Genomic DNA, 115,343 nt, shown 5'->3' with positions numbered 1-115,343 from the left:
GTTCCGTCGGATTGCGCAGCAGACCATCGACGACATCGGCGATACGTTGCGCCGCGAGACCGTCTCCGAACGGATTGACGCCGCTGGACCGTGCCTGGTAGAGCGCCGGATCGGTCAGCAGCGCCTCGGTGCGGGCGAGAATGGTGGCGGTGTCGGTGCCGACCAGTTCACCGAATCCGGCGTGCACCACCTCGGGGCGCTCGGTCGTATCGCGCAGGATGAGAATGGGCTTGCCGAAGGAAGGGACTTCTTCCTGGATGCCACCGGAATCGGAGAGCACGAAGTGCGAGCGGCGAATCAGCTCCAGCAACTCCGGATAGGGGAGCGGGTCGAGCAGATGAATGCGCGGGGTCTTGCCAAGGCGCGCGAAGACCACGTCGCGCACGCGCGGATTGAGGTGGACGGGGAACGCGATCTCCACCTGTTCGTGGCGCTGCACGATGCTCTCCAGCGCATCGCAGATGGCGTCGAGGTGTTCCCCCAGCGATTCGCGGCGATGCACCGTGGTGAGCAGCACACGTCCGTCGCCCCACGGAATGGTGTTCAGCACTTCGGTGTCGAAGCGCTCGCGCGGCGGCACCATGTGAAGTGCGTCGACCACCGTGTTGCCGGTGACGAAGATATCGCTCTCGGGGATGCCTTCGGAGATCAGATTGTTGCGCGCTTCGTTGGTTGGCGCGAAGTGCACATTGGCGGTGCAGGTCGCGATGCGGCGGTTCACTTCCTCGGGGAAGGGGCTCGACAGATCGAAGGAGCGCAGCCCGGCTTCGATGTGTCCGATGGGCACGCCCTGATAGAAACCGGCGAGGCAGGCGGCGGTGACCGTGGAGGTGTCGCCCTGCACGAGGAGGAAATCCGGACGATGCTCGAGGAAACACTCGGTGAGGGCGGCCATCGCACGCGATGTGAACACCCCGAGATTCTGACCGTTCTGCATGAGGCCGAGATCGATGTCGGGGACGATCCCGAACACATCGAGGGCCTGCTTGAGCATTTCGCGGTGCTGTGTCGTCGCCACGACCAGTGGCGTGAGAAACGGGTGTGACTGCATGGCCTTCACGACGGGCGCCATCTTGATGGCTTCCGGTCGTGTGCCGATGACGATGCACACCTTGTGTGGAGCAGAGGCGACGGGCATCAGCAATCAGGAACGTGGTGTGCCCACCAAGGTCACCATCCGGTGACACCTGTGGCTGTGCGAGTGGTGACGACCGGCCGTGGGCCTGGTCACGGTCCCGGTCGTGGTATCACAGCGTGTGAGCATCGTCGGCGTCCGATGCGACGGACGTTTGGGACGACCGTCACAATGCGAGCGTTGTGCAATATGGCACGCCGACGGAGCGGTAGTGAGGGCGAATCCTGACAAACACCACGGCAAACGCAACGCGCCCCCCGTCGGGTGACGGGGGGCGCGTTGCGTTTCTGGAATGCGGGTCGGTCAGACCTGCTTCACGCCTGCTGCTTGCGCCGACGACGCGACACCCAGCCGAGGGCGAGGAGGCCCGTGCCCATGAGCGCGTAGGTGGACGGCTCGGGAACGACGGTGCCGGCGGCGCCGACGGTGAAGCCGTGCCAGTTCTCGTCGGTGTTCACCGTGAAGGCCAGCGAGGTGAAGGTGCCCTTGAACTGGATGACGCCACTGAACTCCTGACCCACCAACTGGGTGTAGGTCTGCGACAGATCGAATGAGGTCACGCTGTTGTTCCAATACGGCGGCGCGCCATTCGGATCGTTGTAGGAGAGGATCGTGAACTCGAGATCGCCGAAATCGTAGATCACCGGGTACTGCCCGTTGCCGACGCTGATGAACGCGATGTACGGATCGATGACGGCCTGACTGAAGGTCAGCGCGCCGGAACGCTGCTGGCGATTCACGACGTTGACGACCTGCACGAACGAGGCGTTGTCGGGCGCCGGATTGTAAACGTTGGCCGGCGCAAAGTAGTTCTGCGCGGGGCCACCGAGTCCCCAGCCGGCATCGGCGGGCTGGCAGGCGTTCAGATCCTTATCGTAGACGGCGTTGTAGGGACCCGTGTAGCTCACGGTCGCCGAGCCGAGTGATCCCGTGGCCGCGCCGCCGCAGTTGGCGGTCCACGACGCCCACACTTGCGCCGACAGGGCGCTGGGGAGGGCGAGGATGGCGGCAGTTGTCGCGAGCGTCAGGAGCTTCTTCATGGTGTGTGGCCTCATAGGCGCAAGATAGCGAAGTGGCGCAACGCACAGAAGCGGTGCCACGACCCCGGTCAGTGCATTCGGCGTACCAGCGCCGATCCCATCCGTGGAACGATGTGGTTTGGCATCACTTCCCCTGGTAGAGTCTGTTATGCCAAAACTCAACTAAACTATTGCCGTTAATGATGATATATGGACGGGCACGCTTGCCTGGCTGTCACAATTTCCGCCATTGGCACCGGAATGTTGCGTATGGTTGAGTGTTGCAACTGCAGCACGGGTGTTACGAACGCCGCAGGAACTGTTGTGTCGGTGCATCAGTTGGTGCGGCAGTCGAGGTGGCGGGCCCGAGCCGCTGGCGGGTGAGGTCGGGCGTGTCGGCGCCCGCGGCCGCCGGTCGCGGGCCTCTCCGGACTGCAGTCGTGAAGATTGGCACCTCTAACTTGAAGACTGCGCGCTGAACATTGCGCCGGACCCCGGGTTGACTTGCTCATCCGGCTCGGTCATCTTAGGTGACTGTCGCAAAACGCCTGGTCTCATCCACCGGGGTTTCGACACCCAGTTGTCTCCCAGTTGTCGTCGGCGATCTGCGGCCGACTCCTATGGGCCACGGCTTCTCCAGCGTGGGGCACCGGACGAATGCCACGGGACCTTCGGTCCCGTCGTCTTCATCCGGAACGCTGTACCGGCGGTGCTTCCGCGATGGACGCGCCGCTCCCGACAAACAACGCAGCCAATTCAACGTCGTGCCTGGAGTCCGCAGTTCTTCGGGTTCGACGCGCCTGGGTCCCCACTCGTGCAGCAGCGGCGAGCGTACCCGGCGACAGCGGATGGATACCACTCCCGCGCTACGGCGGGAGGTTTGGTCCAGCCGTTTTTTTGCTGGTCCACTTCGTTCACTACACCGGCGCCGTTCCGGCGACGCTTTCCGAAGACTATGGCGCGTACGACCCCGCTCGAGCACTACCGCAATATCGGCATCATGGCCCACATCGATGCCGGGAAGACGACCACCACGGAGCGCATCCTCTTCTACACGGGGAAGTCGCACAAGGTGGGTGAAGTCCATGATGGCGCGGCCACCATGGACTGGATGGAGCAGGAGCAGGAGCGTGGCATCACGATCACGTCCGCTGCCACCACCTGCTTCTGGAAGCGTCATGGCCAGAGCGACAAGACGGGCGACGGTCCCGAGTATCGCATCAACATCATCGACACCCCGGGCCACGTCGACTTCACGGTCGAAGTGGAGCGCTCGTTGCGCGTGCTCGACGGTGCGGTGACGCTGCTCGACTCGGTGGCCGGTGTGGAGCCGCAGACGGAAACGGTGTGGCGTCAGGCCGACCGTTATCGTGTGCCGCGCATGGTGTTCGCCAACAAGATGGACCGGGTCGGCGCGAACTTTCAGCGCTGCCTGGACATGATCCGCGACCGCCTGACCAAGCGCGCCTTCGCGCTGGCGCTGCCGGTCGGGTCGGGCGAGACGTTCACGGGACACATCGACGTCATCGAACGCAAACAGTACATCTTCCACGAAGAGACGCTGGGCAAGACGTTCTCGGTGGTGGATGTGCCGGAAGACTTCCGCGATGCCTGTGAACTGGCGCGCCATGAAGCCGTCGAAGCGGCCGTCGAACACGACGAAGTGCTGATGGAGAAGTACCTGGCCGGTGAGGAGCTCAGCGTGGCCGAGATCCGCAGTGCGATCCGCAAGGCGACGCTGGCGATGGAGTTCGTGCCGGTGCTGTGCGGGGCGTCCTTCAAGAACAAGGGCACCCAGGCGCTGCTCGACGCGGTGCTCGACTACCTGCCGTCGCCCATCGACGTGCCGGCCATCGAGGGCCATCTGCCGCACCACGACGAGACGAAGGACACGCGTCTGGTCTCGGACAGCGCGCCGTTCGCGGCGCTGGCGTTCAAGATCGCGACCGATCCGTTCGTCGGAAAGCTGACGTTCTTCCGGGTGTACTCGGGTGTGCTCGCGTCGGGCAGCTACGTCTACAACAGCACGAAGGACAAGCGCGAGCGGGTCGGCCGTCTCCTCCAGATGCACGCCAACAAGCGTGACGAAATCGAGGAAGTGCGCGCCGGCGACATCGCGGCCGCCATCGGGCTCAAGGACACGCGGACGGGCGACACGCTCTGCAGCGAGGACGATCCCATCATCCTCGAGGCGATGAAGTTCCCGAACCCCGTCATCGACGTGGCCATCGAGCCGAAGACGAAGGCGGACCAGGACAAGCTCGCGATCGCCCTCGCCAAGCTGGCCGAGGAAGATCCGACGTTCCGCGTGCGTTCCGACGCCGAGACCAGCCAGACGATCATCGCCGGCATGGGCGAGCTGCATCTCGAGATCATCGTCGATCGCATGATGCGCGAGTTCAAGGTCGACGCGAACGTGGGACGCCCGCAGGTGGCCTACCGCGAAACGATCAAGAAGCGCGTCGAGAAGATCGAGGGCAAGTTCGTCCGGCAGTCGGGCGGCAAGGGTCAGTACGGCCACGTCGTCATCAACATGGAGCCGTCCGAACAGGGCCAGGGCTTCGTGTTCGAGGACAAGATCGTGGGTGGTGTCATTCCGCGTGAGTACATCGGACCGGTGGAGCAGGGCATCAAGGAAGCGCTCGAGACGGGCGTTCTGGCCGGCTACCCGGTGGTCGACGTGAAGGTGCAGCTCACCTTCGGGTCGTACCACGAAGTCGACTCGTCGGAAATGGCGTTCAAGATTGCCGGGTCGATGGCGTTCAAGGAGGCGGCCAAGGCGGCCAGCCCCTGCCTGCTCGAGCCGGTGATGAAGGTCGAGGTCGTGAGCCCCGAAGCGTACATGGGCGACGTCCTCGGCGATCTCTCCTCGCGGCGCGGCAAGATCGGCGGCATGACGCAGCGTGGCGAGGCGCAGGTGATCTCGGCGACCGTGCCGCTTGCCGAGATGTTCGGTTACTCGACCCGTCTGCGCAGCATGTCGCAGGGGCGAGCGGTCTACTCGATGGAGTTCTCGCACTACGAAGAAGTGCCGAAGTCGAAGGCCGAAGAGATCATCAGCAAGGTGAAGGCGTAAGCCTCACCCACTCATTCACTACCCAACACAGATTCCGAACCATGGGCAAGGCAAAGTTCGAGCGGAACAAGCCGCACGTGAACGTGGGAACGATCGGCCACGTCGATCACGGCAAGACCACCACGACGGCCGCTCTCACGAAGATCTCGGCGGACAAGGGCTACGGCACCAAGTACATCGCGTACGATGAAGTCGCCAAGGCCTCCGAGTCGCAGGGTCGCCGCGACAGCACGAAGATCCTGACGATCGCCACGTCGCACGTCGAATACGAGACGGAAAACCGTCACTACGCGCACGTCGATTGCCCGGGCCACGCCGACTACGTGAAGAACATGATCACGGGTGCCGCGCAGATGGACGGCGCGATCCTGGTGGTCTCGGCCGTGGACGGTCCGATGCCGCAGACGCGTGAGCACATCCTCCTGGCTCGCCAGGTGAACGTGCCCTCGGTCGTCGTGTTCCTCAACAAGTGCGACCTCGTCGAAGACGAAGAGCTCCTCGACCTCGTCGAGCTCGAAGTCCGCGAGCTGCTCTCGAAGTACAACTATCCTGGCGACGACGCCCCGGTCATCCGTGGCTCGGCGATCAACGCGATCAACGGCGACCCGAAGTGGGTGGCCGAGTTCATGAAGCTGTACGAAGCGCTCGACACGTACATCCCGGAGCCGGTGCGTGAAGTCGACAAGCCGTTCCTGCTCCCGGTCGAAGACGTGTTCTCGATCACGGGTCGTGGTACGGTGGCGACGGGTCGTATCGAACGCGGCATCGTGAAGGTCGGCGAGGAAGTGCAGCTCGTCGGCTACAACGCCGAGAAGAAGACGATCGTCACGGGCGTCGAGATGTTCCGCAAGCTGCTGGACGAAGGCCAGGCCGGTGACAACGTCGGTCTCCTCCTCCGTGGCGTGGACAAGAAGGAAATCGAACGCGGCATGGTGCTCGCCAAGCCGGGCTCGATCAAGCCGCACACGAAGTTCGCGTCGGAAGTGTACGTCCTCACGAAGGAAGAAGGCGGCCGTCACACGCCGTTCTTCAAGGGCTACCGTCCGCAGTTCTACTTCCGCACGACGGACGTGACGGGCACGATCGAATTGCCGGAAGGCATGGAGATGGTGATGCCGGGCGACAACGTGCAGATGGTGATCGAGCTGATCATCCCGATCGCCATGGAAGAGCAGCTGCGCTTCGCCATCCGCGAGGGCGGCCGCACGGTCGGCGCCGGCGTGGTCACGAAGATCCTCGCCTAATCACGGAACAGGGCGCGCGCGGCGGTCCACGGACTGCCGCGCGCGACCGGTTCACAGACGGAACTCAGATGGCTGGCCGCATTCGCATTCGCCTCAAGGCTTTCGACCACGCCGTGATCGATCAGGCGTCGGCGGACATCGTCCGCACCGCCGAGAAGACCGGCGCGTCGGTCTCGGGGCCGATCCCGCTCCCGACCAAGACGCAGCGTTGGACGGTGCTCCGTTCGCCGCACGTCGACAAGAAGTCGCGTGAGCAGTTCGAACTGAAGACGCACAAGCGCGTGATCGACATTCTCGACTCCCGCGCGGGCACGGTGGACGCGCTCACGAAGCTGGATCTTCCGGCGGGCGTGGACGTCGAGATCAAGGTCGAGTAGTTCGCAGGACGGCAGTACCCCGCAGGTCCGCAGGATCCGCAACAGGCAGGACGACAGTGTTCACGCCGCGCATGGTCTCCCCGGAGATCGCGGCGCGTACCGATGGGGCTGCACAGGGCGGTCCCATCCACAGTCCAACGGTGACGTTCCGACGTCCCGCGACTCGTACGGAGTGAGTCATTTCATGATCGGTATCATCGGCAGGAAGCTGGGGATGACCCAGCTGTTCAACGAGCAGGGGCAGCAGGTGCCCTGCACCGTGGTGGAGGCCACGCCGAACCCCGTCACCAAGGTGACGTCGGCGGCTCAGGCGGGCTTCGTGGCGGTGGAGCTCGGTTTCGGGGCGCAGCGTCTGGCGCGTCCCAACAAGAAAGGTGAGAAGACCCCGAAGGGTCATCGCGCGAGCAAGGCGGAAGTCGGCCACGCGAAGAAGGCGGGACTGGAGGCGCCCCCGGCGGTGCTGAAGAGCTTCCGTCTGGACGACGCCCCGGGGAAGAACCCCGAGATCCCGTCGTACGGCCTCGGGGACACGATCACGGTGGAGATCTTCACGCCGGGTGAACGCGTGAAGGTCACGGGCACGTCGAAGGGTCGTGGCTTCCAGGGTGTGGTGAAGCGTCACGGCTTCGGCGGCGGTCCGAACACGCACGGCAATACGAAGCACCGCAAGCCCGGCTCCATCGGCGCGGGCACGGACCCGTCGCGCGTGATCAAGGGCAAGAAGATGCCCGGTCACTACGGCGCGGCGCAGCATACGGCGCTCAATATCCGCATCGAGAAGGTGGACGCCGAGCGGAACCTCATTTATCTGCGCGGCAGCGTGGCGGGGCCGACGAACGGCATCGTCTTCGTGCGGAAGCAGGGCTGATCATGACGACGGAAACCAAGACCTTCGAGGCGCCGCTGTATTCGGCGCAGGGGAAGCAGGGCGGCACGCGCCAGCTCCCCGAGGGCACGTTCGACGGCATCGTCAACGTGCCGGTCATGCACCAGGCGGTGAAGGCGTTTCTCGCCAACCGTCGTCAGGGCACGGCCAAGACCAAGACGCGCGGGGAAGTGACGGGCGGTAACCAGAAGCCGTGGAAGCAGAAAGGCACCGGTCGCGCCCGTCAGGGCTCGACGCGCGCGCCGAACTGGCCGGGCGGCGGTACGGTGTTCGGCCCGCAGCCGCGCAGTTACACGCAGATCGTGCCGAAGCAGGTGCGCGTGCTGGCGCGCAAGAGCGCGCTGAACGCGCGGGCCCGGGAGAACGCCGTGGTCGTGGTGGAAGCGCTGAACTTCAGCGCCCCCAAGACCCAGGCGATGACGGACCTGCTTACGAAGCTCGGCGTGGCCGGAAAGAAGGTGCTGGTACTGACGGACGGCGTGAAGCCGAACGTGTACCTCAGCGCCCGCAACCTCGGTCAGGCGCACGTGATGCCCTACAGCGACGCGAACACGTATCACATCCTCTGGTCGGATGTGGTGGTGATCGAATCGTCGGCGCTCACCCAGACCCAGGCGGAGGGCTAAGCGATGGCCACCCTGCATCGCACCATCGTGCGCCCGATCATCACGGAGCGCACCTCGGCCGCCTATCAGGATCGCGGCGAGTACACGTTCGAGGTGGCGCCCGACGCCACGAAGCTGAACATCAAGGAGGCCGTCGAGCGCCTCTTCGGTGTGAAGGTCACCGGCGTCTGGACGTCGAATGCGCGCGGCAAGGCGCGGCGCGTCGGGCAGTCCATCGGACGCCGTCCACATACCAAGAAGGCGATCGTGAAGCTGCGTGACGGCGACACCATCGCGATCTTCGAGGGCTGAGTCGCATGGGTATCCGTCAGTTCAAGCCGGTCAGCAAGGCCTCGCGCTTCCGCTCGGTGTCCGATTTTGCCGAGATCACGCGCTCGACGCCCGAGAAGTCGCTCACGGAGTCGCTCAAGAAGTCGGGCGGTCGTGACAATCATGGCCACATCTCGATGCGCCGCATCGGTGGTGGGCACAAGCGCAAGTACCGCATCATCGATTTCAAGCGCGACAAGCACGGCATCGCCGGCACGGTGGCGCACATCGAGTACGATCCGAACCGCTCGGCGCGCATCGCGCTGATCGAGTACGCGGACGGCGAGAAGCGCTACATCCTGCATCCGAAGGGACTCAAGCAGGGTGACACGGTGGTCGCGGGCCCGGGCAGCGATGTGCGCACGGGCAATGCGATGCCGCTCAAGGAAGTGCCGCTCGGCACGTCGGTGCACAACATCGAGCTCAAGATCGGCAAGGGCGGCCAGATGGCCCGCTCGGCCGGCACCTTCGCCCAGGTCGTGGCGAAGGAAGGCGACTACGTGACGCTGCGTCTGGCTTCCACGGAAATGCGCCTCGTGCACGGCAACTGCGTGGCGACGATCGGCGAAGTGGGCAACGCCGAACACGAGCTGCAGTCGCACGGCAAGGCGGGCAAGAGCCGCTGGCTCGGCAAGCGCCCGAAGGTGCGTGGTGAAGTGATGAACCCGGTCGATCACCCGCACGGTGGTCGCACCCGCGGTGGTCGCAACGTGGTGAGCCCGTGGGGCAAGAAGGAAGGCGTCAAGACGCGCAACAAGAAGAAGGCGTCGCAGCGTCTCATCGTGCGCGGCCGCAAGCGCGGCCGGGCGACGCAGTAACCGCCAGGCGAGACGAGAACCGATATGTCGAGAAGCATCAAGAAGGGTCCGTTCGTCGCTGAGCGCCTGGAGGCGAAGGTGGTGGCGATGAACGCCAAGAGCGAGAAGAAGGTCGTGAAGACCTGGTCGCGCGCCAGCACGATTCTCCCCGAGTTCGTGGGCCACACGTTCGCGGTGCACAACGGGAACAAGTTCATCCCGGTGTACGTGACGGAAAACATGGTGGGTCACAAGCTGGGCGAGTTCTCGCCGACGCGTCTGTTCCGCGGCCACGCGGGGCAGAAGGCGGACGCGAAGAAGAAGGGAGGCAAGTAAGCCATGGCCAAGGCCACGAAGACGGGGATCGAGGCGCGCGCGATTCAGCGCACGACGCGGCAGTCCCCCTACAAGATGCGGCTGGTCATCGACCAGATCCGCGGACAGCGCGTCAACGAGGCGCTGGCGCTGTTGAAGTTTTCGAAGAAACACGCGGCGGAGCAGATCGAGAAGACGCTCAACAGCGCCGTCGCGAACGCGGAGCAGGCGGCCCGTGCCGCCAACCTGTCGCTGGATGTCGACACGTTGGTGATCACGAAGGCCATCGTGAACGAGGGGCCGAAGCTCAAGCGCTGGACGCCGGCGGCCATGGGCCGTGCGACGCCGATGCTGAAGCGAACGAGCCACGTGGAGATCGTCGTGACGGAGGCGGTGCGCTAATGGGACAGAAGACGAATCCGATCGGGTTCCGCCTCGGGGTCACGAAGAACTGGCGGTCGACCTGGTACGCGAAGAAGGAGATGCCGGCGCTGCTCAAGGAAGACGCGCTGCTCCGGAAGTACCTCAAGGCCCGTCTCGACAACGCGGCGATCTCGGATGTGACGATCGAACGCAAGCCGGGGAAGGTCGTGGTGACGATCCACACCGGCCGTCCGGGCGTGGTGATCGGCAAGAAGGGCGCCGAGGTGGACAAGCTGCGTGACGAGCTCGCGCAGCTGACGGGGAAGGAAGTCGGCATCAACGTCGAGGAGATCAAGCGTCCGGAAGTCGAGGCGCAGCTCGTCGCCGACAACATCGCCGCGCAGCTCTCGCAGCGTATCTCGTTCCGTCGCGCCATGAAGCGCGCCGTGCAGAGCGCGATGCGGATGGGCGCGCTGGGCATCAAGGTGAAGGCCGGCGGCCGCCTGGGCGGGGCCGAGATCGCGCGCGTGGAAGGGTACATGGAAGGCCGGGTGCCCCTTCATACGCTGCGCGCCGACATCGACTACGCGACGAGCACCGCGAAGACCACCTACGGCACCATCGGTGTGAAGGTGTGGATCTTCAAGGGCGAGATCGTGGAAGATCGTCGCGGCAAGACCTACTCGACCGGCGTCTGAGGAGACTGAACGATGCTGAGTCCGAAGCGGGTCAAGTTCCGCAAGATGTTCAAGGGCCGCACGACCGGCCTGGCGCACCGTGGGTCCGACGTGTCGTTCGGCGCGTACGGCCTGCAGGCGCTCGAGCCGGGCTGGGTGACGAGCCGGCAGATCGAAGCGTGCCGCGTCGCGATGACGCGTCACATCAAGCGTGGCGGCAAGGTGTGGATCCGGATTTTCCCGGACAAGCCGATCACGAAGAAGCCGGCCGAAACCCGCATGGGCAAGGGTAAGGGTTCGCCGGAGTTGTGGGTGGCGGTGGTGAAGCCGGGCCGGGTGATGTTCGAGATCGAAGGCGTGTCGAAGGAACTGGCCGAGACGGCCATGGGCCTGGCCGCCGCGAAGCTCGGCGTGAAGACCAAGTTCGTGGCGCGCGAGGAGGCGGTGACCAATGAAGGCTGAAGAAATCCGCGGACTCGCTGACGACGAACTCGTCACCCGCATCGCGGAACTCGAGGAGGAGCGATTCCGTCTCCGGTTCCGCAGCGGCACCGAAGCGCTGGAAGAGCCGCTGCGGCTGCGCAGCATCCGCAGGGACATCGCGCGCCTGAAGACGGTGCAGCGGGAGCGTCAGCTCCCCGCCCGTGGCCGCTAACCGGAATCCGATCGATGGCTGAACAGAACAACGCGAGCGTCGCGCAGAACGGCGCCTCCGAACGGACGGCGCGCAAGGTGCGCGTGGGTCTCGTCGTGAGCGACAAGATGGACAAGACGGTGGTCGTGAAGATCGACCGCCGCATGCCGCACCCCCAGTACGGCAAGATGGTGACGCGGACCCGCAAGCTGAAAGCGCACGACGAGGAGAACTCGGCGAAGCTCGGCGACACGGTGCGTATCATGGAGACCCGGCCCTTGTCGAAGGACAAGCGGTGGCGCGTGGTCGAGATCGTCGAACGCGCACGCTGAGGTAACGGACCATGATTCAGCAGGAATCCGTGGTGAAGGTCGCGGACAACAGTGGCGCCAAGCGCGCGCTGGTGATCCGGGTGCTGGGCGGCACGCGCCGTCGCTACGCCGGCCTGGGCGACCGGGTCATCGTGGCGGTGAAGGACGCACTGCCGAACGGCACGGTGAAGAAGTCCGACGTGGCCAAGGCCGTGGTGGTGCGCACGGTGAAGGAGACGCGCCGCAAGGATGGCAGCTACATCCGCTTCGATGAAAACGCCGTCGTGATCATCAACGACAACGGCGAACCGAAGGCGACGCGTATCTTCGGCCCCGTGGCGCGCGAGCTCCGCGAGAAGCGCTACATGAAGATCGTCTCGCTGGCACCCGAGGTGCTCTGAGATGCGAAAGAACGTGTACTACAAGACGGATCGCGGCCAGCGCCTCGGCGCGGCTCGCCACGCCCTCAAGGCGTCGCGCGAAGTGATCCACGTGACGAAGGGTGATACCATCCGCGTGATGCGTGGCGACGACAAGGGGAAGGAGGGCAAGGTCCTCCAGGTCTACCCCAAGACGGGCCGCATCAAGGTGGAAGGCATCAACATCGTGAAGAAGCACCGCAAGGCGCGCACGGCGGAGGAGCAGAGCGGCATCATCGAGATGGCCGCACCCTTCCACGCGTCGAACGTGATGCTGCTCGATTCGAAGACCGGCAAGCCGACCCGCACCAAGGTGCGGATCGACAAGGACGGCACGAAGGAGCGCGTCGGCGTGAAGAGCGGTGAAGTCATTCCCCGCGCGCGCTGACCGGAGCAAGAACGATGGCGACCAAGGAAAAGGGCGCCGCCAAGGGCGGCGCGAAGGGTGGAGCAAAGAGCGGCACGAAGGCCGGCGCTGCCAAGGGCGGCGCGGGCCAGAAGGGTGGCGGCAAGGGCGGCAAGCAGGCCGGCCAGCCGCGGCAGGCCGTGGACTTCACGAAGCGGGAACATGCCGGTGCCGGATTGCCGGTGGCGGCCCCGCGTCTGAAGGCCTACTACGAAAACACCGTGCGCGCGTCGCTGGCCAAGCAGTTCGGCTTCGACAACCCGCATCAGATCCCCACGCTCACGAAGATCGTGATCAACTGCGGCGTGGGCGAGGCGGTGAAGCAGCCCAAGCTGCTCGACGTGGTGGTGGAAGAGCTCGCGCTGATCTCCGGCCAGAAGCCGGTGCGCCGCAAGGCGAAGAAGTCGGTCGCGAACTTCGGTCTCCGGGAAGGTCAGGAGATCGGCGCGTCGGTGACGATGCGTGGCGCGAAGATGTGGGAGTTCCTCGATCGCTTCGTGACGGTGGCGTGCCCGCGTATCCGCGATTTCCGCGGACTCGGCACCAAGTCGTTCGACGGTCGTGGCAACTACACGCTCGGCATCAAGGAGCAGATGATCTTCCCCGAGATCAACTACGACATGGTCGAGCAGATCCACGGCATGGACATCACGTTCGTGACGACGGCATCCAAGGATGCGCACGCGTTTGCGCTGCTGCATCAGCTGGGTATGCCGTTCCGTGGCGACGACAAGCCGGTGACGCCCAAGGTGGCGCAGCCGAGCGCGGCCTGACCGGACACCAGGACTCAGAACGATGGCAAAGACGAGCAAGTTGGCCCGGAATGCGCAGCGCGCGGAGCTGGTGCAGCGCTATGCCCAGAAGCGCGCGGCGCTCAAGGCCACGATCAGCAATCCGAAGAGCACGCCGGAAGAAGTGCAGGCCGCGGTGAACGCGCTGCACAAGCTGCCGCGTGATTCGTCGAAGACCCGTGTGCGCAACCGCTGCAACATCAGCGGTCGTCCGCGGGCGTATCTCCGGCACTTCGGCCTGAGCCGCCTCGCGCTGCGCGAGATGGCCCTCAACGGCTTGATTCCGGGCGTCCGGAAGGCGAGCTGGTAACCATTCACTTCCTACAGGTCCGCCTGGCGCGGATACCATAGGAGACTTTCGAGAGCATGAGCCTCAACGACCCCATTGCCGACATGCTGACGCGCCTCCGCAACGCGTGTGCCTCCAAGCACCGCCGCGTCGACATGCCGGTATCGAAGATCAAGATCGAGATCGCGCGCATCCTGAAGGAGAACGCCTTCATCCAGGATTACCGCACGGTCGACCTCGAGGACGGCAAGTCCGTGCTGCGAGTGATTCTGAAGTACGCACACGGCGGCCAGTCGGTGATCCGTGAAGCGCGCCGCATCTCCACGCCCGGCCTGCGCAAGTACGTCGGCGTGACCGAGATCCCGCGGGTGCGCAACGGCCTCGGCATGGCCATCCTCAGCACGTCGAAGGGGATCATGTCGGATCGTGATGCGCGCTCCGCCAACACGGGCGGCGAACTGCTCGCCCTCGTCTGGTAAGGAGACCGCATTCATGTCACGTATCGGTAAGCGCCCGATCCCGGTTCCGGCCGGGGTGACCGTGGCGATCGACGGCAGCGCATTGACGGTGAAGGGGCCGAAGGGAGAACTCTCCCGCGTGCTGCCCGCCGACATGGTGCTGTCGCAGGAAGGGGCGGAGCTCCTGGTGAAGCGCCCGTCGGACGAGGAACGCCACAAGGCGCTCCATGGCCTGACGCGCACGCTCGTGGCCAACATGGTCGAAGGCGTCACCAAGGGCTTCACGCGCACGCTGGAAATCACGGGCGTCGGCTACAAGGCCGAGATCAAGCCCTACGGCGCGCTGCTGTCGCTCGGCTTCTCGCATCAGATCGAGTACAAGGCGCCGGAAGGCGTGAAGATCAGCGCGCCGAATCCCACCACGGTGGTGATCGAAGGCGCGAGCAAGGAACACGTGGGTCAGGTCGCCGCGGAGATTCGCAGTCTGCGCAAGCCCGAGCCGTACAAGGGCAAGGGCGTCAAGTACCAGGGCGAAGTCATCCGGCGCAAGGCCGGCAAGGCGGGAGGCAAGTAATGGCCAAGATCGCGATCCCGCGTACGAACGCGGAACGGCGCAAGCGCCGTCACCTGCGGGTGCGCAAGGCGGTATCGGGGACGGCGGAGCGTCCGCGTCTCGTCGTGTTCCGCTCGCTGAAGCATATCTATGCCCAGGTCGTGGACGACGTCGCGCAGCGCACGCTGCTGACAGTCGGCGACGAGGGGATGAGCGGCACGAAGTCGGAGCGCGCGCTCGCCGTCGGCAAGGCCGCGGCGGAGAAGGCGAAGGCGGCCGGCATCTCGAAGGTGGTCTTCGACCGCGCTGGTTACCAGTACCATGGCCGTGTGAAGGCCGTTGCCGAAGGCGCCCGAGAGGGCGGCCTGGAGTTCTGATCATGGCAGACGCACAGAATCAGGGTGGCGCTCCGGCGCCGCGTGGTGGTGGACGCGGTGGCCCGGGTGGCGGCCGTGGACGTGGTGGCCCGGGCGGCGGCCGTGGCCGTGGCCCCGGCGGACCCGGCGGCGGTCGTGGTCGTGGACCCGGCGGCGAAGGCGGTCAGGGTGGACGTGACGGCCGTGGCCGTGGTCCGGACCGTGGCGCGCAGCAGGAGCGCGAACAGAGCGATCTCGTCGAAAACGTGATCGCGATCAATCGCGTGGCGAAGGTCGTGAAGGGTGGCCGTCGCTTCTCCTTCAACGCGCTCGTGGCCGTCGGCGACGGACAGGGCAAGGTGGGCTTTGCCACCGGCAAGGCGAACGAAGTGTCGGAAGCGGTCCGCAAGGCCGTCGATGCGGCGCGGCGCAGCATGGTGGCGATCCCGCTCACCGGCTCGACGATCCCGCACGAGGTGGTGGGCAAGCATGGCGCCGGCAAGGTGCTCATGAAGCCTGCTGCGCCCGGTGCCGGTGTGATCGCCGGTGGCGCCGTGCGTGCCGTGCTCGAGTGCGCGGGCATCCACGACATTCTCACGAAGTCGCTGGGTTCGACCAATCCGCACAACATGGTTCGTGCGGCGATCGATGGTCTGACGCACCTCATCACCGTCGAACAGGCGGCGAAGGAGCGCGGGCTCGAACCGTCGCAGATCGGGTACAAGTCGCGTGCGAAGGCGCGCACCGAGATCCATGATCCCCGCAAGGCGGCCGTGGTCGGGGCCGCTCCGGCCGCAGCCGCAACGGCTGCAGAGGTGGCATAATGCCGCGGACATTCGTGTGGCATCCGTCCAAGGGCCCGGCCAAGGTGCCGAAGCTCGAGGCGCCCGGGAACGGGAAGCTCAAGATCACGCAGGTGCGCAGTGCCATCGGCCATTCGTGGCGGATGCGCGCGACGCTTGCGGCGCTCGGCCTGCGGCATCACCAGGCCAGCGTCGTGCAGCAGGATTCCGCCTCGCTGCGCGGTCAGCTCAAGAAGGTCCGTCACCTGGTCCAGGTGACGGCCGTGGAGGAGTAAGCACGTGGCGAACAATTCAGGCGCCGAAGGCGTCGAGAAGATCGGCCTGCACAATCTGGCGCCGGCGCCCGGCTCGCATCGCTCGCGTCGTCGTCTCGGTCGTGGTCCGGGTTCCGGCCTCGGCAAGACGTCCGGCAAGGGTCACAAGGGTTCCATGGCCCGCTCGGGTCATGGCGGCCCCGGTGGCGGCAAGCCGCACTTCGAAGGTGGTCAGATGCCGATCACGCGCCGTATCCCGAAGCGAGGGTTCACCAACCCGTTCCGTGAGGAGGCGCAGGTGGTGCGCCTCGACGCGCTGACGCAGGTGTCGGGAGACGAGGTGACGGTGGAGACGCTGGCGGCAGCGGGCCTCATCCGGGCGGGACAGGGCCCGGCGAAGCTGCTGGCGAACGGTGACGTGACGCGCGCGTTCACGGTGCGCGGCGTGAAGGTCAGCGCCGCGGCCAAGGCGAAGATCGAAGCGGCCGGTGGCCGCGTCGACGGCTGACGGAGACCACTCGGCGCATGGCAGAGCAAAACAACGCGGCGGCCCAGGCCGTCGCCAACATTTACCGGACGCCCGAGCTGTGGGCGAAGATCACCTTCACGTTCCTGTGTATGGTGATCTATCGCCTGGGCTCGCACATCACGGCGCCCGGGATCGATGTCCAGGCGCTGACGGACTACTTCACCCGCCAGCAGGGCGGTGGCCTGCTCGGCCTCTACGACATGTTCGTGGGTGGTGGTCTTTCGCGCGCCACGGTGTTTGCGCTCGGCATCATGCCCTACATCTCGGCGAGCATCTTCGTCCAGATCGCCGGCGCGGTGCTGCCGAACGTGGACAAGATGCAGAAGGATGAAGAAGGCCGGAAAAAGCTGACGCAGTACACCCGCTACCTCACGGTGGTGCTGGCGCTGGTGCAGGCTTACGGCTTCGCGCTGTTCACCGCGTCGCTGCCGGCGGCCGTGTCGCGTCCGGGTCCGTGGTTCACCATCCAGATGATGCTCTTCCTCACCACGGGCGCGATCTTCGTCATGTGGCTGGGCGAGCAGATCACGGAGCGGGGACTCGGCAACGGGGCGTCGCTGATCATCTTCTTCTCGATCGTCGAGCGCATGTGGCCGTCGATCATCCAGACGTTCAGCTTCGTGACGACGGGCGTCATCGCGCCGCTGTCGCTGGTGGTGCTGGGTGTGGTGATGGTTGCGGTGGTGGCCGGTACGGTGGCCATCACGGTGGCCGCGCGCCGCATCCTCATCCAGATCCCGCAGCGCACGATGGCCCGTGGCCGTCAGCGTGAAGCCGCGCGCAACTTCATCCCGCTCCGCATCAACACCGCGGGCGTGATGCCGATCATCTTTGCGCAGTCGGTGATCGTGATTCCAGGCGCGCTGGCGCAGTTCAGCGGCAACGCCAAGCTCCAGGAGATCGCGGAGTACTTCAATCCGCAGGGGCCGAATCCGTGGCTGTACTTCGTACTGTCCGCGATCCTCATTCTCCTGTTCACCTACTTCTACACCTCGATCATCTTCAATCCGGTCGATCTGGCCGAGAATCTGAAGAAGCAGGGCGGGTTCGTGCCGGGCATCAAGCCGGGCGCGAAGACGGCGGAATACATTGAGCATGTCGTGGAACGCATCACGCTGCCCGGTGCCATCTTCCTCACCGCCATCGCGCTGTTGCCGATCGTGATCGCCCGTATCGTGAACGTGCCGTTCGCGTTCGGCGGTACCTCGCTGCTGATCGTGGTCGGTGTGGCACTCGATACCATGGCGCAGATGCAGCAGCACCTGCTGCTCCGCAAGTACGACGGCTTCATGAAGAAGGGTCGCGTCCGCTTCCGCGGAAGCCAGGCGACCCAGGGCTTCTGAGGGTTCTGATGTGATCATCGTCCTGCTTGGACCGCCGGGCGCGGGCAAGGGGACGCAAGGCGAGCGGCTTGCCGCTCGCCTTGACGTTCCCAAGATCGCCACCGGCGATGTGCTGCGTGCGGCCGTGAAGGAAGGCACCCCGCTCGGTCTCGAAGCGAAGGCCGCGATGGACCGCGGCGATCTGGTTCCCGATGCCGTGATCATGGGCATCATGAAAGAGGCGCTCGCGGCACCCAGTGCGGCAAAAGGCGCCATCCTCGACGGGGTGGTGCGCACCACGCCGCAGGCCGCCGGACTGAGCGACATGCTCGCCGCGCTCGGCCGTCCGCTCGACGCGGTGCTGTTGTTCGAAGTGGACGAGGACGAACTCGTGCGGCGTCTCAGCGGTCGCACCACGTGCGACGTGTGTCAGCGTCCGTTCTTCGGCCGTCAGCCCGGCGAGAAGTGCGAAGCCGATGGCAAGATGGGCACCCTGGTCCGTCGCAAGGACGACGAGCCGGACGCCATCCGCAAGCGCATGGAAGTGTACCGGGAGCAGACGTCGCCGGTGATCGACTGGTACCGGACGCACGGTGCGAATCTCGTGCAGGTCGACGCGCTGGGCACGCTCGAAGACGTGGAAGCGCGCGTGCACTCGGCGCTCGGGATCGTCTGATGATCGGCAGCTCGGCACCTACCACGTTGCTCAAGTCGGCGCGTGAAATCGAGATCATGGCGCGGGGCGGCGAGATCCTGCACGCGACGCTCATGCATCTCAAGGGACATGTGCGGCCCGGGATCTCCACGGGTGAACTCGATCAGTTATGTGAAGCGTTCATCCGTTCGCACGCGGGCGCCGAACCGGCCTTCAAGGGGCTGTACGGCTTTCCCGGAAGCGCCTGCATCTCGATCAACGAGGAAATCGTGCATGGCATCCCGTCCCGCAAGCGTGTGCTGCGGGACGGCGATATCGTGACGCTCGATGTCGGCGTGAAGCTCGAGGGCATGTACACCGATGCGGCGATCACCGTCCCAGTGGGCGAGATCGACGCGGAGACGCAGCATCTGCTCGACGTCACGCGCCGCTCACTCGACGCCGGTATTGCCGCGGCGGTGGCCGACAATCATGTCGGCGACATCGGCGCGGCCGTGCAGGCCGTGGTCGAGGCTGAGGGCTTTGCGGTGGTTCGTGAACTCGTTGGGCACGGCGTGGGCTTCTCGCCGCACGAGGAGCTGCAGATCCCCAACTACGGCAAGCCGAAGCGCGGCAAGAAACTGAGCGTGGGCCTCACCATCGCCATCGAACCGATGGTGAACGTGGGCACGGCGAAGACCCGCACGCTGAGCGACAAATGGACCGTGGTGACCGCCGACGGCAAACGTTCGGCGCACTTCGAACACACGGTGGCGATCACCGAGAATGGACCGCGGATTCTGACGTAAACATCGTCATCCGATGTCAGGTTGGTCGAGTCGTGCGCGCCGGGGCAGTGAATTGCCCCGGCGTTTTTCCTGTGAGGCGATGAAACGCCTGTACGAATGCACTGGTGCTGGCATAACCGGCCGCGATCCCGGCACGGGTGACGGACTCCCCGTCGGCGAGGTGCGTCATGGCGTGCATGAGTCTCGCCCGCTGACGCCATGCGCCAAAGGGCAGACCGGTCTCCACGCGGAAGAGGCGCTCCAGAGTGCGGCCGCTGGCGCCGGCATATCGGGCGATGGTGTCCAGATCGGGAGGCTCTTCCGTGTGCTCACGAACGAGCGCCGCGGCCCGCAGGGCACGCGGATCGATCGGCATGGGGAGATCCACCGGAGTTCCATCGGCGTCCCGCAATTCGTCCAGCAATACGCCGAGCAGGCGTACGTCCTGCGGATGATCTGAGGCGAGCGTATCCCGCACGAGTACGCGGCGCAGGAGCTCACGCAGCAGTGGCGTCAGCGTGAGCACGCGGGGCGCCGTGCCCATGCCACGGGCGCGCGAACGGGCGATGAACACCAGGCGCAGCACACCGCGACCGGTCATGTGGACGTCGTGCGCCGTGCCCGGCGGGAGCCACAGGGCCCGGCGGGCGGGGACCAGCCAGAGTGCACGATCCACCACGACATCGATGGTGCCGCGGGACGCCCAGAGAAGCTGTCCCCAGTCGGAATGACGTTCCCGCCAGATGTAGTCTCCGTGGAACCCGATGGAGCTCGAGCGCACCATCGTGTCAGGCTGGCGGATTTTCGACATATTATGACAATCTTGCGCAAGCGTGCCATTTCGGAAAGCACTATGATCGGCGAAGGTTCTTTGTGTCCTCTGATCGGAGTCTCCATGGCTGCTGCGTCCAATCCATCATCCGCGCCGTCATCGCCGGTGCGTCACTTCGCCATCAACGCCGACGATCTGGGGCGGGCGAGGCGATTCTATGGGGAAGTGTTCGGCTGGCAATTCCATGCCTGGGGTCCGCCGGGGTTCTACATGATCGAGACGGGCTCGACCGCCGAGACGCCGGCCATCTTCGGTTCACTGCAGGGGCGTCGCACGCTGGTGCCGGGTGAGCGCATGACGGGGTTCGAATGCACGATTGCCGTGGCCGACATTCATGCTGCGCAGCGCGCGATCGAAGCGGCGGGTGGCACGATCCTCATGCCCATCGCGACGATTCCCACGGTGGGCCACCTGCTGTGGTTCCGTGACACGGAGGGCAATGTGGCCGGCGCCATGCAGCCCGATCCGCGGCCACTTCCCGACGATGTGTGAGGAGGCGCCCGCTACTCCAGGGGCATTCTCGCGGTCGACGATCTCCGGCTATCGTCGGACGTACTTCCCGATCCAGAAACGTTCCTGTTTGTCCGATGCGTTCAGCAGGGCCAGCAGCGTGTCTCCCCGGAACGCCACGACGGGGAGTGCCTCCGAGTACCCCTGCCACCGATCGCCTTCCCGCAACATGAAGACCTGTGGGTCGCCGTAGTTCCTCGTGCCGCGGACGAATGTGAATCCCACCTGGCCGCGTTCGCACATGATGCCCTGCACGGCATCGTATTTCTTGATCCAGCCGAAGAGCTTCGCGCGATCGACAGGCGCAGAAGGGTCGGGTAGCACAGGGGCACTGTAGCCGACGTAGGCCGCGGATTGACTCGCGATGGCACCATCGTCGAGTGCGACCCGCCAGACCGAGTCACTGATCGTGGTGGCGACGTACGCGTGTCCATCTCCGCAGGTGGTGGACCAGGCCTGATACACATTGTTCCAGCGTGGATCCAGCGGCTGATCCGGGGCTGGCTTGTTGGCTACCACGGGAATGCTCTTCAGCAGCTTGCCCTGGACATCATACAGGTAGAGTGACGATTTCTCGCCATCGGTCTGGATGGCCACGAGCATACCTCGGCTCGGGTCATGGCTGAAACTGGAGACGAACGTCAGGCCCTCCAGTTGCTGCGTACGGACCAGCGAATCATTGCGGAACACGTGCAACTTCCCCGTCCCCTCGCCGATGGCCAGCTCATTGCCGCTGAGCGCCATGATGAAACGGGGCTCGCGAAACTCTCCCGGTCCGTCACCGGACCGACCAATCAGTTTGAGCAGACGACCGTCGGGCGCGTGAATACGAACGGTGCGCTCCGAAGCATCGGCAAGAACGATCCGGCCTGCGTGATCGATAGCCAGGCCGGAAATCCGCACGATGGGGGACTGGTCTGTCGACTCCAGTTCCAGCGAGTCCGTCAGGAGAAAGGACTCCCGGAAGAGGGCCGGTGCAGTGGGTGCGCCCGGCCGTTTGGACTGTCCGCCGTCAGCTCCTCCGCAAGAGAGGAGCACGCACAACGAACTCACGACACACACAGCGGCATGACGATTCATGAATACTCCTCCCAAGAGCCCCAGGACGATGGATGGGAATGCTCACTTCCGCCTCACTACCCGATCGCCCGCTCCGTCGCCGCTTCCGCGGCCCTGGCGTGCGCACCGGCTTCCTCCACGCAACGCTTCGCCTCGGCCGCGAGTGCGGCGCCGCGCGCCGTGGCCGCCGCATCGCCGTCGTCGAGTGAGGCCACGTTGATGCGCACATTGAACACCGCACCCTTGCACGCGGCTTCCGCCAGCAACGCGCCCACGCAGGCGTCGCTGACCGCATTGCTGTTGCCACGCTCGGCCACCGCTGCACTCAACGCCGCCACCTTCACCGCTGCCCGTGCCGATTCCAACGGGACTTCGGCGGCATACAACAGGGCTTCACGGATCGCGGCCTGACGCGCGGCCAGGGCGGTCTCCGGTTCCTTCGGCATCTGATACGCGGCGCGCACACGTTCGTACGATTCCGCATCACGCACGACGAGCGTGTTGAGTTCACGGCGCAGCGCCGACGCGTCGAGCGCGGCCTGCTTCATCTCCTCTTCGGCCGCGGCGTACTTCTTCTTGCCCACCGTGAGGCCCGACACCATCTGCACCAGCGCCGCACTGAGCGCGCCCGCATGGGCCGCCACGCTGCCGCCACCCGGCGTGGGCTGCGCCGACGCCACGCTCGACATGAAGCCGTCCACCGATTCACCACCCGACACGGCGTCACGCACCTTCGTTTCCAGCAGCATGGACTTGGAGAAGCCCCGCAATTGCACGTGACGGGCGCCGGCTTCGAGCAGCACACGTTCGGGCACGAGTCCGACGATCTCGCTCCAGGTGGGACTCACGCCATGCGCCGCCGCTTCCGATTTCACGATCTCGAACACACGATGCAGCGGCGTCTTCTCGGTGTCCACGAGATTCATCGATACCTGCGCCTGGCCATCGACTTCCATGCCGAGTCCTTTCACGTAGCGCAGGCCGCCCGACGATCCACGAATGGCCTTGGCGACCTCCTTGGCCACGGGCAGGTTCTTCGCGTCGCCGAGGTACACGTTGTAGGCCACAAGGAACGGACGGGCGCCCACCGCCGTGGCGCCGGCCGTGGCGTGCAGTTCGGCCGGTCCGAAGTCGGGACGTCGCGCGGCATTGGTGCGCACCTCGTCACGCAGTCCCTCGAATTCGCCGCGACGCACATCGGCCAGATTTTCGCGGGCCGGCGTGGTGGCCGCGCGTTCGTAGAGATACACCGGGATGCCGAGTTCCTTCGCGGCACGCGCACCGAGTTCACGCGCCAGCGCAACACAGTCCTCCATGGTCGCGCCATCGAGCGGAATGAACGGCACCACATCGGTGGCGCCGATGCGCGGATGCTCTCCCTGATGTTTCGTCAGATCGATGCGATCGCGCGCGACCGTCATGGCGGCCAGCGCCGCCGGCACCGCCGCATCGAGCGACGCGACGAACGTGATGACCGTGCGATGATGCGACGGGTCGCTCGACACATCGAGCACATGCGCACCCGGCGTGGCGGCAATCGCATCACGGATGGCGGCGATGACGGCCGGGTCACGCCCTTCGGAGAAATTCGGAACGCACTCGACGAGAGACACGGGACGATGTCGGAGATGGAGAAAGTTGAGTTATACGCGTAAGCTATCGACGGGGCCTCGGCGCGGCGAGCGGTGCTACGAGGCGCCACCGCGCAGGATGTCGAGGAACCACTCGTGCAGCACGCCGTTGGACGCGACGATGGGACCGCCGATCAGTCGGGCGTCCCGGCCTTCGAGATCGGTCACGCGGCCTCCCGCCTCACGCACCAGCAGCACACCCGCCGCATGATCCCAGGCATTGAGCCAGAGCTCCCAGAAGCCATCGAAGCGGCCATGGGCCACGTCCGACAGATCGAGCGCCGCCGAACCGGCACGACGCAACCCCGACACCAACGGCATGAGACGGCGCATCATCCGCACGTAGTCATCGGCACTGGTGACGTCCTTGAACGGAAACCCCGTGCCGATGAGGGCACGCGATGGATCGGTGATGGTGGACACCCGCATGCGCGCACCATTGGCGAACGCGCCGTCTCCCGCCGTGGCGGTGCACACGGTCTCACGGTGCTCGCCTCCTCCACGCATGATGTCGTGCACCACGCCGGCCTGCGGCACGCCATCCAGCGCCACGCAGATACTCACCGCGTAGTTGGGAAAGCCGTGCAGGAAGTTGGTGGTGCCGTCGAGCGGGTCCACGATGGCGACCAGCCCCGATTCGGGATCGCCGTCGCTGCCCAGTTCTTCACCCACGACGCGGATGCCGGGAATGTGCGCGTGCAGGATCTCGCGGATGCGTTCCTCGGCGCCGATGTCGACATGGCTGACGAAGTCGGTGGGGCTCTTCGACTGCCAGGTGATGGTGTCGCGCGCGCGGGATTCCTGTCTGATGAACTCGGCGGCCACGGCCGCCGCGTGCACGGCGGCGTCACGCCACCGATGGCGATCGGGATGATTCACGGATGGTCCACGATGGTCCACGGATGCTTGGAAGTGGCACGGGTGGTGCGTTGCTGGAGCATGCAGGCGAAACTACGTTTGAAGGATGGCACGCATCTTCAGTGGCATCCAGCCTTCGGGCGAACTGCACATCGGCAATTATCTGGGCGCCGTCAAGAACTGGGTTCGTCTGCAGGACGAGCATCCCGGCGCGATCTACTGCGTGGTGGACTACCACGCCATCACGGGAACCTACGATCCGGCGGCCCTGCGTGCCCGGCGTTGGGGGATGGCGCGGTCCCTGCTGGCCGCGGGGATCGATCCGGCCAAGGCGTCGCTGTTCATGCAGAGCGACGTGCCGGCGCACACCGAGCTGTCGTGGTTGTTCACCACGTTGACGCCACTGGGTGACCTCGAGCGCCAGACGCAGTTCAAGGACAAGTCGTCGAAGATGGAAAGCATTCCCGCGGGCCTGCTCATGTATCCGGTGCTGCAGGCGGCGGACATTCTGCTCTATCGGGCCGACAGCGTTCCGGTGGGCGAGGATCAGGTGCAGCATCTCGAGCTGGCCCGCGACACCGCCCGCAAGTGGAATGCGAAGTTCGGACAGGAGTATTTCCCCGAACCCAAGCCGCTGCTCACGCCCACGCGTCGCATCATGGGGCTCGACGGGCAGGCCAAGATGTCGAAGTCGCTGGGCAACACCATCGCGCTGCACGAAACCGACGAGGAGATCTGGGCGAAGCTGCGTCCCGCCGTCACCGATCCGCAGCGGGTGCGCAAGACCGATCCGGGGCGTCCGGAGGTGTGCAACATCTTCCAGTTGCACAAGGCCTTCTCCGACGAGCCCACGCAGGTACATGTGGCCGAACAGTGCCGCACGGCCGGCTGGGGGTGCATGGACTGCAAGAAGGTGCTGCTCGAAGGCATCGTGCTCGAACTGACGCCCATCCGCCGCCGGTCGGCGGAACTCGATGCGGAACCGCAGAAGGTGCTCGACGCGCTGGCCTCGGGTGCGGCCACGGCATCGGCCATTGCCGCCGAGACCATGCGTGACGTGCGTGGATACATGGGACTCGACGGGCTCACGGGACCGCCGCCGGTGCCGTCGTCCGTGTCCTCGCCGGCCGCGGTCTGACGGGAGCCAACGCGAACATGACGGGAGCTGAGTCGGTGCGTCGATTGGTGGTGGACATGCAGAGCAGTGCCTTGCACATGCGTCTGCCGGAGTGGGCCGCCGAGGAGATCACGGCCCAGGCACCGCCGGGGTGGGAGGTCGTGCACATCGCCTCGATCTCCCGCAGTCTCGGCAACGGCACCAACGAACCCAGCCCCGAGGCGCTCGCGGCGATGCCCACCGCGGAGGCGTACTTCGGGTATGGCCTGACGCCCACGTTGCTGGCCGCGTCGCCACGACTGCGCTGGGCCCACAGTGCGTCGGCTGGCATCGGCGAATCGATCACACCCGAACTCGCGGCCAGCGGTGTGGTGTTCACCAACGGCGCCGGTGTGTACGCGGAGCCCATGGCGGACACGGTGCTGGGCGGCGTGCTGCATTTCGTGCGCGGTCTCGACTACGCGGTGCGGCAGCAGGCCGAGCGGGCCTGGAAGCGGGAACCGTTCGTGGAGAACGATGGTGGCATCCGCGAACTGTCGGAGTACCGTGTGCTGGTGATCGGTGCCGGTGGGATCGGCAGTGCCGTGGCGCAGCGTTTCCAGGCGCTGGGTTGTGAATGCACGGGGGTGCGCCGACGTCCTGAACGTGGGGTGCCCCCGGGATTCCGGCGCGTGGTGGGACCGGACGCGCTCGAAGAGGTGCTGCCGGATGCCGATGTGGTGGTGGTGGCCGCGCCGCTCACGGCGGGCACCCGGACGTTGCTGGACGGTGACCGGCTGGCGTTGCTCCCTGCCGGGGCAATCGTCGTGAACGTAGCGCGTGGACCTCTGGTCGCGGATGCGGCGCTGCTGGAAGGGCTCGACAGTGGACGGGTGCGCGGAGCGGTGCTGGACGTTTTCACCACCGAACCGCTGCCGGCCGACAGCCCCTGGTGGCGCCACCCCCGCGTTCTCGTGACGCCGCATGTCTCCGGGGTTTCTCCCCGGCGCACGTGGCAACGTGGGCTCGCGCTGTTCATGGACAATTGGCGGCGGTGGAGTGCCGGAGAGCCACTCCGCAACGTCGTGGACCTCGACGCCGGATACTGATCGCGGAGCCGACTTCGGCCACGCGGTGAACCGGGCCGGGCGTCCGTCAGCGATTCACCGAGTGCGTTCGCAGGATTCGCCCGTGGCAATTGAACGGATCATCAAAGCAGCAGTCGATCGTGGGGCCTCCGATGTGCACATCAAGGCCGGCGATGTCGTGCGCGCGCGCATCGACGGTCGCCTGGTGGTGCTCACCAAACAGGCCCTCACGGCTGAACAGACGCGGGCGATCGCGCTGCATCTGATGGTGTCCGACGCGGAACGCGCGAACATCGATTCCCTCCGAGACCACGACTGTTCGTGGGCGGCGGTCGGTGTGGGCCGCTTCCGCGTGAACATCATGCGGCAACGCTCGGCGCATTCCATCGTGATGCGCGTGATTCCGGAGCAGGTGCCCACGGTGTCGTCGTTGCGTCTGCCACCCGTGCTCACGCGCATTGCCCACACCGAGCGCGGCATGGTGCTCGTGACCGGCGTGACGGGCTCGGGCAAGTCGAGCACGATGGCGGCGCTCGTGAACGAGATCAACGCCTCGTACGAGAAGCACATCCTCACGCTCGAGAATCCGATCGAGTTCATTCACAACGATCTGCGCAGCTCGGTGACGCAGCGTGAAGTGGGGATCGACACCGATACGTTCCGGATGGGATTGCGCGCGGCCCTGCGCCAGGATCCCGACGTGATTCTGATCGGCGAGATGCGCGATGCGGAGACGATCGACACCGCCATGAAAGCGGCGGAAACGGGCCATCTGCTCATCTCCACGCTGCACACGCCCGATGCGCAGAGCACGATCCTCCGCATCGTGGCGATGTTCCCGCCCGAGGAGCAGCTCGTGGTGCGCACGCGTCTGGCCGAATCGCTGCACGCCGTGGTGTCGCAACGTCTCCTGCCGCGCAAGAACGGGCAGGGCCGCGTGGTGGCCGCGGAGGTGATGATCGTGACGAGCACCATCCGCGATCTGATCGCCGAGGGCAACATCGCCGAGATCCGCGACTACATGGCGGACGGTGCCCAGTACGGCATGCAGACGTTCGACCAGCATCTCGCCGAACTGGTGAACACCGGGGAGATCGACTTCGAAGTGGCGAAGGGTGCGGCGACGAATCCGGCCGATTTCGAACTCGGCTTCCGCATGGGGAAGAACGGCCAGGCGATGTCGGGCGGCGCGCTGCCGAAGACCGGCAATCATGCGGCGGTCATGCCGCCGGGCCATGGTACGATTCCCGGTGGGATGCCGGCGCAGGCTTCGCCCGGCATGGCGGCGCTCGGCGCCAATCCGCTGGGCACGGGAGCCACGCTGCCGCCGCTGGCGACGAGTCCCACCGGTCATGGCGTGGTGTCGAGTCCCAATCCCTTTGCCGGCGATGCGTCGGTGTTCGGGAGCGGGTTCGAGAGTCTGTTCGGGAGCTGAGACGGGGTTTTCGGGTTCAGAGTCTTGAGTTTGGAGGTGAACAGCCGGGTTGTGGGACGCGAGTCACGGGTCGCGGGACCCGTTGCCCGGCGGTTCCACCCCAAACCCACGCCCCCGAAACCCGGAACTAAGTTTCAGCATGCCCTCTTCACTCACCGTCGCCCGGCTGGGCGGTCTCATGGTGCCCGCCGTCTCGACCTTCACCGCGAGCGGCGCGCTCGACGGTGCCGGGTTTCAGCGCAATCTCGATGCCCACCTCGCCTTCGGGATGGATGGCATCCTGGTGGCGGGTTCGAGCGGAGAGTCCGCGCTGCTCGACGACGATGACCGTCGTCAGTTGCTGGCGCTGGCCCGGGAGCGCATACCCTCGGACCGATGGCTGCTGGCCGGCGTCGGCAGTGAGAGCACGCGACAGACCATTGCACGCGCGCACGATGCCCAACGGGCTGGTGCCGACGCGGTGCTGGTCATCTCGCCGCACTACTTCCTCAAGCGCATGACCGACGCCGCGCTGCTCGCGCATTTTCAGGCGGTGGCCGATGCGAGTCCGTTGCCGGTGATGTTGTACAACATGCCGGCGTATGCCCACCTGGTGCTCAGTCCCGCGCTCGTGCACGAGATGGCCCGGCATCCCAATGTCATCGGCATGAAAGACAGTGCCGGCAATCTGTCCGTGCTCGCGCAATACCTCGAAGCGCAGAGCGACACATTCCGGGTGTTGACCGGCAGCGGGAGCACGGTGGTGCCTGCGCTCGCGGCCGGTGCAGCGGGCGCGATTCTCGCCATCGGATTGTTTGCCGGTCCGACCGTGCGTCGCATGGTCGATCTCTTCCGCGCCGGCGATACCCAGGCGGCCGGCGAGTTGCAGGCGCGGCTGATGCCTCTCGCCACCGATATCGGCGGAGCGTTCGGCCCCGCCGGCATCAAGGCCGCCATGACACTGGTTGGACTCGACGGCGGACCGCCGCGCAGTCCGCTGCTCCCCGTGAATGGCGACGAACTGGCCATCGTCAGAGCCAGACTGGAGACGGCGGGATTGATCTGAGCGGGGGGCGTTTGGAGTTCTGGGTTTGGGGTTTGGAGGTGAACGACCGGGTAACGGGTCCCGGGACTCGTGTCCCGAAACCCGGCTGGTCCTCCCCAAACTCCAAACCCACCGCTCGCAACCGTGGGCCTATATGACGCGGGTGCCCCTCAATACACAAAAGGCACCGAAAAACCGTGCAGCACCGGCACGAGACGCGCAAAGTCCACGGTGATGTGCGCATCGAACCACACCCGCTGCAGATCGAGCGGAATGCCGCGGCGCGCGGCGTGGTCGCTCAACTCGGCCACGAACACCACTTCGGCAAGCGGGTTGGGTGCGCCGTCGTTCGTGCGACGATGATGGGCACCGATGGCGCGCGCCGAACGTTCGCCCATGCCCCAGGCCTCCAGCGCACTGGCACCCAACGGCTCGTGCAGAATGTCGAGCAGATCGTGCACACAACCCGCGGTGAGCTGCACATCGCGTCGTTTGCTGGCGCGCAGTACCGAGATACGGTCGAAGATCACGAGCTTGCCTACATCGTGCAGCAGCGCGATGGAGAAGGCTTCGTCGGGGTCGACACCGAAGAGCGGTGCCAGCGCGCGCGCGATGGGCGCCGTGCGCACCATGTGATTCCAGACGTCCGCCGCCATCTCGTTGAATTCACCGCCGGGGCGGCTGAGCGTTCCGTCGACCGCATTGGCGAAGATGAGGGCGCGCGCACCGCCGATGCCGATGCGATCCAGTGCGGGCTCGATGCTGATCACCGGTTCCTTGCCGGCGCCGAAAGCCGCGCTGTTGGCCGTACGAAGCACGCCCTGCACCAAGGCCGGATCCGATGCGAGCTTCTCGGCGAACTGACGTCGGGTGATGGACGGGTCGTCGCAGAGCGCGAGACTGGCCCGCGCCGCCGCGGGCAACTGGCGGATGATGGTATCCGAGCTGCCCGAGAGGAGATCGAGTACCGCCGCCGCATCCGGGGATCCGCACGCGTCCTGATGCGCGGCGTGACGTGCCGCGAGTTCCGCGATGAGCTGATCGACCGGCGTCGGGGGCGGCGCATCGGGCGCCACCGCCGGTGATGCGAGGTCGGCGGCATCGATGAACGGAATCGATGCGATGCCATCGGCATGGGCCGCGGATTCAGCGGTCCCGGACGCAGGCTGCGCCACATCTGCCATCGCAACGTCAACGGTGACACGCGCATGGGAATCAGCCGACGGGGCGTGTTCCTGCTTGACGAGACGACTCAACCAACCGAATGCCATCGCGATCCTCATCGATCGTGGAAGTGATGAAACCTGCAATCGCATGGCAGACGCGAGGACCTCGGCTTCCGTCACGTTTGTGTTCGTGAGCCGTACGAATGAATATCCCATGCGGTTATGGGGATTGGGGTCGTGAGTTTGGGGAGGACCAGCCGGGCTTCAGGACACGAGTCCCGTGTCGCGGGACGCAGTACCCGGCTGTTCCACCCCGAACCCCAAACCCACCACTCAAAACGCCACCCAAACACCCTCCAAACACCCCCGGTAAAACCCCCATGCCCCCTGCCGCGTAGTTTCTCTCATGCCCGCTCTGATCCTGCTGTTTCTGGCGCTCCTGCTGGGGCTGCTGCTCGTGCCGCTTGGGCTTCCCGGTCTGTGGCTGATGCTGGGGGCCGTGCTCGTCTACTGGGTGGCAGTCCCTGCCGGCAGCATCGGGTTGTTCACGTTTGCCGTCCTGGCGGCGATGGTGGTGGCGGCCGAGGTCCTCGAGTTCACCATATCCGGCCGGTATGCGCGGAAATACGGCGGATCGCGCCGCGCCGGCTGGGGCGCGATCCTCGGCGGTATCGTGGGGGCGGTGATCGGTGTGCCGCTGCCCGTCATCGGTTCGATGCTGGGAGCGTTTGCCGGCGCCTTTGCGGGGGCGTTCGTGGCGGAGCTCACGGTGGCGCGTGACGAGCGCGGCGCGCCCGTGCGGGTGGCCACGGGGGCCCTGATCGGGCGCGTGGTGGCCGCCGCCACCAAAGTGGCCTTCGGCGTGGCGATGATCGTCTGGGTGCTCGGGGCGGCGCTGGTGGGGCGTCTCTCGGGCACTGGCTGAGCGCCCGACGGGGCGTTTTTCCATCGCGCGCCGATTGCTTCGGCGCTCTCCCGGGCTAGATTTCATCAACGCCTCGCGGGCTGTCCGCGGGGCGTTTTTTTGTGTGCGGCTGCCAGGCCGCCGGAGACCGCTCGCATGTTCGATTCGACGACCCGCACCGTCGTGGTGGTGGGAGCCCAGTGGGGTGATGAGGGGAAGGGGAAGCTGGTGGACGTGCTGGCCGAGCGCGCGGATTGGGTGGTGCGCTACCAGGGCGGCGCCAATGCCGGCCATACGGTCCATATCGGGGACAAGTCCTTCGTTCTCCACCAGATCCCGAGTGGCATCCTGCACCCGGGCGTACGCTGCGCGATCGGCAATGGCGTGGTGATGGACCCTGAAACGCTGTTCACGGAAGTCGACGAGCTGGTCGCCGATGGCGTGGATGTGGAAGGCCGTCTGTACGTGAGCGAGCGTGCCCATCTGGTCATGCCGTACCACAAGCTCGTGGACAAGGCGAGCGCGGCGAGCAAGGCCATCGGCACGACCGGTCGTGGCATTGGCCCCGCGTACGAAGACAAGGTGGCGCGCCGTGGTGTGCGCGTACTCGATCTCCGCAACGGTGAACGTCTGCGCGAGCTGGTGACGGCCGGTGTGGAACGCGCCAATGCGCAGCTCGAGCGTTCGGGGTCCGAGGTGCGGGCGTCGGTGGACGATACCATGGCCACGCTCGAAGCTCTCGCGCCCCGCCTCCTGGGACTCGCAGAGGACGTGGGACTCTGCGTGCATCGCGCCATCCGCAACGGCGCGGCGATCCTGCTGGAAGGCGCGCAGGGTTCGTTGCTGGACGTGGATCACGGCACGTATCCCTTCGTGACGTCCAGCAATACCACGGTCGGTGGCGCGGCTACCGGGGTGGGCATTTCTCCCATGGCGCTCCAGTCGGCGCTCGGCGTGGTGAAGGCGTACACGACGCGTGTGGGCAACGGCCCACTTCCCACGGAACTCGAAGAACCGCTGCAGAGTCATGTCCGTCAGCTCGGTCATGAATTCGGCGCCACGACAGGACGTCCACGGCGCTGCGGCTGGTTCGATGGTGTCGTCGTGCGCTACGCCGCGCGGGTGAATGGCCTGACCGGTCTGGCGATCACCAAGCTCGATGTGCTGGATACGCTCGACCAGCTGGCGGTCTGCACGGGTTACAAGGTGGGAGACGACATCTACACCGAGTTCCCGGCGGATCTCTCGCTGCTCGAGAAGGCCGAGCCGGTGTACGAGTGGTTCCCGGGGTGGAAGCAGTCCACGCAGGACGCCCGCTCGCTGGCCGATCTGCCGTCCGAGGCGCGCGTGTATCTCGACCGGCTCGAGTCGTTGTGCGAGACGCCCATTGCGTTTGTGAGCGTGGGCACGCGTCGCGATCAGATCATCGGCGTGCACGCGGCGGTGGCCTGAGTTGGAGGCCGCCCCGGAGGTCGTCGATCTGGCCATCGTCGGGGCCGGCCCCTGCGGGCTGGCGGTGGCCATCGCGGCCCGGCGTGCGGGGCTGCGCGCGGTGGTCTTCGACCGCGGCTGCATCGTCAACGGGTTGTCGAGTTACCCCACGTACATGACGTTCTTCTCCACCGCCGAACGGCTGTCCATCGGCGGGGTGCCGTTCATCGTGGCCACGGAGAAGCCCACGCGCCGGGATGCGTTGGCGTACTACCGCGGGGTGGCCGACGTGTACGACCTGGACGTATGGCAGTTCGAAACCGTGGAGTCACTCCGTCCGGTGCGGGTCGATCCGCGGCCAGGTACCCCTTCGACGCAGGCGGAGCCCGAGCGGCCCGCCCGCTGGCTGGTCCGGTCGGTCACCCGCGTCGGAGCCGTGCACGAGACGGCCGCGCATGCCGTGGCGATCGCCACCGGTTACTTCGGGCGTCCCAATCGTCTGGGAGTGCCCGGCGAGTCGCTGCCGCATGTGCGTCATGGATACGTGGAAGGCCATGCGGCGTGGCGTGAGCCCGTGGTGGTGGTCGGCGGCGCCAATTCGGCGGTGGACGCCGCGCTCGACATGTACCGGGCGGGGGCCCATGTCACGCTGGTGCACACGGGGGAGGCGCTGGGCAGCAACGTGAAGCCCTGGGTGCGTCCCGACATCGAGGCCCGCATTCGCGAGGGGGCCATCGCGGCGCGGTTCTCCTCGCGGGTCGTGGCCATCGAGCCCGACGCGGTCGTGGTGGAGAGCCCCGAAGGCACGGCCCGGATCCCGGCCACGCAGGTGTACACCATGACCGGCTTCCTGCCCGAGACCGGCCTGCTGGAACAGACCGGTGTGCCGATCGATCCCGCGACGGGGATCCCGGCGCACGATCCACTGACGATGGCGACGCCCCTTGCGGGTGTCTACCTTGCGGGAGTGATCGCCTCGGGCAACGAAGCGAACCGCATTTTCATCGAGAACGGGCGCGATCACGGCGACGCGATCGTGGCCCACCTGCTGCGCTGATCGTTGTTGCGCCGACCGCTCACGTACCTCCACCCCAGACCGTTTCGCCAATGTCCGGCTACCCCGATGTGATGGACAAGCTCGTGTCGCTCTCCAAACGACGTGGCTTCATCTTCCAGTCGTCCGAGATCTACGGCGGGACGGGGTCGGTGTGGGATTACGGTCCATTGGGCGTGGAGCTCAAGAAGAACATCAAGGATCGCTGGTGGAATGCGATGGTGCGCGCGCGCGACGACATCGAGGGACTCGATGCCGCGATCCTCATGCATCCGCGCACCTGGGAAGCGTCGGGACACGTGGCCGGATTCACCGATCCGCTGGTGGACTGCAAGCAGTGCAAGGCCCGCTTCCGCGCCGACAAGATGGACCCGAAGAAACTCGAGGCGAACGTGTGCCCCAATTGCGGCAGCAAGGGCACGCTCACCGAGCCGCGGCAGTTCAATCTGATGTTCAAGACGTTCATGGGCGCGATGGAGGACACGGCGAGTGTCGTGTATCTGCGTCCGGAAACGGCGCAGGGCATCTTCGTGAACTTCCTCAACGTGCAGCAGAGCGCCCGGCAGAAGATCCCGTTCGGCATCGCGCAGATCGGCAAGGCGTTCCGCAACGAGATCACGCCGGGCAACTTCATCTTCCGCACGCGTGAGTTCGAGCAGATGGAGATGCAGTTCTTCGTCGAGCCGGGCACGGACATGGAGTGGTTCGAGACGTGGAAGGCGCTGCGCATGCAGTGGCACTTCGATCTCGGCCTGTCGCCGGACCGCCTGGCGTTCCATCAGCACGACGCGACCGAACTGGCGCACTATGCGCGCGCGGCATTCGACGTGACGTTCGATTTTGGCGGCACGCTCGGACATCAGGAAATCGAAGGCATCCACAACCGCTCCGATTTCGATCTCACGCAGCACCAGCAGTACTCGGGGAAGAAGCTCGAGTACTTCGATCAGCCCAACAACCGCCGGTACGTGCCGTACGTGATCGAGACGTCGGTGGGCGCCGATCGGGTGACGCTGGCGGCGATGGTGAACGCGTATCGCGAAGAGCAGGTGGAAGGCGAGGAGGAAGGCCGCGTGGTGATGGGCTTCAAGCCGTCCATTGCCCCCATCAAGGCCGCCGTGTTCCCGCTCACCAAAAAGGACGGGCAGCCCGACATGGCGCATCGCATTCTCGACGATCTGCGCAACGCCTTCACCGTGGACTACGACGAAACGGGATCCATCGGCAAGCGCTATCGCCGTCAGGACGAAGTGGGCACGCCGTTCTGCATCACCGTGGACGGTCAGAGCACGGCCGATCAGACCGTGACGGTGCGCGATCGTGATTCGCTGGCGCAGGACCGTGTCGACGTCTCGCAGCTCAAGGGATATCTGGCCGCGAAGCTGGTGGGCTGAGCGCACGCTCCGCTTTCCCCTGTCATTTCGCCGTCATTCCGTGGCATGACCGACGGACGCGAACTGCTGGCCGTGCGCGAGATCGCGCACGCCTTTCTGGTGGCTGATCATCCGAGTGACGTGCAGCAGTTTGCCCTGTCGCGCGTCACCCCGTTGCTGGGGGCTTCGTTCTCGATGGTCATGCAGCTCGGCGCCGATGGCGAACTGCTGCGGCCCGTGGCGCAGCACGAATGGCCCGCGGCGCACCGGGCCTGGATCGGGGCATTGCGAGTGCGCGTGGGGGATGGTCCGTCGGGGCTGGCGGTGGCCGAGCGTCGGCTGGTGGAGGTGGAAGACCTCTTCGCCGATGCGGCGCTGGGTGGCTGGCACGAGGTGGCGCACGAACTCGGATTCCGCTCCATCATCGCCGCACCGTTGGAGACACCGGACGGCCCCATCGGAGCGGTGGCGTTCTACTTTGCCGATGCCACGAGCATCAGCGATGAACAACGGGCGCTCGTGCGGCTCGTGGCCGATCAGCTCGCGGCGGCGACCGACAAGGCACGGCGCGTGGATGCATTCCGGCGCGCCAACGCGGCGCTGGCCGAGGCCAACGCGGAACTCGAAGCCCAGGCGGTGGCCTGGAGCGCGGCGGATTTTCAGCGTCGCCAGATCGAACGCATCGTCGTGGATGCCTTGCTGAATCTCACGGTCTCCACCGAGGAGCCCGTGGAGGCACATGCCACACAGCGTCTGGCATCGGTGCGATCGCTGGCGCTCGTGGCACGGGAGTTCACGGCCGTGACCGATCCGGCGATGGTCGCGGGCGCGTCCGATCTGCAGGACGTCGATCTCCGTGAGGCCATGCAGATGGCGGTCGCGCACTGGCGGCGTATCACGCCGCTCATTGCCGTACGCGTGACCGAACCCACGGTGCTGTTGCCCACGCTGCGCACGCGGACCGGAGCGGTCCAGCGTGTGCTGGAGCTGGTGCTGGGCATCGGCCTGCTCGGCGCCGCGGTCGAGCAGGGCGAGGTACGGGTGGCGATCGGATCGGGACCGGGCACACTGTCCCTCGTGGTGGAGTGGGACGGACGTCGGATCCTGCCCGGACAGGACCAACCTCCGCAGGGCCCTTCGCGTATACTTCAATTGTGTGGTGAGGCGTTCTCCTGGGAGACGCACGATCCGTACTCTGCCGTGCGCCAGTCGGTCACCGCCGCCGACCTCCCGTTGGTGCAGGCATTGGTGTCGCAGCTTGGCGGTGATCTCCGTCTCGATGATGGGCGCGACGCTCCCGCCGGCGCGCAGTCGATCACGGTGGTGTTCCCGGTGCTCTCCGATCCGTCCTGACGATCGCGGGACCCACGCATTTCAGTCCTTGGCATTCGTGGACGCAGCACGTCATGTCTCAGTCGCCCCCCATGCATCAGCAATCATCGCGTCAGTTGCAGGAGCAACTGACCTCTCTCGATATCGCGGACGTGCTCGCGTCGGCGGCGCGTTTCTTCCAGCAACAGGGCGGTATCTACACGGCCTTCGTGGAGAAGCAGGGCCCTTCGTACCTCGTGTTGCGTGGACAGGGCGGTGAAGAGATCGCTCTCGGCGCGCGGATCACCGAGGCCGGAACGCTGGTGAGCGGTTCGACCTATCTCTTCGACCAGCAGCTCGCGCGTTTCCTGTCGTCGCTGCCGCCGGCCGCGCCCGTGGCGCCGGCAGCCACTCCGGACGCTTCCGATGTGCCGGACGCCGGAACGCCGGCCGCGGGGAGTGCCGCATGAGCGAACTGGCGGTGAGCGCGGCGAAGACAGGCTTTCCCAATACGCTGCGGGTGCGCCCGGAAATCGTGACGCTGGCACCCGGCGGAGCCGGTGTCACGTGGATGGTGCGCGTGCAGGCGGCGGAAGCCTGGGATGCGGTGCGTGTGGAGTGCACGCCAGATACGTCGGTGCGGGCAGTGAAGCAGGCCGCGATGGCGCTGCTGCTGCCCGATGTCGCGCATCACGAGCAATACCTGGTGAAGTTGCGCGGCGCCGAAATCGTGAATGAAGGCATCACCGTGCAACAGGCCGGTGTGCTGCCCGCGTCCACCCTGCTCGTCACGTCGCGTCGTCGGCGTCCGCTGCGATGAGTACGGCTACCGTGACTACGCCGGCCGCCGACGTCGGAGCGCTCGTGGCATCGGTGCAGCGTTTGCGCGCCGAGATCGGCAAGCGGGTGGTGGGGCAGGATACGGTGGTGGATGAGATCCTCATGGCGCTCGTGGCCGGTGGACATGCGCTGCTGGTGGGCGTGCCCGGTCTCGCGAAGACGCTCATGATCCGTTCGCTCGCCGATGCGATGGCGCTGGATTTCCGTCGCATTCAGTTCACACCCGATCTCGTGCCCAGCGACATCACCGGTACGGAGATTCTCGAAGAAAGTGGTGGCGGCAGTCGCGCGTTCCGTTTCGTGCGCGGACCGGTGTTCGCGAACATCGTGCTGGCCGACGAGATCAACCGTGCGCCGCCACGCACGCAGGCGGCGCTGCTCGAAGCCATGCAGGAGCACAGCGTGACGGCGGCAGGCCAGACCATGCGCCTGCCGGAGCCGTTCTTCGTGCTCGCCACGCAGAACCCCATCGAGCAGGAAGGCACGTATCCACTGCCGGAAGCGCAGCTCGATCGGTTCCTCTTCGATATTCGCGTGGGATATCCCACGGAGGCCGACGAAGTGGGCATTCTGCGGGCCACCACGGGTGCGCGCGGCGCGGCCATCACGCCGGTGTTCACCGCCGACGACGCCTTGGCGCTGCAGCGCGCGGTGCGGGCGCTGCCGTGCAGCGATCTGCTGCTGCAATACGCCACGCGTCTGGTGCGGGCCACGCGTCCGCAGGAAGCGAATATTCCGGCCATCGTGTCGCGGTATGTGCGCTGGGGAGCAGGCCCCCGGGCCGGACAGGCGCTCATCCTGGGTGCGAAGGCCTCGGCGTTGCTGGCGGGGCGTCCGGCCGTTTCGCCGGCCGATATCCGGCGCGTGGCCATGCCGGTGTTGCGTCATCGGATCCTGCCCAACTTCGCCGCTGAAGCTGACGGCATTTCGGCGGAACCGATCATCGAAGCCCTGCTCGCGCACGTGCCCGCACCCACGAGTGCCACCGCACTCTGAGTCGGCCGCACGGATCGCGACGATGGCAGCGAAGGACGCTTCGGACGAAGGCACGCCAGTGCAGGGTATGCCCATGCAGGGCATGACAGGGGGATCGCACGGATACGGTGTGTTGCTTGATGCCGTGCGCGGTCTCCGCTGGCCCGCCCGGCGTGCCGTGGGTGCCGCACCGCCCGGCACGCATCGTTCGTCGCAACGCGGCACCGCGGGCGAGTTCACGGAGTATCGCCTTTATCGACAGGGTGACGATCCTCGTGCGCTCGACTGGAAGCTGCTCGGTCGCAGTGATCGGGCGTTCATCAAACTCAGTGACGACCGGGCGCTGCTGACCACCTGGATCGTGGTGGATGCCAGTGCGAGCATGGCGTTTCCCGCTGAAGGGTCGGCGGGGCAGTCGGGTCCACGCAGCAAATGGCAGATGGTCCGTGCGGTGGCGACGGGGCTGGCGGCCGTCGTGCATGCGTCGAGCGATCCCGTGGGGTTGCTGGCCACCGGCGCGTCCGGCGTCTCACGTTTGCCGCCCCGCACGCGTCGCGGCACGGTCCAGGAAATCGCCCGCATGCTCGATGGAGTGACCTGCGGTGGTGTGGACGAACTCACGCCGTACATTGCCGCGCTGTCTCCGAATTCGCGCATCGTGTGTCTCACCGATTGTCTGGGTGATCGCGAGGCTCTGATGCGCACGGCGTCGGCGCTCGCGGCGGCCGGTGCCCAGTTCGAGTGTGTGCACATCGTGGCCGCCGAGGAACTGGATCTGCCGGCCGGCGCCCACCTCGTGCGAGATCCGGAGACGGGAGCGCAAACCCGTGGAGAGTCGGCAACACCGGGCGTCGTGCTGGCGGCGCGGGCACGCGACGACTATGTGCGGGCCTTCACGGCGTTCCGCGAGCAGGTGCGTCAGGAATGGCGGGCCATCGGGGCGGGGTACACGCAGATTGTCACCACCGACGATCCCGCGCGTGCGGTGCGCGCGGTGGTGGTGGGAACGGGATCGTGCTGAGTTTTGCCTTGCCCTGGGTGATGGGCGCGGCGGTGGCCGCGGCGATCGGGATTGGTCTGCTGCATCTCCTGTCGGTGCGACAGCCGCCGGTGTTGTGGTTGCCCACCGCGCGATTCGTGACGGCGGGTGATGCCCGGGCCGTGGCCAGACGACCACGGCCGAACGATCTGTGGTTGCTGGTGTTGCGGGTGGCCGCGCTGTTGCTGGCCGGTGCCGCGCTCGCGGGCGCGCGGTGTCATGCCCTCGGTCCACGCACCGTGCAGCTCATCGTGGCCGATGCCACCATGCGCGCCGATTCCGCTGGGTGGTGGACACGGGCGGCGTATGCCGACGATCGTGCCGATGATGGCGAAGGCCGCCCCGCACGCGCGGCGGAGACGTCCCGCGCGATGCCCAGGCTACAGGCGGTGTGGGTCGATGGGCTCACCACCGATCCGGGCGTCGCACTGGTGGCCGCACAACGCGAAGCGGCACGCCTGGTGCGGAACGATCCGGCACTCGAACAAATCGGACTCACGGTGGTGGTGCCTCCCACTGTGCAGTCCCTGCGTGGATGGGAGGCGTGGCGGGCGGAATGGCCCGGGCACGTCCGAGTCGTTCAGGCCACGGAGCGTGATACGCCACGTGAAGCCGAAAGCCCTCTCGACAGTGTGTCACGGCGTGCGTCGCCTTCACGCGTGATGGTGTCCGTGCAGTCTTCGCACGGAGATGACCCGGTGACCGCGGCGTTTGGATTCGGTGCCGCGCAGCCGGTGATCATTCTGCGCGACTCGGGACGGGTGTCGTTGCCGGAACCATCGCGTGGAGCGTTGCCGGCCGATACGCTCGCGAATGTTTCCACCGTCACGGTACACTGGCCCAGAGACGGTGCGCCGTCAGGGTGGCAGCGGCTGTCGCAGCCCGACAGCGTCGGTGCCGTGGTCGCGCAGGAGATTGCGTTGGTGGCGCCATTCGTGCGTGCCTATCGATGGATCGGTGATTCCTCAGGAACGACCGACTCCACGGCGCGGGCGATACTCTGGTGGGCCGATGGTGGAGTTGCCGCCGTGGAGCGTTCCGGCGCACACGGATGCGAACGCGATGTGTATCTGCCGGTCGCCGATGGCAGTGATCTCTTGCTGGGCGCCGCCGCTGCGAGCGTGCGGAATGCCCTCACGGCACCCTGCGGATCGGCAATGCTGTCCACGCATGCCCTGAAAGACAGCATCGGCGATCTCGTCGATGCCCGTCCGTTTCGTGTCGGTCAGGCAACGTCCCTGCAGAGCGATCCCTGGTGGCTGACACCCGTGCTGCTGCTGGCGGCCGTGGGCCTGTTGCTGGGAGAGCAGTATCTGCGACGTGGTGAGGGCTCGGCGTGATGCGTGAGCTTCTCGCAAGTGTCGAGCAGGTGCGCCGGAGTCTCGTGTGGATGGCGCAGGGACGGGCGATGCTGCTGGCCCTGGGCGCGGGACTCAGCGGGGCGATCGTCACGCGCCTGGTGGCGGCAACGGGCTCTCCATTCGCGGCGATCGTCGTGGGTGTGCTGCTTGGCGGTCTGACATGGATGCTCATGCGTCCGCGTCGCACACCATCGGGACCCACGGCCGCGTTGTGGATCGAAGAACGGCAGCCCACCGCCCCCACATTCGCCCTGGTGACGCTGGTGGAGCAGGCCGAACAGGCGGGCGGCATCGACCTCGAAGGCACCGCACTCCATCGTGCGTCCGAGCAGATCGTGCAGCGTGTGTCGATCGGTGAAGCGCTGCAGCGGATGCGATGGCAGCAATGGCGTGGGCCGGTGGGGTTCGTCGGGGCCAGTATGTTGTTGCTGCTCATGTCGGTGTGGCTGCCACGCGGTGAAGGCCGCAGCGATCGTGCTGGCCGGGGTGGGCTGTTTGGTGGGACATCGCCCGACAGTGGAACCACGGCTCCTCTTGGCGCATGGACGGTGCAGGTGACACCACCCGCCTACGCCGGCGGTGGTACGCGGACGTTCGGCGATGTGGCCTCGGTGTCGGCGCTGACCGGCAGCGTGGTGGAACTGCGTGGCGATGGTCCGGTTCCCGAAGCGCTGAGTGCGCGTGTGGATTCGCTCACGGGCCAGTCTCTGCCCGCTCGTGCGGCAGACGGAGGGTGGAGTGTGCGCGCCAACGCCGAGAGTGCGCCCACCACCGTGCGTCTCACGCGCGGTGGACGCACCCGGTTGCTCGTGATCGAAGGGCATGCCGACACCATTCCCTCGGTGATGTTGCAGGCGCCGGCCCGTGACAGTGTCTTCCGCGAAGCGCGGGGTGTGCTGCCGCTGACCGCGGCCGCACGCGACGACATCGGACTCGCACGCGCCTGGTTCGAACTCATCGTCAGTTCGGGAGAAGGCGAGCGGTTCACCGTGCGTACGCTGACCGTGGGCGAGCGAACCTGGCCCCAGGGCGCGCATCAGCGTCAGGCGTCCTTCACCGCCACGCTCGATATCGGTGCGCTGAAGCTGGTGCCGGGTGATGTCGTGCATCTGCGTGCGGTGGCCCGCGATGGGCATCCGTCTCCGTCGCGCGATCTGGGCAGCAGTGAAACCCGCAGCTTCCGCATCGCCCGACCCGCCGAATACGACTCGGTGGCAGTGGAACCCGCCCCGCCGCCCGATGTCGACAAATCACTGCTGTCCCAGCGCATGTTGCTTCTGCTGACCGAGAAACTCGATCGGCAGCAGCGCGGGATGGCGCGTGCCGATGTCGTTCGTGAATCGCAGCGATTGGCGCGCGACCAGTCGCGCCTGCGGCAGGCTGTCGGAGACGTGATCTTTCAACGCCTGTCCGGTGAATCGAGTGGCGAACATGCGCACTCACCTGGTGACGGGCACGATCATGGGGTGGACCTGCAGGACGGCAAACTCGCATTGAACAACTCCAGCACGAGCGGCATGCTGGAAGAAGGCAACGATTCACCGATCGTCGCGATCAATCAGCCGTTGCTCGAAGCGTACAACGCGATGTGGGATGCTGGACGGGCCCTGGAGCAGGGCGACCCGCACGGGGCCATTCCTCCCATGCGGCTGGCGCTCGAAGCCATCGAACGATCGCGTGCGGCGTCGCGGATATATCTGCGCGGCCGTCCGCCCCAGGTGATCCTCGATATCGACAAGATCCGTCTCGTGGGGAAAGACACGGGCCTGGTGGCCAACCGTTCCTCACGCGACGCCCTGCCGCGTCGCGGGATGGAGCGTGATGCCCGCCTCGTGCGCATCGCGCAACTGCTGGCGCAATACGGAGCCGCACCCGAACAGCGCACGGCTGCCCGCGATTCCGTGGCGCTGCTGCGTGCGGAAGCCCTGAGCGATGCGCCGGTATTCGCGACCGCGCTGGGACGCGTGCTGGATGGACTGGAGAAGGGTGGTGATGTCACGCCGCTGCTGGTGGATGCCCGGCGGGCCCTGGGCAACGTCGAGCGGGCACCAGTGGGCCGCTGGTCGAGGACGTTGCCACCGTGACGGACCGGTCGAACATCATCGAGCCGTTCGTCTTCGCCACCGCGCAATACGACAGTGGTGACTGGGACTCGGCCCCGCTCGTACCGGCCAATGTCATCGACTCGGTGGCCCGCTACACCTCGCTGCCGGTGAGGCCGCAGGGGGTGATCGTGCCGCTCGCTTCGGAAGCCACGTTCCAGTACCCGCTGCTCTATCTGACCGGGCATCTGCCGGTGCGCTTCACCACACGCGAGGCGAACGTCCTCGAGCGTTACCTGGCGCGTGGTGGTCTGCTGTTCGTGGACGATCACAACCACGATGTCGACGGCGCCTTTCACAAGACCGTGCGCGAGGAGATCCGTCGTGTGGCCGGCCCGCTGGCGCCGCTGCCCAATACGCACGAACTGTATCGCTGCTTCTTCGTGTTCGACAACGGACCGCCGACCACCTCGCACGAGATGAACGGGTGGGGCGACAACCTCGTCCACGAACATCTCGACGCCGTGCTGCGTGATGGACGGATCAGTGTGCTGTACTCCAACAAGGACTACAGTTCGGAGTGGAGCTTCCACCCCGACAACAAGCGTTTTCTGTCCATCGACAATACGAAATTCGCGGTGAATCTGGTGGTGTATGCCCTCACGCGCTGACCATCGCGAGACGCCGGCCCCCGCGGCCACGCATCGGTCGATGCTCGAAGCCGTGTGCCGTGTGGGCGCACTCGTGGCACTCATCGCGGGCGCGTGGCTGTCGTGGACGGCGCATCGGGACACCCCACGCACGGCCGGATCACGGGTGATGCGACTGGCCGATTCTTCGCTGGCGCCCGTCGTCCGTGAAGTGCGCCGGGCGGCATCGTCGCCGGATACGCTCGTGATGCCACTGACCACAGTGCCCCGGGCCGCGACACGCGCGGCGCTCGGTGTCATGGCGCACGCGGGAATACCGGTGCGATGGGTGGACAGCACGGGCGCCGCCGGTCTCGCGCTGTCGATCACCCATGACGCCGCGCCGGGGGCGGGATTCGATATCCGGGTGAGTGTGCCCGTGCCGTCGCCTGGGGCGTCATCGACATTGAGTCTACGTGATGCCGGTGGACTGCTCGATTCGCTTTCCACCGATGCCCGTGCGTCCGCCCATTCGCCGCGGCTGCAGGCGTGGCGCGTGGCGGCACTGACGGCACCGGTGCGTGCGTCGAGTGGCAATGCCGAGGCCCTGGACACGGTGGCCGCCGCGGCGCCGCCCAAGCGTCTGCTGGTCGTGGCGCTGCCGGGCTGGGAGAGCAAGTTCACCATTGCGGCGCTGGAAGAACTGGGATGGCCGGTGGACGGCACACTGCGCACCTCGCCCACGGGCGCCGTCACGGTGGGAACTCCGCAACGGCTCGATACGGCACGGTATGCGGCGGTGGTGATCCTCGACAGCATGACCGTCGATGCGCCCGCTCTGCTCCGCTTCGTGAGGCAGGGGGGCGGCCTCGTGCTTTCGGGAGATGCCCTGCGCATTCCCGAGCTCGCGGCACATGGTCCGGCGCGCGCCTTCATGGTGCGGAATGCCACGGCCGGTGCGTTGCTCACACCGACACCGCGCCGGGGCCTCGAAGCGTGGGAACTGGGTGTGCCGCTCGACGCCGAAGTGTTGCTGCGCGACGCCGGGTCCCATGGTCACGATGAAGTGATCGTGGCCGGTCGCCGCATTGGTGCCGGCCGGGTGGTGGCGTCGGGCTATCGCCAGCTCTGGCGCTGGCGCATGGAGGGGACCGACGATGGCATCGATGAACATCGTCGGTGGTGGAGCGGATTGATCGCTCTCGTATTGCCGGATGGGCCATCGGTCCGGACGCCACGTGCGGTCTGGCCCGGCGATGTCGCGCCCTATGCCGATCTGGTGGCCATGGCCGGCCAGCCGTTGACCGCATTGCCGGCGCGCGTCTCGACGTCCGACACATCCCGAGGTTTCCGACTGCCGGTGCCGGCGGTACTGTTTGGATTGGCGGCGTTGTGTCTGCTGGGGGAATGGGCATCACGGCGTCTTCGCGGGCTGCGATGATATCGCGGTTCCTCCGCGACCCGTCTCACCCGGTCGCCGGACATCGATGACGGATCACCAGGACATGCCGAGGGATATGGCGAAGGACATGGCGACCGTTGCACTGATCTCGCATTCCGATTGTGGACGGCACGACACCGGGTGGGAGCATCCGGAGCACGTCGGACGTCTGCGCGCCATTCCGCGCGCGTTGCGCGAACGTCAGGCACTCTTCGAGCGGCTGCTGCACGTCGAAGGACGACATGCCACGGCCGAAGAGCTGGCGCTCGCCCATGATGCCGCCTACATCGAGCGGGTGCGCGTGATTGCGGAGTCCGGTGGCGGGCGGCTCGATCCCGATACCGTGGTCAGCGAGGGATCATGGGATGCCGCCACGGCCGGCGCGGGGTGTGTGCTGGATGGCGTGGACATGGCGTTCGACGGGCGCGCGGTGCGCAGTTTCTCCGCGGTACGACCGCCGGGGCATCATGCGCTGCGGGACCGGGCCATGGGATTCTGTCTCTTCGGCAATGTGGCGATCGCCGCGCACTATGCTCTCGCGCGGCATGCCTGCGAGCGGGTGCTGATCGTGGATTGGGATGTGCACCATGGCAACGGCACGCAGGCGCTGGTGGAACACGAATCGCGCATCCACTTCGTGTCGATGCATCAGTGGCCGTGGTATCCCGGTACCGGCGCCGCCGATGATCGCGGCCCGCTGGGAACGGTGTGGAACGTCCCCATGCCGCCTTCGCTGCCCGCGGCGCGTTACGCCGAGGCGCTGCTGCAGGCCGTCGATCAGGCCACGGAAGATTTCACACCCGATCTGGTGCTGATCAGCGCCGGCTTCGATTGCCTCGAAGGGGATCCACTGGGCGCGTTCACCCTCACCCTCGACGATGTGCAGGCACTCACGCGGGAGATGGTGCACCGGGCGCAGTCCTGGTGTGGCGGACGCCTGGTCAGTGCGCTGGAGGGAGGATACGCGCCGGACGCGGTGGCGCAGGCCGTGATGGTGCATGTGGAGGCGCTGCTGTGACACGTATCGTTCCGACGTCCGACCCTCACCGGCCCGATCCGCAGCCGCGTATCGTCTATCGGTCACGCACGGGCGACGATGTGGTGGATTGCCATCCGCGTGAAGTCTCGCAGTTGCTGGCCGCCGGCGGGGCGCTCTGGGTGGACATCGACTCCACCGTGCGTTCCCAGCACGCCCTGCTGGAGAAGGTGTTCCACTTCCACCCGCTCGCCGTCGAGGACACGCTCAATCCCAACTCGCGTGTCAAGCTGGAGGAGTACGAAGGGTTCCTGTTCATCATCATCCGGGGGGTGTCGCTCGCGCATGGCACGGACGACCCCTACGATCTCGAGACGAAGGATCTCTACTGTTTTCTGGGATCCACTTATCTCGTGACCGTGCACGCCGGGCCGATGGATTCGATCGACCGCATCTCCGATGTGGTAAGGCGCACGCCGGATCTGCTGTCGCGTGGGGTGGAGCGTGTGTTGCATTCCGTGCTGGATGACACCATCGACGCCTACTTCCCCATTCTGGAGTCGGTGGACGCGTTCATCGACGGCCTCGAAGAACGGGTCTTCGTCGATTTCGACGAAACGGCGTTACGCGATCTCTTCCAGGTGAAACGACTGGTGCTGTCACTGCGGCGCTATCTGCAGCCGTCGCGCGAAGTCATGAACGTGCTCACCAATCGGCCAAGCACGCTGCTGACACCGGAAGTGCAGATCTATTTCCGGGACATCTACGATCACGTGCTGCGCATCAACGATGCGCTCGACACCTATCGGGAATTGTTGAGCAGTACGATGGATTCGTATCTCACGCAGGTGTCCAATCGCCTGGGCACCACCACCAAGGCGCTGTCGGTGGTGGCCACGATGTCGTTGCCGTTCGTGGTCGTGAGCGGCATGTGGGGGATGAATTTCTCCCAGATTCCGATGTCCGCGTGGCCTCACGGCTTCTGGGTGCTGCTCGTGGTCCAGTTGGGGCTCGGGCTGCTGCTGCTGTATTATCTCCGGCGGCGGCGTTGGCTGTGAGCCTCATGTCCCTGCGTCCGAGCCTTCTCTCCTTTCCGTTGCACGATGTTCTGTCCTGACTGCGGGACCTGGAATCGGGCGGTTGCCGCCCGGTGCACGCGCTGTGGGGCGCCGCTCCCCGAGGTGTCGGCCCCACCCATCGACATCCCCGACGAGGAACTGCGCGAGCTGCGCCACGCCACCGGCAATCGCTACACGGTGGTGAAGCGGCTGGGCAGTGGTGGCATGGCGCATGTCTATCTCGCGCGCCACACCGTGCTGGGGCGGCCATTGGTGATCAAGGTGCTGCATCGCACGCTGGCCCAGGAGCCGGAGATGCGCGAGCGGTTCCGGCGCGAAGCCGAAGCGGCCGCGCGACTCGTGCACCCGTACATCTGTGCCATCGCCGACATGGGCACGTCGGGGGATATCGAGTATCTGGCCATGCCGTACTACGCCGGCGGCTCGCTGGCCGATCTGCTGTCCCGACGCAAGACGGTGAGCGCCACCACTGCGGCCTCGGTGGCCACGCAGGTGGCCTGTGCGCTCGACTACGCTCATCGCCACGGCGTGGTGCATCGCGACATCAAGCCCGACAACATCCTGTTCGACGAAGACGGCAATGTCGCGCTCACCGATTTTGGCATCGCCACGGCGCGGTTCCATGGACGGCTGACGGCCAGTGGGCGGGCCATGGGCACGCCGCACTACATGTCGCCGGAACAGGCGATGGGGCGGCTGGTGGACGGACGCAGCGATCTGTATGCCGTGGGCCTGCTGTTGTACGAGATGCTCCTGGGACATCCGCCGTTCGATGGCGAGGATTCTTACGCCGTGGGGTACAAACACGTGCACGAGGCGCCGGTGGCTCCGGATCAGGTGGATACCCGCGTGCCGGCCGCGCTGAGCGCCATCGTCATGAAGTGCCTCGCCAAACAGGCGGCGGAACGATACGACCGCGGCTTCGAACTGGCCGATGCCCTGATCCAGTTCCTGGCCACGGCGGGTGGTGTGGATTTCCGGAACGCCAGGACCGCGCGTGCTTCCGGACTGACACCGCTCTGACGCGCGCATCGATATTGCCTGGCGACATCCCCATTTTCCGCACTCACCCACGCTCCCATGCAACTGCACGCCGAGATCGTCACGGTTCATACGCGTCACCCGTTCATCATCGCCCGGGGTGGACAGAGCGAGTATCAGGTGGTGTGGGTGCGGCTCGTGGACAAGGACGGCGCGGAAGGATGGGGAGAGGCGTCTCCGAGCAAGTACTATGGGGAAACGGCGGACACCGTGATGGTGGCGCTGCAGCGTTTTGCCCCCGTGCTGGCGGACGCCGATGCCTGGTCGATCGACGCGATCGAACGGGAGATCGAGAAGGCGATGCGCTGGAACGCGGCGGCGCGGTGCGCGGTGAGCGCGGCGCTGCACGATCTCGCCGCACGCCGGCTCGGTGTGCCGTTGTGGAAGCTGTGGGGGCTCGATGCGCAGGCCACGCCGCTTTCCAGCTTCACCATCGGTATCGCCCCCGATGTGGCCACGCTGCGCGCGCGGGTGCGCGAAGCGGCGCACTACCCCTTGCTCAAGATCAAGCTGGGCTCGTCGTGGGATCGTGACGTGCTGCGCATCGTGCGCGAGGAGGCGCCGCGTGCGCAGCTGCGGGTGGACGCCAATGCCGCATGGACGCCCAAGCAGGCGCTGGGCATGCTCGATGTCCTGAACGAGGTGGGCGTGGACATGCTCGAGCAACCGCTGCCTCCCCAGGATCTGGCCGGGCTGCGTTTCGTCCGTGAGCGCTCCAACATTCCCGTCGTGGCCGACGAATCGTGCCTGGTGGCCAGCGACATCCCGAAGCTCGAAGGCATCGTGGATGGCGTCAACATCAAGCTCGCGAAGTGCGGCTCGTTGCGTGAGGCACTGCGCATGATCGCCGTGGCCCGTGCACACGGCATGCGCGTGATGTGCGGCTGCATGATCGAAACGACGCTGGGCATTGCCGCCGCGGCCCACTTCTCGCCGCTGCTCGACGATGCGGATCTCGACGGTGCGGCGCTGCTGTCCGACGATCCCTTCGACGGGCCCGGCATCCCCGATGGACGGGTGACGCTCGGCGATCGACCCGGACTCGGTGTCGTGCGCCGCGGCGGGTGAACCACGGCACACGGTCCGGCATGGCGAACGGGTCTGGCATGACACCGCCGCGGCGTATCGAGCGCTGTATCGAAGTGGCGCTCGCGGTTCCGCTCTTTCGCACCTTCACCTATGCGGTGCCGGAGGGAGTGGCATGGCCGATTGTCGAAGGCAGTCGGGTGCTCGTGCCGTTCCGCAATCGCGCGGAGATCGGCATCTGCGTTGGCGCCAGTGAACCACCGCCCGATGTCCGGCTCAAGCCGATCACCGCGGTGGTCGACACCGGGCCTTCGCTGCCGGCGCCGCTTCTCGAAACGGCACGGTGGATTGCCGACTGGTATGCCGCACCGATCGGTCTGACGCTGCGCGCGATGTTGCCGACACTGCTGTCGCAACCCAGGGCCCCCGTGCCTTCGGTGAAGACGCAGCGTGTGGTACGTCTCGTGAAGGAGCTGCCGTCACTGCTGCAACGTGAGGAGATGTTTGCACGCGCCCGGCAGCAACGGGCGGTGTACGATCTGCTCGAAGCGCAGGGCGGCGTCGCTCCGTTCGATGCGTTGCTCACGCAGGCCGGTTGTTCGGCCGGTGTCATCAACGCCATGGCGAAGCGCGGACTGGTGGAGATCCGGCAGGAGGCGCTCGAACGCGATCCTTTCGTGAATCGTGAGGGAGTCGCACCGCCGCCCATGCCCAGTGCCGCACAGCGTGCCGTCATCGGGGCCATTCTGGCGGGGGACCCGGGGCAGGTGTTCCTGCTGCATGGCATCACGGGCAGTGGCAAGACCCTGGTGTACATCGAGGTGCTGCGCGCCGTGCTGCGTCAACCGGGACGTACGGCCATCGTGCTGGTTCCGGAAATCGCGCTCACTTCGCAGACGGTGGACCGGTTCCGCGGGGCATTCGGTGACGACGTGGCGGTGCTGCATTCGGGGCTCAGCGACGGCGAACGCCTGGATGCATGGCAATCGTTGCGTCGCGGTGAACGGCGCATCGCCGTGGGCGCCCGTTCGGCACTCTTCGCGCCGCTGGAACGGGTCGGCGTGGTGATCGTCGACGAAGAACACGAAGGCAGCTACAAGCAGGCGGAAACGCCGCGGTATCACGCGCGTGAAGCCGCCATCGTAAGGGCGCGCGCCGAGGGGGCGCTGGTGGTTCTGGGCAGCGCCACTCCAAGCCTCGAAAGCTGGGAGCGCGCCGATCGTGGTCTTGCCACGCGACTCACGCTTCCCGACCGGGCCGGTGGAGCGCAACTGCCGCCCGTGCATCTCGTGGACATGCGCGCCGTGACGAAGATCGCGCGGGCCCAACGCGCGCCGCATGCCCCGCCCGATCCCATGTTGGGCGTGTTGAGTCCCGCGCTGCTGGTGGCCATCGAGTCCCGCTATGTGCGTGGAGAGCAGACACTGCTGCTGCTCAATCGCCGCGGTTATGCGGCCTACATGCAGTGTCAGGCCTGCGGCGATGTGCAGGTGTGTCCGCACTGCAGCATTTCACTCACGTATCACCGGATCCCCGAAGCGCTCATCTGCCACTACTGCCAGTATCAGGCGCCGGTGCCCACGCACTGCGCGCAATGTGGCGCCGAGTCCGTTCGTAGACGGGGGCTTGGCACGCAGCAGGTGGAGCGTCTCGTCGCGGAGCGATTCCCCGACGCGCGCATTGCCCGCATGGACGTGGACACCACCAGCGGCAAATGGGCGCACACGCAGATCCTCGATCGTGTGGCGCGCGGCGAGGTCGACATCCTGCTCGGCACGCAGATGATCGCCAAAGGGCTCGACTTTCCGAACGTCACCCTCGTGGGTGTCGTGGATGCGGACACCGGATTGAATCTGCCCGACTTCCGCGCCGCCGAGCGCACGTTCCAGTTGCTCAGCCAGGTGGCGGGACGCGCGGGACGCGGACCCAAGGGCGGTGAGGTGATCGTGCAGACACGCATGCCCGGCGCGCATGCCGTGCGCCATGCGTTGTCGCACGACTATCTCGGTTTCGTGCACGAGGAACTGGAAGCGCGGCGCATGCCCACCTATCCGCCCTTCGTATCGCTGGCCAATGTGCTGGTGAGCGGAACGCGCCAGGATACCGTGGCGAAGGCCGCCATCGATGCGGCGGCGTGGGTGCGGCGGTTGCTCGAACGATTCGCCGTGACCGACGTGATACTGGTTGGCCCTGCTCCATGTCCCATCGATCGCATCAAGGATCGCTGGCGGTGGCACTTCCTCGTCAAGGCCACGCAGGCGCGCACCCTGACGCGCATCGCGCGATACGTGGCCGAACGGTGTCCCGCAGGCAGTGAGAGCGAGCGCCGTGTCGCCGAATTGCGTCTGGTCGTGGACCGGGATCCGGTATCCTTGCTGTAGGCTGCCGCCTGTCGGTGATATGTTGCAGAGTGCTGCAGATTCACCCGCCAGATCAAACCCATGTCACACACGCTCTCCAGCATTCCGCCCTACGTCTTCTACGAACTCGACGCCCGTCGCGCGAAGTACCGTGCCGCGGGAAAGACGCTCATCGATGTCGGCATCGGCAGCCCCGATGGTCCGATACCGGCAGTCGTCGTCGAGACCATGCAGCGTGTGGCGGCTGATCGGGCGCTCAGTGGGTATCCGCACTTTCAGTCACATCCCGAGTTCGCCGCGGCGGTGACCGGATATCTCGCAACCCGTTTTGGTGTGACGATCGATCCTGCGCGTGAACTGCTGGCATTGGCGGGGTCGAAGGAAGGCATCGCGGAACTCGTCCTCGCCCACACCGGGCCGGGGGATGTGGTGCTGGTGCCCGAGGTGTACTACCCGGTGTATACGCGCTCCACGCTGCTGGCGGGCGCGGAACCGGTGTTCGTGCCCTTTCTGCCCGATGGACGGCTCGATCTCGATGCCATCACCGCGGATCAGGCCCGTCGGGCGCGGGTGATGATCATCAACTATCCCGGCAACCCCACCACGGTATCGGTGTCGCTCGACGAACTGGCGCGGTATGTGGCCTTCGCCGAGGCGCACGATGTGCTGTTGCTGAGTGATCTCGCGTACAGCGAGCTGTCGTTCGATGGGTATGTGGTGCCGAGTGTCCTGCAGGTGCCGGGCGCCTCACGCGTGGCGGTGGAAACCCACACCTGCAGCAAGAGCTTCAACATGGCGGGGGTGCGTGTGGCTTTCATGGCCGGCAATGCGGCGGCCATTGCCCGACTCGATGCCTATCGCTCGAACATCGGCTACGGCGTGTCCACCATGGCGCAACTCGCCGGAGCCACCGCCTTTTTGCATGCCGCGGAACTGGTGCCTCCCATCGTGGCGGAGTACCGTGCGCGCCGTGACTGCCTGGTGGCCGCGCTGCGAACTGGTGGATGGGAGGTCACGCCGCCCGCGTCGACGATGTACCTGTGGCTCGATGTGCCGGCCGGATTCGGCGACTGGGAGTGGGTGGACGCACTAATGGCGGGCCCGGGGGTGGTGGTGACGCCGGGATTGGCATTCGGCGACGCGGGGAAGGGGAAGTTCCGGGTGTCGCTCGTGCAGACGTCGGAGAAGCTGCTGCAGGCAGCCGACGGCATTCTGACGGTGGGGCGGTAGGCAGCGGGCAGGGAGGCCCCGGACACCAGGATTGCCTCTCAATCGGCTATCTTTCGACATGGCCTCACGGATGTGGGGCACGCCGGAGACGCGCGACGGTCTCCGGTGAACTTCCGACGAATGCTCCAGCGCCTCTGTGTCCGACGACGCCCAGCTCTCCGAGTCCGTTCCCGTAACGCCCGCGCTCCCCGATCGCGCCGATGCCCCCGTCTCCGAGATCACCGAACGCTTTCTGCGCGCGGTGATCACCGAGATCCCGCTGGATTGCATCGAGGAGTTGCACCTGTTCTCGCCGTTGCGGCAGGGAACGCTCGAAACCGGGATTGCCGTGCTGGCGGCACGCTCGACGGTGTCCGAAGCGCAGGCCGACGGCGATCCGGAGGTCGAGCCCGAGCTGCCATTCGAAGCGGAGGCGGCCGGCGACGTGAATGTGGAGGCGGAGGCCGACACCGACGCGAGCCTGAATCCGGATGCGGATTCGGATCTGGTCATCGACCACGTCGCCGATGCGACGGGTGTGCCGGACGCCGTTGCCGACGTCGAAGAGACGAGTGGTGATGCAGCGGATGAGAACCTCGTCGACGATGCCTCCGACGATGTTCTCGACGAAACCGTCATCGCAGCCGAGGCCGACAGCGCGGCCCTGGACACTCCGCCGGAGCGACCCGAGCGTCACACGGTGTACACGGCCCGCTATCGCTACATCATCAAGGGGCCCGAGCGCGGCAAGTGGGAGTCCAGTGTGAAGGCCGAAGCCGACGCGCCGCTCGTCACGGTGGAAACGGTCGTGCGTGGTGTGCAGCGTCGCGCGGGTGAGGAGTCCGAGATCGTGCGCTATTCCGCGGCGCAGATCGCGCGCGCCCTGCGGGTCACCCTGGGGTAACCCGCGACGTGAGCGAGACCGGACCCGGACACCCGACGAGTGACGCGGACGCCGCGGCCATCGAGGCCGACCGTCGGGCGTTCCGTGCATTCCTGCGTGACCACAATCTGCCGGCCACGTCGCAGCGCCTCGCCATTGCCGACGCGGTGTTGAGTACCGACCGACACCTCTCGGCCGAGGAGGTGGCCGCCGAACTCCGGCTTGCCGGTGCCAGTGCCGGTACGGCCACGGTGTATCGCACGCTGGAAGTGCTTGTGCGCAGCGGGTTGGTGGTGGAGCGCGATTTCGGCGAAGGGTTCAAACGCTACGAAGCAGCGCGTGGGGTTCCCAATCATGAACACCTCATCTGCTCGGTATGCGGCAAGGTCACCGAGTTCCGCGATGAACGTCTCGAGCGCATGACGACGGTGCTGGCGGAAGCGCACGACTATTCACGGCAGCGTCACCGCCTCGTGATTCACGGTCTCTGCGGAAGCTGTCGACGGGGCAATAGCCGATAGCGGCTGCCCCATTTCCTCGTTGCTCACCGTCGACTCATCATCTTTCGCGGATTCTCCATCGTGGCTCCTGAATCACTCACTGTTCTCGTTGCGTTCACCGCGGGCCTGCTCAGTTTCCTGAGTCCCTGCGTGCTGCCGCTGGTACCCTCCTATGTCACGTTCATCACGGGCATGGGACTCGACGATGTTTCGCGCGCGCGCCGTACGGCGCTGCTGCACGCGACACTCTTTGTGCTGGGCTTCTCGTTCATCTTCATCGCACTCGGCGCGGGGGCGAGCGCCTTCGGGCAGTTGTTGCGCGAATACCGGGTGTGGATCGCGCGTGTCGGCGGTGTGCTCATGGTCCTCATGGGACTCTGGATGCTCGATGTGCTGCGTTTCGGCGCGCTGCAGCAGGAGCGCCGCGTTCATCTGAGCGACAAACCCATTGGTTATCTGGGCACGGTGCTCGTGGGCATCGCGTTCGGTGCGGGATGGACACCATGCCTCGGCCCGACGCTGGGAGCGATTCTGCTGCTTGCCGCCAACGAAACGGAGCTGACGAAGGGGATCACCCTGCTGTCGTTCTACTCGCTGGGGCTCGCCGTGCCGTTTCTGCTCAGCGCGCTCGCGCTCGAACGATTCCTGGGCTTCTTCCAGAAGTTCCGCCACAATCTGGGCCGGGTGAATCGCATCGCCGGCATCCTGCTGGTGATCGTCGGTGTGCTGATGTTCACCGGATGGTTCGAGCGACTCGCCGCGTTCCTGCAGCCGCTGACACCGGCGTTCCTCGTCGAGCGGCTGTAAACGCCGGGCACGGCCATCGCCGGCGTGTCGCCGGTCCTGCAACCCGGGCTACGCGGCTTCGATGGCGTCGAGCAGTTGCTGACGCTGCCAGAGTGCCGCGTAGCGTCCACCCAGTTCGAGCAGCAGATCGTGCGTTCCCTGCTCCACGATGGCGCCATCCTCGAGCACGATGATGTGATCGGCTTCCCGCACGGCGCTCACGCGGTGTGACGTGATGAGCGCCGTGCGACCGTGCAGTGCACTGCGTAGCGCGTGCAGGATGGCCGCTTCGGTGTGCGTGTCCACGGCCGACAGCGCGTCGTCGAGCAGTACGATGCCGGGCTGACGGGCCAGCGCGCGCGCCAGGGCGGTGCGTTGTTTCTGTCCGCCCGACAGGTTGATGCCGCGTTCACCCAGTCGTGTGTCGTAGGCATCGGGGAGCGCGGTGATCGTGTCGCGCAGCTGGGCGATCTCCGCTGCTTCGTCGAGGCGCGCCGGTGAGGCGTCCGGTGCACCATAGGCGATGTTCTCGCCGACGGTCTCGCTGAACAGCAGCGCTTCCTGCGGTACATACCCGATGGCCGCGCGCAGTGTGGTGAGCGACAGCAGCTGTGTGTCCACACCGTCCACCAGAATCTGTCCCCGCTGCGGATCGAAGAGGCGGGGTACGAGATCCATCAAGGCACTCTTCCCCGAACCGGTGGCGCCCACGATCGCCAGCGTGCCGCCGGCCGGAATGCTGAAACTGATGTCGCGCAGCACCCAGCGGGGCTCCACCTCGTTCCGATCGCGCGCGGGGTAATGGAACCACACGTCGCGGAATTCGATGCGGTGTCCGCGCGTGGTTTCCTGACCACGATCGTGCACCATGTCCGGGGTGGCGTCGAGCAGTTCCAGGACGCGTGTCATCGACGCGGCACCGCGCTGAAAGAGATTGGTCGTCCACCCCAGCGCGATCAGCGGCCAGGTGAGCATCGCGAGATAGATGCCGAACGCCACGAAGCCTCCCACCGTGATCCGGTCGGCGATCAGCAGCCGTCCGCCCACGCCGATCGTCACGGCCGTCCCCAGTCCCGCGAGCAGCGCGAAGCCCGGATTCATCAGGCCATTGAGCTGCGCCAGACGGACGTTGGCGGTCAGGTAATCGTTGCCCAGCGCGCCATATCGGGCGATCTCGGGCTCTTCCTGACGATATGCGCGCACCACGCGTACGCCGGAGAGATTCTCCTGCGCCCGGCTGCTCAGGAGGCTGAACTGCCCCTGCACGGCTTCGAATCGATCGTGCACCCGTTTGCCGAGCCGCAGCATGAGGATCGGCAATCCCAGCATGGGCAGCAGAGCCGCGCCGGTCAGCAGAGGACTGATGCGCACCATCATGACCAGCGCAAACAGCCCGCCGAACACGGTGTTGGCGAAATACATGACCGCGGGACCGGCGGCCATGCGCACGGCGCTCAGATCGTTGGTCAGGCGGGCCATCAGATCGCCCGTGCGCCACCGCCCGAACCACGCCGCATCCAGGGCGGTCAGCCGGGCGAAGACGTCGCGTCGCAGATCGGTCTCGATTCGCCGGCTGAGGCCGTTCAACAGGAGCCGCATGACGAACCGCAGGGCCCCGCTCCCCACGGCCGTGATGAGCATCACAATTCCGAGGGTGACCACCTCACTGAGGTGACTTCCGTCACGGATCGCGTCGATGCCCCGCTGCAAGAATGACGGGACGAGGGTGGCTAGGGCGGCCGCCGCCACCACGGCACCGAGCCCCACCGCAACCTGGAGCCGGTAGGGGTGGTAATAGGGGAGGAGCCTCCGGAGCGTGTTACGCGCTGGCATCCTCGCCGAACTCTGGTTAATTCCGGTCATCCGCGAGGCGCGACCGCTCCGGTTTCCGAAGCGTCTCCGAAAGCCGGGGTCCGCGAGCCGGCCACGCGGCGTCCGGGATCAACGGCCATACACACAGAACGATCCTTCAGAACGATCCTTTCCACCGGGAGTTCTCATCATGGGTGAATATACGCGTACGTTCCGCCGGACTGGCTCGGCGGTGCTCCTGTCCACGCTGGCGCTGGCCGCTCTCGCGGCATGCGGCGGCGACAAGACCGATTCTGCCGCGCTGAGCAGTGACACGGCCCTGGGCCGCGATCTGGCCATGGCGCAGCGGGACAGCGTCCAGCCGCAGCTGCAGGACGTGCCGGCTCCGGAGCCGGTGACGCCAGCTCCGGCCGCTCCGGCCCCCAACCGGCCGGCCACGCGCCCGTCCACGCCGAAGCCGGCGCCCAGCAAGCCGAGCACGAGCACGCCGGCCCCGGCACCTGCTACGCCCGCACCGGCCGCGCCAGCGGCACCGGTGGAGGGCACGGTCGCCGCGGGTACGTCGCTCAAGTTCGTGGCCAACAGCAAGGTGTGCAGCAACACCGTGGCCGCCGGCGACAAGTTCACCGGCGCGCTGACCGAGTCGGTGCAGGCATCCAACGGCGTGACCATCCCGGAAGGCGCGACGGCCACGTTCGAAGTCACGGAAGCCAAGACGGCCAAGAATTCCAACGATCAGACCTACCTGCGTGTGCGCCTCGTGAGCGTGCAGTACGGCGGGCGTACCTATCCGCTCGAAGCCACGGTGCAGACGGCGAGCACCGAGCGCGTGCGCAGCGCGTCGAAGGGCACGGATGCCAAGAAGGTGGCCGGCGGTGCCATCCTCGGCGCCATCGCGGGTCAGGTGATCGGCAAGAACACCAAGGGAACGGTGATCGGTGCGGCGGCTGGTGCGGCGGCCGGTACGGCAGCGGCGGCGGCCACGGCCGACTTCGATACCTGCCTGGGTAGCGGCGCTGCCATCAGTGCCACGCTCGACGCCCCGGTGACGGTGCGCCCCGTACCGGCGCCGTAACGAACACGAGCACGCGTCAGCACGAGAACAGGGCGTTTCCGAACTCGTAGCGCGACACGGCAGCACATAGCGAAAAACACAACGGGGTGTCTGTCCATCGCGACAGGCACCCCGTTGCCGCTCCAATCGTACGCCAGTACAATGCTCGTGTCGGAAAAGGCAGACTTGGTCTGGTAAGCCCAAGTCCTTTCGGTAACGAAAGCTCTGGTCTTTGGCCTCGTGCACGGGATCCCCACGACGAACAACGGACGCCATGCGTCCCTTCGTTCGTCGGCGTGGATTCCCGGCTCGGGGAACGCTCCGGTGGAACGATCGCATCGACCCCACACCGGAGCCATTCATGCACCACCCGCATTCCCATTCTTCGCTGTACGACGTCGTCATTGCCGGAGCCGGTCCTGTCGGCCTGTTCCTGGCGCGCGAACTGCGCCTCGCGGGCGTTTCCGTTCTGGTACTGGAGCAATCCGCCACGCCGCATTCGCCGCTCAAGCGACTCCCTTTCGGTTTGCGCGGACTCTGGGGACCGAGCATCGAGGCGTTCTACCGCCGCGGACTGCTGGAGCAGATTGCCTCGTCATCGCGCGGTGACGGTCAACCCAGACCCGCATCGGCGGCGTCGGGGGCAGAGCGTCGTGGGCCCGCCGGTCACTTCGCGGGCATCCAGTTCGACTACGCCAACATCGACGTGTCGCGGTGGACGTACCGTCTGCCCGGTCCCGCGGACGCGCAACAGGGCGTCGAGATGGAACACCTCGAGCACGTGCTGGCTGCACATGCGCTGTCCCTGGGTGTCGAAATCCGGCGTGGCCATGGCGTGGAAGATTTCGAGGCGACGGACGATGACGTCGTCGTCCATGCCGGCGAACGACATCTGCGTGCACGTTGGCTGGTGGGTTGCGACGGAGGTCGCAGCACGGTGCGCAAGCAGGGCGGCTTCGGGTTCGTGGGCACGGAACCCGAATTCACGGGATACTCCGTGCAGGTCGACATGGCCGACCCTTCGATGCTTCCGCTCGGCCGTCACTACACATCGGCCGGGATGTACACGCAGTGGCAACCGGGCACGATCGCCATCGCCGATTTTGATGGAGGTGCATTCCATCGCACGGATGCACTGACGCGCGAGCACGTGCAGGAGGTCTTGCGTCGTGTGTCGGCCGTGGACGTGACGGTCGACGCATTGCAGGTCGCCTCGACCTGGACCGACCGCTCGAAACAGGCCACGACCTATCGCAGAGGACGTGTGCTGCTGGCCGGCGATGCGGCGCACATTCATTCGCCGTTGGGTGGACAGGGCCTGAACCTCGGCATTGGAGACGCGATGAATCTCGGATGGAAGCTCGCCGCGACCATTCGCGGTGATGCACCCGAGGGCTTGCTCGACAGCTATACCGCCGAACGACATCCGATCGGCGCGCGCGTCCTCGACTGGACGCGGGCGCAGGTCGCATTGATGCGACCGGATGCGCGTGCGTTGCAGGCCGTCGTTCGCGACCTCATCGACACGCGCGACGGTGCGACATACTTCGCCGAACGGGTGTGGGGCGTTTCGTTGCGCTACGATCTTGGCGGTGAGCACCCGTTGGTGGGCCGCAGTTGTCCGGACTTCGAGTTCGAGGACGGCACGCGGCTTGGCGTGCTGCTTCACAAAGGCATTGGTGTGCTGCTCGACTTCGATGACCATCCAGGGCTTCGAACGATAGGCCACCGTCTGGGAAACACGGTCGAATACGCGAAGCGCAAAGCAAAGGACCGGCTGGGGCTACACGCGGTATTGGTCCGGCCCGATGGTGTCGTGGCGTGGGCCAGCGACGATGAGCCGGACGTCGGCGAAGTCGTTCAAGCCCTCTCGCGGTGGCTTTCCCCCGACGTGATTGCGGGAGTGCGTTGAAGCCCGGCGTCGCCACCCGTCCTAAGTATTCCAGACGGGTGGCGACGTGTCATCCGTGCTCCGGACGTCTCAATAGCCCACCGCACCACCACTGCGCCGCGGTTCGGGCTGACCTTCCCAGCCGCCCTTCACGCGCATGATGGCGTTCACGTTCACGAGACTGCGGACTTCCCGCATGCCGTACCCCATCGCCCGCAATGAATCGAGCACCCCCGCGCGGATGCCGCCCGCTTCGAACGTGAGCGAGTCGGGCAGCCCCTGGTGATGCACACGCGGCGCGCGCATGGCATCGGCGAGTGTCATGTGATTGTCGATGACGTTGAGAATCACCTGACTGGTCCCGGTGATGATGGTCGGACCGCCTGCGGCGCCCACCACCAGCAGCACCCGCTTCGCCGGGTCGAGTACGATGGTGGGTGACATCGCGCTCAGCATGCGCTTGCCGGGCTGGATGGCGTTCTGTTCACCCTGCACGAGTCCGAACATGTTCGGCTTGCCCGGTTGTGCGGCAAAGTCGTCCATCTCGTCGTTGAGCATGAAACCCGCACCGCGCACCCACACACCCGATCCCCACGAGTTGTTGAGCGTGGTGGTCGTGGCCACGGCGTTGCCGGACGCGTCCACCACCGAGTAGTGCGTGGTGTGCTGCGGTTCACGTTCCGGCGTGAGCAGTAGCGGCTCCAGCTCCTTCGTGCGCGAGGCTGCGGTGCCGATGGTTGCCTTGAGTTTCTGCGCGTAGCTCTTGCTGGTGAGCTCCTCGATGGGAACCTTCACGAAGGCCGGATCGCCGAGCTTCGCGTTGCGATCGATGAAGGCGCGCTGATACGCGCTGCCCAGCAGGTGGAAGTATTCGGTGCTGCCATAGGGCGGCAACGACGGATACTGCTCGAGGATGTTGAGCGCCTCCGCCACGACGATGCCACCCGACGAAGACGGGGGCATGGAGAGCAGCGTGTAGTCGCGATACGTGGTGTTGAGCGCGTCACGCCAGACGGCTTCGTAGCGCCCGAGATCTTCCCGTGTCATGATGCCGTCGCCACGCTGTATCTCGGCCACGAGTGAATCGGCCACCCAACCGCGATAGAACCCCGCGGCGCCCGAATCGGCGATGGCCTGCAGCGTACGCGCGAGCTCCGGCTGCACCAGACGGGCACCCGCGGCGAGCGGCTGACCGCCCGGAAAGTACGGCGTCTCGTGGTGCGAATACTGCGTCACCGACTTCTGCGCGCGCGCGATCGAGCCGGCGAGCGCGGAATCGACGACAAATCCCTCCTGGGCGAGACGGATGGCCGGCGCCATGACTCGGGACAGTGGCATCGTGCCGTACTTCCCGAGCAATTGGGTGAGCCCCGCCACCGCACCGGGCACGCCCGACGCGAGATGCCCGTAGACGCTCTTGTCGGTGAGATTGCCCTTCGCATCGAGATACATGTCGCGCGTCGCGGCGAGCGGGGCGATCTCACGATAATCGATCGCGGCGGTGCGGCCGTCGGCCATGTGAATGACCGTGTAGCCGCCTCCGCCGATATTGCCCGCTTCCGGCCAGGCGACGGTGAGGGCGAAACCCAGCGCCACCGCCGCGTCCACCGCGTTGCCACCGGCCTTGAGAATTTCCACCGCGGCTTCACTGGCGGCCGGGCTGTTGCTCACGGCCATGGCCTTGGACGCCGTGGCGGTGGGCTGTGCGCCCGATGGCAGTCGCCACCCCTCGGGGAACGTCGCGGCGACACGCGCGGGAATGGCAGGCGCGTTCCCGTCGGCGTTCGGGGTGCATGCGCCAGCGAGTAGGGCCAGCGCGACCAGACCGGTCGATCGACGCGAAAGCTCCGAAACGAGTGAAGCGATCATCGGGGAGGGAAGGAGGGAGGAGAGGCGTACGGCGAACCCGCGTGACGTGATCCACGTTCGTGGATCGCCATATTGGGAAGCCTACAGCGCGAAGCGCAGCGATGCCCGGGTGTTGCGCACCCGCCAGGTGCGGCCGGTGCCCTCGGGCCGGTCGGCCTTGGCGTGCCAGCCCATGCCGAAGTCCTGCACCAGCGTGATGGCAAACCCCGGAGACAGCGTATAGCCGAACCCGACACCCAGCGTGCCACCCAGGTCGGTTTGCATCCGCTTGGTGCCGACGGCCTCACGTGTCGCCTTCACGCGCAGATTGCGGAAGGCCGTCACGCCGCCCTGGGCTTCGAAGAACGTGTGAAAGCCCGGTCCACCGCCGCTGCGGAACTGCGCCATCGCGGTGTACAGTTCGGTTTCGGCGGCACAGCCGGTCGTGCATCCGGGAGTGCCGGCGCTCACGCCATCAGGGGCACCGATCGCGAGGTCGTTCAACGGCACGAGCGTCACATCCACGCGGCCGTACGACGCGGCCACGCCGATCGTGGTGAACTCGTCCGTGGATTTCTCGATGGTGGCACGCATCTGCCAGAGCGGATCACTGCCGAACTGCCAGCGCGACTGGGTGGCGCCATCGGCGATATCGCCCAGTACCGTTGCCGCCGCACCGCCCGAGAACCACCACGGGCTGCTCTGGCGCTGTACCGGGCGACCGCGAATCTGCGCCGCCAGCGGGACGGCACCGGAGAGCCATGCGAGGGCCAGCGCGATGCATGCATACAGACGAATGCCGGTGCGGCTGCGCCTCCGCGCGTCGTGTCCGACCTCTCGCTGTGCGCCGCCGCCCGCTTCGCGCATTCCGGGTTGCCTCCGAGACAAGTTGAGTCCTAGTTTTCGATCTGCAGTCAACTTACCGCCCGTGTTCCGCAGGGGACACCCACGGCCTGGCCCGTGTGCGGACTGTCCCCAATCAGGTCATCGTGAACACCCCCACGCTCGATCCCCGCGTCACGGAACGGCGCAATCCCCGCACGGTCGACATCGACCTCGCTTCGCCGCTCGCGATCGTCGATCTGATCAATGCCGAGGATCGTCTGGTGGCGGAGGCGGTTGCTTCTCAACGGGAAGCCATTGCCGCGACCATCACCCACATCGAACGCGCCTTCCGCGCCGGCCGCCGTCTGTTCTACATCGGTGCCGGCACGTCGGGACGCCTCGGCGTGCTCGACGCGAGCGAATGTCCGCCCACGTTCGGCACCGATCCCGACATGGTGATCGGCCTCATCGCCGGCGGTGACCGGGCGCTGCGTACGCCCATCGAAGGCGCCGAGGACGATCCGGCGGGCGGTGCCGCGGAGATGGACGCCCACGAGATCGCGGACGGGGATGTCGTCGTGGGCATCGCGGCCTCCGGTACCACACCGTACGTGCGCGGCGCGCTGGTGCGTGCGCGGGAGCGAGGAGCGATCACTGCACTCATCGCCTGCTCCGAACCGCCGCCGGCCATGCGGGACGCGGCCGATGTGTGTATCCTGCCCATCGTCGGTCCCGAGGTGCTCACCGGGTCCACGCGTCTCAAAGCCGGCACGGCCACCAAGCTGGTGTGCAACATGCTCACCACCGGCGCGATGATCCGTATCGGCAAGAGTTATGGCAACCTCATGGTCGATCTGCGGGCCACCAACGCGAAGCTGCAGGATCGCTCCGAGCGCATCGTCATCGAGGTCACCGGTCTCCCGCGTGAAGAAGCCCGCGCACTGCTCGTGGCCGCCGATGGACGGGTGAAGCGTGCGCTCGTGATGCATGCGCTGGGCGTGGATGCGGCCACGGCCGATGCCCGGCTCGCCGAGAAGGGGGGGGTGATCCGCCGCGTGGTGCCGAACGCACCGCCGCCGGTGAGCGAGCGCGCATCGTGACGCCGCACGCGCCGGACAACGGCGCGATTCTCGTCGGACTCATGTCGGGCACCTCGCTCGACGGGATCAGTGCGGCCGTCGTGCGTTTCCACGATGCCGATGGTCGGGTGCACGCCGAGCTGCTGCATCATGCCCAACACCCGTACGACGCGACGGCACGCGAACGGTTGCTCGCGGCCATGCACGGCGGCTCCGCGCGCGACTATTGCCGGTTGGCGGTCGATCTGGGAAACTGGCTCGGTGATGCCGCGTCTGCCGCGATGCAGGGCGCTGGAGTGCGTGCCGCCGACGTCGGCGCCATCGCATCGCATGGACAGACGTTGTGGCACGAACCCGGACACAGCACCTGGCAGATCGGCGATGCCGCGCGCATCGCGGAACGCACGGGCTGTGCGGTGATCGACAATTTCCGCACGCGCGACATGGCCGTGGGCGGGCAGGGCGCGCCGTTGGTGCCGATGGCCGATCTGCTGCTCTTCTCGCATCCCACCGCGTGGCGTGCCCTGCAGAACATCGGCGGGATCGGCAACGTGACCATCGTGCCGCCCGTTGGCAGCACCGACACGATCGCGCTCGACGACGCCCGGGTGCGGGCGTTCGATACGGGTCCCGGTGTGGTGATCATCGATGGGGTGACACAACGGCTCTTCGGACAACCGTACGATCGTGATGGCGCCATCGCGGGCACGGGACGCATTCTCGAACAGATTCTGCGGGAACTGCTCGACCTGCCCTATCTCCACGAGCCGCCGCCCAAGAGCACCGGCCGGGAATTGTTCACGCCCGCGTTCATCGACGAATTCGTGGCGCGATGCACGGCGGCCGGTGGCACACCGGCCGATGTCGTGGCAACGGCGTGTGCCTTCACCGCGGCCACCATCGGCGCGCAGTACACCAGCTGGATTCCCGAGGCGCCGCAGGATGTGGTGCTGTCGGGTGGCGGTGCGAAGAATCCCTTCCTGGTACGTTGTATCGAAGGCGCTTTCATGTGGCACGGCGAACGCTTCGGGCGGCCGGTACCCACGGTGCGTCTCTTCGACGATCTCTTTTTCGATGCCGAGGCCAAAGAGGCGGTGGCTTTCGCCCTGCTCGGCTATCTCCATCTCACGGGTCGCGCCGGCAATGTGCCGGCCGCGACCGGAGCGCGTGCACCGCGCGTGCTTGGTGCACTCACTCCTGCAGCCCCGGGGTTGATGTCATGAGCGAACAGTCGCGCCGCGACCTCGCACAACTGTTGTTGCCGGTCATTCGCTGGACCCCCGATCGGGGATTCGCCGACGCCCGTCCGCTCATCGAGCAGGCGCTCGCTCTCGGTGTCGGCGGTTTTCAACTCGTGGGCGGTGAGCAGGACGGCGTGCGTGCGCTGGCCAAGGAGTTGCAGCTCAAGTCGCGGCATCCGCTGCTCATTGCGGCGGAGCTGGAACGTGGTGCCGGCCAGCAGTTCGCGGGCGCCACGGGTCTGCCGCCGCTCGCGGCCATCACTGCGCTCGGGGATATCGAATCCCTGCGCCGCGCGGCACGACTCACCGCGCGCGAAGCCCGCACGATGGGGGTGAACTGGAATCTCGCGCCCGTGTGCGATCTCGACATGCTGACGGAGAATCCGCTCATCGGCACGCGTGCGCTGGGCAACGATGCACGCAAGGTCGGACAGCTCGTCACCGCGTGGATCGAAGCCTGTCAGGCGGAAGGCGTGCTGGCGTGTGCGAAACATTTTCCCGGCATCGCCCGGCTCACCACCGATCCACATCGTGAACTGCCAACCGTGGATACGCCGGCCGATCAGCTCAAGGAGCTCGATCTGCATCCGTTCCGGGCCGCCATCGGCGGCGGTGTGGCCAGTGTGATGACGGCGCACGTGGCCTATCCCGCGCTCGACTCCAGTCGTGAACCGGCCACGCTGTCACGCGAGATGCTGCAGTGGCTGCTGCGTCAGCAGCTCAAGTTCGACAATCTGCTCGTCTCCGATGCGCTCACGTTGCCGGCGCTCACGGCCACGCGCACCCCCGCCGAGGCGGCGGTGCTGGCGCTCCGGGCCGGATGTGATGTGCTGCTCGATCCGGGGGACATCGTGACCGCGCTGGACGCCCTCGAGAAGGCGCTGGACGACGGCACACTCGATCCGGAGCGTGTGCGGCATTCAGTGCGCCGACGTCTCAAGTGGGCGCAGTGGGCCTCGCCGCCGAACGATTGGCGTCGACCGAGTGGCGCCGACACCGCGTGGGGCGCATTGCTGGCCGACAAGGTGTTGCGCTTCGAACACGGTCCCATTCCGCCCATGGGCGGGGTGACCGAAATGGCCATCGTCGATGACGACGACGATGTGCATGGTCGTCGCGCCGATCGCACCGGTATCGTGGACGCGATGCGACTGGCCGGGAACGATGCCCGCATCGTGAGCACGCCCACGCCGGCAAGCGGCGGTCCGTTCGTGATCGCGCTGTTTGCCGACTATCTGCCCGGCAAGGGACGCCACACCCTGCGCGACGATACGATCGCCGCCGTGAAAACACTCATCGAGCAGGCCGAGGCTCTGCAGCGCAGCGTCGTCCTGGTGGGGCTTGGCGATCCGCGCTGGGTCACGCAACTCGGCATGACTCATCCCACCATTCTCGCCTGGAGCGGAGACCGTGTAATGCAGCAGGCGGCGGGGCGGGGGTTGCTGAAGGGGAAGCGGTAGGGCCCCAAAACCCACAACTGCTCGGCGGCTTCAGCCGCCGAGCAGCTGCCACGCCGTCCAGGCCAGCGCGACCACCGCAACCACCGCCAGCATCGCATAGATCGGCTGCACGGCACGTTTCCGGTCTTCCAGCGCGGGCTGCACACCTCCCACCAGTCCGGGAGCCGAAGACGACGGCGTCGTGGGGCGCGCGGCTTCTTCGGTCACCGGGAGTACGGGCGTCGGTGTCCCGAAGCGCGGGGTGGGATCGCTCTTGATGGCCGGCGGCGCCGCAGCCGGTGTCGGCATTTCCCGCGTGTGGTCATTGAGCGTTCCCGCCAGAGGAAACGCGTTGTAGCCGAAGTGGTCGTGCGGCACCAGGGATTCGAGTCCGTCACCATCGAAGCGTGCCACGACCACCGTGATGTTGTCCGGACCGCCACGCTGATTCGCCCGGTCCACCAGCGTCTTGCAGATGACGCGCACATCAGGCTCGTCATGCGCGGCGGCCGCAATCTCCTCGGCACGCACCAATCCCGAGAGGCCATCGCTGCACAACACCAGCACATCGCCGCGGCGTAGCTGCTGGTGCGTGAGATCGACCGTGACATGGGCCTCGGGGCCGAGGGCCTGGAGGATGATGTTCCGGCGATCGCTGACTTCCGCTTCTTCGGGCGTCAGTTCCCCCGCCTCGACCAGACGCTGCATGAGCGACTGATCCTTGGTGAGCTGGCGGGCCTGGCCGTCGCGCACGAGATAGGCGCGGCTGTCCCCCACCTGCACCACGTAGACCTGATCGCCGAGCAGTCCGGCAATGGTGGCCGTCGTCCCCATGCCGCGATGTTCCGGATTCTCGCGGGCATGCTGATGGATGCGACTGTTGGCCCCGATGGTGGCATCGCGCAGCGATTCCGTGAAATGCTCGACCGAAGGGCGCGCCGGAGTCCACAGGCCGCGCATGGCCTCGAGCACCAGGGAACCCGCCATGCTGCTCGCGAGTTCGCCGGACGCCGCGCCGCCCATGCCGTCGGCCACGAGAAACAGCAGCCCATGTGCATCGGCGGTGATCTCGTGGTACCCGATGGAGAAATCCAGCGGCGCGCCGGCCTCGAGGTCGGCGACGAGATAGGTGTCCTCATTGTGTTCCCGCGAGCGCCCCACGTCGGAGAGCGCGAACACACGGGCAATCACCCGACGGTCATCGGGCGATGGCAGGGACTCGGAGTTCGAAGCGGGAACGGTCACAGCATCATAGATCGGGCCGGCACGAGCGAGGGGGCTGAATGCCCCTACGAACGGGAACGCCGGAGGTTGCACCGGCGGCGCGTCCGGCGGAAGGCCTTGAAGAGGTCTCCGGCCCGGCGGCGGGTCCGAATGAGCTCACGCTCATGTCCGGAAGACGGCTCCCACGTGGCCCGCGTTTCGACATCGGAGCAGATTCCAGCGATGCGGAATCGAGTCTCTTCCCTGACAGTCATTGCGGGACGCTCATCCATTCCCCGATGGACGGCTCTCCGATGGATGGCGGGCTCGGCGGATACGCCGATCCCTTCGGCCGCCATGGCCCCGGCCCTGCTGGTCACCCTGCTGACCACGGCCTGTGGTGGTCCGCAGCCTGCGCCCGTTGCGGCGTCTCCCGTCCCGGCGCGAGCACCGGCCGTCGCCGCGATGGCCGCCCCGACTGCCTCGGCCGTGGTGGCCGGGCTGCCACCGGTACCGATCGTACGCGATGCCCCGCTGGCCATCGCCGTGCGCTACCCCTCGGACAATCAGGTCCTCACCAGTCGCGATTCCAACTTCGTGCTCGGCGCGATCGGATCGGGGGACGCCGCGCTCACGGTGAACGGCGTGTCGGTGCCCGTCGCACCCAACGGGGCGTTCCTGGCCTGGCTGCCCATGCCGTCGGCTGCGATGGCCCGGTACGATCTCGTGGCCGTGCGTGGCGTGGACACCGTGCGCAAGACGGTGCGGGTGCGCCTGCCGGTGCGCACCCCGCTGCCGGCCACCGGGCGTCTGCGCGTGGACAGCGCCTCGCTCACGCCGGCGCGTGGATGGTGGATGCGCGCCGACGATGTCGTGCGCGTGAGCATTCGTGCGCCGCGCAATGCCCGCGTCACGGTCATGGGGCGCGACCGGGTTCGTCGGCCGCTCGTGACGGGAGCCGGAACGGTTGTGGCGACAGACTCCGAAGCGGGTGATGCGGCCGCGGTGTTCGCCACCGACCTCGCGGTGTCGTTGCTCGCCGACAGTGCGCGGCCCGCCAGGTTGTTCGTCACGCGTGGCGAAGGACGCGATCGGGACAGCGTCATGCTCACCATTCCGTTCGTGCGGGCGCTGCCGGCGTCCGCCCGTTTGCTCGGCGCATTGCGCAGCACGAACACCGTGGGCAGCGACACCGATCGCGTGGTGAACGCGCGCACGATCGTGGGTGGCACCTACAAGTGGCTGCTGCTGCCGGGCACGGTGCTGCAGGTGACCGGTCGACAGCAGGGATTCACGCGTGTGCAGCTCGACAACACGCTCGATGTCTGGGTCGACTCCAACGATCTCGTGTTGTTGCCCGAAGGCACCGCGTTGCCGCGTCGGGTCACGGGCGGACTGCGGGTGACGCCCGCCGCCGAATGGGCGGATCTGTCCATCGGCATGAGCGAACGGCCCGCGCATCTCGTGGAGGCCGCGGGACACACCATCACGCTCACGTTGTATGGCGTGCAGGCCAATCCCGAGATCTCACCCATCTTCGGCAACGACACGCTCATCCGGCGCATTGGGTGGGAGCAGGTGACGAATGACCGGGTGCGGGTCACGCTCACCCTGTCGCAACCCGCCTATGGCTGGCTCGCGTTGTGGGACGACGAACGTCGGGCGTTCGTGCTGCGTGTGCGGCGTCCCCCGGTCATCGATCGCAACAACCCGCTCCGCGGCATCACCATCGCCGTCGATCCCGGTCATCCGCCGGTGGGTGCCACCGGTCCGACGGGGCTCTACGAAGGCGACGCGGTTTTTCCGGTGGGCATGAAACTCGTGGACATGCTGAAAGCGCGTGGGGCGAACGCGTTCAGTACACGAAACAGCCTCGCCGCCGTGGGGCTCACCGAGCGTGGCGTGATATCCCGGCGGGCCAACGCGCACCTGTTCATTTCCATTCATCTCAACGCGTTGCCCGATGGCGTGAATCCGTTCACGAACAACGGCACGAGCACGCTGTTCTTCCACAATGCGAGCGAACCGCTGGCGCGTTTTGCGCAGGAAGAACTCATGCGACGTTTCGGACTGCGCGACCTCGGCGTGCACTATCAGAATCTTGCCGTGGCCAGACCGACCTGGTATCCGAGCGCCCTCGCGGAAGGACTCTTTCTCATGCTGCCCGAGCAGGAGGCGGCCATGCGGGACGAAGGCTTCCAGCAGAAGTACGCCGAGGCGCTGCTGGTGGGCGTCGAACGCTACCTGCGCTGGCTGGGCGAGGGAGGCCGGTGATCGGTCGGCTGCGACGATGGGGCATGGCTGCGCTGCTGTCCGGCATGTTTGGCCTGTTCGGCAGCGCGGCACTGATGCCATGCGTCGCGCGTGCACAGAGCGATCCGCGTGGACCGGTCCGCACCATCGTGACGCCACATCTGCGCGTGCACTATCAGGCCGCCCTCGATTCCCTCGCCCGACAGGTGGCAGTCATCGGAGAGCGGGCGTGGGCACAGCTCGCCACCGAACTGGCCGAACCGGCCGGCCCCGTCGATCTGCTGCTCACCGACAACGTCGACGCGAGCAATGGCCTGGCACAGGTGTTCCCCACCAATCGGGTGACCATCTTTGCCGCGCCGCCGGTGGGAATGCGCGAGCTGCGTTTTCACGATGAATGGCTGCCGCTCGTGGTCACGCATGAACTGGCTCACGTCTTTCACATCGACCGTGCGCGTGGTCTCTGGCGCGCGGGGCGCTGGGTGTTCGGACGCAATCCGTTGTTCTTTCCCAATGCCTTCACGCCAAGCTGGGTGAAGGAAGGGCTGGCGGTGCACTACGAAAGCAAGTTCACCGGCAGCGGGCGTATCGTGGCCACGGAGTTTCCCGCCTACGTGCGCGCGGCCGTGCAGGACAGCACCTGGTGGCCGCCTTCACGCTGGAGTCTCGCCACGTCGCGCTTTCCGAGAGGACAGGCGGCGTACGCGTATGGCAGTATGCTGATGCATCATGGTGCCACGCAGCGGGTCGATGGCATGCGTGCTTTCGTCGATGCTACGGCGTCGTATCCGCTGCCGTTCCTGCTCTCGCGCGCCTCGCGCATCGGATTCGGTGCGTCCTTCGACGCGATGTACGGGGTATTGCGCGATTCTATCGCAGCCCACATGCCCGATCGGACCGGCGACACCGCCTGGACCATCGTGAGTACCGAGGGCTGGTACGCCGAGTCACCGCGCTGGCTGGGGAACGATTCGCTGATGTGGAGCGCGGCGACCGGCCGTGAAGTCACCGGCATGTATGTCGCGGCCGCGGAGCGTGACGCGCGCGCCATGCGCCGGGCGCGGCGCAACAGCCTCGATGTGAATGTGCCTTCCGACAGCGAGGTGGTCTTTGCGCAGACCGAACGCCGCGATCCGTATGTCACCCGCAGCGATCTGTATCGGCAGGAAAGCCCTGCGGGTGCCGAATCCGCGCTGACGCATGGTGCTCGGCTCGTCATGCCCGATGTGCGCGGGGATGGAGTCATCGTGGCCGTGCAGATCGAAGCCAATGTCAGTCGGTTGGTGCGCGTATCGGCAGACGGCAACATCCGGATGCTCACCGGTGTCCGTTCCGATGAGCGGTGGGCGGAACCCCGCTGGTCACCCGATGGCACGCACATCGTGGCCGTGCAACTGCTGCCCACCGGTGAGCAGCGCATCGTGGTGCTCGACAGCCTCGGCGTGTTGCGTGCCGCCGTGGCCGGCGCCCGCGCGGTGTTCGAGAGTCCGTCGTTCACACCCGATGGAAAACGTCTCGTGTGGGCCAGCGATCGCAGTGGACGCATGCAACTGGAGACCACTGCATTCGATGCGACCTCCACGAATGCGCACGTGGATACGCTGCGTTGGCGCGACGAGCGCGCCGAGGTGACGCAGGCCAGCCATGTCAGCACGGCCGTGTACGAGCCCAGTGTGTCGCCTGATGGGAAGCGTGTGGCCGCGCTGTTCTTCCGCGCCGATGGCAATCATGTGGCGTATGCGACGCTCGATACCACCGGACCGATGGCGCGGGCCGCCTGGTATCCGGTGCGCAACACGGTCACGCCGCCGCCGGTGCCCGATTCCGCTCGCCTCGTACAGCAATCATCGCGTCCGTATCGCGCCTGGAGGCAGTTGATCCCCCGCTACTGGCTGCCGCAGGTGGGCGAAGGACGTGACGGACGCATGACCATCGGCGCGAGCAGTAGTGCCGTGGATATTCTGGGTCGTCATGCCTGGAGCGCATCGATGCTCGTGCAGCCTGGGTATCGCGAAACCGACGGACACATCGCCTATCGTTTCGCTGGACTGGGCGTACCGGTGTTCGACGTGACCGCATCGCAGGAATGGGATGGGTCATTCCGTTCCACCACGTCCACCGGAGCGACGCTGGGGCTCGTGGCGCGCCGCCGCCGGTTCGTCACGATGACGTCCACCTGGTCGGTGCCGCGCATTCGCTGGAGCGTGTCCACCACGCTGGGCGCGCAATACGAGCTGCGGGATTTCACGGCCGATGTCGACTCCGCGCTGGGACCGGCCAACTCCACATTGCGCAGCGGTACGCGATATCCGTCGTTGTTCATGAACGGCAGTTTCTCCACGGCCCGACTCGCCACACGTGCGGTGTCGGTCGAAGAAGGCATCACGTTGTCGCACAGCACGGGCTATCGATGGCGCGAAGACGATCCGTCCACCGGCTCGTGGCGCACCATCATCAACGGACGGGGGTTCGTGCCCCTGCCGTTGCCGGGATATGCCCGGCATGTGCTCGCTCTGCGTACCACGGCGGGCATTGCCGACAACAAGAGTGCCACCGAGTTCAGCGTGGGCGGTGTGAGTGGCGTGAGTGCGGAACTCGTGCCCGGTGTCGTGATCGGTGATCCTGCGCGCTCCTTTCCGCTGCGTGGGGTGGCACCCGGTGTGCAGCGCGGTATCCGGGCACTTGGCGGCAGCGCGGAATATCGTGCGCCGCTGATGATGTTCAGTCGGGTACCGAGTCCGTTCACGGTGTATGCCGACCGGATGTCGCTGGCGGTGTTCAGTGACGCCGCGCGTGCGTGGTGCCCGTCGTCGCTGGCCGCGACGGTCACGCCGGTGTGCAATCGCATCGGCGAGCGCGATGGCTGGATCGCGTCGGCGGGCGCGGAGCTCGTGCTCGACGTGGCCGTGCAGTACGACACCCCGTATCGCGTGCGTATCGGCGCGGCGGCTCCGTATGTGGCGCCGGTCGGGGTGAAACGTGGCGGTGCATTCTACGTCACGCTGGGCGGGTACTTCTGAAACGTTCGACCTGATAGCCTGATAGAGAGACGATATGGCGACCCCTTTCATTCACGAGACGGCCGTCGTGCTGGGCGATGTGCGCCTGGCCGAGGATACGAGTGTGTGGCCCACGGCGGTGATCCGGGGTGACGTGGAGCAGATCACGATCGGTGCACGCAGCAACGTGCAGGATGGCGCGGTGATTCATGCCGATCCCGGCAAGCCGACCATCGTGGGCGAGGACTGTGTGATCGGACATCGCGCGGTGGTGCACGGCACGATCCTGGAAGACCGCGTGCTGGTGGGGATGGGCGCGGTGCTGCTCAACGGCGTTCGGGTGGGCACGGGGAGCATCATTGCCGCCGGCGCGGTGCTGACCGAAGGCACGCAGGTCCCGCCGGGATCGCTGGTGGTGGGGATACCGGGGAAAGTGGTGCGTACGCTCGACGTGTCGCAGCAGCAACGGATTCCCGAAAACGCGGCCCGGTATGTGGAATTGGCGCAGCACCATCTTGCCGGACGTGTGCCGCGGGTGAAGAGCGAATGACCGGATGACGTGACAGCAGGCAACTGCCGTCATCCTGTGTGAGAGCAGGCAAGTTGGCATGCCGGCTCGTGAAAGTTGTCACAAGTGGCCCTTTTGACTCATGGCGGCTTGGTGCGCCCTTGGTGCAGGGACCTGGTTTGCCTCCTATCCCGTAAGACATTGGTACTCATGAGTTTGTAGCATCGTATCTGTTGTGTCACCGTCGATGACGACTGTGATCACATCACAATTTCCAATGGCCGGGCTCGCCTGCGCAACACAAACCTGCGCGCGGTGGACAACTCCACTGCTCTCGCAGGTACGTGATATGGTAAATGCAAGTGACGGTTGGGTAAGGCGTTAACTTGCGACTTGCGCGGCCTCACGAATGGAGGCACCATACGCGCCCGCTCGGCCCCCCGCCCGATAGTCCGGGGACGCACCCGGACCGACGCCAGCGACCGTCACCGCCCCACGCCAAAACAGCAGGAGTTCTGTCGAATGCCCTTCTCCGCGACGCCCCCGGAAGGCCTGGTCACGTTGTCCGCGAACGCGCGCACCGTTCTGGAAAAGCGCTACCTCGTCAAGGACAAGGCCGGCAAGCCGGTGGAAAAGCCGGAGGACATGTTCTGGCGTGTCGCCACGGTCGTGGCCGAGGCCGACCGTCGCTACGGCGCCTCGGATGGCGCGGTGCAGGCCATCGCCGAGGAATTCTACTTCCTCATGACGCAGCGTCGGTTCGAGCCCAACTCGCCCACGCTCATGAATGCCGGCCGTCCCCTCGGGCAGCTCTCGGCCTGCTTCGTGCTGCCGGTCGATGATGCGCTCAGCAACGGACAGAGCGGCATCTACGACACGCTGCGCAGCATGGCGCTCATCCATCAGAGCGGCGGTGGGACGGGCTTCTCGTTCTCGCGGCTGCGTTCGCGCGGCAGCATGGTGCGCTCGACCACTGGCGTGGCGTCGGGCCCCGTGTCGTTCATGCAGCTCTACGATGCGAGCACGGACGCGGTGAAGCAGGGCGGTACGCGGCGTGGCGCGAACATGGGCATCCTGCGCGTCGATCATCCCGACGTGATGGAATTCATCACGTGCAAGGAAGACCTGACCAAGATCACCAACTTCAACATCTCGGTCGGCATCACCACGAAGTTCATGGAGGCCGTGAAGGCCGACACGGACTACGATCTCGTCGATCCCGTCTCGCAGAAGGTCACCGGCCAGCTCCGGGCGCGCGACGTATGGGACAAGATGATCCTCGGCGCGTGGCGCACCGGCGAGCCCGGCGTGTTCTTCATCGACGAAGCCAACCGCTACAACCCGGTGCCGCACCTCGGCAGCTACGAAGCCACCAACCCGTGTGGTGAACAGCCGCTGCTGCCGTACGACGTGTGCAACCTCGGTTCCATCAACGTCGGTCACTACGTCAGCAATGGCGTGGTGGACTGGGAAGCGATGCGCCGCGACATCGCGCTCAGCACGCACTTCCTCGACAACATCATCGACGTCAACAAGTACCCGCTCCCCGAGATCGACGCGCTCTCCAAGCGCATCCGTCGTATCGGCCTGGGTGTGATGGGTTTTGCCGACATGCTCGTGCGGCTCGGTATTCCGTACGACAGCCCGGAAGGCGTGGAGATGGGCCGCAAGGTCATGGAGTTCCTCGACGTCGAAGGCAAGAAGGAGAGCGAGCGTCTGGCGCGTGAGCGTGGTGCGTTCCCCGAGTGGGCGCAGTCCATCTGGGGCCCTGACGAAACGTGTGCGCGTGACGCCAACGGCCAGCGCATCCGTCCCATGCAGTTGCTGCGCAATTGCAACGTCACCACCGTGGCGCCCACCGGCACCATCTCCATCATCGCCGGTTGCTCGTCGGGTCTCGAGCCGCTCTTTGCCGTGGCCTTCATGCGCAATCAGGCCGGCGTGATGATGCCCGATGTGAACGAAGACTTCGTGGCCATTGCCAAGGCCGAAGGCTGGTACAGCGACGAGCTCATGGAGCGCATCGCGAAGACCGGCAGCGTGCAGCATGCCGAGGTGCCGGCCAAGTGGCAGGCGGTGTTCAACACGGCGAACAACATCTCGCCCGAGTACCACATCCGCATGCAGGCCGCGTATCAGCAGCACTGCGACTCGGCCATCTCCAAGACCACCAATTTCGGATTTGCCGCCACGGTGGACGACGTGCGCGCCATCTACGAGATGGCGTACGACATGAAGTGCAAGGGCGTGACGGTGTACCGTGACGGCTCGCGTGACAACCAGGTGCTCAGCACCGGCGCCACGCAGGATGCCGCGGCCAAGCGGGAAGACGCCAAGGCCGCGGTGAGCGGTGAAGCGCCCAAGGCCGATGCGAAAGCGGAGGTTGCGCTCAAGCGTGAGATCGGCGAGTTGCAGGGCACCATTGCCGAACTGCAGAACGAACTCGATCGCACGCGCAAGCAGCTGTTCAGCGCGGAAGCCGAGAACGCCAGCCGTCGTGGCAAGCGCGCGCGTCCCGACGTCATGCGCGGCACCACCATCCGCAAGGAAACCCCGCTCGGCACGATGTTCGTGAACATCACCGAAGACGAGAAGGGGCAACCGTTCGAAGTGTTCCTCAGCCTCGGCAAGGCCGGCGGCAGCGCCATGGCCGACGCCGAAGCCATCGGCCGGTTGGTGTCACTCGCGCTGCGTTCCGGTATCTCCGTGCAGGAGATCCACCGTCAGTTGCGTGGCATCTCGAGCGACCGGGCCGTGGGCCTCGGCCCCAACAAGGTGCTTTCTATGCCCGACGCCATCGGCATCGCGCTGGAGACGTGGCTGCGCGAGAAGCAGGGTGTGCAGCAGGACCTGCTGAACGGTGGCGCCGCATCGGTGGTTTCGGGCCCGGTGAATTCGTTGCAGCCGCCGGTGCCCACGCCGGCCGCTGGTGTGCCCATCACGCGTCCGCCGCATGCGGCCGAGCAGGTGCAGCCGCAGATCGAGTTCGGCGGCGTGGGTGGTGAAGTGTTCATGGGCACGTGCCCGGACTGCGGCAGCCAGCTCGAGTTTGCCGAAGGTTGCGTGAAGTGCCACGTGTGCGGGTTCAGTGAGTGTGGGTGAGAGCGCGCTGAGTCTGTGAGGGCGTCGCCCGCCGCCATAACTGTCGCGTTCCGCCACCATAATTGTCGCGATCTCCGCCATCATAACTGTCGCGACGCGGTAAGTGTATAAACAGCAAAGGGATGCAGTCATCGGACTTGCATCCCTTTGCGCATTATTTCGTCCCTGTCGGTGTAGCGACTTCGTAGTTTGTCCCTAAAACTGTGCGTCGTGCTTGTTGTCCGCCGTCATAACTGTCGCGTCCGGGCGCCACAAGTTCGCATCTGCCATCTTCACGCGGTGCGCGGTTCGGAAAGACGACCGTCGAATCTGCTACTCGTCGGACGCGTCGCCCGCGCACCAACGCGAAATCCCCGCCCGCCCGCAGGCGATCGGGATTTCAACACCTCGGGACTTGCCGCTGCGGTTGGCGATGGTATCAGAGACGGCCGGAGGAATTGTCATAGAGGCTACTCACCCCCCGCGCACACTGGCCGCTGATGCCCGCCATTGGATAGCTTTCGAAGTTTCACCACACGACCCCCGCCGGCTCCCGCTCGGACCGTAGCTCAGGCTTCGGGTCCCCACCTGAGGTCCACGTACCCCCGCATGGGGCGGCCCTACGCTTCCGAACTTTCGGCCTTTCCCGAGACCTACCACTGGTCGCTCGGCATCGACATCGACGCCTACGTCGCCCTTATCAGGCGTGCGGCGCGCTACCCGCTCGTCGCCATCGGGTCGGGCGGCTCGCTCTCGGCCGCCCAGTTCTGCGCCGATTGGCACCAAGCGGCTACCGGGCGTCTGGCCAAGGTGCTTACGCCCCTCGAGGAGGTCGCGGCCGGGGCTGGACTAAACGGGGTAGCGGTTGCCGTGTTGAGTGCTGGGGGACGGAATGCAGACATTCGGCGTGCGTTCGCCGCATCGGCGGGGGCCGAGCCACCGGTGAGCTGGATCCTCACGGGCGCCCCGAGCAGCCCCTTGGCCAGCGCGGCCCGCGAGGCGTCGACCGCTCCCGGCGTGATCGCCGTCCGCCCGCCGACGGGGCGGGATGGTTTTCTCGCGACGAACTCGCTCCTCTCTTTCGCCGTCCTGACGCACCGGGCGTATGTGTCGGCGCTCGACAGCCGGCCGCACGGGAGCCGTGCTGTCGGTGACGAGACCCTGCCGGGTACGTGGCAGGAGTTCGCCGGGGCCGGGGTGTCGCTCGTCGGCACCCAGGCGGAGCAAATTTCAGCCGCTTCGACGTTGATCGTGCTCCACGGATACACGACCCGCGCGGCTGCGGTGGACCTCGAGTCGAAGTGCACCGAGGCGGGCCTCATGCAGGTGCAGCTTGCAGACTTCCGCAACTTCGCGCACGGGCGGCACCACTGGATCGCGAAGCACCCGGACACGGCTGTGCTTGCCCTCGTCGCGCCCGAGGACGAGCGCTTGGCCGATCGCACGCTCGCGCTCCTCCCGCGGGTCGTGCCCCAAGCGAAGCTTGAGGTGCCCGCATACGGGTTCCGTGGCGCACTCCGAGCACTTGTCGATGTGATGCGGCTTGTCGAGACCATCGGACGCGTGAAGGGCATCGACCCGGGACGGCCGGGCGTGCCCGCATTCGGCGGCAAGCTCTACTCGCTCCGGGGCATCGACCTCGTCGATCCTGTGAGGCCCGCGCGGGCCGCGAAAGCGGAGAAGGTAAGGTCGCCGCACGGGCGGCAGGCGGAGACGTGGTCGTCCGACGTGGAGCGGGCCATTGCGCGGAAGGTGCGACGTCCCTTCGCGGGCTTGTCGGACGACGACCGAGCGTCGTGGCTCGCAGCTTATGCGGCGGCCCGCGACGCCCTCGCTGGCCGCACGTTCGCCGGAATCGCGTTCGACTATGACGGCACACTCGTCGACGCGTCGGACCGCTTCCGTGGTCCGCGCACGGAAGTCGCAAACGCGCTGGTCCGGCTCCTTGGGCACGGGATCACCCTCGGCATCGCGTCGGGACGTGGTCGCTCAGCCGGCAACGAGCTGCGGGCGGTTCTGCCTCGTGAGCACTTAGGCCGAGTCCTCATGGGGTACTACAACGGCGGCGAGGTGGCCCTGCTTGCGGACACAGACGCACCGGACCGCACCGAGCCGATCGACGGCAGCTTGGCGGCGCTCGCGGCCGCGATTCGTGCGACGCGCGCCTGCTCGATGGCAGAACTTACGATTCGTCGGCAGCAGATCACGCTGGAGCCTCATGACGTGTCCCGCGTGAACGAGGTGTGGGCCGCCGTCGAAGGCGTCGTGCTTCGCGAAGGCGGCGGCGCGCGTGTCGTGCGATCGAGTCATTCGATTGACGTCCTCGCGCCCGGTGTCTCGAAGCGCAACCTCGTCGAGGCGATGCGGTCGCATCTCGGTGCGCCCGCCGATGCCCCGATCCTCCGCGTCGGAGATAGGGGCACGTGGCCGGGCAACGATGCGGAACTGCTGGCGGATCTCGACGGCGTCAGCGTGGACGAGGTGTCTGGAGACCCCCTCGCGGCGTGGAACTTCGCGCCGGCGGGCGTGCGCGGCGTGGCGGCGACGCAAGCGATCCTCGAACAAGTCATCGCGCAGGACGGCGTGGCGCGCATCGTGTGGAACGGCGCCGCGGGGACGGTACGGCGCCGCCGTGCCGCCGTAACGGACGTCCCTCAAGCAGCCGACACATGAACGAGGAACTCGGGCTCAAGCTCTTGGCCAACCTGCTTGAGTGGAGGGACGAGGCGCGCGTCGAGTACCAGTGGCTCAAGTTCATGGCCCGATACAAGTACGACGGGTACCAGGACTTCGTCGCAGGGAAGCGATTCCTCGCGAGCCTGATCAGCTGGCTGCGTCAGTTCCCAACGGTCGCGGAGCGGCGCGCCGCATACTGCTTCATGCGTGAACGCCTGGTGTACCTCGGCCCGGCCGAGGTCAACCACCTCGTTCGCCGCACCTACCACGAAACTATCCGTCCCCGGCTCGGCCGCGCCGTCGCGGCGCGGCTCGACGTACCGGAATACCTCATTTGGTCGCACCCAGACGCGCACGAGACCTACAACCGCCTGCTCCGAGCCTCGCTCTTCTTCGGCCTCAGTGACGGCGCGCGGATCGACGTCTTCCGGCGAGCGAATACAGGCATCATCAGCAACGAGCAGGTGCTGGTCGCGCCGCAGATCCACGAGTCGAAGTGGAAGAGTGTCCTCAAGAGCCTGCGAAAGGAGCGGGGAGCGGACGCGCAGTTCGAGTTCGTCTTCCTGCTCGACGACTTCACCGCGAGCGGCGCGACGCTCGTACGCTACGACGCCGACGACACGGAGTGGACGGGGAAGCTGGTGCGCTTCTGGGAGGATGTTCAGCCATACTTGACGACGCACTTCACCGCGAACTGGACCCTCGGTGTACACCACTACGTGGCGAGTCATGACGCGCGAACGAACATCCACCAGCGCGAGGCGCTGATCCGGAGCGAAAAGCCGGCCGCGCAGTGGTTCGGCGCGCCCGTCGAGTTCACCTTTGGCACCGTGTTGCCGGCGAGCCTCAAGCTCGACCCGTCGCGCGATAGTGAGTTCCTTGCGCTGGTCGATTCGTACTACGACCCCGCGATCGAGACTAGGCACACGGACGTCGGCGGCGATTCTGTCGCCCGCGGCTTCGGTGCGTGCGCGCTCCCGCTCGTCCTCGAACACAACACGCCGAACAACTCCGTCGCGCTGCTCTGGGCGGAGTCGGTCGGCGCGGACGGGCGGCACGCGATGCGGCCCCTATTCCGGAGACGGCAACGGCATGTGTAGGACTGGCTTATCTTCGCACTATCGACGCGGGCATCACCCGGTTCGCGGCGTACGCGCATGACGACGCCCGCGACCGACCTCAACCCCTTCGCGCAGCGGGCGACCGAGCGCCTACGCGACGACGAGGCGTTTCTCGAGATCGTCAGCCCTGAGCCGCTGTCGACTTTCCTCGCCGACGCAGGTCGCTCGGGTCTCCTCTACGAGATGCTTGCGGTCGTCGCGGGAGCCCCGGGCAGTGGGAAGACGACCCTCGCACGCCTGTTTCAGTTCCCAACGCTGATCACGCTCCTCAGGAACCAAAACTTCGGCTCGTACCGGCCGCTCCTGGGCGCGCTGACCGCGTCAGGCGCGCTTCGCGACGAACTCCCCACGGTACTGGCGGGCCGGCTCCCGATGGAGTCGAACTACCGCGACATGTGGGAGTTCCCGTATGAGGACGACCTGAAGATCGGCCTCCTGACGGCGCTGATCCAGGCGCGTGCCGTGCTCGCGTGGCTGCGCGCATTGCGCGCCGTGGGAGTGAAAGAGGCGGACGTCGAGTTCATCCCTCGCGAGGACGCCGCGGCGGCGGTCGAAAGCATGGGTGGCACGCAGGGATCCACAGTCGGCGACCGGGCGAGGGCCGTCGAGGCGGCGCTGTACGCCATCGCCGGTGCCCTGGTGGCCCCGGACGTCTCGCAACTCCCGCCGGCGGCGACGGGCGCGTACCGACCGTTTGATGTCATCGAGCGTGTGCGAGTGCGCCTCGACCTGCAGGGGGTTCCGCGGACTGTCGATCTCCGCCCACTGCTCATCCTCGACGACGCGCACGCGCTGCACCCCGAGCAGTTCACCGGCATGAAGCGCTGGCTCGCCGGACGCGAGCTGCGGATCGCGCGCTGGATGCTAACGCGCCTGGACATCCTTACCCCGCGCGAGGTCTTGCAGCAGGTGTACGCGCGCGTGGAGGACGAGTCGCCGGCCCTGATGGGGACGCGGGACTTCCTGCCCATTGCGCTCCAGAGCGGCGGCGACGAGCAGAACCGGCGGGAGCCCCGTATCCTCTTCCGCAAGATGGCCAAGGACATGGCGGGCAGATATCTGCGCCGGATGCCCGTGTTCGAGCGGAAGGGCTTGCGGCGGCTCGAGGACCTGCTGAGCACCGAGGAGCCTACTCTCGCGCAGAGCAAGCTCGAGGAGCTCCGGCGCTCGGTCAACGCGACACAGCGGCGCTTGAGCATTGCCCCGGCGCGGCGGACGGCGCTCGAACAAGAGATCGCGCGGTACGCAGAGTCGACGAAGAACACACGCGTAACCCCCGACGTCGGGCTCGCGATGCTCAACATCATGATGCACCGCTACGCGAACCGCATCCCGCAAGGGAACCTCTTCGGCATCGGGCCCGAGCCCGAAGGCCCGGAGCCCTCGCGCCCCGTCAAGGCGAAGAAGGAGATCGTGGCGGGCGCTCGGCTCCATCTGCTGCACCGGTTCGATCGTCCCTTCTATTACGGGATCGACTTGCTCGCCGACGCGAGCACCGAGAACGCGGAGCAGTTCCTCCAGCTGGCGCGTCGCTTCGTCGACCTGTCGGAAGTGCAGATCACCCGGGGCAAGCGACCGACGCTCGACGCCGCGACGCAGCATCGACATCTACGGGAGCGCGCAGCGGAGATGCTCCAACAGTGGAGCTTCCCGTACTACCAGCGCGTGCAGCACCTGACGGACGTCCTTTCGAAGCGGTGTCTCGACAAGTCGCTCCGCCCCAGCGCAGTGCTGGGCGCCGGCGCCAATGCCTATGGCATTCGCCAGGACGAGTTCGAGCGTATCCCCCAGCTCAACCCCGACCTAGCGCGCGTTCTCCAGTTCGCGATTGCGTACAATGCGATGACGCTCGTGCCCGACTACGACTGCAAGAATGAGAAGTGGTGCCTGCTTGAGCTGGGCGGGCTTGTGATCGTCCGGACGGGACTCACGCTCAACCGTGGCGGCTTCATCGAAGGCTCGGCCGACGACTTGGGCCGGATTCTCGCCACGACGGAGCAGCCCGCATGACGGCGGGGACGCAGCCGGCGGCCGGTCCTGCGCCCGCGGCCCGCGCGACGCGCGCGCCGGGTGGCATGGCGGCCGGGCAACGGCCGTTCCGGTGGGACTCGGCGGTAGGGTTCCGCGGTGCGGAGTTTCTGACCTTCGGTGCGCACTACTTCGGCGCCGACACACGCCGAGTCGTGCTTATCGCGGGCGCGGGCTTCGACCCGCGGGCCCCGCGCTTGGCGGAGCACCTCGCGCGATGGGCGCCGAGCCGCGTGTCGGCCGTGTTCGTGCGCGAGGAGCGTCCGATCCCGGACCCGCTTCTGCGCGCGCTCGCGGACGAGCATGCGGCTCGCATCCGCGCGGCGATACCGAACCTCACCGAGCAGACGCTCACGATCTTCGACCCGACGGACCTCGCGGTCGTGGGCGGGCGCCAGGCGGCCAACCTCGTCCGCACGATCCCGCTTGCGGGGACGACCGACGTCGTCGTGGACCTGAGCGCGCTGTCCGTGGGGACGAGCTTCCCCTTAGTGCGGGCGCTCCTCCAACTGGCCGCGGAGCACCGGTTCAACCTGCACACAACCGTCGTCGCCGACGCGGCGCTCGACGCGACGATTCTGCCGCAGCCGGCAGAGACGGCGACCGCGATCCACGGGTTTCGCGGGGAGTTGGGAATGGACCGGCGAGCGGACGCGGCGAAGCTCTGGCTGCCCCAGCTCGCGTTCGGACGACGAGAGCTGCTCGACCGGGTGCACGCCGAGCTGGGGCCACACGACACCTGTCCGATTCTGCCGTTCCCCGCGCACGACCCGCGTGTCGGAGACCAGCTTGTCGACGAGTACCTTCCGGCACTGATGGGGGCGTGGGACGTCGATCCGCGGAACATCATCTATGCGGCGGAGGACGACCCGCTCGACGTCTACCGGACGATCCTCGAACTCGACGACGCGCGGCGCCCCGTATTCGACGGCGACGGCGGGTCACTCTGCGTGCTCTCTCCGGCCGGGAGCAAGGTGTTGGGCCTCGGTGCCCTAATGGCCGCGACGGAGCGCGACTTCCCGATCCTCCACGTCGAGGCCGTGGGGTTCATCGCGGACGCGGCCGCCCTGCGCGAGTATACTGACGCACACGGCGCGTTCGCCCACGTCTGGCTGGCGGGGGATCCATACACTGTTGCCGCTCCCGCCGCTCCGGCTGGTCCCATCTCGCCATGACAGCACTCGACCCGCATGCCATGCTCCGCCTGACCCATTTGCTATGACCCACGGTGCGCTCGCCTCCGCCCCGCCCGACGTCGTCGGGCACATCCCATCCCCCCCCACCGTCGTAGGCACGGGGCTGGTGGCGCTCGACGTGATCTATGGACTCGACGAAGCCTGTGCACCGCGGCTCTTCGCGGGTGGGACGTGCGGCAACGTCATGACCGCGCTCGCGTTCCTCGGGTGGGCGAGCTACCCTGTCGCCCGGATCGAGCAGGACGCCGCAGGCGCACGCGTGCTCGCCGACCTTGCGTCGTGCGGGGTCCGAACGGATTTCGTCGCGCTGGCACCTCGCCGACCCACCCCGGTGATCGTCCAACGCATACGCGTCAACTCGGAGGGGCAGCTCGTTCATCGCTTCTCCACCCGGTGTCCGGGCTGCGGTGGGTTCTTCCCGCAGTACCAGCCGGTGCCGCGCGAGCCGATGGCCATCGTCGTAGACGCCATGCCAGCCCCCAACGTCGTGTTCCTTGACCGGGTGTCACCGGCGGCGGCGCTCCTGGCCGAGGCCGCGTACCTGCGCGGGTCGCTCATTTACTTCGAGCCGTCCGCGAAGAGCGACGCGCGCCTCGTCGAGCGGATCATGGCCGTGGCGCACGTGCTCAAGTATTCCGCGGACCGGGCGCATCACTTCGACCGCCCGCGGCAGCCCGTCGTCCCGTTGGAGATCGAGACGCTCGGCGCGGCCGGACTGCGCTACCGGGGCACGATGTTCGGGGCGAAGGGCCGCGCGTGGCGCACGCTCCCGAGCTTCGTCATTCCGCAGCTCCGCGACGCCGCCGGCGCGGGCGACTGGATGACCGCCGGCTTCATCGACTTTCTCGCTCACGCCGGCGCCGCGGGATTCGAGGGAGTGCCGCGTGACCTCGTCGAAGAGGGCCTCCGAACCGGGCAGGCGTACTCGGCGTGGACATGCGGCTTTGAAGGCGCCCGTGGCGGGATGTACCGGCAGTCGGTGCAGGACGTCCGAGACGTCGTCGTCAGGACTCTTGCCGCAGGTGCTGCAGGGGACGCGCCGACCGGTGCTATGTGCGACGCGCCGCTCGATATCTTCGAGGAACTGTGTGGTGGTTGTGGTTCGACAACCACGGGGCGCATTGCGCGCGGCGCCTGACCGGGTGCCTCTTGTCGCGCCACACCGGCGGTTGACGCACCCTCCATCCTCCTGCTTGGCGCCTGATCCCGTGCCGGTCTGGAAGCAGACCACGGTCTCGATCTCTCTCTCCCCCAAGCGACACGTGTACGACCGCACACGCGGCGATAGGGGCGGGTTCAGATGGTCGGACGCCCGCTATCGTTACCGCTCGCCGAGCGCGATCCCGCGTGCCAGAGTTGCGCGAGCCGTGTGATCACGCTCGTATCGCGCATCGGACCGGTGCTCCGTCCCCCCGTGTGCGAAATCATGACCCACGTAGCTTACGAAACGGTCGCAGGTGAGCCCGAGCCCTCGCCCGATCTTGACCACCGTTACCGGCCACAGATCGACCAGGGGCCTCTGCCCAGCGCAGATATCGGCGAACACGCGGCGGGGGACGCCCAATACATCCGGCGAGGCTGTCGCAAGGTCCGCAGGGATAGCGCCCCGCGCAGCGGGCCGCTGCGCCGGATGCCCGTCGGCGCTACACGTAGTCGCTGGCCAGCATGCTCTCATACAGCGCTCTCGCGCTCTCCGCCGCGTGAACCGCCGCCTGCACGTCGGGACGGGTGAGTTCGAGCGCGCGGAGCTTCCCGCCAACCTCCGTTACAGCACAGACCCGACGGAACACGCCCGCATGGCGGCTGGCGTACGTCGCAAGCCCGGCCAGCTTCGGGAGCGCGTCCGCGAGATGCACGCCATGCGGATCGACGATGTCCACGACAATCCGGCCATCGCCGGCATCGGCGAAGAAGAGGAAGTCGGGGCGCACCATCCGGATGTCACCGGCGTCCACGTAGGCCACACCAAGCGAATCCTGCGTCGGACGGTCCGGATTGCGATACCAGCACACAAGGCCACTTTGCTGCAGTTCGGTCTTGAGCACCTCGCCTTCCCATCCGTTCAGTTCCGCCGGATAGTCGCCATTCTCGTCGCAGAGCATGTGCAGCCGGTATGTGGGCAGCTTGGTCTCCCGACCGCCTGGCTCCCGTACCGACGTCCGTTCCCACACGGACAATGGCAGCACCAGTTCGATGTCCTGCGGTTCGCGACTCAGGGCGCTGATCTGCCGATACGCATCGCGGTGGTCGTCCGACAGTGCCGCGATGTCACCGCGGTACGTCGCCAGCCACTCGTTCGACAACTTCATGGCCTCGGCGTCGAACTGCACGCCGAGATTGTCCATCAGTCCGAGCGCGCCGATGTCTTCGCGCGCCTCGATGAGCGCGCCCTCGAAGTCATTGTCGGCCTCGGGCTTCTGCTTGGCTCGGTGTTCGGTATACGACCGCGCGATATCGGGGCTGATCACGCGCGCCGCCGTGCGATAGGCGTCAGCGATCACTGCGTCGTCTGCGGTCGCCTGGAATGTCGAGGATTGAGTGTCACCCTCCTTGATCTTTGCCACGATGGTGCGTCCCTCAACCGTCTTCACCGCGGAGCGCTTGGTTGTGAACTCGTAGCTGCGCGAACTGATGAACGCGTCCAGTGTCGCGTGCATCGCGGCGTGCGCCTTCTTTCCTGCTTCGGGGAGGATCTCGTCCGCCGCCAGCTCGTGGGCGAGTGCCGTCAGTCGGATTGCGGGGCGGGCCCCCTTCTGCGGTCGTGTCTGCGACGGCAGCGAGGTGAACGTATCCCACACGGCTTGGGGTACCGCAGGGTTCGGCTTCATCTCGACCGGGTTGATCAGCACGCGCCCGGACGGTGGTGCATCATCGCTGCCGTGCATGAGCGCGTCGACGACGGCGTGAACCGCCTTCTCATCGAAGTAGGGCAGGAGGCAGTCCACCGAGTTCAGTCGGTCGTTCCCAGGGATGCGTCTTGCCAGCGGCGTACGAACCATGCGGCCGAGCAACTGCGTGATGTGCGTGATGTCGACCGCGCGCCGGAACGAAACCATCACCTCAGCACGGGGGCAATCCCAACCCGTACTGATGGCATCCTTGGCGAGCAGGACACGGATCCATTTTTCGTCTTGCACGCGCTCCGGCGACACATGCGGCACCACATATGGACCGAATTCCTGCTTCGTGTGATCACCAAAGACGTGCGCGACACAGTCAGGTTGCAGCTCCGGCCACGTCTCGAACACGGCTTGCAGCCAGCGTCCCACGTCACTTTCGTTCGGCGTATTCGGTACCTGCAGCACCAGCAGCGGGGCGACGTGGTCGTCTTCCTGATCGGTGGCATAGCGCGCCCACTCCTCGCTCGATTCCTTTAGTTTCTCCGTGGCGCGCCGCACCAGCACTGTGTCGAAGCGGCCATCCTCCTTAGGAACGTCCAGCACGATGGTGTCCTTCAGCAGGCCCGAGTCCTGCACCCGCGTGGCGTCCACTTCCACGCTCGGCAGGGTGCTACGGCCCTTGGCGCCGTCCATCGCGCGATTGAAGCGCTCAACGGTCGCCGAAATGCCGATCACCACCGGGATCCCGGGCACGCCCCTCGCGCCGTTGATCAATCGCTTGACCAGCGTACTCTTCTCGCTCAGGGCCGCCCTGGTCGTGGCACCCATGCCGCGGTGAGCCTCATCCAGCACCAAGTAGAGGGTGAGTGACGGGTCTTCAATGGTGTTGCGGATGGTATCCCAAATGGTGTGTGATCGGGTATCCGCGCGCATCTCAGGGAACGCGTCGGGATCGCCGTCGTCGTCAAACCCGCGCACCAGCAGCGACTTCCTGCCCAGCTTCTGCGTGTTGAGGAAGTAGATCTTGCCGGCCTCGAATCGCTGACGATTGAAGCTGTTGTCCACGACGATGAGATCGGTGCTGCGCAGGCGATCCGCGGATGCCATCAGGCGAAAGCGTGTCTGCTCGTTGAGCGAGGGGTCATCGCTGAACCAGATGACCACGGCCCCGGGATCCCGGTCGAACTCGTAGACGTCATCGCCATGGAACAGAGCTTCGAACACGGCCGCCGCCATCACCGTCTTGCCGGCACCAGTCGGCGCGGTGAGCGAGAACGCATGGCGCTCGCCGTCTTCCTTCCACCGCTTCCGTGCCTTGCGCATGTTGACGAGCACATCGCGCACGGCATCGTCCTGGTAATCCTTGAGGGTGACCTTCATCCCTCGCTCCCGTTCGCAAAGGCAAAATTGGTGAGGTACGACTCGTATAGTCGGACCGGCTCGACGTGGTCGGGCAACCGGCGCGCTATGGCCTGAAACCGCCGGTCGTCATCGGTGACGATGTAGGCGATGGTCAGGTCCGGCACCTTGCGCACAGCCTTCAGGAAGGGCGTGGCCTGATCGGGCTCCGTCAGCAGGCCGTACGTCTGAACCACGGCCCAGCCGGATGGCGGGACCTTGTCGATCCGCTCCCCGCAGCTCCCCGCGCGCAACCAGAGCAGGGGAGCAATGCGGGCGAAGGCGACGTGGTGGCTCACCGCGATCGGAGTCTCGTAGGTGAGCGTGAAGAACTCTGCGTTCTCCAAGAAGCCGTCCGCCATTGGGAATTCGTCGGTGAACTTGTAAGCACCCTTGATCGGCGCACCATCCGGCGTCCTACCGGTGATGGCGGCAGCGATGCGCGGCTTGGTGATGAAATCACAGATGCCCAGCCGCTCCCATTCCGGGTCGCCAGGGCGCAGCCCCTTCGCGCGCAGATCAGCCTGCTCGCCAGCAGAGACTTCGTTGTTCGTGACGGAAATGCACTGCCGCTGGCCGCCATCCTGTTTGTTCAAGCGCATCACAGCGTGGGCCGCTGTACCCGATCCGGCAAAGAAATCGAGAATGAGGGCGCGGGGCTTCCGTGCGACGAACAACCGAAGAACGTCCTCAACGGCGTAAAGGCTCTTCGGGAAAGGGAACTTTCTCCCAGCGAGTAACGCGCGGACGGTCTTGTGCCCGTAATGCTCGGCGTTGTGTGACCTCAAGTTCCATTGCGTCGCCGGTGCCTTGGTTCCTTCCTCGTTGTAATGAGCGATGACGGACCCATCGGGGTTGTAGCCCGTGATTACCGCGCGACCTTCTTCGATATCTGCTATCGATCCACTTTTCAGGTATTGGATGATGTACGGCTGTGGTTTCCCCGGCTGGTGTCGACCTGCGCGTGCAAACCCCTTTTTCCATCGGTCGACGAATGTAGGTCCAGTGACCGACCAGTTCATTTCGGTTCCATCTTCGCGCACAGGGAATACGGCTACACATCCCTTCCGCGGGAGTATGGAATGGCGGTCTTGGTCATGCGGGAGCGGTTCACCCACGGCCTCAATCATGCCAGACTTCTGACTCACATAAATCGGATAGAACTGTCCTGGCCGCGTCCTCCGCACGGATTGTAGATCGCGTCGTCGCGCAGTTTGCCAGTCCAATCCTATTAACGCCGCGGCGTCTGCTTCATCTTCGTCCCCCGTCTCCTGCGGCTGATCGTCCTTCGACGTTCGACCTCTTGCCACTTCATCGGTTGGTCTGCTTGCAAGAATCGGCGTGCGGCTGGGGGTAACATCCTGCGTGCCGAATCGCAGGATAAAAATGTATTCGTCGACGCGCTTGAAGCCTTCGCTCACGCCAACACCCTTGGGGTTAATTAGCGTCGAGATCATACGAATATTCGCGTCTGTGAATACCTGCTGCAAAAGCAAGCCAAGGCGCAGATACTCCTTCTCATCAATCGTGACAATGAGCACGGAGTCGAGAGGATTCAGTAGTTCTTTCGCGAGCCGCAGTCGCCGCTCCATGAACGCCAACCACTTGCTGTGGCGGTAGATGTCATCGCCTTCGACATAGTCGTTGTTGTACTTCCAGTCCTTGGCTCCGGTGTTGTACGGCGGGTCGATGTATATCGCGTCGATCTTGCCACGGTGCGACCACGAGAGCGCCTTCAAAGCGTGGTAGTTCTCACCATTGATTACCGTGTGGTATGGCCGGTCCGGGCCGCCGCGCTCGACCTTGCCGGTGCTGACCAGCCCGGGGTAAATGGTGTCGTTGAACTCGGCCACCACGACCAGATCGTCGATGGCGACGCGCGTGACCTCGGGCTGCTCTGCATTGAGCAGCCGCAGATCCGCAACGCGCCGATCCCCCTCCTTGTGGAGCGCGATTACCTGCCATAGACGCTGGTCACCTTTCTTCGTGGCGCCGCGCTGCGGAAGCACGCGGGCCTTATCCCCGCGACGTATGGGCCTCTGAGGTAACTCGACGGCTTCGGGCCGGTGGCGTTCGAAGTTCAGTCCGAAGGATACCCGCGAGGATAGCGCGCGAAACTCACGCTCTAGGTCCGCGCCGAGCTGCGGGTTCTTCGCCTTGGTTTCGGCGATCAGATCAGTCAGTCGAGACACGTCGGATTCGAACTGATGATTGGGAATATATGGTCAGCGACCCACACGGTGCGGCGACGCGCATGGCAGACTACGACACGCCTAGCGCGCGGGCCATCTCTTCTCGGAGTGCTAGAGGCCAAGGGGGCAACATCCATGCCGCCGATCGCTTCGAAGACCGTGGGTCGGAGCATATCCAGTCGGTTCCGTCGGGTAGTCGAGGATCGCCTTGGTCGATCTAACGGCCAAGGCGACCTGCGAGCGCATGCATACAATGCAGCGGCGAAGCCGCCGCCTCCATAGCTTGCTCGTCGGCGGCGTTGACGTTCAGATCCGAAAGGGCCGCGAGCGCTACTGGGCATGTGATGATCGTTGCGTAGTTACTGTGTCGTTGTGCTATCGGGTGACGCACCCGCACGAGGTAGCGGCAGGCGCCGCTGACCGATCGGGCTCCCCGATTTCAGTGTTGGCATATGCCTAGGCTATGCGCATATTATAGGCATATGACTCGCAAAAAACCACCGCTCGGCGCACCATGGGCGGTCGCAGCCGCACTCCGAGAATGGCTGAAGACATCCGGCCGCACACAGGTTGATGTCGCGACGGAGCTTGGCGTCAGTCAGCCCCGGGTCTCACGGGTGCTTGCGGGCGCCTTTACCGATCGGTCGCGCGTGGCGCGGCGGATGTGTGCGATCGCGCATCTGAAGTTGCCTGTGGCTGCGGGAGGTACGACAGATCCAGAGGCCTACGTGGTGGCACTACGCGCGCAGTGGGGCGACGAGCTTCCGGATCCGGGACGACTCGTCGCTCTTCTACGCGCTGCAACGGACGTTTGCACTTCGTCGCGCACGTGACGGTTGGGTCGTCGTCTCGACGTATCAAGGAGACAAAAGCGGAGAGGACGTTTTCGCCGATGCCACGACGTTCCCTCTCACTGACCGCCTACCCTGCTCACGTCGAGCGCCATAATTGGGCAGCGGATTCTAACGGTGCGATGCGACTTGCAGCCCACCAGTGCGGCTAGTGCAGACATCACGCAAATCACGACGTGCTTCACCGGGGCCTGCGACCTATGAGAGCAAATGTCAGCTAGGTCGCCGAGCGATCTCGGAGCTGTCGTGTCCAAGTTCCCTCGCGCGCTCAGCCGAAATGGGAGGCGCGCCGGCATCGGACGACGTGAGCACCCAGTCCAGCAGACGCAGGGCGCCGTCCTCGTTGCCCGACGCAATGGCTTCGAGTGGCGTGAGGGGGTGACCATCAGCATCCACCAACATCGGTTGCGGCGCGGTCAGCAACCCGAACAGTTCTTCGGGCGACAGACGCGCCTGCGCCCGTTGGACCATCCGTTGCATGACGGGATGCGGACGCAACTCTCCTCTTCCTGAAAGCGTGAACTGCGCGACGGGATAGGTTAGCGCCTCATCAAGCCCCTCGAGCGCCAACACGCGTCCCTCCTCGCGCCAGCGGACGAAGCTGTCGCGGTCCACGCCCAGCTGCTCGAGCGCCTGCTCGGTCGTCCAGGCCCCTCCGGATGCCTCCACCGCGTCGGCGACGACCTTTCGGCCACGCGCCAAGACGCTCTCCCACGTCGAGGCGTCCGAGGACTTGGGTATCTCATGCGGAATCATGGGTACGCTCCGTGTCGCGGAATCTCCGATGAGTATGCATACACCTCGATCGGCTGCCTAGTCCAGTCACCCACGCGGGACGTGGCCAGAGGCGCCGTGATGCTCTGCTCATCCCTCCACGCATAGCCTGTTATCGCACGGCCAGCCCGAGCTCGGCGAGCACTTCGACGCGCAGTCGCCGGTCGGTCCAGGCCGCGTGCATGTGGCCGCAGATCAACTCGACAGGCGGGTCGCTGACACCCCCACCGAGGGCGCGCCACGCGTGCTCCACGAGCTCCGCGGAAGGATGCACGGTGGTGGTCTCGTCAGGATGCATCGCCCGCACAATCGACGCCGGCGGGGTGTGCGTGACAAGCAGATCGATGCCCCCGGCGGCGGTGACGTTCGCGAGCAGTCGGTCCACATCGGCCACCGTGACCCGCTCTTCGTCGGGCCACCAGTCACGGTCCGGCGTACGCCACATCGCCTCATGGAGGCTGTCCGCACCGCCAAGCACGCCCACCCGCAACGGACCGTCCTTGCCTGGCAGGGTCAGGACGGAACCCCGCGGGAGGAAGATGGCACCGGGCGCCACACAGGTGGGCGCGGTCAGGCCCCGCGTGAGGGGATACAGGTGGTGATTGCCGTCGAGGAAATACAGATCCTTCGCGGGACGCTGCCACCGTAGGCTTGCATCCATCGGCCGGGGCGGTAACGCGCGGCGCGAGCCATCCGACATCGGTGGGATATCCTGGTCCTCCGGCCACACCCAGAGGTCGCCCACTTGCACGATCGCGTCGACGTGGGGCGGCAGTCGATGGATCATCGCGTGCATCGGGCCCAGCAGATCGTGGACATCCCCCAGAAAGACGATCATCCTGCAATGTACGGGTTGGCATCGTAGTTCGCGGGCTGCTGCACTCGCACCGTTTCGGGTCTCCTTGATCGAACGACGACATATGCATGCGGTTTGTCCGGTCGGCTCGCTCGGAGAGCCCATCGTGCCGCAGTCGGGCCTCTCACTGCGGACGTACCGGACGCGCCTGCCGGGGAACGCTCGCTCCATGCGTTGCGCTGCAGGAAAGTTTTCAACACGCGTTACGACGTATGCTCCCGTTATGACCACTCTTGTCAGTCGTATATGCAATAGCGCCGGATCGACTCTTGCATTTCCCGATCATGCCTTCCACGCCGATTGCGGACAATAGCGCGCACCCGGAAGACGCACATTCCTATCCGAATGACTTTGTGCTCTCATCGGAGGTGCGTGGACGTCGGCGACGCCGACGGCAGACGCCCGTGCGCATGGCAGAGGGGCGCTCGCTGACGGATGAACTGATGGAGATCGCTGCGCAGGTCAATGCCATCGACAAGCTCGATGAGCGTCTGCAGCGTGCCATTCGGGGCGCATTGAAACGCCTCGTCCGCGCGCGCCCAGAACGGGCAGCCGCCGCGCAGGCCGACGTCGAGGCATTGATTCACCGTCTGCGCACCATGCTGCCCGCCAGCGCCGAGCAGGAGCCCAATGCTCCCGGTGCCATACCGACGATAGCGCCCCATCACGCGCTATTGGCGGTCCATGCGGAAGGCGTCGTCGTACCGAGTACGCGAGCACTGCCCAGGCGTCCGAGAGCGCCCGCAGCCTATCGGCTAGAGGAGGTCCCTGCTGCCATCGAGGCACCGGGGGCCAATGCCAGCTCCCAACGAATCCCCCACCGGGTCGCACGTGCCCAGGCCATGGCACTGCAGAACGCAAAATTTCTAGAGGAACACAATATGGCCTTGCGACTCATGGTGGTGATGGAGCGCCACGGCAATCTGCGGGCCGCGATGGAAGAGCTCCAGATCCCCATTCGTCGCCTCCGCTGGGCGCAACGCAAGATCGCGCAACACATGCGAGGCGCGCCCCTCTATGATCGACGACACCTGCGGCAGAACCCACCCACGGTGCTGACCCCGCTCGTGGAGCGAGACATTCTCGCCGTGTGGAATACCCATCCTGCCGCTACGATCACGGCCATTGTTCATGAAGTCCAGCAGCGGATCCAGCAACGCAATCACGAGCGGGCTGAACACCGCGCGTCATGGGAGACACCGCCGAGCGAAACGACCATTCGCCGCTATCTCCGCGCATTGCCGCAACCTCTCCAGGAGGCGCGCGGCGGTCACCTCAAGCACTTTCACACACAATCCCGTTTGGTCGGCATCGGCGATGCCGGGTTGTACCCCAACGACACCTGGGAGCTGGATTCCTCCGAAGTGCCGGTGTACGTCAAGCTGCGCGTCCAAGCGAGCGATGGGACGTGGACGCTGAAGGGGCACAAGATCTGGACGTCGACCGCGACGGACGTTTTCTCACGCGCGATCGTGGGCTACGCGCTGCAAGTCGGAAGCCCTGACGCCGAGCTTGGCATTGCAGCCCTGGCGAGTGGCATGTTGCACACCCCGACTTCGCATCGACCTTTCACCGGTGTCCCTCGGGAGATCCGGGTGGATCGCGGCCCCGAGTTTCAGGAACGGCTCCGGGAGCTGTTGGTGTGGCTCGACGTGGCCTTGACGGTCTCACCACCCCGGTCACCCAATACGCGTCCGTTCATCGAACGCATCTTTCACTCCCTTTGGGTCCGATTCTCGACGTCTCCGGGGTACGCGCCCGCAGAACGCGGCATTGCGCAGCGTGACGAGACGCGGGCGGCATCGTATCCCACGCTGGAGGAGTTCACGGAGGCGTTTCATCGCGCCGTGGCCGAATACAACCACCGTGTGCACTCGAGCACCGGCGAGGCACCGGTTGAGCGTTGGCACACCTCCGATGGCATCCGCGAGGTCCCGAGCACGGTGGCGCATCTGCTCCTCACACGTGACCCCACACGCCGTACCGTACGCTCCGGAGGCATTGAGTTTGGGAAGGCGGAATACACCCATCCGCTCTTACAAGATCACGGAGACCGTTCCGTGATTGTGCACTATAGCTTGCAACATCGGGAGCACGTGCATGTGCTGGATGCGGACACCCATGAGCACCTCTGCATAGCGAGTCTCCGCGCCATGATGTCCGGCGCCATTCGCCGGTCGACCGTGGCCTACAAAGCGGCGTTGTGCGCGCGTACGAAAGCGTATGTGGAACCGCCGCCACCCACTGCCGTGCTGCCGGCCGAAGTCCCGGAGCACCCGAACGCCGATGGGTCGCATCTGAAGAAGGATGTCGCGACGACCGATCGGGCGCAGTCCCGCCGCACCCCTACAGAGAGCCGGCGAAAGGAGAGGCGCAATGCATACCGTGAAGCGTGGCGAGCCAAGGATCTCGCGCCGCGGACTGACCCAGACACAGGGGAGACCCATGACGCTGCATCGTGAAGGATCGATACCGGTACGGGGCGAGGCGGCGTCCCGAATGGCGCGACCGTTCGAAACTGAGGCGCTGCGGCTCGCCACCGCCCGCGTGTTGAACGCGCACCAACAGCACGGCTTCATCGTGATGAGCGGACCACCCGGGGTGGGGAAGACCACGTGTGCGCACCACCTGGTCAGCCTGATCAACGAAGACGACGCGCTGGGAGTGGGGGTGCAAGCGGACACCTTCGAGGTGAGCGGGAAGCGCACCAGACCCTCGTCTCATCAGTCTGTGCGTGGTCCGCTGCGGGAACTGTATGCTCGGTACTTCGGCACGTTGCCGAGCACCCTGTTCCAGCGCGATTCAGAACACGCCGTCACACGACGCGTCGTCGCGACCCTGCGGCAGCGCGGTCTCCAGGTGCTGTTGCTCGATGAAGCAGGGACGTATGCGGCCGAAGAACTTCGCGGGCTTTCGATGCTCCTCAATATCAGTCGCGAAGAGAGTTGGCCGCTCACGGTGGTCCTGATCGGAATGGATGATATCGCCAAGACGGTGGAATCCTTGCCGCAGATTACATCGCGCGTCGTACGATGGATCTGGTTCGAACCGCTGAATCGCGAGGATTGGGAGGGGATCTACTCCGTGATCGTCCCCAGGTTATCCCGCGCCAAGCACCGCGCGATTCGCAGTTGGACGTGGAAGATCTGCGGCGGTTCGGCCCGGGCGTTGGACAAACTGCTGGTCGAGGTCGTCGGCCGGGCGGGCGACAGCGAGATCCCGCTGGAAGAGGTCACGCTCGATTTCGTGAAAGCCGTGCACGAGGACATGGAGGAGGAATGGCGGATGGTACGGACGCGTGGACGGCTTCGGACGTGGGGGGCTCCGAGCGCGGATGGTGACGATGTCGACGAGTAGCCCCAAACCCCCATGGCTGTCGCGACCTCCCACCCGTGATGCGGCCGAGGTCTTTGCTGCGTTGCAGCAATTGCAGGCCCTTGAGAGCAAAGGGTTCACGCCTCGGGAGGTGGCGGGCGCGTTACTACAAGTGAAAGTTGGCGAATCGATACCGCGACGCGAGGTTGCCATTGTTGGGCGAGCACTGGGACGCCTATTTGCCGCCGGCAAGGTGGATCGTGCGGCCTCCGATGCGGGCTATCGATATCGTACGGCCGACCACACCGAGCGAGGAGCCGTCCCGGCACGAGCGGTCGCGAGCTGCGTTTCTCGTCGCCAGGCGGTGCTGATGCTGCTTTTCGAGGCCTTCGAACGATGTGGGCGCCCCGTTCGACTCGAGGATGTGCTCGAACAGGCGACATGGACCTCAACGCCGTGGCCGCTGATCGCATCCGAACTGAGTAAGGATCTGACCAGTCTATTGCGGGGGCATCACATTCGCCTCGCGGCGACGTTGCGCGGACAGCATGGTGGCGCGCGCCTCTTTGTGCCGGCGGGAGCGCATGAGTCTACCGATGAGGTGCCGCGGCTCACGGTGCAGGAGGTTGCGTTACGAGCGTTCCAGCGTCAATGGGTGCGTCATCTGACGGAGGCGTTCCACGAAGGGCGCGCGGTGTACGCGGTGACCACCGGAGAGGTGCACGCGGAGGTCGAGCCACTCGAGGGGACCCACGACCCTCCCACACGCTTGGCGGTGATTGCGGCGCTCCGGTCGCTGGAACGCTCCACGCGGCCGATCATCAAGCGATTGGAGCTCGACGATCCACAGGATCCCGTTTGGATCCCGGCGGCCTTCGATCCGACGCTGGTGGACCGCGATCTGTCCGCCGCCACGTCGCGCCTGCGCGTGCAAGCCGCTGTGCGCCGCGCGATCGAACACATCGGTTCTGCGGCCGTGTCCTTCCCGGATCTCGACGATGAGGTGGCGTTGGACCCGCACCTCGCGGTAGGCGGCCCTGACGCTATCCGCCGTCGAGTGGAGTCGTTGGTGCGGGACACGTTTTCCGTGCCGGGGGTCGGCAAGTCGGCACGGGTGCGCCCGATCCTCGTAGCGTTGGGGGTGGTCGCCGGACGTTACTACTTCACCCTCAATGAGGAGCGCGAAGGAGGCGAGGCAACGATAGCCTTGCTCGAACTCCAGGAGCAGCTCGCCAGCGCTCGCGTTCGCAAGTATATCGACGAACTACGGCTATCTCAGAATGCTGGAATCCGTGATGCCCGCGTGTCGGCCCTGAGACAGTATTTTCGGGATCGTCGTCGCGATGTGACGCGATTGGCGGGCGCTCGCGGGCTTCGCACACGAGGTGAGCATCTTGTGAGCACGCTCCGAGAGGTACTCGACCAAGCCGAATCCGATCTCGCTGCATCAACGAGGTCTGACGGAGAAGCCGACGCCGGTCGAGATGCCTCCGAAGCCTCGGCGCCGCTCTGGACGGCCGCCGAGGTCTGTGTCGCGTATCGGCGTGTGGTCGCGAACGCGCGGTGTGATGGGACACCGACCACGACGGCGAAGTTGTTGGGCGGTGACTTGCTGCGGGTACACAACCCAGACTTCACGCACCAGACCGCGAAGACTGCGATCAATGCAGAACGCACGCTCTATGATCGGGCCGACGTCCTGATGTCACTCGCCGTTGGCCATGGTGGGCCGGTGGTTCATGATCTCGGAAGGGCGGCGAAACGGGAGCTGGGACTGCTGCGCGATGTCAAACCTGTGCTGGAGGCGGCCATGTCACCGGTCGCATCGGAACGTCGCCTTGCCGTGTCGGCACTCGCCTTCCTGCAAGACGGGGAAGGGCTGAGACTGATGCAGGCGTGCCTGGAGCACGACCCTGATCCGGGGACTCGTATGGCGGCGCTCTGCGGGCTGGGATTGGCCGGCGAGGATATCTCGTCGGCCATCGCTCGGATGGCCCGCAATGACGCGTCGGGTCCGCTACGCGCATGGGCCGCGCGAGCCGTCTCCAGCCTTCGCTTCGAGCCGCGGGGGATCTGGGCGCTCTGATAATCGAGAATTCGGTATCATTGGTATCATCCACGGTTCGTCCCAAGAGCGAATGATACGAATGATTCGCTGAGATCGAATGATGCGAATATTGCCGTCGGTTGAGTTTTTCTGCCCAAAACCGTATACGCCAGGAAAAGGGGGGAGCGCCTCGGCTTAGGCCTCCATGAACCGGGCCCTGGTCGGCTGACCAGAGCCCTTGGATTTACGAGAGGTGGCGGAGCTCGTTTGAGCGTCCTCTCGGCCGCAGTCCGGCCGGAGCGCAGAGCACACAGAAATGGCAAAGTCACGTCTTCGTCCGTGCGGAGGCAGCGTCCGATCGGCCAAGGTGGTCGACGAACCTGCGGGTGTCACTAGGTAGCCATATGTATCGTAATTTGATACAATAGTGACTTGATTGACATCAACAAACAGACGAAATAGAGTGTCATGGGTGCCTCTCTTGTATCACTATTCGATACGCCACAGACCATTGTGACACGCTCGATTCCTCCATCGCTGGCTCCGCTCGTCGCGTTGCTCGAACTCGAGCGCCCGACGATCGTGTCCGTCCCCCAACTCACCGCGCTCATCGGGCGCACCGTCATGCGGACGCCACCGCGCGTCGCGATTCAACGGCTCGCGGCGCGGGGCTGGCTCCTACCCACCGGCGTGCGCGGGATGTGGGAGTTCGCCCCCGGCGAACGCGCCGGAGCGTTCTCGAGTGGTGATCCCCTCATGCCGGTACAGGCCGCCCTCGCTGCGGCGAGCAGTCGGGTCCCGGCGCAGCAGCCCAGCATCGCGCTCGGCTCGGCGCTCTGGTTGCACGATCTCGCGGACCGCGCCCCGGACATCCCCGAGGTGGCGATGCCGGAGCGGGCGGCGGTCCCCGCCGCGTTGGCCCGGCTCTGCCGTGTTGTGCATTTCAGCGCCAAGGTGGCTCCCGTTCGGAAGCGCGGTAGTCTCCTCGTCCATACGCCGGCCACGATCCTCGTGCACCTGGCACATCGGCCGCGGGATGTCCGCAGTTGGGCCAGCATCCTGGAAATGCTGGGGCGTCTCGTTGACGCGGCCAACGAAGCGCAGATCCACCAGGAACTGGCGGGTCGCCCCCACGCCACCCGCATTCGCCTCGCCTATCTGCTCAGTGGGGTGGCTCCGGCTCTTGCAGAACGGCTCGAGCCGATCCCCCGGGGGAAGGTGTGGTTTGGTCCTCGGCGCCCCGTGCGTCACCACGATGCGCATCTGAACGTCGCGGATACCGTGTTGCCGATTCCGCCGAGAACCATCGGGGCGTCAACCGTCGCGCCCTCGTCCGCCGGGGCCATAATTCCAGCATGAAGCGAACACGCTCAAGTTTCCCGTCCGCGAGGCACTTGTCGATACTCTGCACGACCGCCTTCGGCGGCTCTCAGAATCGGCTGCGGGATGATGTGGTACCCCGCGAGGAGTTCCGGCCCGATGGCGTCCAGCAGCTTGCGAGTCGGACCGGGATCGACAGCGTCGGCAATCCGTGAGAAGGGCGACTTCCGGTGCGCCCTCACGCGACACTATTGTATTGCCGTTCATCTACATACGCTGTCGCGACGCGGTACGTGTATGAACAGCAAAGGGATGCCGTCATCGGACTGGCATCCCTTTGCGCATTATTTCGTCCCTGCCGGTGCGGCGATTTTGTGGCTCGTCCCCAAACCGCGCGCCATGCGTGTCGTCCGCCACCAAAACTGTCGGGTTCCGCTCTCATAATTGTCGCGACCCGAACCCCTCAAAGGGGTTCGCAGACTTCTGGTCCCGACGCGATGTGCAGCGCCCTATGACGCCCGGCGGCAACGCAATCCCGATCGCTGCGTCGTTGCTTCTTCATTCACGCAGAGGTCGACGACGCCTTTGTGCATCGCCAAGCCCTCGCGATCATGTACCGACGGTCAAAGCGAGTCGCTCCCATAGCGCAACAATCGGAGCGCGTTGCCGACAACGACCAAAGTACTTCCCTCATGGATCAGTACCGCGAGTCCAATGCTGCTTGCTCCGGTCACTGTTGCCACGATCAGTACGCCAATGACACCGAGCGATACTGCGATGTTCTGGCGGATGACACGTCGCGTGGCGCGGCTCAGGCCAACCGCGAACGGCAGTTGGCCCAGATCGTCCGCCATCAGCGCCACATCTGCAGTCTCGAGCGCGGCCGCCGTGCCGGCCCCACCCATGGCGATACCGATAGCGGCTGTGGTCAACGCAGGTGCGTCGTTGACGCCGTCGCCAACCATGCCGACAGGCCCCTCCAGAGCCAGTTCTTCGATCGCCTCCACCTTCCCCTCCGGTAGCAAACCTGCGCGAATATCGTCGAAGCCAAACTGCCCACCGATGGCACGCGCGACACCGGCGTTGTCGCCAGTCAGCATCACCAGCTTTCGAATGCCGATGCGCCGGAGGTCATCGAGTATCTCCCGGACACCAGGGCGAGGTTGATCTGCGACTCCCAGTACGCCGAGCCACATGCCGGTGGGGGAATCCACCGATATGCGGCGCACCGTCATGGTTGATCGTCCGTCACGTTCCAGCCTTTCGATACGTGCACGCAGCAGCTCCGGCACAACAAGCCCCCGCTCCGTGAATAGCGAGAGACGCCCCACCTCCACCATGTCAGAGCCAACGCGTCCAGTCACACCGCGCCCGACAACTGATTGCACATCGGCAGCTTCGGCCACGGTCAGGCCCCGGCGCTCGGCCTCCATGACCACGGCCCGTGCCAGAGGATGTTGAGATCGACGCTCGACGGCGGAGGAGATGGCGACCAAGTGATCCGCGTCGACGCCGTCAGCGGGAATCACCTCCGTGACTTCCGGTTCCCCTTTCGTCACGGTGCCCGTCTTGTCCAATGCGAGTATCGTCAGCGTGCCCAGCATCTCGAGGTGCGCTCCGCCCTTGATCAACACGCCCCGTCGGGCACTCTGCGCAATGCCGCTCAGCACCGCCGCCGGTGTGCCCAACGCCAGCGCGCAGGGGGAGGCGGCCACCAGCAGCGCCATCGCTCGATAGAACGCCTCGCCCCACGTCCAGAGCCCCAGCAATGGCGGCGCCACCATGAGCAGCACATCCACGATCAGCACAATGGGGACGAAAATCCGCTCGAACCGCTTCGTGAGCTCCTGCGATGGTGCCTGCTGTGTCCGTGCTTCCGCCACCATGCGCACGACCCGGTCGAGCGTGCGGTCACCGATCGCGACGGTCACTCGCACGAGCAGGGAGCCCTCGCCATTCACGGTCCCTGCGTACACCGGCGCGCCCGCGCTCTTTTCGACGGGAACACTCTCCCCGGTGATAGCGGCCTGATTGACGCTCGAACGCCCCTCCGTCACCTCACCGTCCACCGCGATGCGTTCAGCGGGCTTGATCACCACGATGTCGCCAGGTGTCACCTGTTCGATGGCCACGCTCTCTTCGAGTCTGCTGCCATTCTGCTCGCGCAGCACCGTGGCACGCGTGGGGGCCAGGTCCCGCAGGGCCTCGATGGCCCGTCTCGCACGGCCCATGGCATAGTGCTGCAGGGCGTGTCCGAGGCTGAAGAGAAAGAGTAGCAAGGCGCCCTCTCTCCACGCGCCAAGTGCTGCGGCCCCGAGCGCGGCAATCAGCATCAGCAGGTCGATATCGAATGTGAGCCCTTTGGTGCGAATGCCACGCACTTGATGCATGACGAGATCGGCAGCTCCGAAGACATAGGCCGCGACGTAGAGACTGAGCCACCAGCTGCGCGAAGCGTCCTGTGATTCCAGTATCCATCCCGCGGCGGTTGCCGAGCCCGACACCAGACTCAACACCAATTCTCGGTTGCGGCCGTACCAAGTGGTCTCAGGAGCTGCCATCGACGTCATGCGTGAGACTCGAGGTTGGTGGTGATAGCTTGTGACCGGGGGCCCTGGGCGGGCGACTCATCGGACTGCCGTATCGCACGTCCTTCGATGATCAGGTACATCATCGGCAGCACGAGCAGGGTGAGGGCTGTGCTCGTGACCAGTCCTCCGATCACGACGGTGGCCAACGGGCGCTGCACCTCGGCGCCGGCTCCACTGGAGATGGCCATGGGCATGAACCCCAAGCTCGCGACGAGAGCGGTCATCAATACCGGCCGTAGACGGGTGAGGCCGCCTTCCCGCACTGCGGCATCCAGCGATCGCCCCTCGGCGCGCAGGTCGTTCATGCACGACACCATTACCACGCCGTTCAGCACCGCAATGCCGAACAGGGCGATGAAGCCCACACCGGCCGAAATGCTGAACGGCATGCCGCGTAGGAACAGCGCGATTACCCCACCCACCGTGGCCAGCGGAATACCGGTGAATACCAAGGCGGCCTGGCGTACCGATTGAAACGTGGCGAACAGGAGGACGAAGATCAGCAGCAGAGACAGCGGCACCACCAACGCCAACCGGCCGGAGGCGCGCTCGAGATTCTCGAACTGCCCACCGAACTCCGGGCGGTAGCCCGGGGGAAGCGGGATCTTGCCGGTCTCGAACAGCGCCCGCGCCTCGGTGACGAATCCGCCGATGTCGCGGCCCCGCACGTTGCCCTCGATGATCACCAGGCGTGAGCCGTTTTCATGACTGACTTCGGCCGGGCCGTTCACCACTTCCACGTTGGCCAGGGTGCCTACCGGTACGCGCTCTCCACCGGGGGCGCTCACCAGCAGCGCTGCGATGGAAGACGGACTCGCCCGCACCGTCGCAGGGAATCGCACGACGAGATCGAATCGACGCTGTCCTTCGAGCACTTCCGAGATACGTACGCCGCCGAGGGCCTCCACCGCCTGCATGACGTCCGCCGCGTTGATGCCGTAGCGGGCAAGTTGTTCAGGGATCACGGAGATCTGGAGCTGCGGCAGCCCCTCGAGCTGCTGCGCCTTGAACCCGGCGGCGCCAGGCAGGGCAGACACGGCCCGCACCACACGATCGGCCACCTGACCCAGTTGCTGCAGGTCGTCGCCGTAGATCTTGATCGCCAGATCCGATCGCACCCCGGCGATCAACTCGTTCACACGCAGTTCGATGGGCTGACTGAAACTGAAGACGAGACCAGGAATCTCCGATAGTGCGGCGCTCATCTTCATTTCGAGTTCCGCCTTGGACTCTGCAGCCTTCCACTGTGACTCCGGATACAGCATCACGAAGATGTCCGAGATGTTGACGCCCATCGGATCAGTGGCGATCTCCGGTCGTCCTGTTTTCGCGACGATGTCCTTCACCTCGTCGGGGAACTTCCGCAGAAGCACCTGCTCGAGTTGTGTTGTCTGGCGCACGGATTCCTCCAGCGATACACTCGGCAGTCGCAACACCTGCAGGGCAAACGCGCCCTCATCCAAGCGCGGTATGAACTCTGCGCCCAGAAACGGCGTAGCGGCCAGGGTGAGCAGCACCGCCACCCCCGATCCCGCCAGCACTCGTCGCTGACGCGCGAGGGCCCATTCCAGCGCCGGCTCATAGATCTTCTTGGCGCGCTCGATGAGCCAGACATCCTTCTCTTCCACCTTGCCACGCAGCAGTGTGGACACGAGCACGGGCGTGGCGAGGAAGGTGATCAGCAGTGAGCCGATGAGCGCGAACACCACCGTCAGTGCCATGGGGCGGAACATCTTCCCCTCCACCCCTTCGAGCGTGAGGATGGGCAAGTAGACCACAATGATGATGCCGACACCGAACAGCACGGGACGTCCGACTTCCGCGCAAGCGTCGAGTACCGTCCCGAGGAACGATTCTCCGTCCTTGCGGTGACCCAGACGGCGCATGGAGTTCTCCACCATCACCACCGATCCGTCCACCACGAGCCCGAAATCGATCGCACCGAGGCTCATCAGGCTGCCCGCGATGCCCATCTTCACCATCAGGCTCACGGCAAACAGCATCGACAGCGGAATCGCCAGCGCTACGATGAGCGCCGCGCGCAGATTGCCCAGCAGCAGGAACAACACCGCGACGACCAGCACCGCACCTTCCACGAGGTTCTTTTCCACGGTGCCGATCGTGCGCTGGATCAACTCCGTCCGATCGTAGAAGGGGATCAGTTCAATACCGCTGGGCAGGCTGCGCGCCGCAGCGGCAAAACGTTCCTTCACGTCAGCCACCACGGTGCGGGCGTTGGCCCCCATGCGCATCATCACGATGCCGGTCACGACCTCCCCACCGCCGTTCTTCGTCACGGCGCCCTGCCGGATGGCCGAACCGATCTCCACGTCGGCAAGGTCACCGACCCGCACGGGGGTGCCTCCACGGCTGGTCACCACGATGCCGCGGATCTGATCGAGACTCTGCACTTGCCCCACGCCGCGAATCACCAACTGTTCGGCGCCCTGTGTCAGGTAGCCGCCACCGGCATTCTGGTTGTTGGCCGCGACGGCATCGAGCACCTGCTGCAGGGTGATCCCGTACTGCAGCAGTGCCTCCGGTCGCACCAGGACCTGGTACTGCTTGGTGAATCCGCCGAAACTGTTGACTTCCGCAACGCCCGGGACGCTGCGCAATTGCGTGGCCACAACCCAGTCCTGCAGGGTGCGCAGTTCGATGGCGTCGTGCTTCGCGTGGTTCGACGCAACGATGACGTACTGGAAGACTTCACCGAGACCACTCGAAATCGGTCCCATTTCTGGTTGGCCAAGACTCGCGGGAATGTCTTCTCGGGCTTGTTGCAGGCGTTCCTGCACCTGTTGCCGTGCGAAGTAGATGTCGGTGCCTTCCTTGAAGACCACGGTCACTTGTGACAGTCCGAACTTGGAAATGGAGCGGATCTCCTCGAGCGCCGGCAGGCCGAACATCGACAGCTCGACAGGCAGTGTGATCTGACGTTCCACTTCCAGCGGCGAGAGCGCCGCCGCATTGGTGTTGATCTGCACCTGCACGTTGGTCACATCCGGGACGGCGTCGATAGGCAGACGCATGATCGACCACGTACCGATGCCCACGAGCAACACCACGAGAAACGTGACCAGCAGACGTTGCCGGAGTACTGCAGTGAGTAGGGTTCGCATGGTGGCTCCTAGTGACCGTGCTCGCCGATTTCGCCCTTGGCGAGTTCCGAGCGCAACACGAAGGCCCCACGCACCACCACCGGCGCACCTGCCGCCAGGCCACTGCGAACCATTACGCGCCCATCATCCACCGCGTCGCCCACCTCAACGGGCTGTGGAACAAATTGTCCCGGTTTGGTGCCCGGAACAAATACCACCTTCTGGCCCTCCATGTCCTGCACGGCATCGACCGGCAGGACGACGGTCGTGTTCCCGTCGGTGCCGACCTGAATGGCGGCATCCGCGAACATGCCCGGACGCAGGGAGCCATCCCGGTTGGGCACGTCGACGCGGGCTCGCACGGTGCGCCGCGTCGGATCAAGGACCGGTCCCACGTAGGCAATGCGTCCTTCGAAAGTCCGGTTCGGGAAGGCCGTGGTGCGCACCACCACCCGCTGCTTCTCACGCACGCGCTGCAGGTCACGCTCGAAGATATCGAGCTCGATCCACACCCGACTGAGATCGGCCACTGTGAACAGGGTGTCCTGTGGTGTGGTCATTTCACCCAGGCTGGCATCCCGTGCAACGACCACGCCGTCGAATGGAGCGGTCACTGCGAACTGTCCGTCGCTGCCGTGCCCCGCGCCCAGCACGGACAGGCGCGACTCGGCACTGCGCAGGCGGGCCTGCTGGCGACGCAGTTCCGCTTCGGCGTCGAGCAGTTCTTTGCGACTGGAAATGCCCTGCGCCGCCAAGCGCTGTTCGCGCGCGAAATTCTCGCCGGCGATCTTCACCAGCTCCTGTGCTTCCGCTTCTTCGGCGCGGATCTGGCCGACTTCCGGACTCTCCAGAATTGCCAGCACCTGTCCACCCTTCACGCGCGTGCCGAGGTCCACCCGCAACATGATCACACGGCCACTGGTGCGCGAGCCCACGTGGCTGACGCGATTGGCGTCGTACCCGATGGCGCCTGTCACGGGCAGCGTGCTGCTCGCGATCGACGGAGCGGGTTCAACCACGATGCCGCCCTGGCGGATCTGCGTGGTGTCGAGCTCGACATGGTCCGGCGCTTTCCCCTCTGCTTCGGCGTGCACCTCGGTGGAGTCGCCGGGAGGCGTGTCCGCCGTGTCACAAGCGGACAGCACGACGGAACAGCTCGTGATGTAAAGCCATGTCATGGCACGGCGTCCGCGCGCGTGCCACGAATGCGTATCGATATCGGTCATCGGTGGGATTCCTGTGTGGTGAGCGACGGCAATTCTGCATCCGATGGCGCGATGGCCGGCCCGCCGAGGGCGGACTCCAATTCGACCAGGGATTGCTGGCGGAGTAGCCACGCATCCCAATAGCCCAACTCCGCATCGAGCAGCTGATTCCGGAGCAGGAGGAGTGTCGGTAACGGGATCTTGCCCGCGCGATACGCCGTCTCGAGCAACGCGCCGTTCGTGCGTGCCGGCTGCAGCACCGTGCGCGCATAGATCGCGATTTCGTTGGCCGTGGCGACGTAGGCGCTCGCGGCGGTGACGATCTGGGCGCGCACCCGGAGGACGGCCGCGCGCCGATCGAGTTCGAGCTGCCGTCTACGCGCGGCCAGCGCGTCCGCCGTACCCTGATTGCGGTTCCAGAGTGGGAGGCCAAAGCCGAAGGCCGGACCGAGACGCAGTCCCTGCTCCCCGGGCATCCGTTCCATGTACACACCCAGGCGCACATTGGGGATCGCTTCCCGTCGCGTGAGTTGCGCGCGCAGTGTGACCTCACTGATCTGGGCGTCGAAGGCACGGATGTCCGCGCGATTGCCGATGGCGGCGTTCACCAGGGAATCGAGGTCGCGCACCTGCCCGCTGTCGTCCACCACCGGTGCGACGGGTCGAGCGGCCGATACTGCCGGCATTCCGGACGTGTCGGAGGCTGATGCCGAGGGTTCGAGGGCAAGCTTCGCATCCACGCTCATGCCCACGACACGCTTGAGCTCCACCAGCCTGGCCGTTTGCTGACGCTGTTCGCCGATCACGCGGGCCCGCGCCCGCCCGGCTTCGATCTCGGCAAGATTCGCCTCGAGTATGCTGATCTCCCCCTCGCGCAACTGCAACTGCACGGCTTCGAGCAGGCGGCGTCCGAACTCCGCGCTGGCGCGCACGACTTCGAGGCGTCTCAACGATGCCTCGGCCGCATAGAATGCCTTGGACGCTTCGGCGATGCTTTGGCGGGCAGCGTCGTAGATGATGGCGCTGGCGAGGCTCACACCGGCGCGCGTGGCGCGACGACGCAGACCGCGCTGGCCGGCCCACTCGATTTCCTGCATGAGATTGATCTCGACCGGATTCCGCGGTTGTGTGGGCCCGGTCCCCGGAATGTTGAGCGCGAGGTCCGGATTGAACGGCAGGATTGATGCCTGTCGTAGCACGCCCCGCGCGACGGCGAACTCCTCGCGAATGGCGAGATAGGCCGGAGCGCTGGAGAGCACGAGGCTTCGCATCTGCTCCAACGACAGGCGGATGCTGTCGCCCTGTACGGAAGAACCTGCTTCGCGAGGATCGGGTGGTACCCGGTTCTGTGCCGCTGCCGCGCCGAGCGCAGGCAGCAACAGCAAAGAAGGGCCCCCGACGAGGCACGCGGCGCGCGAGACGATCGCGCGAAGCCACGTCGCTGCCGGGTGGCCTACGACTGACGACATGTCTGGAGAGGCGTTCGGCTTTGCGGTCCGGAGCCGAGGTGCGGAAGCCTCGCGTGCAGCCGTGGAATCCCGGTGTGGGGATCACGGAGCCTGCGCTGTTTCGGCGCACCACGGGTGTGGGGGTGAGCGAAAGCCGGGTTGTCGGAATTGCGCGGCAGGATGCCGAGCGTGAGCAAACGCCTTGCTGCGGAGGCTCACGCAGCAGGCGTTCCGTCAAACGTCAGCCGTTGATCGGCGGACGGAGCTTTGGCTCGAGACGGGTGCTCGCCGGAATGCGGGCAATGCGTACCACCGGCGCGCTCGCGGTCACGAATGCCGATTCAGCATCGCCGGAACTCACCATAGTGGCGGCGCCGTGAGCGTGCAAGCAATGACACACATGCTGGGAATGCACGGGACCGTCCGGCGTCGACGAGTCCGCCGGCCCGCTTCCCTGCGTCGTGATGGCTGCAATGCCCGAAACCTGGGCATCACCATCATGTGCGTCCGCGATCAGCCCCTCACCCGAATACAAGGCGAGGCAGCACATGACCATGAACGCGATGAAGCGACGCCAGCGAATCAACAGAGGTGCGGTTAGAGGGCTTGTTGGAGCCTAACGGCAGCAGGCTCGCCGGACAAGGCAGGACGGCATGGTGTCACCCACCCGGCCTCTCGGGGATCGTTCGGAGTCCAATTCAATCCTGCACCGTACAGCCATAGGGCTGGGTCTGTGTGACGGCGATCGGCTTACCGGCTAACCCCTGCTCGAGTGCCGCGCGGACATAGTTGTTCGCGCCCGCCACGTCTGCCACCGCGGATGTCCGCTTGTCGTCGATGGCTCCCACGTAACGCAGGACACCCAGTGGGTCCACAATGGCATACTGCGGGGTGTTGCGCATGGTAGAGTTTTCCGAGGACGCCTGCCGTGTCACGAATCACCACCGTCGGGACGGCACCCCTTTCGGTCGTCAGTCGGTTGGTCTTTGCCGCATCTGCTTAGCCCTCCTTGCCCGGCGCCAATGACAAGCGGTCTTCGGTGCGGTATTGCAGCTGACTGTCAGCCGACGCGCGGAGGTGGTGCGCGCGGTCGCCGACGCCGCGGCGTGAGGCACAATTCGGTGCGCCATCGCTCGCAACGGCCGACATCTTTATTGTCCACCTCACATGCGGAGATGCGACAAGGCACCTCGAATTGGCCGTGACACTCATTCTCTCAGCAGTTGGCCAAACTCGCGGTGGCCTTGCTCACCAAGCCGATGGATGAGTGCCTGCGCACGCTCTCGCACGGCTGCATCCTCGATGCTGAGCGCCGTCCGCAGACCTGGCGCAACCAAATCGAACGGGACATACGCATAGTCCGCCTGAAGTTGCAGCTCGAGTAGTTGCTCGAACAACTCAAATGCCTGCACGGGTATGGACGCCATGAGTATCGACGCTCGCTCCCAAGCGCCTGAGGCGAGACGATCAGAGAACGGTCCAAGTTTCAGCGTCTCGAGCCCGAGTGCGACGACAGTGACCGGATCCAGTTGCGGGGACCTCAGCAACCAGAGCAAGCCTTCGGCTTCCACATTGCGCTCCGCAGAGGGATCCATCGACTTCAACTCCGCGATGCGCCAGCGCCAGAGTTGGAGTGCTCGCGCCATGAACTCAGGATCCGCCGCTGGCGTATCGGACAGCGCGCGAAAGATCCGCCAGTAGACGTGCCCCCTCTCTTCCCCGGTGGTCGCTGCAAACCCGAGTTCAAGGATCTGGTCAGGCTCCTCGCGGTCCCAGACGCCCCACAGATAGCCAACTACGCACCGCCAAAGCAATGCAGTTCCGAGCGAGTCACCAGAGTGATCGTCGGTTGGCATTGCCGCGAGCGCCACCGCTAGTTGTCGGAGCACCAGCCGCGATTCCATGATACTGATCCGCCATGGCCCGGGCCCCTCAACCATCGCTCTCGCAGCAGGGTTGATTATGCCTCCTTCCGTCGCGAAGAGGCGTTCACTGTTCTCCTTCACCCAATTCGGAGACAACAGCCGAACCCATTCGATCTGCCTGGCTATCGAGATCGAGATCGCGTCGTCACGACGCCGCGAAAGCTCGAATAACGTGGTAAGAATTGGATCTACCCACGCAGTGACCGTCTCCTCCGGTCCCGTCCATGAGCCATCGCCTTTCCCATCTCCGCCTCGTACCACGCGGTAGTGCCACAACCCAACATTTACCAGCAGACGCACAATATCCCCGCCAAGGCGGTTCAGTGCGTGGCTGACAATGTCGTGCCAGCGATCACTATCTGGTAGCAGCCCAATGGTTGGGAGATGCGAACTCGCAAGCGATTGCACGATGCCGCGCATACTCGCGACATGTTCAGCCGGTATTACATCCGTGCTGCAGCCAGCGATTAGTGTTTGGATCACTGACTGTACGAGACTCACTCGCGCCTCAATCCCCTTGAGCTCGAGCGAAGGCGCCTCCGTTGTGCACCGCTCCAGCAACGCCGTTAGCGCGGAAATGAGGGAAGGCCATGGCACATCAGTTGGCTTGGAGACGGCCTCGCGAATGCCGTCTACCAGAGCAGTTGCATGCGCCTTATCCAACTGCTCGCTGACTCCAATGTTGAGCGTATCCACCGCAGCGTCCACATGTCGCGTTGCGTACTCTGTGAGCGCCCGATTCAGCGACCACCGGGCGTCGCGTGCGGAACCCAGGGAGTCATCGGGATGCCACTCGGCGAGAAATGCAAGGAGTTGGGACGGGGTCATCGCACTGAGTTCGTCCACCGACTTCGGACTCGGCGGGCCGCCCCAGCTCGACACGCCCATGCTAAGCATTACGCCCTCATCGTTGGCCTGCTCCTCCCGCGTTGGCGTCATTGGTATGTGCCCCAGACTGCTCGCCAACTCGGCTAGTTCAGGTGGTAGTTCGGCGTGAAAGAGGCGGAGCCGCCGACGCTGCCACGCGTCCTTGATGCGTTCGGCGCGCGCTTCATCGGAGATGGGCTTTTGGTCCAGACCGAGCTCCTCGGGCCTCCACTCCTTGTCGAAGGCAACCCTGCGTTGCATCTCGTCGGGGGGCGGCCCCTGGACGAGGGCCGCGGCGAAGCGCGCGCGCGCTTCCGGAGAGACCGAACCGAAGTGCGCACGCAGCAGCATGCCGGCTTCTCGGGAACCGAACGGCGACTCGAGTAATGAGTCGCCCGCGATGAGCGCTTCGACGGCATCGAGAGCCCCGCGTGGGGTTACGGCGAGGACATGCCACGCAACGCGCTGCCAGATGACGCCAGGCCGGCGCCTGAGTTCCGCGAGCACCGCATTGAGGTCACCGGGACTACACGCTGCGGCGGTGACCGCGGCCCGCACCGTGGCGCCAAGCAGGACAGCCCGCACGTCGTCGTGGCTATTCGCCGTCTCGAGATGCGGGCACCAGGTCTGACTCGACGCCCAATCACCGCGATCTTCGCCCTCCCCCCGAAGCAGATACAGTGCCCGATGCAGCACTTTGACCAATGCCGTGAACGTGGCGAGCGGATTGAATTGCAGGAGGCCGGGTAAGGCGCGCTCGACTAGCCGTTGAAGTTCGTGAATATCGAGCTGGGCCAGTGTCCATTCGGTCGACAGGCCTGACAGGAAGAGCATACTCCCCTGCGCTCTCAACGTGTTGAGGTGAGCGTCGCGGTCCGCGTCGGACCGCAGCTTGAGTAGAGCGCGGAGCAGAGGCAATGCACTTCTGCTGGAGAGCCCCGCGAGGTGCGCAAGCAGGTTGACGGCCCTGTGGGGCAGATAGACCGGCGGCAGCGTTGGCAAGACGCGCGTGATCCGCTCCGCCAGCTGTGTCGCAAACGGCTCGTCCAGCAGGAGAGCTGCATCTACAAGTGTGCCCCAGACGAGTGGATTCGTGTTTGCTGCCGGTACTTGCAGCAGTTGGGCGACCGCATCCGACGGACTGTCCGCGGCCATGCGCGCCAGGAAATCGCCCTCCGGCCACGCCACCATCCGCCAGCGTCCATCCGCCTCAATCAGGCGGTCCGGAGGAGTCGAGAAGTGCCCGCGCTCCGCCAGCAGTGATATCCATGCCGGCGAGCTCGCTGAGGAGAAGAATTGGCGACGAAGCTGGGGACGCGAGAGCAATGCGGTCACCGCGTCCGCATCGTTTGGTGTTGGCTGGTCGATGGTCGCCAAGGCCTCGAGCGACGCCGATGCGTCGAAGAACGGGGCAAGTCGGCCATAGAGTAGCTCGGAAAGACAAAGGAATGCTGAACGAACGGCCGCGAGGTCTCGGCCCTTCGCATGGAAATGTGAATTGTCCGTGAGGACGCCGTGCGCATCGAACCACGCCGTGACGACACCGTGCGGCTCAGTCAGCTGGAGGGCTCCGGCGATCCGTATCCGGAATTTGTCCCTGCGCGACTCCTCGGCGGTGTTGGCGTCAGGTCCACGATCAGCCGAAAGTGCATCGACCGTGCCGGTCAGCACGTTGATCACCCCACGACTCAGTTCGCGTCCGGCATGGGCGAGCATATACACGATTGACGCCCCGTTCTCTCGTATAAGCTCGTGTCCGTTGGCGAACAGGCCGGAGAGCTGTGGGTCGAGTCGCTGCAATTCGCGATATACCGCTCGTTCGCGAGCATTGAGTGATGGCGAGTCATCGGGAGGACTGCCGGTGGTTGGTCGATCCGTCATCCTGAACCGCCCCGGGTTCTCCGGGGACTCAGTTAGTTGAATCCCACTTCGGCCAAGTCCGAAGATAGGGCCAGTTGATACTGCGTTTCGTGCTCCGCTGGGGACAAGTTACCCAGAAGGTTCCATAGTCTGTTCGGTGTTGTCCACGACACCCAGCGCGGGTGGTTAATTCGACGTCCTCCGTGCCCTTCGAGGGCTCGCGAGTGAATGCCCGCCCGCCTCCACAGGCATGGTGGCCTCATGATGAGCGACGAGGCCTGCCGACGCGACTCAACCCAGCCGCAACGCGGAGCCCGGTGCCGCCGGTGGGGCGCGCCCTCGTCCGCCGGGATCAAAATCCACTCCAGTATGAAGCGAACACGCTCGGGTTTCTCGTCCGCGAGGCACTTGTCGATACTCCGCACGACCGCCTTCGGCGGCTCTCAGAATCGGCTGCGGGATGATGCGGTACCCCCGCGAGGAGTTCCGGCCCGATGGCGTCCAGCAGCTTGCGAGTCGGACCGGGATCGACAGCGTCGGCAATCCGTGAGAAGAGCGACTTCCGGCGCGCCCTCACGCGGCACTATTGTATTGCTGTTCACCTACATACTCTGTCGCGACAGTTATGATGGCGGAACTTCGTCCCTTACGCGACAGTTTCGGTGGTTTTCGGTGCGCAGATATGGCGGTGGGCGACGTTGTCCGCGTAGCACGTCAAACGCCGCCGGAGCCTTCAGGGTCCGGCGGCGTTGCGTTGAGACGCCCCTCCGTCGTCCCACGATGCTGCGCTGTACAGCGTCGCACGTTGCACGCAATATTCGATCATCATGTACAGCCTTTCTGACAGCAATGACACGCCAGCCAGCGCCGCTCCTGTCGGTGCAGCGCCCGCCGTCGTCCGCGAGGGCACCATCGAATACGGGTTCATCGGCACGCTCCAGAACCTGAAATACACGTATCGTCAGGATATCCGCGACCGCGCGGCGCTGGAGCGCAACTTCCGCGAGAAGTTCGAGGCCCTCAATCGTGTGCGCCTCACCGACAGCGAATTTGCGCGCCTGCTCGACGAAATCGTCACTGCCGATGTCTTCATGGCCGCGAAAACCCTGCGGGAGATCAATGCGTTCACCCGCGATGATGGCACGCCGCTGAACTACTCGCTGGTCAACCTCAAGGACTGGTGCAAGAACTCCTTCGAGGTCATCAACCAGCTTCGCATCAACACGGACAACAGTCACCACCGCTACGACGTCCTGCTGCTCATCAACGGGGTGCCCTGCGTGCAGGTCGAGCTCAAGACGCTCGGCATCAACCCGCGCCGCGCCATGGAGCAGATCGTCGAGTACAAGAACGATCCCGGCAACGGCTACACGAAGACGCTGCTGTGCTTCCTCCAGCTCTTCATCGTCAGCAATCGTCACCGCACCTGGTACTTCGCCAACAACAACACCCGCCACTTCGCGTTCAACGCCGACGAACGCTTCCTGCCCATCTACGAGTTCGCCGACGAGGCGAACAAAAAGATCACCCACCTCGACGACTTCGCCGCCCGCTTCCTCGGGAAGTGCGCACTGGGCAAGACCCTCAGCCGCTACATGGTGCTCATTCAGAGTGAGCAGAAGCTCATGATCATGCGGCCGTATCAGGTCTATGCGGTGCAGCAGATCATGCAGTGCATCGAGGACAACGCCGGCAACGGATTCATCTGGCACACCACCGGCAGTGGCAAGACGCTGACGTCGTTCAAGGCGTCCACGTTGCTCAAGCAGAATGAGCACATTCACAAGTGCCTGTTCGTGGTGGACCGCAAGGACCTCGACCGCCAGACGCGCGAGGAGTTCAACCGGTTCCAGGAAGGCAGCGTGGAGGAAAACACCAACACCGCTGCCCTCGTGCGTCGTCTGCGCTCGGAGGACTACGCCGACAAGGTGATTGTCACCACCATTCAGAAGCTCGGTCTCGCGCTGGATGCCGACAGCAAGCGCAACCGACAGCGGAAGCGAAACGACCAGCCCACGTACAAGGAACTCCTGGAGCCGCTGCAGGACAAACGCATCGTTTTCATTTTCGACGAATGCCACCGCTCGCAGTTCGGCGACAATCACCAGGCGATCAAGGAGTTTTTCCCCAGGGCCCAGCTCTTTGGCTTTACCGGCACGCCCATCTTCGACGAAAACGCCAGCCTGCAGAAGATCGAGGACAACACGGCCTCCATGCGCACCACGGAGGACCTGTTCCAGAAGCGGCTCCACGCCTACACCATCACGAACGCCATTGAGGACGGGAACGTCCTGCGTTTCCACGTGGATTACTTCAAGCCCCGGGAAGAGGCAGGAAAGAAGGCGCCCAAGCCGGGCGAAGGCATCGCCAAGCGCGCGGTCATCGAGGCCATTCTGGCCAAGCACGACACCGCCACCGCCGGACGCCGCTTCAATGCCATTCTCGCCACGGCGTCCATCAACGATGCCATCGAGTACTACGGCCTGTTCAGGATCATGCAGGTGGAGCGGCAGGCCGCGGACCCCGAGTGGACGCCGCTCAACATTGCCTGCGTCTTTTCGCCGCCCGCCGAGGGCGACCGGGATGTGCAGCAGATTCAGGAAGACCTGCCGCAGGAGAAGATCGACAACGAGCAGGACCCCGAGGGCAAGAAAGCCGCGCTGAAGAACATTCTCGTCGAGTACAACGCGCGATATGGCACGAATCACGCCATTGGGGAATTCGATCTGTACTACCAGGACGTGCAGAAGCGCATCAAGGACCAGCAGTGGCCCAATAGCGACTTCCCGCACGCGCAGAAGATCGACATCACCATCGTGGTGGACATGCTGCTGACGGGCTTCGATTCCAAGTATCTCAACACGCTGTACGTCGACAAGAATCTGAAGCATCACGGGCTCATTCAGGCCTTCTCGCGCACGAATCGTGTGCTGAACGGCAGTAAGCCGTACGGCAACATTCTCGACTTCCGCCAGCAGCAGGACGCCGTGGACGCCGCCATCGCGCTGTTCTCCGGCGAGCAGACCAGCCAGCAGGCGCGGGAAATCTGGTTGGTGGACAAGGCGCCGGTGGTCATCGGGAAGCTGCAGGCCGCCGTGCAGCAGCTCGACAACTTCATGAAGTCACAGGGGCTCGAAACCGCGCCCGAGGCGGTGCCCAATCTCAGGGGCGACGCCGCGCGTGCCGTGTTCATCGAGCGCTTCAAGGAAGTGCAGCGGCTCAAGACGCAGCTTGACCAGTACACCGACCTCACGGACGGCGACAAGGTCGCCATCGAGCAGGTGCTGCCGGATGCCCAGCATCGTGGTTTCAAGGGCGCGTATCTGGAGACGGCGCAGCGTCTGCGCGAGCAGCAGGGCAAGGCCCGGGGCGATGACAACGCCGGTTCCACAACTGCCGACCAGCTCGACTTCGAGTTCGTGCTGTTCGCCTCGGCGGTCATCGACTACGACTACATCATGGGTCTTATTGCCCGCTATTCGGCGCAAGGGCCAAGCAGGTCGAAGATGACCCGCGAGCAGCTCATTGGCCTCATCAGCTCGGACGCCAAGTTCATGGACGAGCGTGAGGACATTGCGGCCTACATCGGCACGCTCAAAGCGGGGGAGGGGTTGAGCGAACCCGCCATCCGCGAGGGTTATGCTCGCTTTAAGGTGGAGAAGAGCGTGGCGGAAGTTGCGGCGTTGGCAGAGAAGCACGGGCTCACCGCTGACGAGCTGCAGAAATTTGTCGACGGTACGTTGGAGCGAATGATTTTTGATGCCGAGCGACTTGGCGACTTGTTTGCGCCGCTCGATCTTGGCTGGAAGGCGCGCAAGGACGCCGAACTGGGCCTGATGGCGGACCTGTATCCGCTGCTCACCAAGCGTGCGCAGGTGCGCGAGATCTCGGGGTTGAGTGCGTATGAGCAGTAAGAAGAAGGCCGCTGATGCGAAGAGCGACGGCAAGGTTGCGTTGGTGCCGAGGCTGCGGTTTCCGGAGTTTCGGGGGGCTGAGGGATGGACGGAGGAACGATTGGGTCGTTTCCTCACCGAAAGCCGCCTCGCTGGAAGCAAGGGGGACGTCGCCAAAAAGATCACAGTCAAACTCTGGGGAAACGGCGTCTTCGAGAAACACGAGGCCACTCAGGGAAGTGTGAATACGCAGTACTATCGTCGGAAAGCCGGACA

Annotated in this window: 95 protein-coding genes (2 of these 95 cut by a window edge); 73 read left to right on the top strand and 22 right to left on the bottom strand. The window is 65.6% G+C overall.

Annotation, left to right across the window (positions count from 1 at the left end; translation table 11 throughout):
- Positions 1 to 1,138: the 5' portion of a UDP-N-acetylglucosamine 2-epimerase (non-hydrolyzing) gene (wecB, locus tag WG208_RS12200; protein WP_337171634.1), read on the bottom strand. It extends 71 nt beyond the left edge of the window; the window shows 1,138 of its 1,209 coding nt (coding positions 1–1,138); the start codon lies at positions 1,136 to 1,138; the stop codon falls past the left edge of the window.
- A 311-nt stretch (positions 1,139 to 1,449) separates the two neighbouring features.
- Positions 1,450 to 2,190 carry a PEP-CTERM sorting domain-containing protein gene (locus tag WG208_RS12195; protein ID WP_337171633.1) on the bottom strand — a complete coding sequence of 247 codons (741 nt, stop codon included), beginning with the start codon at positions 2,188 to 2,190 and terminating at the stop codon, positions 1,450 to 1,452.
- 919 nt (positions 2,191 to 3,109) lie between these two features.
- Between WG208_RS12195 and fusA the strand changes: the two genes are divergently transcribed.
- The 26 genes from fusA (at position 3,110) to map (ending at position 19,392) form a co-directional block, all read left to right on the top strand.
- The gene (fusA, locus tag WG208_RS12190; RefSeq protein ID WP_337171632.1) at positions 3,110 to 5,230 is read left to right on the top strand and encodes an elongation factor G; all 2,121 of its coding nucleotides are present in this window, start codon (positions 3,110 to 3,112) and stop codon (positions 5,228 to 5,230) included.
- Positions 5,231 to 5,271: 41 nt separating this feature from the next.
- The gene (gene tuf, locus WG208_RS12185) at positions 5,272 to 6,474 is read left to right on the top strand and encodes an elongation factor Tu (protein WP_337171631.1); all 1,203 of its coding nucleotides are present in this window, start codon (positions 5,272 to 5,274) and stop codon (positions 6,472 to 6,474) included.
- Between the two features lie 68 nt (positions 6,475 to 6,542).
- Positions 6,543 to 6,851, top strand: a complete 309-nt coding sequence (gene rpsJ / locus WG208_RS12180) for a 30S ribosomal protein S10 (protein WP_012682361.1) — start codon at positions 6,543 to 6,545, stop codon at positions 6,849 to 6,851.
- A gap of 184 nt (positions 6,852 to 7,035) precedes the next feature.
- Positions 7,036 to 7,719: a 50S ribosomal protein L3 gene (gene rplC, locus WG208_RS12175; protein ID WP_337171630.1), complete on the top strand. Its 684-nt coding sequence runs from the start codon at positions 7,036 to 7,038 to the stop codon at positions 7,717 to 7,719.
- A 2-nt stretch (positions 7,720 to 7,721) separates the two neighbouring features.
- A complete protein-coding gene (gene rplD / locus WG208_RS12170) occupies positions 7,722 to 8,363 on the top strand; it encodes a 50S ribosomal protein L4 (RefSeq protein WP_337171629.1) in 642 nt (213 codons plus the stop codon).
- A 3-nt stretch (positions 8,364 to 8,366) separates the two neighbouring features.
- A complete protein-coding gene (locus tag WG208_RS12165; RefSeq protein ID WP_337171628.1) occupies positions 8,367 to 8,654 on the top strand; it encodes a 50S ribosomal protein L23 in 288 nt (95 codons plus the stop codon).
- 5 nt (positions 8,655 to 8,659) lie between these two features.
- Complete coding sequence (gene rplB, locus WG208_RS12160; protein WP_337171627.1) at positions 8,660 to 9,490, top strand: 50S ribosomal protein L2; 831 nt, start codon at positions 8,660 to 8,662, stop codon at positions 9,488 to 9,490.
- Positions 9,491 to 9,514: 24 nt separating this feature from the next.
- Entirely contained in the window at positions 9,515 to 9,805 is a 291-nt protein-coding gene (gene rpsS, locus WG208_RS12155; RefSeq protein ID WP_337171626.1) for a 30S ribosomal protein S19, read from the top strand.
- A 3-nt stretch (positions 9,806 to 9,808) separates the two neighbouring features.
- Positions 9,809 to 10,186 (top strand): 50S ribosomal protein L22, encoded by a 378-nt coding sequence (gene rplV / locus WG208_RS12150; RefSeq protein WP_345786995.1) that lies wholly within the window; start codon positions 9,809 to 9,811, stop codon positions 10,184 to 10,186.
- Positions 10,186 to 10,845 (top strand): 30S ribosomal protein S3, encoded by a 660-nt coding sequence (gene rpsC, locus WG208_RS12145; RefSeq protein WP_345786994.1) that lies wholly within the window; start codon positions 10,186 to 10,188, stop codon positions 10,843 to 10,845. The genes rplV and rpsC overlap by 1 nt, the downstream gene beginning before the upstream one ends.
- 12 nt (positions 10,846 to 10,857) lie before the next feature.
- On the top strand, positions 10,858 to 11,286 hold the full coding sequence (gene rplP, locus WG208_RS12140; protein WP_337171625.1) for a 50S ribosomal protein L16: 429 nt from the start codon (positions 10,858 to 10,860) through the stop codon (positions 11,284 to 11,286).
- Complete coding sequence (gene rpmC / locus WG208_RS12135) at positions 11,276 to 11,479, top strand: 50S ribosomal protein L29 (protein WP_337171624.1); 204 nt, start codon at positions 11,276 to 11,278, stop codon at positions 11,477 to 11,479. Before rplP ends, rpmC begins: the two co-directional genes overlap by 11 nt.
- Before the next feature lie 14 nt (positions 11,480 to 11,493).
- Complete coding sequence (gene rpsQ, locus WG208_RS12130; RefSeq protein ID WP_337171623.1) at positions 11,494 to 11,790, top strand: 30S ribosomal protein S17; 297 nt, start codon at positions 11,494 to 11,496, stop codon at positions 11,788 to 11,790.
- 11 nt (positions 11,791 to 11,801) lie between these two features.
- Positions 11,802 to 12,170: a 50S ribosomal protein L14 gene (gene rplN, locus WG208_RS12125; RefSeq protein WP_012682372.1), complete on the top strand. Its 369-nt coding sequence runs from the start codon at positions 11,802 to 11,804 to the stop codon at positions 12,168 to 12,170.
- Positions 12,171 to 12,255: 85 nt separating this feature from the next.
- Positions 12,256 to 12,576, top strand: coding sequence for a 50S ribosomal protein L24 (gene rplX, locus WG208_RS12120; protein ID WP_337171649.1), 321 nt, complete (start codon positions 12,256 to 12,258; stop codon positions 12,574 to 12,576).
- A 194-nt stretch (positions 12,577 to 12,770) separates the two neighbouring features.
- The gene (gene rplE / locus WG208_RS12115; RefSeq protein WP_345786998.1) at positions 12,771 to 13,367 is read left to right on the top strand and encodes a 50S ribosomal protein L5; all 597 of its coding nucleotides are present in this window, start codon (positions 12,771 to 12,773) and stop codon (positions 13,365 to 13,367) included.
- A gap of 22 nt (positions 13,368 to 13,389) precedes the next feature.
- A complete protein-coding gene (rpsN, locus tag WG208_RS12110) occupies positions 13,390 to 13,695 on the top strand; it encodes a 30S ribosomal protein S14 (RefSeq protein WP_337171622.1) in 306 nt (101 codons plus the stop codon).
- Between the two features lie 56 nt (positions 13,696 to 13,751).
- Positions 13,752 to 14,153 (top strand): 30S ribosomal protein S8, encoded by a 402-nt coding sequence (rpsH, locus tag WG208_RS12105; RefSeq protein WP_337171621.1) that lies wholly within the window; start codon positions 13,752 to 13,754, stop codon positions 14,151 to 14,153.
- A gap of 13 nt (positions 14,154 to 14,166) precedes the next feature.
- Complete coding sequence (rplF, locus tag WG208_RS12100; protein ID WP_337171620.1) at positions 14,167 to 14,706, top strand: 50S ribosomal protein L6; 540 nt, start codon at positions 14,167 to 14,169, stop codon at positions 14,704 to 14,706.
- Complete coding sequence (rplR, locus tag WG208_RS12095; RefSeq protein ID WP_337171619.1) at positions 14,706 to 15,062, top strand: 50S ribosomal protein L18; 357 nt, start codon at positions 14,706 to 14,708, stop codon at positions 15,060 to 15,062. The genes rplF and rplR overlap by 1 nt, the downstream gene beginning before the upstream one ends.
- A gap of 2 nt (positions 15,063 to 15,064) precedes the next feature.
- Entirely contained in the window at positions 15,065 to 15,865 is an 801-nt protein-coding gene (gene rpsE, locus WG208_RS18795; protein ID WP_345786993.1) for a 30S ribosomal protein S5, read from the top strand.
- A gap of 44 nt (positions 15,866 to 15,909) precedes the next feature.
- Complete coding sequence (gene rpmD, locus WG208_RS12085) at positions 15,910 to 16,119, top strand: 50S ribosomal protein L30 (RefSeq protein WP_337171647.1); 210 nt, start codon at positions 15,910 to 15,912, stop codon at positions 16,117 to 16,119.
- A gap of 40 nt (positions 16,120 to 16,159) precedes the next feature.
- A complete protein-coding gene (gene rplO, locus WG208_RS12080) occupies positions 16,160 to 16,606 on the top strand; it encodes a 50S ribosomal protein L15 (protein WP_337171646.1) in 447 nt (148 codons plus the stop codon).
- Positions 16,607 to 16,623: 17 nt separating this feature from the next.
- Positions 16,624 to 17,970, top strand: coding sequence for a preprotein translocase subunit SecY (gene secY, locus WG208_RS12075; RefSeq protein WP_337171618.1), 1,347 nt, complete (start codon positions 16,624 to 16,626; stop codon positions 17,968 to 17,970).
- A gap of 10 nt (positions 17,971 to 17,980) precedes the next feature.
- Entirely contained in the window at positions 17,981 to 18,625 is a 645-nt protein-coding gene (locus WG208_RS12070; protein ID WP_337171617.1) for an adenylate kinase, read from the top strand.
- Positions 18,625 to 19,392, top strand: coding sequence for a type I methionyl aminopeptidase (gene map, locus WG208_RS12065; protein WP_337171616.1), 768 nt, complete (start codon positions 18,625 to 18,627; stop codon positions 19,390 to 19,392). Before WG208_RS12070 ends, map begins: the two co-directional genes overlap by 1 nt.
- A 16-nt stretch (positions 19,393 to 19,408) precedes the next feature.
- On the opposite strand, the gene WG208_RS12060 is transcribed toward map, so the two are convergent.
- Positions 19,409 to 20,182 (bottom strand): helix-turn-helix transcriptional regulator, encoded by a 774-nt coding sequence (locus tag WG208_RS12060; protein ID WP_337171615.1) that lies wholly within the window; start codon positions 20,180 to 20,182, stop codon positions 19,409 to 19,411.
- A gap of 84 nt (positions 20,183 to 20,266) precedes the next feature.
- Here WG208_RS12060 and WG208_RS12055 point away from each other — a divergent pair, with 84 nt between their 5' ends.
- A complete protein-coding gene (locus WG208_RS12055) occupies positions 20,267 to 20,695 on the top strand; it encodes a VOC family protein (protein WP_337171614.1) in 429 nt (142 codons plus the stop codon).
- A 48-nt stretch (positions 20,696 to 20,743) separates the two neighbouring features.
- On the opposite strand, the gene WG208_RS12050 is transcribed toward WG208_RS12055, so the two are convergent.
- The 3 genes from WG208_RS12050 to WG208_RS12040 all read right to left on the bottom strand — a co-directional run bounded on the left by WG208_RS12050 (position 20,744) and on the right by WG208_RS12040 (position 24,282).
- Complete coding sequence (locus WG208_RS12050) at positions 20,744 to 21,793, bottom strand: 6-bladed beta-propeller (protein WP_337171613.1); 1,050 nt, start codon at positions 21,791 to 21,793, stop codon at positions 20,744 to 20,746.
- Between the two features lie 56 nt (positions 21,794 to 21,849).
- Complete coding sequence (gene ftcD, locus WG208_RS12045) at positions 21,850 to 23,385, bottom strand: glutamate formimidoyltransferase (RefSeq protein WP_337171612.1); 1,536 nt, start codon at positions 23,383 to 23,385, stop codon at positions 21,850 to 21,852.
- 75 nt (positions 23,386 to 23,460) lie between these two features.
- Positions 23,461 to 24,282 carry an inositol monophosphatase family protein gene (locus tag WG208_RS12040; RefSeq protein WP_337171611.1) on the bottom strand — a complete coding sequence of 274 codons (822 nt, stop codon included), beginning with the start codon at positions 24,280 to 24,282 and terminating at the stop codon, positions 23,461 to 23,463.
- Positions 24,283 to 24,367: 85 nt separating this feature from the next.
- Between WG208_RS12040 and trpS the strand changes: the two genes are divergently transcribed.
- From trpS to WG208_RS12020, 4 genes are all read left to right on the top strand, one after another.
- The gene (gene trpS, locus WG208_RS12035) at positions 24,368 to 25,399 is read left to right on the top strand and encodes a tryptophan--tRNA ligase (protein ID WP_337171610.1); all 1,032 of its coding nucleotides are present in this window, start codon (positions 24,368 to 24,370) and stop codon (positions 25,397 to 25,399) included.
- 17 nt (positions 25,400 to 25,416) lie between these two features.
- Positions 25,417 to 26,466, top strand: a complete 1,050-nt coding sequence (locus tag WG208_RS12030; RefSeq protein ID WP_337171609.1) for a D-2-hydroxyacid dehydrogenase — start codon at positions 25,417 to 25,419, stop codon at positions 26,464 to 26,466.
- 82 nt (positions 26,467 to 26,548) lie between these two features.
- Entirely contained in the window at positions 26,549 to 27,880 is a 1,332-nt protein-coding gene (locus WG208_RS12025; RefSeq protein WP_337171608.1) for a PilT/PilU family type 4a pilus ATPase, read from the top strand.
- A 139-nt stretch (positions 27,881 to 28,019) separates the two neighbouring features.
- On the top strand, positions 28,020 to 28,925 hold the full coding sequence (locus WG208_RS12020) for a dihydrodipicolinate synthase family protein (RefSeq protein WP_337171607.1): 906 nt from the start codon (positions 28,020 to 28,022) through the stop codon (positions 28,923 to 28,925).
- A 149-nt stretch (positions 28,926 to 29,074) separates the two neighbouring features.
- Here the strand turns inward: WG208_RS12020 and WG208_RS12015 are convergent, their stop codons facing one another.
- The gene (locus WG208_RS12015) at positions 29,075 to 30,187 is read right to left on the bottom strand and encodes an HDOD domain-containing protein (RefSeq protein WP_337171606.1); all 1,113 of its coding nucleotides are present in this window, start codon (positions 30,185 to 30,187) and stop codon (positions 29,075 to 29,077) included.
- Between the two features lie 289 nt (positions 30,188 to 30,476).
- Here WG208_RS12015 and WG208_RS12010 point away from each other — a divergent pair, with 289 nt between their 5' ends.
- From WG208_RS12010 to WG208_RS11905, 22 genes are all read left to right on the top strand, one after another.
- The gene (locus WG208_RS12010) at positions 30,477 to 30,995 is read left to right on the top strand and encodes a DUF456 domain-containing protein (protein ID WP_337171605.1); all 519 of its coding nucleotides are present in this window, start codon (positions 30,477 to 30,479) and stop codon (positions 30,993 to 30,995) included.
- 135 nt (positions 30,996 to 31,130) lie between these two features.
- The gene (locus WG208_RS12005) at positions 31,131 to 32,426 is read left to right on the top strand and encodes an adenylosuccinate synthase (protein WP_337171604.1); all 1,296 of its coding nucleotides are present in this window, start codon (positions 31,131 to 31,133) and stop codon (positions 32,424 to 32,426) included.
- Position 32,427: 1 nt separating this feature from the next.
- Positions 32,428 to 33,462, top strand: a complete 1,035-nt coding sequence (locus tag WG208_RS12000; RefSeq protein WP_337171603.1) for a YpdA family putative bacillithiol disulfide reductase — start codon at positions 32,428 to 32,430, stop codon at positions 33,460 to 33,462.
- A gap of 50 nt (positions 33,463 to 33,512) precedes the next feature.
- A complete protein-coding gene (locus WG208_RS11995; protein WP_337171602.1) occupies positions 33,513 to 34,853 on the top strand; it encodes a glycine--tRNA ligase in 1,341 nt (446 codons plus the stop codon).
- 45 nt (positions 34,854 to 34,898) lie between these two features.
- Positions 34,899 to 36,185 carry a GAF domain-containing protein gene (locus tag WG208_RS11990; RefSeq protein WP_337171601.1) on the top strand — a complete coding sequence of 429 codons (1,287 nt, stop codon included), beginning with the start codon at positions 34,899 to 34,901 and terminating at the stop codon, positions 36,183 to 36,185.
- Between the two features lie 53 nt (positions 36,186 to 36,238).
- Positions 36,239 to 36,613: a hypothetical protein gene (locus tag WG208_RS11985; protein WP_337171600.1), complete on the top strand. Its 375-nt coding sequence runs from the start codon at positions 36,239 to 36,241 to the stop codon at positions 36,611 to 36,613.
- Positions 36,610 to 36,963, top strand: a complete 354-nt coding sequence (locus WG208_RS11980; protein WP_337171599.1) for a hypothetical protein — start codon at positions 36,610 to 36,612, stop codon at positions 36,961 to 36,963. Before WG208_RS11985 ends, WG208_RS11980 begins: the two co-directional genes overlap by 4 nt.
- Positions 36,960 to 37,979 (top strand): MoxR family ATPase, encoded by a 1,020-nt coding sequence (locus WG208_RS11975; RefSeq protein ID WP_337171598.1) that lies wholly within the window; start codon positions 36,960 to 36,962, stop codon positions 37,977 to 37,979. Before WG208_RS11980 ends, WG208_RS11975 begins: the two co-directional genes overlap by 4 nt.
- Positions 37,980 to 38,001: 22 nt before the next feature.
- Positions 38,002 to 38,979 carry a DUF58 domain-containing protein gene (locus WG208_RS11970; RefSeq protein ID WP_337171597.1) on the top strand — a complete coding sequence of 326 codons (978 nt, stop codon included), beginning with the start codon at positions 38,002 to 38,004 and terminating at the stop codon, positions 38,977 to 38,979.
- Entirely contained in the window at positions 38,973 to 40,337 is a 1,365-nt protein-coding gene (locus WG208_RS11965) for a hypothetical protein (RefSeq protein WP_337171596.1), read from the top strand. The genes WG208_RS11970 and WG208_RS11965 overlap by 7 nt, the downstream gene beginning before the upstream one ends.
- Positions 40,337 to 42,442 carry a hypothetical protein gene (locus tag WG208_RS11960; RefSeq protein ID WP_337171595.1) on the top strand — a complete coding sequence of 702 codons (2,106 nt, stop codon included), beginning with the start codon at positions 40,337 to 40,339 and terminating at the stop codon, positions 42,440 to 42,442. Before WG208_RS11965 ends, WG208_RS11960 begins: the two co-directional genes overlap by 1 nt.
- On the top strand, positions 42,439 to 43,071 hold the full coding sequence (locus WG208_RS11955; protein WP_337171594.1) for a DUF4159 domain-containing protein: 633 nt from the start codon (positions 42,439 to 42,441) through the stop codon (positions 43,069 to 43,071). Before WG208_RS11960 ends, WG208_RS11955 begins: the two co-directional genes overlap by 4 nt.
- On the top strand, positions 43,055 to 44,470 hold the full coding sequence (locus tag WG208_RS11950) for a hypothetical protein (RefSeq protein ID WP_337171593.1): 1,416 nt from the start codon (positions 43,055 to 43,057) through the stop codon (positions 44,468 to 44,470). Before WG208_RS11955 ends, WG208_RS11950 begins: the two co-directional genes overlap by 17 nt.
- A 64-nt stretch (positions 44,471 to 44,534) precedes the next feature.
- Positions 44,535 to 45,488, top strand: a complete 954-nt coding sequence (locus WG208_RS11945; RefSeq protein WP_337171592.1) for a histone deacetylase — start codon at positions 44,535 to 44,537, stop codon at positions 45,486 to 45,488.
- Complete coding sequence (gene corA, locus WG208_RS11940) at positions 45,485 to 46,504, top strand: magnesium/cobalt transporter CorA (protein WP_337171591.1); 1,020 nt, start codon at positions 45,485 to 45,487, stop codon at positions 46,502 to 46,504. The genes WG208_RS11945 and corA overlap by 4 nt, the downstream gene beginning before the upstream one ends.
- Positions 46,505 to 46,627: 123 nt before the next feature.
- Positions 46,628 to 47,548, top strand: a complete 921-nt coding sequence (locus tag WG208_RS11935) for a serine/threonine-protein kinase (protein WP_337171590.1) — start codon at positions 46,628 to 46,630, stop codon at positions 47,546 to 47,548.
- Between the two features lie 57 nt (positions 47,549 to 47,605).
- Positions 47,606 to 48,634 carry a dipeptide epimerase gene (locus WG208_RS11930; RefSeq protein WP_337171589.1) on the top strand — a complete coding sequence of 343 codons (1,029 nt, stop codon included), beginning with the start codon at positions 47,606 to 47,608 and terminating at the stop codon, positions 48,632 to 48,634.
- 20 nt (positions 48,635 to 48,654) lie between these two features.
- Positions 48,655 to 50,973 carry a primosomal protein N' gene (gene priA / locus WG208_RS11925; RefSeq protein WP_337171588.1) on the top strand — a complete coding sequence of 773 codons (2,319 nt, stop codon included), beginning with the start codon at positions 48,655 to 48,657 and terminating at the stop codon, positions 50,971 to 50,973.
- 60 nt (positions 50,974 to 51,033) lie between these two features.
- A complete protein-coding gene (locus WG208_RS11920; RefSeq protein ID WP_337171587.1) occupies positions 51,034 to 52,182 on the top strand; it encodes an aminotransferase class I/II-fold pyridoxal phosphate-dependent enzyme in 1,149 nt (382 codons plus the stop codon).
- A gap of 136 nt (positions 52,183 to 52,318) precedes the next feature.
- Positions 52,319 to 53,065, top strand: a complete 747-nt coding sequence (locus WG208_RS11915) for a hypothetical protein (protein ID WP_337171586.1) — start codon at positions 52,319 to 52,321, stop codon at positions 53,063 to 53,065.
- An 8-nt stretch (positions 53,066 to 53,073) separates the two neighbouring features.
- Positions 53,074 to 53,565, top strand: coding sequence for a transcriptional repressor (locus WG208_RS11910; protein WP_337171585.1), 492 nt, complete (start codon positions 53,074 to 53,076; stop codon positions 53,563 to 53,565).
- A 60-nt stretch (positions 53,566 to 53,625) separates the two neighbouring features.
- The gene (locus WG208_RS11905; RefSeq protein ID WP_337171584.1) at positions 53,626 to 54,351 is read left to right on the top strand and encodes a cytochrome c biogenesis protein CcdA; all 726 of its coding nucleotides are present in this window, start codon (positions 53,626 to 53,628) and stop codon (positions 54,349 to 54,351) included.
- A gap of 48 nt (positions 54,352 to 54,399) precedes the next feature.
- Here the strand turns inward: WG208_RS11905 and WG208_RS11900 are convergent, their stop codons facing one another.
- Positions 54,400 to 56,163, bottom strand: a complete 1,764-nt coding sequence (locus WG208_RS11900) for an ABC transporter ATP-binding protein (protein WP_337171583.1) — start codon at positions 56,161 to 56,163, stop codon at positions 54,400 to 54,402.
- A 169-nt stretch (positions 56,164 to 56,332) separates the two neighbouring features.
- Here WG208_RS11900 and WG208_RS11895 point away from each other — a divergent pair, with 169 nt between their 5' ends.
- Both WG208_RS11895 and WG208_RS11890 read left to right on the top strand, forming a co-directional pair.
- Positions 56,333 to 57,217: a hypothetical protein gene (locus tag WG208_RS11895; RefSeq protein ID WP_337171582.1), complete on the top strand. Its 885-nt coding sequence runs from the start codon at positions 56,333 to 56,335 to the stop codon at positions 57,215 to 57,217.
- A 340-nt stretch (positions 57,218 to 57,557) separates the two neighbouring features.
- Complete coding sequence (locus tag WG208_RS11890) at positions 57,558 to 59,108, top strand: FAD-dependent monooxygenase (RefSeq protein ID WP_337171581.1); 1,551 nt, start codon at positions 57,558 to 57,560, stop codon at positions 59,106 to 59,108.
- A 69-nt stretch (positions 59,109 to 59,177) separates the two neighbouring features.
- Here WG208_RS11890 and ggt read toward each other — a convergent pair whose 3' ends face one another.
- A complete protein-coding gene (gene ggt, locus WG208_RS11885) occupies positions 59,178 to 60,956 on the bottom strand; it encodes a gamma-glutamyltransferase (RefSeq protein WP_337171580.1) in 1,779 nt (592 codons plus the stop codon).
- Between the two features lie 81 nt (positions 60,957 to 61,037).
- The gene (locus WG208_RS11880; protein WP_337171579.1) at positions 61,038 to 61,802 is read right to left on the bottom strand and encodes a hypothetical protein; all 765 of its coding nucleotides are present in this window, start codon (positions 61,800 to 61,802) and stop codon (positions 61,038 to 61,040) included.
- 122 nt (positions 61,803 to 61,924) lie between these two features.
- Here WG208_RS11880 and murQ point away from each other — a divergent pair, with 122 nt between their 5' ends.
- Genes murQ through WG208_RS11865 form a run of 3 tightly spaced genes read left to right on the top strand, consistent with a single transcriptional unit; the run spans position 61,925 to position 65,540 of the window.
- On the top strand, positions 61,925 to 62,860 hold the full coding sequence (gene murQ / locus WG208_RS11875; protein WP_337171578.1) for an N-acetylmuramic acid 6-phosphate etherase: 936 nt from the start codon (positions 61,925 to 61,927) through the stop codon (positions 62,858 to 62,860).
- A complete protein-coding gene (locus tag WG208_RS11870; RefSeq protein ID WP_337171577.1) occupies positions 62,857 to 64,062 on the top strand; it encodes an anhydro-N-acetylmuramic acid kinase in 1,206 nt (401 codons plus the stop codon). Before murQ ends, WG208_RS11870 begins: the two co-directional genes overlap by 4 nt.
- On the top strand, positions 64,059 to 65,540 hold the full coding sequence (locus WG208_RS11865) for a glycoside hydrolase family 3 N-terminal domain-containing protein (protein ID WP_337171576.1): 1,482 nt from the start codon (positions 64,059 to 64,061) through the stop codon (positions 65,538 to 65,540). Before WG208_RS11870 ends, WG208_RS11865 begins: the two co-directional genes overlap by 4 nt.
- Before the next feature lie 30 nt (positions 65,541 to 65,570).
- On the opposite strand, the gene WG208_RS11860 is transcribed toward WG208_RS11865, so the two are convergent.
- A complete protein-coding gene (locus tag WG208_RS11860; protein ID WP_337171575.1) occupies positions 65,571 to 66,764 on the bottom strand; it encodes a PP2C family serine/threonine-protein phosphatase in 1,194 nt (397 codons plus the stop codon).
- Positions 66,765 to 67,079: 315 nt separating this feature from the next.
- Here WG208_RS11860 and WG208_RS11855 point away from each other — a divergent pair, with 315 nt between their 5' ends.
- The 9 genes from WG208_RS11855 (at position 67,080) to WG208_RS11815 (ending at position 83,722) form a co-directional block, all read left to right on the top strand.
- Positions 67,080 to 68,996, top strand: coding sequence for an N-acetylmuramoyl-L-alanine amidase (locus WG208_RS11855; protein ID WP_337171574.1), 1,917 nt, complete (start codon positions 67,080 to 67,082; stop codon positions 68,994 to 68,996).
- 23 nt (positions 68,997 to 69,019) lie between these two features.
- Positions 69,020 to 71,995: a hypothetical protein gene (locus WG208_RS11850; protein WP_337171573.1), complete on the top strand. Its 2,976-nt coding sequence runs from the start codon at positions 69,020 to 69,022 to the stop codon at positions 71,993 to 71,995.
- A 34-nt stretch (positions 71,996 to 72,029) separates the two neighbouring features.
- Positions 72,030 to 72,524: a gamma carbonic anhydrase family protein gene (locus WG208_RS11845; protein WP_337171572.1), complete on the top strand. Its 495-nt coding sequence runs from the start codon at positions 72,030 to 72,032 to the stop codon at positions 72,522 to 72,524.
- A gap of 480 nt (positions 72,525 to 73,004) precedes the next feature.
- Positions 73,005 to 75,584 (top strand): vitamin B12-dependent ribonucleotide reductase, encoded by a 2,580-nt coding sequence (locus tag WG208_RS11840; protein ID WP_337171571.1) that lies wholly within the window; start codon positions 73,005 to 73,007, stop codon positions 75,582 to 75,584.
- Positions 75,585 to 76,172: 588 nt separating this feature from the next.
- Positions 76,173 to 78,236 (top strand): hypothetical protein, encoded by a 2,064-nt coding sequence (locus WG208_RS11835; RefSeq protein ID WP_337171570.1) that lies wholly within the window; start codon positions 76,173 to 76,175, stop codon positions 78,234 to 78,236.
- Positions 78,233 to 79,339 carry a hypothetical protein gene (locus tag WG208_RS11830; protein WP_337171569.1) on the top strand — a complete coding sequence of 369 codons (1,107 nt, stop codon included), beginning with the start codon at positions 78,233 to 78,235 and terminating at the stop codon, positions 79,337 to 79,339. Before WG208_RS11835 ends, WG208_RS11830 begins: the two co-directional genes overlap by 4 nt.
- Before the next feature lie 57 nt (positions 79,340 to 79,396).
- The gene (locus WG208_RS11825; RefSeq protein WP_337171568.1) at positions 79,397 to 81,370 is read left to right on the top strand and encodes a hypothetical protein; all 1,974 of its coding nucleotides are present in this window, start codon (positions 79,397 to 79,399) and stop codon (positions 81,368 to 81,370) included.
- The gene (locus WG208_RS11820) at positions 81,367 to 82,563 is read left to right on the top strand and encodes a hypothetical protein (protein WP_337171567.1); all 1,197 of its coding nucleotides are present in this window, start codon (positions 81,367 to 81,369) and stop codon (positions 82,561 to 82,563) included. Before WG208_RS11825 ends, WG208_RS11820 begins: the two co-directional genes overlap by 4 nt.
- Before the next feature lie 43 nt (positions 82,564 to 82,606).
- Positions 82,607 to 83,722, top strand: coding sequence for a carbohydrate kinase family protein (locus WG208_RS11815; protein WP_337171566.1), 1,116 nt, complete (start codon positions 82,607 to 82,609; stop codon positions 83,720 to 83,722).
- A gap of 505 nt (positions 83,723 to 84,227) precedes the next feature.
- On the opposite strand, the gene WG208_RS11810 is transcribed toward WG208_RS11815, so the two are convergent.
- From WG208_RS11810 to WG208_RS11795, 4 genes are all read right to left on the bottom strand, one after another.
- Positions 84,228 to 86,804 carry a DEAD/DEAH box helicase family protein gene (locus tag WG208_RS11810; RefSeq protein ID WP_337171565.1) on the bottom strand — a complete coding sequence of 859 codons (2,577 nt, stop codon included), beginning with the start codon at positions 86,802 to 86,804 and terminating at the stop codon, positions 84,228 to 84,230.
- On the bottom strand, positions 86,801 to 89,014 hold the full coding sequence (locus WG208_RS11805; protein WP_337171564.1) for a DNA methyltransferase: 2,214 nt from the start codon (positions 89,012 to 89,014) through the stop codon (positions 86,801 to 86,803). Before WG208_RS11805 ends, WG208_RS11810 begins: the two co-directional genes overlap by 4 nt.
- 1,064 nt (positions 89,015 to 90,078) lie before the next feature.
- On the bottom strand, positions 90,079 to 90,621 hold the full coding sequence (locus tag WG208_RS11800) for a hypothetical protein (protein ID WP_337171563.1): 543 nt from the start codon (positions 90,619 to 90,621) through the stop codon (positions 90,079 to 90,081).
- A gap of 130 nt (positions 90,622 to 90,751) precedes the next feature.
- Complete coding sequence (locus WG208_RS11795) at positions 90,752 to 91,477, bottom strand: hypothetical protein (RefSeq protein WP_337171562.1); 726 nt, start codon at positions 91,475 to 91,477, stop codon at positions 90,752 to 90,754.
- A 302-nt stretch (positions 91,478 to 91,779) separates the two neighbouring features.
- On the opposite strand from WG208_RS11795, the gene WG208_RS11790 reads away from it, so the two are divergent.
- The 4 genes from WG208_RS11790 to WG208_RS11775 all read left to right on the top strand — a co-directional run bounded on the left by WG208_RS11790 (position 91,780) and on the right by WG208_RS11775 (position 98,216).
- A complete protein-coding gene (locus WG208_RS11790; protein ID WP_337171561.1) occupies positions 91,780 to 93,957 on the top strand; it encodes a Mu transposase C-terminal domain-containing protein in 2,178 nt (725 codons plus the stop codon).
- Positions 93,941 to 94,852 (top strand): ATP-binding protein, encoded by a 912-nt coding sequence (locus tag WG208_RS11785; protein ID WP_337171560.1) that lies wholly within the window; start codon positions 93,941 to 93,943, stop codon positions 94,850 to 94,852. The genes WG208_RS11790 and WG208_RS11785 overlap by 17 nt, the downstream gene beginning before the upstream one ends.
- A complete protein-coding gene (locus tag WG208_RS11780) occupies positions 94,839 to 96,896 on the top strand; it encodes a hypothetical protein (protein ID WP_337171559.1) in 2,058 nt (685 codons plus the stop codon). The genes WG208_RS11785 and WG208_RS11780 overlap by 14 nt, the downstream gene beginning before the upstream one ends.
- Before the next feature lie 474 nt (positions 96,897 to 97,370).
- Positions 97,371 to 98,216, top strand: a complete 846-nt coding sequence (locus tag WG208_RS11775) for a type IV toxin-antitoxin system AbiEi family antitoxin (RefSeq protein ID WP_337171558.1) — start codon at positions 97,371 to 97,373, stop codon at positions 98,214 to 98,216.
- A 584-nt stretch (positions 98,217 to 98,800) separates the two neighbouring features.
- Here WG208_RS11775 and WG208_RS11770 read toward each other — a convergent pair.
- From WG208_RS11770 to WG208_RS11740, 7 genes are all read right to left on the bottom strand, one after another.
- Positions 98,801 to 100,747, bottom strand: coding sequence for a heavy metal translocating P-type ATPase (locus WG208_RS11770; RefSeq protein WP_337171557.1), 1,947 nt, complete (start codon positions 100,745 to 100,747; stop codon positions 98,801 to 98,803).
- Entirely contained in the window at positions 100,744 to 103,890 is a 3,147-nt protein-coding gene (locus WG208_RS11765) for a CusA/CzcA family heavy metal efflux RND transporter (protein WP_337171556.1), read from the bottom strand. Before WG208_RS11765 ends, WG208_RS11770 begins: the two co-directional genes overlap by 4 nt.
- An 8-nt stretch (positions 103,891 to 103,898) precedes the next feature.
- Positions 103,899 to 105,095: an efflux RND transporter periplasmic adaptor subunit gene (locus WG208_RS11760; protein WP_337171555.1), complete on the bottom strand. Its 1,197-nt coding sequence runs from the start codon at positions 105,093 to 105,095 to the stop codon at positions 103,899 to 103,901.
- The gene (locus tag WG208_RS11755) at positions 105,092 to 106,543 is read right to left on the bottom strand and encodes a TolC family protein (protein ID WP_337171554.1); all 1,452 of its coding nucleotides are present in this window, start codon (positions 106,541 to 106,543) and stop codon (positions 105,092 to 105,094) included. Before WG208_RS11755 ends, WG208_RS11760 begins: the two co-directional genes overlap by 4 nt.
- Positions 106,544 to 106,763: 220 nt before the next feature.
- Positions 106,764 to 107,108 carry a hypothetical protein gene (locus WG208_RS11750; RefSeq protein WP_337171553.1) on the bottom strand — a complete coding sequence of 115 codons (345 nt, stop codon included), beginning with the start codon at positions 107,106 to 107,108 and terminating at the stop codon, positions 106,764 to 106,766.
- Positions 107,109 to 107,220: 112 nt separating this feature from the next.
- The gene (locus tag WG208_RS11745; protein ID WP_337171552.1) at positions 107,221 to 107,424 is read right to left on the bottom strand and encodes a hypothetical protein; all 204 of its coding nucleotides are present in this window, start codon (positions 107,422 to 107,424) and stop codon (positions 107,221 to 107,223) included.
- 306 nt (positions 107,425 to 107,730) lie between these two features.
- Positions 107,731 to 111,195, bottom strand: a complete 3,465-nt coding sequence (locus tag WG208_RS11740) for a hypothetical protein (protein WP_337171551.1) — start codon at positions 111,193 to 111,195, stop codon at positions 107,731 to 107,733.
- Between the two features lie 806 nt (positions 111,196 to 112,001).
- On the opposite strand from WG208_RS11740, the gene WG208_RS11735 reads away from it, so the two are divergent.
- Entirely contained in the window at positions 112,002 to 115,088 is a 3,087-nt protein-coding gene (locus WG208_RS11735) for a type I restriction endonuclease subunit R (protein ID WP_337171550.1), read from the top strand.
- A protein-coding gene (locus WG208_RS11730) for a restriction endonuclease subunit S (protein WP_337171549.1) crosses the window boundary here: on the top strand, positions 115,078 to 115,343 show its start. 970 nt of this gene lie beyond the right edge of the window; 266 of the gene's 1,236 nt are visible here — the first part of the coding sequence; the start codon lies at positions 115,078 to 115,080; the stop codon falls past the right edge of the window. Before WG208_RS11735 ends, WG208_RS11730 begins: the two co-directional genes overlap by 11 nt.

The sequence above is a fragment of the Gemmatimonas aurantiaca genome (assembly GCF_037190085.1).
Lineage (GTDB): Bacteria > Gemmatimonadota > Gemmatimonadetes > Gemmatimonadales > Gemmatimonadaceae > Gemmatimonas > Gemmatimonas aurantiaca_A.
Note: the sequence above shows the minus strand (reverse complement) of the source record. Positions and strands in the feature narration are given on the sequence as shown.

What these genes read in the sequence shown, in the direction of transcription:
- WG208_RS12195 (WP_337171633.1), bottom strand. Translation starts at nt 2,190, where the DNA reads ATGAGGCCACACACCATGAAGAAGCTCCTGACGCTCGCGACAACTGCC.
- fusA (WP_337171632.1), top strand. Translation starts at nt 3,110, where the DNA reads ATGGCGCGTACGACCCCGCTCGAGCACTACCGCAATATCGGCATCATG.
- tuf (WP_337171631.1), top strand. Translation starts at nt 5,272, where the DNA reads ATGGGCAAGGCAAAGTTCGAGCGGAACAAGCCGCACGTGAACGTGGGA.
- rpsJ (WP_012682361.1), top strand. Translation starts at nt 6,543, where the DNA reads ATGGCTGGCCGCATTCGCATTCGCCTCAAGGCTTTCGACCACGCCGTG.
- rplC (WP_337171630.1), top strand. Translation starts at nt 7,036, where the DNA reads ATGATCGGTATCATCGGCAGGAAGCTGGGGATGACCCAGCTGTTCAAC.
- rplD (WP_337171629.1), top strand. Translation starts at nt 7,722, where the DNA reads ATGACGACGGAAACCAAGACCTTCGAGGCGCCGCTGTATTCGGCGCAG.
- WG208_RS12165 (WP_337171628.1), top strand. Translation starts at nt 8,367, where the DNA reads ATGGCCACCCTGCATCGCACCATCGTGCGCCCGATCATCACGGAGCGC.
- rplB (WP_337171627.1), top strand. Translation starts at nt 8,660, where the DNA reads ATGGGTATCCGTCAGTTCAAGCCGGTCAGCAAGGCCTCGCGCTTCCGC.
- rpsS (WP_337171626.1), top strand. Translation starts at nt 9,515, where the DNA reads ATGTCGAGAAGCATCAAGAAGGGTCCGTTCGTCGCTGAGCGCCTGGAG.
- rplV (WP_345786995.1), top strand. Translation starts at nt 9,809, where the DNA reads ATGGCCAAGGCCACGAAGACGGGGATCGAGGCGCGCGCGATTCAGCGC.
- rpsC (WP_345786994.1), top strand. Translation starts at nt 10,186, where the DNA reads ATGGGACAGAAGACGAATCCGATCGGGTTCCGCCTCGGGGTCACGAAG.
- rplP (WP_337171625.1), top strand. Translation starts at nt 10,858, where the DNA reads ATGCTGAGTCCGAAGCGGGTCAAGTTCCGCAAGATGTTCAAGGGCCGC.
- rpmC (WP_337171624.1), top strand. Translation starts at nt 11,276, where the DNA reads ATGAAGGCTGAAGAAATCCGCGGACTCGCTGACGACGAACTCGTCACC.
- rpsQ (WP_337171623.1), top strand. Translation starts at nt 11,494, where the DNA reads ATGGCTGAACAGAACAACGCGAGCGTCGCGCAGAACGGCGCCTCCGAA.
- rplN (WP_012682372.1), top strand. Translation starts at nt 11,802, where the DNA reads ATGATTCAGCAGGAATCCGTGGTGAAGGTCGCGGACAACAGTGGCGCC.
- rpsN (WP_337171622.1), top strand. Translation starts at nt 13,390, where the DNA reads ATGGCAAAGACGAGCAAGTTGGCCCGGAATGCGCAGCGCGCGGAGCTG.
- rpsH (WP_337171621.1), top strand. Translation starts at nt 13,752, where the DNA reads ATGAGCCTCAACGACCCCATTGCCGACATGCTGACGCGCCTCCGCAAC.
- rplF (WP_337171620.1), top strand. Translation starts at nt 14,167, where the DNA reads ATGTCACGTATCGGTAAGCGCCCGATCCCGGTTCCGGCCGGGGTGACC.
- rplR (WP_337171619.1), top strand. Translation starts at nt 14,706, where the DNA reads ATGGCCAAGATCGCGATCCCGCGTACGAACGCGGAACGGCGCAAGCGC.
- rpsE (WP_345786993.1), top strand. Translation starts at nt 15,065, where the DNA reads ATGGCAGACGCACAGAATCAGGGTGGCGCTCCGGCGCCGCGTGGTGGT.
- secY (WP_337171618.1), top strand. Translation starts at nt 16,624, where the DNA reads ATGGCAGAGCAAAACAACGCGGCGGCCCAGGCCGTCGCCAACATTTAC.
- map (WP_337171616.1), top strand. Translation starts at nt 18,625, where the DNA reads ATGATCGGCAGCTCGGCACCTACCACGTTGCTCAAGTCGGCGCGTGAA.
- WG208_RS12060 (WP_337171615.1), bottom strand. Translation starts at nt 20,182, where the DNA reads ATGTCGAAAATCCGCCAGCCTGACACGATGGTGCGCTCGAGCTCCATC.
- WG208_RS12055 (WP_337171614.1), top strand. Translation starts at nt 20,267, where the DNA reads ATGGCTGCTGCGTCCAATCCATCATCCGCGCCGTCATCGCCGGTGCGT.
- WG208_RS12050 (WP_337171613.1), bottom strand. Translation starts at nt 21,793, where the DNA reads ATGAATCGTCATGCCGCTGTGTGTGTCGTGAGTTCGTTGTGCGTGCTC.
- trpS (WP_337171610.1), top strand. Translation starts at nt 24,368, where the DNA reads ATGGCACGCATCTTCAGTGGCATCCAGCCTTCGGGCGAACTGCACATC.
- WG208_RS12030 (WP_337171609.1), top strand. Translation starts at nt 25,417, where the DNA reads ATGACGGGAGCTGAGTCGGTGCGTCGATTGGTGGTGGACATGCAGAGC.
- WG208_RS12020 (WP_337171607.1), top strand. Translation starts at nt 28,020, where the DNA reads ATGCCCTCTTCACTCACCGTCGCCCGGCTGGGCGGTCTCATGGTGCCC.
- WG208_RS12015 (WP_337171606.1), bottom strand. Translation starts at nt 30,187, where the DNA reads ATGAGGATCGCGATGGCATTCGGTTGGTTGAGTCGTCTCGTCAAGCAG.
- WG208_RS12010 (WP_337171605.1), top strand. Translation starts at nt 30,477, where the DNA reads ATGCCCGCTCTGATCCTGCTGTTTCTGGCGCTCCTGCTGGGGCTGCTG.
- WG208_RS12005 (WP_337171604.1), top strand. Translation starts at nt 31,131, where the DNA reads ATGTTCGATTCGACGACCCGCACCGTCGTGGTGGTGGGAGCCCAGTGG.
- WG208_RS11995 (WP_337171602.1), top strand. Translation starts at nt 33,513, where the DNA reads ATGTCCGGCTACCCCGATGTGATGGACAAGCTCGTGTCGCTCTCCAAA.
- WG208_RS11990 (WP_337171601.1), top strand. Translation starts at nt 34,899, where the DNA reads ATGACCGACGGACGCGAACTGCTGGCCGTGCGCGAGATCGCGCACGCC.
- WG208_RS11985 (WP_337171600.1), top strand. Translation starts at nt 36,239, where the DNA reads ATGTCTCAGTCGCCCCCCATGCATCAGCAATCATCGCGTCAGTTGCAG.
- WG208_RS11980 (WP_337171599.1), top strand. Translation starts at nt 36,610, where the DNA reads ATGAGCGAACTGGCGGTGAGCGCGGCGAAGACAGGCTTTCCCAATACG.
- WG208_RS11975 (WP_337171598.1), top strand. Translation starts at nt 36,960, where the DNA reads ATGAGTACGGCTACCGTGACTACGCCGGCCGCCGACGTCGGAGCGCTC.
- WG208_RS11970 (WP_337171597.1), top strand. Translation starts at nt 38,002, where the DNA reads ATGGCAGCGAAGGACGCTTCGGACGAAGGCACGCCAGTGCAGGGTATG.
- WG208_RS11960 (WP_337171595.1), top strand. Translation starts at nt 40,337, where the DNA reads ATGCGTGAGCTTCTCGCAAGTGTCGAGCAGGTGCGCCGGAGTCTCGTG.
- WG208_RS11950 (WP_337171593.1), top strand. Translation starts at nt 43,055, where the DNA reads ATGCCCTCACGCGCTGACCATCGCGAGACGCCGGCCCCCGCGGCCACG.
- WG208_RS11945 (WP_337171592.1), top strand. Translation starts at nt 44,535, where the DNA reads ATGCCGAGGGATATGGCGAAGGACATGGCGACCGTTGCACTGATCTCG.
- WG208_RS11930 (WP_337171589.1), top strand. Translation starts at nt 47,606, where the DNA reads ATGCAACTGCACGCCGAGATCGTCACGGTTCATACGCGTCACCCGTTC.
- priA (WP_337171588.1), top strand. Translation starts at nt 48,655, where the DNA reads ATGGCGAACGGGTCTGGCATGACACCGCCGCGGCGTATCGAGCGCTGT.
- WG208_RS11920 (WP_337171587.1), top strand. Translation starts at nt 51,034, where the DNA reads ATGTCACACACGCTCTCCAGCATTCCGCCCTACGTCTTCTACGAACTC.
- WG208_RS11900 (WP_337171583.1), bottom strand. Translation starts at nt 56,163, where the DNA reads ATGCCAGCGCGTAACACGCTCCGGAGGCTCCTCCCCTATTACCACCCC.
- WG208_RS11895 (WP_337171582.1), top strand. Translation starts at nt 56,333, where the DNA reads ATGGGTGAATATACGCGTACGTTCCGCCGGACTGGCTCGGCGGTGCTC.
- WG208_RS11890 (WP_337171581.1), top strand. Translation starts at nt 57,558, where the DNA reads ATGCACCACCCGCATTCCCATTCTTCGCTGTACGACGTCGTCATTGCC.
- ggt (WP_337171580.1), bottom strand. Translation starts at nt 60,956, where the DNA reads ATGATCGCTTCACTCGTTTCGGAGCTTTCGCGTCGATCGACCGGTCTG.
- WG208_RS11880 (WP_337171579.1), bottom strand. Translation starts at nt 61,802, where the DNA reads ATGCGCGAAGCGGGCGGCGGCGCACAGCGAGAGGTCGGACACGACGCG.
- WG208_RS11865 (WP_337171576.1), top strand. Translation starts at nt 64,059, where the DNA reads ATGAGCGAACAGTCGCGCCGCGACCTCGCACAACTGTTGTTGCCGGTC.
- WG208_RS11855 (WP_337171574.1), top strand. Translation starts at nt 67,080, where the DNA reads ATGGCCCCGGCCCTGCTGGTCACCCTGCTGACCACGGCCTGTGGTGGT.
- WG208_RS11850 (WP_337171573.1), top strand. Translation starts at nt 69,020, where the DNA reads ATGGCTGCGCTGCTGTCCGGCATGTTTGGCCTGTTCGGCAGCGCGGCA.
- WG208_RS11845 (WP_337171572.1), top strand. Translation starts at nt 72,030, where the DNA reads ATGGCGACCCCTTTCATTCACGAGACGGCCGTCGTGCTGGGCGATGTG.
- WG208_RS11840 (WP_337171571.1), top strand. Translation starts at nt 73,005, where the DNA reads ATGCCCTTCTCCGCGACGCCCCCGGAAGGCCTGGTCACGTTGTCCGCG.
- WG208_RS11835 (WP_337171570.1), top strand. Translation starts at nt 76,173, where the DNA reads ATGGGGCGGCCCTACGCTTCCGAACTTTCGGCCTTTCCCGAGACCTAC.
- WG208_RS11830 (WP_337171569.1), top strand. Translation starts at nt 78,233, where the DNA reads ATGAACGAGGAACTCGGGCTCAAGCTCTTGGCCAACCTGCTTGAGTGG.
- WG208_RS11825 (WP_337171568.1), top strand. Translation starts at nt 79,397, where the DNA reads ATGACGACGCCCGCGACCGACCTCAACCCCTTCGCGCAGCGGGCGACC.
- WG208_RS11820 (WP_337171567.1), top strand. Translation starts at nt 81,367, where the DNA reads ATGACGGCGGGGACGCAGCCGGCGGCCGGTCCTGCGCCCGCGGCCCGC.
- WG208_RS11815 (WP_337171566.1), top strand. Translation starts at nt 82,607, where the DNA reads ATGACCCACGGTGCGCTCGCCTCCGCCCCGCCCGACGTCGTCGGGCAC.
- WG208_RS11810 (WP_337171565.1), bottom strand. Translation starts at nt 86,804, where the DNA reads ATGAAGGTCACCCTCAAGGATTACCAGGACGATGCCGTGCGCGATGTG.
- WG208_RS11800 (WP_337171563.1), bottom strand. Translation starts at nt 90,621, where the DNA reads ATGATTCCGCATGAGATACCCAAGTCCTCGGACGCCTCGACGTGGGAG.
- WG208_RS11795 (WP_337171562.1), bottom strand. Translation starts at nt 91,477, where the DNA reads ATGATCGTCTTTCTGGGGGATGTCCACGATCTGCTGGGCCCGATGCAC.
- WG208_RS11790 (WP_337171561.1), top strand. Translation starts at nt 91,780, where the DNA reads ATGCCTTCCACGCCGATTGCGGACAATAGCGCGCACCCGGAAGACGCA.
- WG208_RS11785 (WP_337171560.1), top strand. Translation starts at nt 93,941, where the DNA reads ATGACGCTGCATCGTGAAGGATCGATACCGGTACGGGGCGAGGCGGCG.
- WG208_RS11780 (WP_337171559.1), top strand. Translation starts at nt 94,839, where the DNA reads ATGTCGACGAGTAGCCCCAAACCCCCATGGCTGTCGCGACCTCCCACC.
- WG208_RS11770 (WP_337171557.1), bottom strand. Translation starts at nt 100,747, where the DNA reads ATGACGTCGATGGCAGCTCCTGAGACCACTTGGTACGGCCGCAACCGA.
- WG208_RS11765 (WP_337171556.1), bottom strand. Translation starts at nt 103,890, where the DNA reads ATGCGAACCCTACTCACTGCAGTACTCCGGCAACGTCTGCTGGTCACG.
- WG208_RS11760 (WP_337171555.1), bottom strand. Translation starts at nt 105,095, where the DNA reads ATGACCGATATCGATACGCATTCGTGGCACGCGCGCGGACGCCGTGCC.
- WG208_RS11755 (WP_337171554.1), bottom strand. Translation starts at nt 106,543, where the DNA reads ATGTCGTCAGTCGTAGGCCACCCGGCAGCGACGTGGCTTCGCGCGATC.
- WG208_RS11745 (WP_337171552.1), bottom strand. Translation starts at nt 107,424, where the DNA reads ATGCGCAACACCCCGCAGTATGCCATTGTGGACCCACTGGGTGTCCTG.
- WG208_RS11740 (WP_337171551.1), bottom strand. Translation starts at nt 111,195, where the DNA reads ATGACGGATCGACCAACCACCGGCAGTCCTCCCGATGACTCGCCATCA.
- WG208_RS11735 (WP_337171550.1), top strand. Translation starts at nt 112,002, where the DNA reads ATGTACAGCCTTTCTGACAGCAATGACACGCCAGCCAGCGCCGCTCCT.